This is a genomic window from Reyranella sp. (genome assembly GCF_004297405.1).
Lineage (GTDB): Bacteria > Pseudomonadota > Alphaproteobacteria > Reyranellales > Reyranellaceae > Reyranella.
In genome coordinates this window covers 114,528-228,302 of record NZ_SCVC01000036.1, presented here as the reverse complement: position 1 = coordinate 228,302, position 113,775 = coordinate 114,528, and the positions used below count along the sequence as shown (strand labels likewise).

Annotated in this window: 103 protein-coding genes, 1 tRNA gene, 1 other RNA gene and 3 pseudogenes (2 of these 108 running past the window's edge); 70 read left to right on the top strand and 38 right to left on the bottom strand. The window is 64.4% G+C overall.

Annotation, left to right across the window (positions count from 1 at the left end; translation table 11 throughout):
* From EPO50_RS24060 to EPO50_RS24050, 3 genes are all read right to left on the bottom strand, one after another.
* A protein-coding gene (locus EPO50_RS24060; RefSeq protein ID WP_296348263.1) for a hypothetical protein crosses the window boundary here: on the bottom strand, positions 1–429 show its 5' portion. Its footprint begins 171 nt before the window's first position; the window shows 429 of its 600 coding nt (coding positions 1–429); it begins with the start codon at positions 427–429; the stop codon falls past the left edge of the window.
* Between the two features lie 117 nt (positions 430–546).
* Complete coding sequence (locus EPO50_RS24055) at positions 547–1,338, bottom strand: alpha/beta hydrolase (RefSeq protein ID WP_296348261.1); 792 nt, start codon at positions 1,336–1,338, stop codon at positions 547–549.
* Positions 1,339–1,343: 5 nt separating this feature from the next.
* On the bottom strand, positions 1,344–2,618 hold the full coding sequence (locus EPO50_RS24050; RefSeq protein WP_296348259.1) for an LLM class flavin-dependent oxidoreductase: 1,275 nt from the start codon (positions 2,616–2,618) through the stop codon (positions 1,344–1,346).
* Positions 2,619–2,833: 215 nt separating this feature from the next.
* On the opposite strand from EPO50_RS24050, the gene ccrA reads away from it, so the two are divergent.
* The 3 genes from ccrA (at position 2,834) to EPO50_RS24035 (ending at position 7,066) form a co-directional block, all read left to right on the top strand.
* Positions 2,834–4,123 carry a crotonyl-CoA carboxylase/reductase gene (gene ccrA / locus EPO50_RS24045; protein ID WP_296348258.1) on the top strand — a complete coding sequence of 430 codons (1,290 nt, stop codon included), beginning with the start codon at positions 2,834–2,836 and terminating at the stop codon, positions 4,121–4,123.
* 182 nt (positions 4,124–4,305) lie between these two features.
* Positions 4,306–5,361 (top strand): agmatine/peptidylarginine deiminase, encoded by a 1,056-nt coding sequence (locus EPO50_RS24040; protein ID WP_296348256.1) that lies wholly within the window; start codon positions 4,306–4,308, stop codon positions 5,359–5,361.
* 64 nt (positions 5,362–5,425) lie between these two features.
* Positions 5,426–7,066, top strand: coding sequence for an acyl-CoA dehydrogenase family protein (locus EPO50_RS24035; protein ID WP_296348254.1), 1,641 nt, complete (start codon positions 5,426–5,428; stop codon positions 7,064–7,066).
* Here the strand turns inward: EPO50_RS24035 and pip are convergent.
* Positions 7,063–8,025 carry a prolyl aminopeptidase gene (pip, locus tag EPO50_RS24030; protein ID WP_296348252.1) on the bottom strand — a complete coding sequence of 321 codons (963 nt, stop codon included), beginning with the start codon at positions 8,023–8,025 and terminating at the stop codon, positions 7,063–7,065. The genes EPO50_RS24035 and pip overlap by 4 nt on opposite strands.
* Before the next feature lie 118 nt (positions 8,026–8,143).
* Between pip and EPO50_RS24025 the strand changes: the two genes are divergently transcribed.
* Complete coding sequence (locus tag EPO50_RS24025; RefSeq protein WP_296348250.1) at positions 8,144–8,590, top strand: hypothetical protein; 447 nt, start codon at positions 8,144–8,146, stop codon at positions 8,588–8,590.
* A gap of 85 nt (positions 8,591–8,675) precedes the next feature.
* Here EPO50_RS24025 and bioB read toward each other — a convergent pair whose 3' ends face one another.
* The 3 genes from bioB to EPO50_RS24010 form a co-directional block, all read right to left on the bottom strand.
* On the bottom strand, positions 8,676–9,698 hold the full coding sequence (bioB, locus tag EPO50_RS24020; protein WP_296348248.1) for a biotin synthase BioB: 1,023 nt from the start codon (positions 9,696–9,698) through the stop codon (positions 8,676–8,678).
* A gap of 48 nt (positions 9,699–9,746) precedes the next feature.
* Complete coding sequence (locus EPO50_RS24015; RefSeq protein ID WP_296348245.1) at positions 9,747–11,285, bottom strand: arylsulfatase; 1,539 nt, start codon at positions 11,283–11,285, stop codon at positions 9,747–9,749.
* A gap of 85 nt (positions 11,286–11,370) precedes the next feature.
* Entirely contained in the window at positions 11,371–12,093 is a 723-nt protein-coding gene (locus tag EPO50_RS24010) for a helix-turn-helix domain-containing protein (protein ID WP_296348244.1), read from the bottom strand.
* A 98-nt stretch (positions 12,094–12,191) separates the two neighbouring features.
* Here EPO50_RS24010 and EPO50_RS24005 point away from each other — a divergent pair, with 98 nt between their 5' ends.
* From EPO50_RS24005 to EPO50_RS23950, 12 genes are all read left to right on the top strand, one after another.
* Positions 12,192–13,160 carry a tripartite tricarboxylate transporter substrate binding protein gene (locus tag EPO50_RS24005; RefSeq protein ID WP_296348241.1) on the top strand — a complete coding sequence of 323 codons (969 nt, stop codon included), beginning with the start codon at positions 12,192–12,194 and terminating at the stop codon, positions 13,158–13,160.
* 10 nt (positions 13,161–13,170) lie between these two features.
* Entirely contained in the window at positions 13,171–14,052 is an 882-nt protein-coding gene (locus tag EPO50_RS24000) for a TauD/TfdA family dioxygenase (RefSeq protein WP_296348239.1), read from the top strand.
* 28 nt (positions 14,053–14,080) lie between these two features.
* A complete protein-coding gene (locus EPO50_RS23995) occupies positions 14,081–14,728 on the top strand; it encodes an HAD family phosphatase (protein ID WP_296348237.1) in 648 nt (215 codons plus the stop codon).
* Positions 14,725–16,146 carry an NAD(P)/FAD-dependent oxidoreductase gene (locus EPO50_RS23990; RefSeq protein WP_296348234.1) on the top strand — a complete coding sequence of 474 codons (1,422 nt, stop codon included), beginning with the start codon at positions 14,725–14,727 and terminating at the stop codon, positions 16,144–16,146. The genes EPO50_RS23995 and EPO50_RS23990 overlap by 4 nt, the downstream gene beginning before the upstream one ends.
* A 6-nt stretch (positions 16,147–16,152) precedes the next feature.
* Positions 16,153–16,365 carry a twin transmembrane helix small protein gene (locus EPO50_RS23985; RefSeq protein WP_296348232.1) on the top strand — a complete coding sequence of 71 codons (213 nt, stop codon included), beginning with the start codon at positions 16,153–16,155 and terminating at the stop codon, positions 16,363–16,365.
* A 3-nt stretch (positions 16,366–16,368) separates the two neighbouring features.
* Positions 16,369–16,965, top strand: coding sequence for a cob(I)yrinic acid a,c-diamide adenosyltransferase (locus tag EPO50_RS23980; protein WP_296348230.1), 597 nt, complete (start codon positions 16,369–16,371; stop codon positions 16,963–16,965).
* A 156-nt stretch (positions 16,966–17,121) separates the two neighbouring features.
* On the top strand, positions 17,122–17,871 hold the full coding sequence (locus tag EPO50_RS23975) for an electron transfer flavoprotein subunit beta/FixA family protein (protein WP_296348228.1): 750 nt from the start codon (positions 17,122–17,124) through the stop codon (positions 17,869–17,871).
* Positions 17,872–17,873: 2 nt separating this feature from the next.
* Entirely contained in the window at positions 17,874–18,812 is a 939-nt protein-coding gene (locus EPO50_RS23970; protein WP_296348226.1) for an FAD-binding protein, read from the top strand.
* 30 nt (positions 18,813–18,842) lie between these two features.
* Positions 18,843–19,724 carry a 3-hydroxybutyryl-CoA dehydrogenase gene (locus tag EPO50_RS23965; RefSeq protein ID WP_296348423.1) on the top strand — a complete coding sequence of 294 codons (882 nt, stop codon included), beginning with the start codon at positions 18,843–18,845 and terminating at the stop codon, positions 19,722–19,724.
* 17 nt (positions 19,725–19,741) lie between these two features.
* Positions 19,742–21,214, top strand: a complete 1,473-nt coding sequence (locus EPO50_RS23960; protein WP_296348224.1) for a M81 family metallopeptidase — start codon at positions 19,742–19,744, stop codon at positions 21,212–21,214.
* 13 nt (positions 21,215–21,227) lie between these two features.
* Positions 21,228–22,328, top strand: coding sequence for an NADH:flavin oxidoreductase (locus EPO50_RS23955; protein WP_296348222.1), 1,101 nt, complete (start codon positions 21,228–21,230; stop codon positions 22,326–22,328).
* Between the two features lie 31 nt (positions 22,329–22,359).
* Positions 22,360–22,824: a hypothetical protein gene (locus EPO50_RS23950; RefSeq protein ID WP_296348220.1), complete on the top strand. Its 465-nt coding sequence runs from the start codon at positions 22,360–22,362 to the stop codon at positions 22,822–22,824.
* 3 nt (positions 22,825–22,827) lie between these two features.
* Here the strand turns inward: EPO50_RS23950 and nadC are convergent, their stop codons facing one another.
* The 5 genes from nadC to EPO50_RS23925 form a co-directional block, all read right to left on the bottom strand.
* A complete protein-coding gene (gene nadC / locus EPO50_RS23945) occupies positions 22,828–23,679 on the bottom strand; it encodes a carboxylating nicotinate-nucleotide diphosphorylase (RefSeq protein ID WP_296348218.1) in 852 nt (283 codons plus the stop codon).
* Entirely contained in the window at positions 23,645–25,201 is a 1,557-nt protein-coding gene (locus EPO50_RS23940) for an L-aspartate oxidase (RefSeq protein WP_296348216.1), read from the bottom strand. Before EPO50_RS23940 ends, nadC begins: the two co-directional genes overlap by 35 nt.
* An 8-nt stretch (positions 25,202–25,209) precedes the next feature.
* Positions 25,210–26,202 carry a quinolinate synthase NadA gene (gene nadA / locus EPO50_RS23935; protein ID WP_296348214.1) on the bottom strand — a complete coding sequence of 331 codons (993 nt, stop codon included), beginning with the start codon at positions 26,200–26,202 and terminating at the stop codon, positions 25,210–25,212.
* Positions 26,203–26,299: 97 nt separating this feature from the next.
* Positions 26,300–27,253 (bottom strand): hypothetical protein, encoded by a 954-nt coding sequence (locus EPO50_RS23930; protein WP_296348212.1) that lies wholly within the window; start codon positions 27,251–27,253, stop codon positions 26,300–26,302.
* A gap of 1 nt (position 27,254) precedes the next feature.
* Positions 27,255–27,839 carry a TlpA disulfide reductase family protein gene (locus tag EPO50_RS23925; protein WP_296348210.1) on the bottom strand — a complete coding sequence of 195 codons (585 nt, stop codon included), beginning with the start codon at positions 27,837–27,839 and terminating at the stop codon, positions 27,255–27,257.
* A 35-nt stretch (positions 27,840–27,874) separates the two neighbouring features.
* Between EPO50_RS23925 and argH the strand changes: the two genes are divergently transcribed.
* From argH to EPO50_RS23905, 4 genes are all read left to right on the top strand, one after another.
* Positions 27,875–29,329 (top strand): argininosuccinate lyase, encoded by a 1,455-nt coding sequence (gene argH, locus EPO50_RS23920; protein WP_296348208.1) that lies wholly within the window; start codon positions 27,875–27,877, stop codon positions 29,327–29,329.
* On the top strand, positions 29,326–30,600 hold the full coding sequence (gene lysA / locus EPO50_RS23915; protein ID WP_296348205.1) for a diaminopimelate decarboxylase: 1,275 nt from the start codon (positions 29,326–29,328) through the stop codon (positions 30,598–30,600). Before argH ends, lysA begins: the two co-directional genes overlap by 4 nt.
* Before the next feature lie 12 nt (positions 30,601–30,612).
* Positions 30,613–33,231, top strand: a complete 2,619-nt coding sequence (locus tag EPO50_RS23910) for a TIGR02302 family protein (protein ID WP_296348203.1) — start codon at positions 30,613–30,615, stop codon at positions 33,229–33,231.
* 134 nt (positions 33,232–33,365) lie between these two features.
* A complete protein-coding gene (locus EPO50_RS23905; RefSeq protein WP_296348201.1) occupies positions 33,366–33,716 on the top strand; it encodes a cyclophilin-like fold protein in 351 nt (116 codons plus the stop codon).
* A gap of 9 nt (positions 33,717–33,725) precedes the next feature.
* On the opposite strand, the gene hpt is transcribed toward EPO50_RS23905, so the two are convergent.
* From hpt to EPO50_RS31570, 3 genes and pseudogenes are all read right to left on the bottom strand, one after another.
* On the bottom strand, positions 33,726–34,265 hold the full coding sequence (gene hpt, locus EPO50_RS23900) for a hypoxanthine phosphoribosyltransferase (RefSeq protein WP_296348198.1): 540 nt from the start codon (positions 34,263–34,265) through the stop codon (positions 33,726–33,728).
* Positions 34,266–34,277: 12 nt separating this feature from the next.
* On the bottom strand, positions 34,278–34,778 hold the full coding sequence (locus EPO50_RS23895; protein WP_296348196.1) for a hypothetical protein: 501 nt from the start codon (positions 34,776–34,778) through the stop codon (positions 34,278–34,280).
* Between the two features lie 66 nt (positions 34,779–34,844).
* Positions 34,845–34,943 (bottom strand): annotated as a pseudogene (locus tag EPO50_RS31570) (zinc-ribbon domain-containing protein); the annotation flags it as partial.
* Positions 34,944–35,043: 100 nt separating this feature from the next.
* On the opposite strand from EPO50_RS31570, the gene EPO50_RS23890 reads away from it, so the two are divergent.
* Positions 35,044–35,766, top strand: a complete 723-nt coding sequence (locus tag EPO50_RS23890; protein WP_296348195.1) for a 1-acyl-sn-glycerol-3-phosphate acyltransferase — start codon at positions 35,044–35,046, stop codon at positions 35,764–35,766.
* Positions 35,767–35,823: 57 nt separating this feature from the next.
* The gene (locus EPO50_RS23885) at positions 35,824–38,148 is read left to right on the top strand and encodes an adenosylcobalamin-dependent ribonucleoside-diphosphate reductase (RefSeq protein ID WP_296348192.1); all 2,325 of its coding nucleotides are present in this window, start codon (positions 35,824–35,826) and stop codon (positions 38,146–38,148) included.
* A 10-nt stretch (positions 38,149–38,158) separates the two neighbouring features.
* Here the strand turns inward: EPO50_RS23885 and EPO50_RS23880 are convergent, their stop codons facing one another.
* Positions 38,159–39,160, bottom strand: coding sequence for a tripartite tricarboxylate transporter substrate binding protein (locus tag EPO50_RS23880; RefSeq protein ID WP_296348190.1), 1,002 nt, complete (start codon positions 39,158–39,160; stop codon positions 38,159–38,161).
* A gap of 151 nt (positions 39,161–39,311) precedes the next feature.
* On the opposite strand from EPO50_RS23880, the gene EPO50_RS23875 reads away from it, so the two are divergent.
* A complete protein-coding gene (locus EPO50_RS23875; protein WP_296348188.1) occupies positions 39,312–40,706 on the top strand; it encodes a Do family serine endopeptidase in 1,395 nt (464 codons plus the stop codon).
* 32 nt (positions 40,707–40,738) lie between these two features.
* Positions 40,739–42,028, top strand: a complete 1,290-nt coding sequence (locus EPO50_RS23870; RefSeq protein ID WP_296348186.1) for a replication-associated recombination protein A — start codon at positions 40,739–40,741, stop codon at positions 42,026–42,028.
* Here the strand turns inward: EPO50_RS23870 and EPO50_RS23865 are convergent.
* On the bottom strand, positions 42,025–43,554 hold the full coding sequence (locus EPO50_RS23865) for a L,D-transpeptidase family protein (RefSeq protein ID WP_296348184.1): 1,530 nt from the start codon (positions 43,552–43,554) through the stop codon (positions 42,025–42,027). The two genes, EPO50_RS23870 and EPO50_RS23865, sit on opposite strands and share 4 nt — an antisense overlap.
* A complete protein-coding gene (locus EPO50_RS23860; protein ID WP_296348182.1) occupies positions 43,554–44,444 on the bottom strand; it encodes a dienelactone hydrolase family protein in 891 nt (296 codons plus the stop codon). The genes EPO50_RS23865 and EPO50_RS23860 overlap by 1 nt, the downstream gene beginning before the upstream one ends.
* A 35-nt stretch (positions 44,445–44,479) precedes the next feature.
* Between EPO50_RS23860 and EPO50_RS23855 the strand changes: the two genes are divergently transcribed.
* From EPO50_RS23855 to EPO50_RS23820, 8 genes are all read left to right on the top strand, one after another.
* The gene (locus EPO50_RS23855; protein ID WP_296348180.1) at positions 44,480–45,484 is read left to right on the top strand and encodes an RluA family pseudouridine synthase; all 1,005 of its coding nucleotides are present in this window, start codon (positions 44,480–44,482) and stop codon (positions 45,482–45,484) included.
* Positions 45,485–45,500: 16 nt separating this feature from the next.
* A complete protein-coding gene (locus EPO50_RS23850) occupies positions 45,501–47,525 on the top strand; it encodes an AsmA family protein (RefSeq protein WP_296348179.1) in 2,025 nt (674 codons plus the stop codon).
* A 129-nt stretch (positions 47,526–47,654) separates the two neighbouring features.
* Complete coding sequence (locus tag EPO50_RS23845; RefSeq protein ID WP_296348177.1) at positions 47,655–48,383, top strand: ATP12 family chaperone protein; 729 nt, start codon at positions 47,655–47,657, stop codon at positions 48,381–48,383.
* Positions 48,380–49,252 (top strand): phosphonopyruvate hydrolase, encoded by an 873-nt coding sequence (locus EPO50_RS23840; RefSeq protein ID WP_296348175.1) that lies wholly within the window; start codon positions 48,380–48,382, stop codon positions 49,250–49,252. Before EPO50_RS23845 ends, EPO50_RS23840 begins: the two co-directional genes overlap by 4 nt.
* Before the next feature lie 51 nt (positions 49,253–49,303).
* A complete protein-coding gene (locus EPO50_RS23835; RefSeq protein ID WP_296348174.1) occupies positions 49,304–50,836 on the top strand; it encodes an acyl-CoA carboxylase subunit beta in 1,533 nt (510 codons plus the stop codon).
* Positions 50,837–50,868: 32 nt separating this feature from the next.
* Positions 50,869–51,063, top strand: a complete 195-nt coding sequence (locus tag EPO50_RS23830) for a 2TM domain-containing protein (protein ID WP_296348170.1) — start codon at positions 50,869–50,871, stop codon at positions 51,061–51,063.
* Between the two features lie 129 nt (positions 51,064–51,192).
* Positions 51,193–53,145 carry an acetyl/propionyl/methylcrotonyl-CoA carboxylase subunit alpha gene (locus EPO50_RS23825; protein ID WP_296348421.1) on the top strand — a complete coding sequence of 651 codons (1,953 nt, stop codon included), beginning with the start codon at positions 51,193–51,195 and terminating at the stop codon, positions 53,143–53,145.
* A 16-nt stretch (positions 53,146–53,161) separates the two neighbouring features.
* Complete coding sequence (locus EPO50_RS23820) at positions 53,162–53,443, top strand: acylphosphatase (protein WP_296348168.1); 282 nt, start codon at positions 53,162–53,164, stop codon at positions 53,441–53,443.
* Here EPO50_RS23820 and lipB read toward each other — a convergent pair.
* The gene (lipB, locus tag EPO50_RS23815) at positions 53,421–54,113 is read right to left on the bottom strand and encodes a lipoyl(octanoyl) transferase LipB (protein WP_296348166.1); all 693 of its coding nucleotides are present in this window, start codon (positions 54,111–54,113) and stop codon (positions 53,421–53,423) included. The genes EPO50_RS23820 and lipB overlap by 23 nt on opposite strands.
* A gap of 89 nt (positions 54,114–54,202) precedes the next feature.
* Between lipB and EPO50_RS23810 the strand changes: the two genes are divergently transcribed.
* The 3 genes from EPO50_RS23810 to mgtE all read left to right on the top strand — a co-directional run bounded on the left by EPO50_RS23810 (position 54,203) and on the right by mgtE (position 58,033).
* A tRNA-Leu gene (locus EPO50_RS23810) sits at positions 54,203–54,287 on the top strand.
* 105 nt (positions 54,288–54,392) lie between these two features.
* Complete coding sequence (locus EPO50_RS23805) at positions 54,393–56,675, top strand: NADP-dependent malic enzyme (RefSeq protein ID WP_296348164.1); 2,283 nt, start codon at positions 54,393–54,395, stop codon at positions 56,673–56,675.
* Positions 56,672–58,033: a magnesium transporter gene (gene mgtE / locus EPO50_RS23800; RefSeq protein ID WP_296348162.1), complete on the top strand. Its 1,362-nt coding sequence runs from the start codon at positions 56,672–56,674 to the stop codon at positions 58,031–58,033. Before EPO50_RS23805 ends, mgtE begins: the two co-directional genes overlap by 4 nt.
* 27 nt (positions 58,034–58,060) lie before the next feature.
* On the opposite strand, the gene EPO50_RS23795 is transcribed toward mgtE, so the two are convergent.
* The gene (locus tag EPO50_RS23795; RefSeq protein ID WP_296348160.1) at positions 58,061–58,954 is read right to left on the bottom strand and encodes a LysR family transcriptional regulator; all 894 of its coding nucleotides are present in this window, start codon (positions 58,952–58,954) and stop codon (positions 58,061–58,063) included.
* 76 nt (positions 58,955–59,030) lie between these two features.
* Here EPO50_RS23795 and EPO50_RS23790 point away from each other — a divergent pair, with 76 nt between their 5' ends.
* The 7 genes from EPO50_RS23790 (at position 59,031) to EPO50_RS23760 (ending at position 64,938) form a co-directional block, all read left to right on the top strand.
* A complete protein-coding gene (locus EPO50_RS23790) occupies positions 59,031–59,789 on the top strand; it encodes an enoyl-CoA hydratase/isomerase family protein (RefSeq protein WP_296348159.1) in 759 nt (252 codons plus the stop codon).
* Positions 59,790–59,859: 70 nt separating this feature from the next.
* Positions 59,860–60,312, top strand: a complete 453-nt coding sequence (locus tag EPO50_RS23785) for a hypothetical protein (protein ID WP_296348157.1) — start codon at positions 59,860–59,862, stop codon at positions 60,310–60,312.
* Positions 60,313–60,342: 30 nt separating this feature from the next.
* Positions 60,343–61,515: an isovaleryl-CoA dehydrogenase gene (locus EPO50_RS23780; protein WP_296348155.1), complete on the top strand. Its 1,173-nt coding sequence runs from the start codon at positions 60,343–60,345 to the stop codon at positions 61,513–61,515.
* A 70-nt stretch (positions 61,516–61,585) separates the two neighbouring features.
* Positions 61,586–62,236 carry a TetR/AcrR family transcriptional regulator gene (locus EPO50_RS23775; RefSeq protein WP_296348154.1) on the top strand — a complete coding sequence of 217 codons (651 nt, stop codon included), beginning with the start codon at positions 61,586–61,588 and terminating at the stop codon, positions 62,234–62,236.
* Positions 62,236–63,777 carry an acyl-CoA synthetase gene (locus EPO50_RS23770; protein ID WP_296348152.1) on the top strand — a complete coding sequence of 514 codons (1,542 nt, stop codon included), beginning with the start codon at positions 62,236–62,238 and terminating at the stop codon, positions 63,775–63,777. Before EPO50_RS23775 ends, EPO50_RS23770 begins: the two co-directional genes overlap by 1 nt.
* 8 nt (positions 63,778–63,785) lie before the next feature.
* Positions 63,786–64,460: a sulfite oxidase-like oxidoreductase gene (locus EPO50_RS23765; protein WP_296348150.1), complete on the top strand. Its 675-nt coding sequence runs from the start codon at positions 63,786–63,788 to the stop codon at positions 64,458–64,460.
* A gap of 1 nt (position 64,461) precedes the next feature.
* Positions 64,462–64,938, top strand: a complete 477-nt coding sequence (locus tag EPO50_RS23760) for a glutathione peroxidase (protein WP_296348148.1) — start codon at positions 64,462–64,464, stop codon at positions 64,936–64,938.
* 30 nt (positions 64,939–64,968) lie between these two features.
* Here the strand turns inward: EPO50_RS23760 and EPO50_RS23755 are convergent, their stop codons facing one another.
* Both EPO50_RS23755 and EPO50_RS23750 read right to left on the bottom strand, forming a co-directional pair.
* On the bottom strand, positions 64,969–65,619 hold the full coding sequence (locus tag EPO50_RS23755) for a uracil-DNA glycosylase (protein ID WP_296348146.1): 651 nt from the start codon (positions 65,617–65,619) through the stop codon (positions 64,969–64,971).
* Positions 65,620–65,632: 13 nt separating this feature from the next.
* Positions 65,633–66,262: an NYN domain-containing protein gene (locus tag EPO50_RS23750; RefSeq protein WP_296348144.1), complete on the bottom strand. Its 630-nt coding sequence runs from the start codon at positions 66,260–66,262 to the stop codon at positions 65,633–65,635.
* 142 nt (positions 66,263–66,404) lie between these two features.
* On the opposite strand from EPO50_RS23750, the gene folK reads away from it, so the two are divergent.
* The 8 genes and pseudogenes from folK (at position 66,405) to era (ending at position 73,366) form a co-directional block, all read left to right on the top strand.
* On the top strand, positions 66,405–66,917 hold the full coding sequence (folK, locus tag EPO50_RS23745) for a 2-amino-4-hydroxy-6-hydroxymethyldihydropteridine diphosphokinase (RefSeq protein ID WP_296348142.1): 513 nt from the start codon (positions 66,405–66,407) through the stop codon (positions 66,915–66,917).
* Between the two features lie 77 nt (positions 66,918–66,994).
* Positions 66,995–67,309 (top strand): annotated as a pseudogene (gene rpoZ, locus EPO50_RS23740) (DNA-directed RNA polymerase subunit omega); the annotation flags it as partial.
* A 129-nt stretch (positions 67,310–67,438) separates the two neighbouring features.
* Positions 67,439–69,622, top strand: a complete 2,184-nt coding sequence (locus EPO50_RS23735; protein ID WP_296348140.1) for a bifunctional (p)ppGpp synthetase/guanosine-3',5'-bis(diphosphate) 3'-pyrophosphohydrolase — start codon at positions 67,439–67,441, stop codon at positions 69,620–69,622.
* A gap of 35 nt (positions 69,623–69,657) precedes the next feature.
* Positions 69,658–70,410 carry a pyridoxine 5'-phosphate synthase gene (locus EPO50_RS23730; protein ID WP_296348139.1) on the top strand — a complete coding sequence of 251 codons (753 nt, stop codon included), beginning with the start codon at positions 69,658–69,660 and terminating at the stop codon, positions 70,408–70,410.
* Positions 70,407–70,808: a holo-ACP synthase gene (acpS, locus tag EPO50_RS23725; RefSeq protein WP_296348136.1), complete on the top strand. Its 402-nt coding sequence runs from the start codon at positions 70,407–70,409 to the stop codon at positions 70,806–70,808. Before EPO50_RS23730 ends, acpS begins: the two co-directional genes overlap by 4 nt.
* 109 nt (positions 70,809–70,917) lie before the next feature.
* Positions 70,918–71,742: a signal peptidase I gene (gene lepB, locus EPO50_RS23720; RefSeq protein ID WP_296348134.1), complete on the top strand. Its 825-nt coding sequence runs from the start codon at positions 70,918–70,920 to the stop codon at positions 71,740–71,742.
* Positions 71,694–72,449 (top strand): ribonuclease III, encoded by a 756-nt coding sequence (rnc, locus tag EPO50_RS23715; protein ID WP_296348132.1) that lies wholly within the window; start codon positions 71,694–71,696, stop codon positions 72,447–72,449. The genes lepB and rnc overlap by 49 nt, the downstream gene beginning before the upstream one ends.
* Positions 72,446–73,366, top strand: a complete 921-nt coding sequence (gene era / locus EPO50_RS23710) for a GTPase Era (RefSeq protein WP_296348131.1) — start codon at positions 72,446–72,448, stop codon at positions 73,364–73,366. The genes rnc and era overlap by 4 nt, the downstream gene beginning before the upstream one ends.
* Here era and EPO50_RS23705 read toward each other — a convergent pair.
* Positions 73,363–74,889, bottom strand: a complete 1,527-nt coding sequence (locus EPO50_RS23705; protein ID WP_296348129.1) for an alkaline phosphatase D family protein — start codon at positions 74,887–74,889, stop codon at positions 73,363–73,365. The genes era and EPO50_RS23705 overlap by 4 nt on opposite strands.
* Before the next feature lie 43 nt (positions 74,890–74,932).
* Here EPO50_RS23705 and recO point away from each other — a divergent pair, with 43 nt between their 5' ends.
* From recO to EPO50_RS23655, 10 genes are all read left to right on the top strand, one after another.
* Complete coding sequence (gene recO / locus EPO50_RS23700) at positions 74,933–75,649, top strand: DNA repair protein RecO (protein ID WP_296348127.1); 717 nt, start codon at positions 74,933–74,935, stop codon at positions 75,647–75,649.
* Between the two features lie 52 nt (positions 75,650–75,701).
* Positions 75,702–77,942 carry a DNA topoisomerase IV subunit A gene (gene parC, locus EPO50_RS23695; protein ID WP_296348125.1) on the top strand — a complete coding sequence of 747 codons (2,241 nt, stop codon included), beginning with the start codon at positions 75,702–75,704 and terminating at the stop codon, positions 77,940–77,942.
* A 2-nt stretch (positions 77,943–77,944) separates the two neighbouring features.
* On the top strand, positions 77,945–78,751 hold the full coding sequence (locus tag EPO50_RS23690; protein ID WP_296348122.1) for an undecaprenyl-diphosphate phosphatase: 807 nt from the start codon (positions 77,945–77,947) through the stop codon (positions 78,749–78,751).
* Positions 78,752–78,842: 91 nt separating this feature from the next.
* On the top strand, positions 78,843–79,949 hold the full coding sequence (locus tag EPO50_RS23685; RefSeq protein ID WP_296348120.1) for a TRAP transporter substrate-binding protein: 1,107 nt from the start codon (positions 78,843–78,845) through the stop codon (positions 79,947–79,949).
* 152 nt (positions 79,950–80,101) lie between these two features.
* A complete protein-coding gene (locus tag EPO50_RS23680) occupies positions 80,102–81,208 on the top strand; it encodes a TRAP transporter substrate-binding protein (protein ID WP_296348118.1) in 1,107 nt (368 codons plus the stop codon).
* Between the two features lie 180 nt (positions 81,209–81,388).
* A complete protein-coding gene (locus EPO50_RS23675) occupies positions 81,389–82,495 on the top strand; it encodes a TRAP transporter substrate-binding protein (protein WP_296348116.1) in 1,107 nt (368 codons plus the stop codon).
* A gap of 152 nt (positions 82,496–82,647) precedes the next feature.
* Positions 82,648–83,754: a TRAP transporter substrate-binding protein gene (locus EPO50_RS23670; RefSeq protein ID WP_296348114.1), complete on the top strand. Its 1,107-nt coding sequence runs from the start codon at positions 82,648–82,650 to the stop codon at positions 83,752–83,754.
* A 152-nt stretch (positions 83,755–83,906) separates the two neighbouring features.
* A complete protein-coding gene (locus EPO50_RS23665) occupies positions 83,907–85,013 on the top strand; it encodes a TRAP transporter substrate-binding protein (protein WP_296348112.1) in 1,107 nt (368 codons plus the stop codon).
* Positions 85,014–85,158: 145 nt separating this feature from the next.
* The gene (locus EPO50_RS23660; RefSeq protein ID WP_296348110.1) at positions 85,159–86,253 is read left to right on the top strand and encodes a TRAP transporter substrate-binding protein; all 1,095 of its coding nucleotides are present in this window, start codon (positions 85,159–85,161) and stop codon (positions 86,251–86,253) included.
* 198 nt (positions 86,254–86,451) lie between these two features.
* Positions 86,452–87,555, top strand: a complete 1,104-nt coding sequence (locus EPO50_RS23655; RefSeq protein ID WP_296348108.1) for a TRAP transporter substrate-binding protein — start codon at positions 86,452–86,454, stop codon at positions 87,553–87,555.
* A 78-nt stretch (positions 87,556–87,633) separates the two neighbouring features.
* Here EPO50_RS23655 and EPO50_RS23650 read toward each other — a convergent pair whose 3' ends face one another.
* The 8 genes from EPO50_RS23650 to ffs form a co-directional block, all read right to left on the bottom strand.
* Positions 87,634–89,238 (bottom strand): TRAP transporter large permease subunit, encoded by a 1,605-nt coding sequence (locus tag EPO50_RS23650; RefSeq protein ID WP_296348106.1) that lies wholly within the window; start codon positions 89,236–89,238, stop codon positions 87,634–87,636.
* Positions 89,235–89,780, bottom strand: coding sequence for a TRAP transporter small permease subunit (locus EPO50_RS23645; RefSeq protein ID WP_296348105.1), 546 nt, complete (start codon positions 89,778–89,780; stop codon positions 89,235–89,237). The genes EPO50_RS23650 and EPO50_RS23645 overlap by 4 nt, the downstream gene beginning before the upstream one ends.
* Positions 89,781–89,936: 156 nt before the next feature.
* Positions 89,937–90,671 (bottom strand): arginyltransferase, encoded by a 735-nt coding sequence (locus EPO50_RS23640; RefSeq protein WP_296348103.1) that lies wholly within the window; start codon positions 90,669–90,671, stop codon positions 89,937–89,939.
* Between the two features lie 94 nt (positions 90,672–90,765).
* On the bottom strand, positions 90,766–91,368 hold the full coding sequence (locus tag EPO50_RS23635) for a DUF4126 domain-containing protein (RefSeq protein WP_296348101.1): 603 nt from the start codon (positions 91,366–91,368) through the stop codon (positions 90,766–90,768).
* Positions 91,369–91,378: 10 nt separating this feature from the next.
* Positions 91,379–91,972, bottom strand: a complete 594-nt coding sequence (gene recR / locus EPO50_RS23630) for a recombination mediator RecR (protein ID WP_296348099.1) — start codon at positions 91,970–91,972, stop codon at positions 91,379–91,381.
* Complete coding sequence (locus EPO50_RS23625) at positions 91,973–92,302, bottom strand: YbaB/EbfC family nucleoid-associated protein (RefSeq protein WP_367268060.1); 330 nt, start codon at positions 92,300–92,302, stop codon at positions 91,973–91,975.
* Positions 92,302–94,098 (bottom strand): DNA polymerase III subunit gamma/tau, encoded by a 1,797-nt coding sequence (locus EPO50_RS23620; RefSeq protein WP_296348096.1) that lies wholly within the window; start codon positions 94,096–94,098, stop codon positions 92,302–92,304. Before EPO50_RS23620 ends, EPO50_RS23625 begins: the two co-directional genes overlap by 1 nt.
* 95 nt (positions 94,099–94,193) lie before the next feature.
* Positions 94,194–94,290: signal recognition particle sRNA small type (gene ffs / locus EPO50_RS23615), an RNA gene on the bottom strand.
* Between the two features lie 220 nt (positions 94,291–94,510).
* On the opposite strand from ffs, the gene EPO50_RS23610 reads away from it, so the two are divergent.
* The 4 genes from EPO50_RS23610 (at position 94,511) to EPO50_RS23595 (ending at position 100,088) form a co-directional block, all read left to right on the top strand.
* On the top strand, positions 94,511–95,014 hold the full coding sequence (locus EPO50_RS23610; RefSeq protein ID WP_296348094.1) for a sigma-70 family RNA polymerase sigma factor: 504 nt from the start codon (positions 94,511–94,513) through the stop codon (positions 95,012–95,014).
* Positions 95,004–95,957, top strand: a complete 954-nt coding sequence (locus EPO50_RS23605) for a FecR domain-containing protein (protein ID WP_296348091.1) — start codon at positions 95,004–95,006, stop codon at positions 95,955–95,957. The genes EPO50_RS23610 and EPO50_RS23605 overlap by 11 nt, the downstream gene beginning before the upstream one ends.
* Positions 95,958–96,100: 143 nt before the next feature.
* Positions 96,101–98,566 (top strand): TonB-dependent receptor, encoded by a 2,466-nt coding sequence (locus EPO50_RS23600; protein ID WP_296348089.1) that lies wholly within the window; start codon positions 96,101–96,103, stop codon positions 98,564–98,566.
* A 10-nt stretch (positions 98,567–98,576) separates the two neighbouring features.
* Positions 98,577–100,088 carry a PepSY domain-containing protein gene (locus tag EPO50_RS23595; RefSeq protein WP_296348087.1) on the top strand — a complete coding sequence of 504 codons (1,512 nt, stop codon included), beginning with the start codon at positions 98,577–98,579 and terminating at the stop codon, positions 100,086–100,088.
* On the opposite strand, the gene EPO50_RS23590 is transcribed toward EPO50_RS23595, so the two are convergent.
* Entirely contained in the window at positions 100,049–101,374 is a 1,326-nt protein-coding gene (locus EPO50_RS23590; protein WP_296348085.1) for an LLM class flavin-dependent oxidoreductase, read from the bottom strand. The genes EPO50_RS23595 and EPO50_RS23590 overlap by 40 nt on opposite strands.
* Positions 101,375–101,454: 80 nt before the next feature.
* Between EPO50_RS23590 and EPO50_RS23585 the strand changes: the two genes are divergently transcribed.
* Positions 101,455–101,715, top strand: a complete 261-nt coding sequence (locus EPO50_RS23585; protein ID WP_296348083.1) for a hypothetical protein — start codon at positions 101,455–101,457, stop codon at positions 101,713–101,715.
* 18 nt (positions 101,716–101,733) lie between these two features.
* Here EPO50_RS23585 and EPO50_RS23575 read toward each other — a convergent pair.
* Together EPO50_RS23575 and EPO50_RS23570 are read right to left on the bottom strand one after the other, a co-directional pair.
* Positions 101,734–102,464: pseudogene (locus EPO50_RS23575) on the bottom strand (SDR family NAD(P)-dependent oxidoreductase).
* 7 nt (positions 102,465–102,471) lie between these two features.
* Positions 102,472–103,434, bottom strand: a complete 963-nt coding sequence (locus EPO50_RS23570; RefSeq protein ID WP_296348081.1) for a Gfo/Idh/MocA family oxidoreductase — start codon at positions 103,432–103,434, stop codon at positions 102,472–102,474.
* A gap of 57 nt (positions 103,435–103,491) precedes the next feature.
* Between EPO50_RS23570 and EPO50_RS23565 the strand changes: the two genes are divergently transcribed.
* Positions 103,492–104,676, top strand: a complete 1,185-nt coding sequence (locus EPO50_RS23565; RefSeq protein WP_296348079.1) for an aminotransferase class V-fold PLP-dependent enzyme — start codon at positions 103,492–103,494, stop codon at positions 104,674–104,676.
* Here the strand turns inward: EPO50_RS23565 and EPO50_RS23560 are convergent.
* The 4 genes from EPO50_RS23560 to EPO50_RS23545 all read right to left on the bottom strand — a co-directional run bounded on the left by EPO50_RS23560 (position 104,673) and on the right by EPO50_RS23545 (position 109,153).
* Entirely contained in the window at positions 104,673–105,122 is a 450-nt protein-coding gene (locus EPO50_RS23560) for an ester cyclase (RefSeq protein WP_296348077.1), read from the bottom strand. The two genes, EPO50_RS23565 and EPO50_RS23560, sit on opposite strands and share 4 nt — an antisense overlap.
* 119 nt (positions 105,123–105,241) lie before the next feature.
* Complete coding sequence (locus EPO50_RS23555; protein ID WP_296348075.1) at positions 105,242–106,348, bottom strand: ABC transporter ATP-binding protein; 1,107 nt, start codon at positions 106,346–106,348, stop codon at positions 105,242–105,244.
* Positions 106,345–107,358: an extracellular solute-binding protein gene (locus EPO50_RS23550; protein ID WP_296348073.1), complete on the bottom strand. Its 1,014-nt coding sequence runs from the start codon at positions 107,356–107,358 to the stop codon at positions 106,345–106,347. The genes EPO50_RS23555 and EPO50_RS23550 overlap by 4 nt, the downstream gene beginning before the upstream one ends.
* Before the next feature lie 55 nt (positions 107,359–107,413).
* Positions 107,414–109,153, bottom strand: coding sequence for an iron ABC transporter permease (locus tag EPO50_RS23545; RefSeq protein WP_296348071.1), 1,740 nt, complete (start codon positions 109,151–109,153; stop codon positions 107,414–107,416).
* A gap of 125 nt (positions 109,154–109,278) precedes the next feature.
* On the opposite strand from EPO50_RS23545, the gene EPO50_RS23540 reads away from it, so the two are divergent.
* The 4 genes from EPO50_RS23540 to EPO50_RS23525 form a co-directional block, all read left to right on the top strand.
* Positions 109,279–110,169: a polysaccharide deacetylase family protein gene (locus EPO50_RS23540; RefSeq protein WP_296348069.1), complete on the top strand. Its 891-nt coding sequence runs from the start codon at positions 109,279–109,281 to the stop codon at positions 110,167–110,169.
* Between the two features lie 7 nt (positions 110,170–110,176).
* Positions 110,177–111,649 (top strand): M81 family metallopeptidase, encoded by a 1,473-nt coding sequence (locus EPO50_RS23535; protein WP_296348067.1) that lies wholly within the window; start codon positions 110,177–110,179, stop codon positions 111,647–111,649.
* A gap of 79 nt (positions 111,650–111,728) precedes the next feature.
* Positions 111,729–113,309, top strand: a complete 1,581-nt coding sequence (locus tag EPO50_RS23530) for an ABC transporter substrate-binding protein (protein ID WP_296348065.1) — start codon at positions 111,729–111,731, stop codon at positions 113,307–113,309.
* Positions 113,310–113,331: 22 nt separating this feature from the next.
* Positions 113,332–113,775, top strand: partial view of an ABC transporter permease gene (locus tag EPO50_RS23525; RefSeq protein WP_296348063.1) — the 5' portion only. It continues 498 nt past the right edge of the window; the window shows 444 of its 942 coding nt (coding positions 1–444); its start codon is at positions 113,332–113,334; its stop codon lies off the right edge, out of view.

Here is a 113,775-nt window from a genome sequence, read left to right as displayed (position 1 = left end):
GACGCCGACGACCGTCAGCGTGAAGCGGCCGGCCTCGACATCCGTCGCGTTGGGCTTGGTGTCCATCTGATCGCGGCGCGCCAGCTGCGAGCCCGGGCCCTTCTGGCGCAGGTTCAGCATGGTGATCACCTCGGTATAGGTGACGTTGGCCATCGAGTTGTCTTCGATCGCCGCGAGGTTGGTGACACTGTCAGTCACCGGAAGGATCACGAGCTGGCCGGTCGTCGAGGTGAAGGCGACGGTGCGGCTTTCCGGATCGACCGACTCGATCTTGACCCGCTGCGTAACCGTATCGTTGAACGCCACGCCTTCGCGCGGCACGGCCTTCACCTGGGCCGATGCCTGCCGCTCCGGCAGGCTCATGCCGACCGCCAGAACTGCCGCAAACAAGGAAAAAACCGCGGTCAACTTTGTCGAACGGATCGTCATTGCCGTGCACCTCGCAAAACCCAACGCGCCGGACAATAGCGATCAGAACTGGCGACGCAACCTCCAAGGGCGCCAGTTTTCCCAACAACTTTGGGATTTTATCCGATCACGTAGTTGTCAACCGAGATGGGCGAGGACGGCCCGAGCGACTGCGTCGGGCTGATCGAGGTAGGCGAGGTGGCCGGCCTCGGGGACGGTTTCGGCCCGTGTCGCGCCGTTAATTCCCCCGTTGATCCCTGCCGCGAATTTCTGTGCATAGCTCGGCGGCAGGAGGGTATCCCGGTCGCCCCACAGAACGAGGGTGGGCGCCGCGATCAGGCCGAGACGCTTTTCCAGCCGCGTATTGCCGAGTGGCCAGAAGGCGCGGGCGGCGGCTTCGGACGCCCGGCTCATTTCGATCGGCCATTCGACGGAATTAGCCCCCTCGGGGGGCGTCACAAGGGCGGTCCACTTGTCGCCATCGGCGCACATCAGGCCGGGCAACACGTCCCGGCGCTGGGCCCAGGGGTCGGCAGCCGGTTCCTGGTCGTCGAACAGGCCGAAGGGCGCGATCAGCACCAGCCGGCCGACTTGGTCCGGAAAGATCGCGGCCATTTCGGCCGCGAAGGCACCACCTACCGAGGCGCCGACCAGATCCGCCCCGGCGAGACCCGCCTTGTCGATCAACTGGCGCACCGCCAGCACCCAGTCGAGGTGGCTGTCGAGTTCCGTGTGGCCGGTCGCGCCCGGATAGCCCGGCAGCGACGGCGCGATCACCGTACGGGTCTCGGCAAGCTTGTCGAGGAACGGCAGCCACCGCGGCAGGCCGCCGAGGCCTGCCAGGAAGCCGACCTTGGGGCCTTTGCCCTTCGTCCAGACACGGCAGGGGAAACCGTTGACCTCGACGGTCGTCGTCACAGGCTGGGACACTGGAACTACTCCGCGGCGACGGTTTGCGGACGGAAGGCGGGAACGGCGGCGCGTTGGCCCTTGGCCAGGGGCTTCGGCCACCATTTGTCTTCCCACTCGCCGAACAGGTCCTTGACCTTCGGCATCACCTTCTCCGCGAACAGCCGTGTGTTGTACTTGGTCGTATCCTTGCTCATGTTGCCGTACTGCAGCAGCAGCATGAGATGGCCGACGTTGAGGCTCTTGGCGACGTGGCGGATCTGCTCGACGACTTCATCGGGCGAACCGATGATGACGTAACCACCATCCACGATGTCCTTCATGTTGGTGGCCTTAAGGCTGAGCTTGCTCGAATAGCTCGCTGTGTTGGCGGCCTTGGCGACCATGCTCTCGATGCCGGCGCGCTGCGTGGCCTCGGTCGTGTAGCCGGGCGGAGTCGCAAAGCGCGCGTCGACGTGCAGGCAGCGGCCGTAAAAATACTCGGCAGGCTCGGTGTAGAGATCGAGAGCCTGCTGGCGGCTTTCGGCAACACCGACGAACTGCAGGAAGCCCGCGCGGTAAGGGTTCCGATCCTTACCGAGCTTTTCCATCTCGTTCCAGAAGCCCTGCATCGTCGTAAGGCCGGCCTTGTAGCCGTAGTAGGAGAGGTAGCAGTAGACGTAATCCATCTCCGCGCACCACCGCCACGTCTCGACCGATCCACCGCCTGGAATCCAGATCGGCGGGTGAGGGTCGTTCTGGATCGGCCGCGGCCAGATGTTGACGTAGCGCTGCTGGTTGTAGCGGCCGGAGAAGGCGAAGGTGTCCTTCTCGGTCCACGCCTTCTTCACCAGGTCGTGCGCTTCGTAGTAGCGCTCGCGCAGCAGGCTGGGGTTCTGGCCATAGGCGTAGCAGGTGTCCATCGGCGAGCCGACCGGGAAGCCGGCGATCAGCCGGCCACCCGAGATGCAGTCGATCATCGCGAACTCTTCGGCCACGCGGGTCGGCGGATTGTAGAGGGCCAGCGAATTGCCCATGACGCAGAGCGCGGTGTCGGTCGTGCGGCGGGCCAGCGAGGAGGCGATGAGGTTGGGCGAGGGCATCAGACCGTAGCCGTTTGAATGATGCTCATTCACACAGACGGCGTCGTAGCCAAGCTCGGCGGCGTATTCGAGCTCGTCCATGAAGTCGTTGTACATGTGGTGCGCGCGCTTGGGGTCGAACAATGAAGAGTGGATGTCGACCCAGACGCTCGGGTGCTTCTGATTGAAGTCGTCGGGAAGCTCCGTGTACGGCATCAGGTGGAACCACATGAGCTTCATGGTGCTTTCTCCCTAAACTCAGGCCTTTGAGGTAAACGACCGTTTACCTACGAGGGAGCCTGCCCCGACTCCGACGGGCTGCGCAATCTGTGATTTCCGCAAGGCAGGCGTAATTTTATTGTTTTTCCCCTGCGTCATTCTTTCGGAATAGTATTTTGTGCGTTGCAATCTCGCGAGCGCAACAATAGCTTTGCCGCATTGCAGGAGGCTTAGCCATGACCGTCGTCGCTTTTGCGGCTCGCCAGCATCCCACGGCCAACCAGCCGAAGAAGGATCTCTACGAAGTCGGTGAGATTCCGCCGCTGGGGCACGTGCCGAAGAACATGTATGCCTGGGTTATCCGGCGCGACCGTCACGGTCCGCCCGAGCAGTCCATGCAGCTCGAAGTCGTGCCGACGCACGCGATCGGCGAGGACGAGGTGCTGGTTCTCGTGATGGCCGCCGGCGTGAACTACAACGGCGTCTGGGCGGGTCTCGGCCTGCCGATCTCGCCGTTCGACGTCCACAAGCAGCCGTTCCACATCGCGGGCTCCGATGCCTCGGGCATCGTCTGGGCGGTCGGCGCCAAGGTGAAGCGCTGGAAGGTCGGTGACGAGGTCGTCATCCATTGTAACCAGGACGATGGCGACGACGAGGAGTGCAACGGCGGCGATCCGATGTTCTCCACCAGCCAGCGCATCTGGGGCTACGAGACGCCCGACGGTTCGTTCGCGCAGTTCTGCAAGGTGCAGGCGCGCCAGCTCATGAAGCGCGCCCAGCATCTCACCTGGGAAGAGAGCGCCTGCTACACGCTCACGCTCGCCACGGCCTACCGCATGCTGTTCGGCCATCGTCCGCACATCCTGCGTCCCGGCCACAACGTGCTGGTGTGGGGCGCGGCGGGCGGCATCGGCTCGATGGCCGTGCAGCTCATCGCCACCGCGGGCGCCAATGCCATCGGCGTGATCTCCGATCCGTCGAAGAAGGACTTCGTGATGTCGCTCGGCGCGCGCGGCGTCATCAACCGCAACGATTTCGACTGCTGGGGCCAGTTGCCCGACGTCGACGACCAGGCGGGCTATGCCGAGTACATGAAGAAGTGCCGCAAGTTCGGCGCGGCGATCTGGGAACATACCGGCAAGGGCAACGATGTCGACTTTGTCTTCGAGCATCCCGGCGAACAGACCTTCCCGGTCTCGTGCTTCATCGTGAAGCGCGGCGGCATGGTGGTCTTCTGCGCCGGCACCACCGGCTACAACCTCACTATGGACGCACGCTTCGTATGGATGCGCCAGAAGCGCATCCAGGGCAGCCACTTCGCCAACCTGCTGCAGGCCAGCCAGGCCAACCAGCTCGTGATCGAGCGCCGCATCGATCCCTGCATGAGCGAGGTCTTCGACTGGGCCGATATTCCCAAGGCTCACACCAAGATGTGGAAGAACCAGCACAAGCCCGGAAACATGGCGGTGCTCGTCTCTGCCAAGCGTCCTGGCATGCGTACCCTCGAAGACGCAATCGACGACTAGAGCGCGGGCGGCAACCGAGCTTTGTTCTGCGCAATCAGCAGAGGGCTCTTGTGTCGATTGCCGACATTCCCGGCAGGGATCTCGTGATCCCTGCCGAGTAGCGTGAGCCTATGACAGGCCGTCGAAAGTTCATGTGGGCCGCAGGTGCGACCGCTATCCTTCCTCTCCTGGACCGTTTGGGGATGACATCGTCTGCGCTCGCCCGCGATGGTGCGTCGGCCAAAGACGCCGGCTTCCGCATGCCACTGGAAAGCGACCGGCACGAGCGCACGTTCATGCAATGGCCGTCGCGCTCGAGTATCTATGGAAGCAAGCAGGCACTCGATGCTGTTCGCTCCAAGATTGCGCTGATCGCCAAATCGATTGACCGCTTCGAGCCGGTTGTCGTGCTGGCTCGCCCCGAGCAGATCGAGACGGCCACGAAGGCGCTCGGACCCGGCATCGAGGTGTGGCCCATCAGGACTGAAGATTTGTGGTGTCGGGATTCGGGCCCGACCTTCGTCGTCTCGAATTCCGGAAAGCTTGCGGTCTCCGATCTTGGATTCAACGGCTGGGGCAACAAGCAGAGCCACGCTGACGACGGTTTGATCGCCAAGGCTGTCGCCGAGAAACTCGGCTTCGCCGTCTACGGCGGCGGCATTGTCGGAGAGGGTGGCGGCGTCGAGGTCGATGGCGCGGGCACGGTGCTGGCGCACGAGAGTTCCTGGATCAATGCCAACCGGAACAAGGGAAGCAAGGCAGAGGTCGAGCGACTCCTGTTGAACGCGCTGGGCGCGGAGCGGGTGATCTGGGCGCCTGGCATCAAAGGGGCTGACATCACCGACTACCACATCGATGCGCTCGCCCGATTTGTGAAGCCGGGCCAGATCGTCATTCAGCTCGGAGAGAAGCGGGATCACAGCGATCCGTGGTCGGCTGCGGCCTTTGAGACCTACGATATCCTGAAGTCGGCGAGGGATGCGCAAGGGCGCAGGCTCGACATCGTGGTCATTCCTGAACCTGTGGACATCCGGTCCCGTTCCCGCAGCTTCGTGTCGAGCTATGTGAACTACTACGTCTGCAACGGCGCCGTGATCGGCGCCGAGTTCGGTGATGACAAGGCCGACACCGAGGCGAAGGCCATTCTGGCGCGCCTCTATCCGGGGCGCGAGGTCGTGAGCCTCAATGTCGACCCCTTGGGAGAAGCAGGGGGCGGCATCCACTGCGCGACCCAACAACAACCGGCACGAACGACATAGCCGACTATTGCCTGAACAAGGGCCAGTCAGGCGACCTGAAGACCACCTTCCAGAGAGCGTTGAAATGTCATTGATCCTGAAAGACCTCCTTCCCCTTTGCACCGAGACCATCGCGGCGGTCGACCGCCATGAAACGGCTGCACGCGAGGCTGTTCGCAAGCTGGTCGCGCCCAAGGGCAAGGTCGATCCCGCATTGCTGGAGCGCGAGCAGTTCGCCGCGCACGGTTTTGCCTGGATCGCGACCTACGTCGCAGCCCTGCGTCAGATGCAGCGCTGGGCCGAGTCGGGCCATGACGGTGAGCTGGAGCGGCTGATCCTTCAGTCTGCCTTCGGCGAATACCTCGCACAGCTCAAGGGTGGCATTGCCATCAGCCAGGTCGAGATCGTGCGGCCGGGCGACCTTGGCCTGGATGGCGCGGCGCTCGAAACGCCGGCGGTGGCCAAGCTGATCGCCGCCAACACGCCGGCGGTGCGCGGCCGCATTGCCGAGCTGATCGCCGATGGGCTGGAGACCGGCGGCTTCGGTGCGCTCGGCCTCGACGACGAGGCACTTGAAGAAGTGCGTCGCCAGTTCCGCCGCTTCGTCGATACGGAGGTCGGCCCGCATGCCCACGGCTGGCATCTGCGGGACGAGCTGATCCCGATGCCTGTGGTGCAGAAGATGGCCGAGCTGGGCGTCTTCGGCCTCACCGTGCCCGAGGAGTGGGGCGGGCTGGGCATGGGCAAGCTCGCCATGTGCGTCGTCACCGAGGAGCTGTCGCGGGGCTATATCGGCGTCGGCTCGCTGGGCACGCGTTCGGAGATCGCTGCCGAACTGATCCGTTCCGGTGGTACCGAGGCGCAGAAGAAGAAGTACCTCTCGCGCATCGCTTCGGGCGAGCTGCTGCCGACGGCAGTGTTCACCGAGCCCAATACCGGCTCCGATCTTGCGAGCCTGCGCACGCGCGCCGTGCTCGAGGGCGACACCTACAAGATCAATGGCAACAAGACGTGGATCACGCACGCCGCCCGTGCGGACATCATGACGTTGCTGGCGCGCAGCGACACTTCCAAGCCGGGCTACCAGGGCCTCTCGATGTTCCTTGCCGAGAAGCCCCGTGGCAACGACGCCAATCCGTTCCCGGCCAAGGGCATGAGCGGTGGCGAGATCCGTGTGCTCGGATATCGCGGCATGAAGGAATACGAGATCGGCTTCGACGGCTTCGAGGTGCCGGCCGCGAACCTGCTGGGCGAGAAGGAAGGCCACGGCTTCAAGCAGCTCATGGCGACCTTCGAAAGCGCGCGCATCCAGACCGCAGCGCGTGCCGTCGGCGTGGCGCAGAACGCACTGGAGCTGGGCCTGCGCTATGCACGCGAGCGCGTCCAGTTCGCCAAGCCGCTCTATGCGTTCCCGCGTGTCGCCGGCAAGGTCGCCTGGATGGCAGTCGAGACGATGATCGCGCGCCAGCTCACCTACTTCGCCGCGCGCGAGAAGGACTCAGATCGTCGTTGCGATATCGAGGCCGGCATGGCCAAGCTGCTGGCGGCCCGCGTCGCCTGGAGCAACGCCGACAATGCGCTGCAGATCCACGGCGGCAATGGCTATGCGATGGAGTATCCGGTGAGCCGTGTCCTGTGCGACGCCCGCATCCTCAACATCTTCGAGGGCGCCGCCGAGATCCAGGCCCAGGTCGTCTGCCGCGGCCTGATCGAGGGCAGGAACTAGCCCCAGTTGCCGCCGGCGAAGCGGTCGGTGGCGCGGATCAACTGATCGAGGATGCCCGGTTCCGAATAAGCGTGGCCGGCGCCCTCGATGAGATGGAAGTTGGCCTCGGGCCAGGCCTTGTGCAGGGCGTAGGCGTAGCGCGCTGGGCAGGGCATGTCATAACGGCCATGGACGATGACGCCGGGAATGCCACGCAGGCGATCTGCGTCGCGCAGCAATTGGCCTTCTTCCAGCCAGCAGCCATGGATGAAGTAGTGATTTTCCAGACGCGCAAAGGCGAGGGCGAAATGGTCCTCGCCATGTTCGGAGGAGAGGGAGGCGTCGGGCAGTAGAGTGACCGTCTCGCCTTCCCATACGCTCCACGCCTTGGCGGCTTCGATCTGCACGGCACGGTCGGGACTGGTGAGGCGCTTGCGATAGGCCGCGATCATGTCGCCGCGCTCGGCTTCCGGAATCGGTGCCTGGAACTTCTCCCACTTGTCGGGGAACATTTCCGAAGCGCCGAACTGGTAGTACCAGGTGAGCTCGGCCTTGGTGACGGTGTAGATGCCGCGCAGCACCAGCTCGCTGACGCGCTCGCGATGTTTCTGAGCGTAGGCGAGCGCGAGGGTCGACCCCCACGATCCACCCAGCACCAGCCACTTGTCGAAACCTGCCAGCTCGCGCAGACGCTCCATGTCATCGACGAGATGCCAGGTCGTGTTGGCGTCGAGGCCGGCATGTGGCGTCGATTGCCCACAACCACGCTGATCGAACAGGATCACGTCGTACTTCGAGGAATCGAACAACCGGCGATGATCCGGCGAGATGCCACCACCGGGGCCGCCGTGGAGAAAGACCGCGGGCTTGCCGCCGCGCTTGCCCACGCGCTCGTAATAGATCGAGTGGCCATCGCCGACGTCCAGCATGCCGGTGCGATAGGGTTCGATCGGCGGGTAGAGAGAGCGCAAGGAAGTCATGATCGTCCTGTTCGGAAGGGCGTTATTTGCCGTGACGAAGCAATTAAAAGCGATTGATCCGCAATGGAAGCCAGTCATCAATGGCTGACGTTGATGTCATTGTTTTGTTGGAGATTGTATGACGCGCATTGTTGCAGCCATTGCTGCCCTGTTCCTGGTCACTGGTTGCGTCCAGACGACTAAGCCCGATGCACCGGGCGATGTGCAAAGCGCGTGCTACCAGAACTTCGTGGTCGAAGGTACGCCCGGCATCTCGAACGTGAACTACCGGAGCTGGCGCGAGTTTCCCGGTCTCGCCGATCAGCAACGCGCGCTCAACAATCTCCGCTCGGCGATGATGGCGGAAGGATTCAGCAATATCGGTGTCGATGCCTCGGCCGGCGCGCTCACGGCGGTTCAGGCCCATTCCATCCCCAGCCGGGCACCGACGCTTCGCGTTTCAGCGCGGAAGGTCGGCGCCGGTGTACGCGTCGATGCCATCTTCATGATCCTGCAAGGCCAGACGTCCGACTCCACCATTGTCCGGCGCAACCTGTGCCGGATCGTTGACGCGGCGAACCTCTAGAGAGGCTCTACGTAAGAGGCTGCAATCGAGATGGCTGCATTGTCGCCGTTAGGGCGACGATGCCCGCGCTCACTGCGTCATCGGCTCAGCGAGCCTCTGGCGCTTCCGTCCGGTTCGCCAGACCCGACTTGATGCCCAGTCTGTCGAGCAGCTCCGCGTCGCGGTTGCGCTGCGGATTCTTGGTCGTGAGCAGAACGTCGCCGATGAAGATCGAATTGGCGCCTGCTAGGAAACAAAGCGCCTGCAGTTCGTCGGTCATGTACTGACGCCCGGCCGACAGGCGGACGACGCTGCCCGGCATCAGGATGCGGGCGACGGCGACGAGCCGGGCCAGCGCGATCGGATCGGGGCGTTCGGCCGTGTCGTTGACCGGCACGCCCTTGACCTCGTTCCACATGTTGATCGGCACGCTTTCCGGCGGGCTGGGCAGATTGGCCAGCAGCAGAAGCATGCCCAGCCGGTCCTCGACCTGTTCGCCCATGCCGATGATGCCGCCGCAGCAGAGCTTGAGGCCGGCGTCGCGGGCATGGGCCAGCGTGTCGATACGGTCCTGCAAGGTCCGCGTCGTGATGATCTTGTCGTAGAACTCCGGCGAGGTGTCGACGTTGTGATTGTAGAAGTCGAGACCGGCCTCGCGCAGCCGTGCCGCCTGCGGGGGCGTCAGCATGCCGAGCGTTGCACAGGTTTCCATGCCGAGGCCCTTCACCGCGCTCACCATGTTGCAGACGCGATCGAGATCGCGGTCCTTCGGATTGCGCCAGGCGGCAGCCATGCAGAAGCGGGTCGCGCCGGCGTCCCGCGCACGGCGCGCCGTTTCCACGACACCCAACTGGTCCATCAAACGCGTGGCTTTCACGTCGGTGTCGTAGTGGGCGCTCTGCGAGCAGTAGCCGCAATCTTCCGGGCACCCGCCGGTCTTGATGCTGAGCAGGCTGGCGGTTTCGACGTGGTTGGGATCGAAGTTGCGGCGATGAACGGTCTGCGCCTGAAACACCAGGTCGGCGAAGGGCAGGGCATAGAGCGCTTCGGCTTCCGCACGAGTCCAATCGCGACGCGACTGGGACGTGGCATCGTTCGCATCATCCATGCGCGGAGTTACTGCATTCATCGCCGGGACCTCTGAACTAAGCTGAACGAAAAGTCGCCGGCATCCTTATCACGAAGATGGCGATCTCGTGTCGGCGACCTTGATGCCCATGACCTTCTTGGGCGGGAAGCGCTTGAAGGTGCCGAGATGGTTGCGCATGCCGAGCTGAAAGGCCTCGACGTAGGCGAGCTTGCGCGTCAGGTAATTGTGCTGCTCCTTGGGATCGAGATAGAGATTGTAGAGCCTGGGATAGGCGAAGCGTTCCAGCACGCCGGTAAAGCCGCCGGTACCGGCCGCGTCGGTCGAATCGTCGCTCGTCGCCGACAGGACCATCTTGTATTCACCGCAACGCAATCCGGAAAAAGTCTGCGACAGCCAGTAGTAGTGATACTTGCGGCTGGAAAGACCTTCGGGCGCCAGGATGAACGAACTCTGGTCGATGCCGTCGATATAGCGATCCGAGGGCAGCAGGTCGGACGCGCCAGCGAGCGCGAGTGCCGTCGGCAGGATGTCGTTGAAGTCGAACAGGCCATCGCTCTGGCGCCCGGCTTCGATCGTGCCCGGCCAGTAGAGCAGGCCGGGGACGCGCACGCCGCCTTCCCAGGTCGAGCCCTTGGCGCAACGGAACGGCGTGAAGGCCGCATCCGGCCAGGTTTCCATATGCGGACCGTTATCCGAGGAGATGAAGATCAGCGTGTCCTCGAGCTGGCCCGACTCGCGGAGTGCTTCGACCAACCGGCCCATGATCTCGTCGAGTTCGAGCAGGGTGTCCTTGTAGGGATGCCGGGCCGGTGACTTGCCGAGATATTTCTCGTGCGGATAGTTGTCGAAGTGCGCACCGCGCGTGCAATGGTAGAGCAGCCACGGCTTGTCGGACGTCGCCTGCTTCTTGATGAAGTCGATCGAGTATCGGCACCACTTCTCGTCGAGTTCGGAGAGCACGGGGATCGTGACTTCCTCGACGTTGGTGGCCTCCTTGCCCTTCGTCGCGTGCACGAAGCAGCGGTTGAAGGGCATGTTCTTGATCCACTCGGTCCGGGCGTCGGAGTAGACGATCTCCGGGAAGAAATGCGGATCGCGCCATTCCGTGTACATGTCGGAGACGGACAGGAAGCCGTAGAAGTCGTCGTAGCCCACGTTCTGCGGCTGTGATTCGATGTTCTCGCCGATGTGCCATTTGCCGACTGCCTGGGTCGTATAGCCGGCCTGGCCGAGCAGCATGGGCAGGGTGACTTCGCCTTGCATGCCGCCCGGCTCGCCGTACATTGGCGGGCGATGCAGGCCGTGCCGGTTGGGCACGCGGCCGGTATGCAGCGTGGCGCGGGACGGCGAACAGGACGGTTCAGAATAGCAGGAGGTAAGCTGCAGCCCGCCGCGCGCGATCTTGTCGAAGTTGGGCGTCGGAGCGCCGACAGCCACGCCGCCGCCATAGCAGCCGAAGTCACCCCAGCCGACATCGTCCATCAGGTAGATCAGTATGTTGGGCTTCTTCTTGCGCGCCGCGAGTTTGCGTGCCGCGATCTCGATGTTAGCCTGGTGCACGAAGCCCGGCTCGAGATGATCGGCCTTGCGTACAGTTGATGTGGCGATGGCATCGAATGTCGGCATGCTTCCTCCGCGTGATTTTGAGTCACGCTATCGTCCGACGCTCCAACGGCAAAACAGAATCGCTCATGGACAGGTAGCCGACAGTCTAACGTGCGACGTCGGCGGCAATGGTGCGGGCGAGGGCGTTGAGTGGCATGCCATAGCGCGCACCGGCTTCGGTCTCGGTCATGGCCGAACGCGTGAAGCGCATGGAGATGCTGCCCAGCACGCGCGGACCATTCCGGATGGCGACGGCGATACCCTGCAGACGGCTTGGTCGCGGCAGGACGGCGAAAGCGTAGCCGTCGCGCCGTATCCGCGCGAAGGCGGCGGCAAGGCTCGCATTGCTGCGTGCGCCGAGATCGCGCAGCACGGCGCGGCGCTCCTCGTCTGAGCAGAAGGCGAGCCAGGCGCGGCCGAGTGCGCCCGTCAGGATCGGGCTGCGACGCTGCAATGCCGAGCGCTCGAAGGACATCGGACTCTCCGGTGCCGTCGAGTAGCGGATGGTGATGGCTCGATGGCTGATCGTGCCGAGGTAAAGCGGCCAGCCGTGCTTCTGCGTGAAGCGGCGCATGTGCGGGGCGGCGGCATCGACGAAGTGATCGACGAAGCGGATGCCCTGGGCGAGGCCCAGCACGCGATCGGTGAGGCGATAACCAAGATGGCGCGACACCTGGGTCACATAGCCCAGCTCGATCAGCGTCTTGAGGAGCCGCATGACGGTTGGGCGCGGCAGGCCAGTTTCGTCGGCCAGTACGGCGACGGTGCCCTGCGGACGTCGGCTCAGCGCCTCGAGGACGGTAAAGCTGCGGCGCACCGGCTCGATCATGCTGGCGAAACTATTCCGTATTACGGACTCTGTCGACTTGGCCGCAGAAATGCCGTGCGGGTCGGAGTAGGCTTGCCCCCAAGAAGACGAGAGGAAACATGCTCGGAAGACGACGCCTTGTCGTGGCGGGCGCCGCTGCATCGCTCGCAGCGCCAGCCATCGCGCGGGCCCAGAAGTTCCCGGCGAGCCGTGTGACGATGGTCGTGCCGTTTCCGGCCGGCGCGGCGACGGATCTCGGTGCGCGGGTCTATTCGGAGCGGCTGTCGGCGCTCTGGGGGCAGCCCGTGGTGGTCGACAACAAGGGCGGAGGCAACGGCATTCCGGCGGCGGAGTTCGTGGCACGGGCCAAGCCGGACGGGCTCACGATCTTCGCGACCTCGGCGATGACCCAGGTTGTCAATCCAGCGATCTACGACAAGCTGCCCTACGATCCGATCGAGAGCTTCGAAGCGGTCACGCGCATGGGCCTTTCGCCGTTCGTGCTGCTGGTAGACAGGAACAGCCCGATTAACACGGTGAAGGAGCTCACGGCGAAGCTGAAGGCCGAACCCGGCAAGCACAACTTCGCCGCGGGGTCGTTGCCGTCGCGCGTGGCCTCGGAACTCTACAAGATGCTGGCCGGCGTCGAAGCGGTTTATGTCGGCTACAAGAGCAACCCGCAGGCCATCCCCGACGTGCAGAGCGGCCTGGTCACTTTCATGATGATCGACACGACCAATGCCAAGCTAGCCATCGATCGCGGCGCGCTGAAGGGGTTGTTGCTTACCGATACGGAACGGTATCCGCCGATCGCCGACGTACCGACGGCGGCGGAAGCGGGGATGGCTGACATGCTGCTCACCACCTGGTCGGGCTTCTACGTGCCGAAGGGTACGCCGCGCGAGGTCGTAGACAAGATCAACGCCGACATCCACACCGTCGCCGCCATGCCGGAAACGGCCGCCAAACTCGAGTCCATGGGCTCGAGTCCGAAGCTGATGAGTGTGGATGGGTTCGCGGCCTTCGGGCGCTCCGAGAAGGAGCGCTGGAGTCACATCATCCGTCGCGCCAACATCAAGGTCGAATAAGGAGACACCTATGAGCAGCCTGCGTGGCAACAAGGGACCTCGCTACCGCCATGTCGCCGACGAGTCGGCACCATACGAAACCCTTCAGATCGACAAGCTGACGCCGATCATCGGCGCGGAAGTGGGCGGCATCGACCTGTCGAAGCCGCTGGGTAACCGGCAGATCGACGAACTGCATCGCGCGCTCGCCGAGAACTGCGTGATCTTCTTCCGCGACCAGCATATCACGCAGGACCAGCATCTGGCCTTCGGCCGGCTGTTCGGCGACCTGCATATCCACCCCGCCGCGCCCGCGGAGCCCGGCAAGCCGGAGCTGATGATCATCCGCGCCGACAAGGATTCGCCGCGCGCCAATGGCGAAGGCTGGCACACTGACGTGAGCTGCGATGTCGAGCCGCCGATGGGCAGCATCCTCTACATCAAACAATGCCCGCCCAAGGGCGGCGACACGCTGTTCGCCAACATGTATGCCGCCTACGAGGCGCTGTCCGACCGCATGAAGGCCTATCTCGATGGCCTGACGGCGATCCATGATGGCGAGGATGCCTATCGCGGCACCTACGCCAACCTCGGCGTCAAGGACAAGCCGGTCTATCCACGTGCCGAGCATCCGGTCATCCGCACCCATCCGGTGACCAACCGCAAGGCGCTCTACGTCAACCGCGGCTTCACCAAGCGCCTGGCCGGCGTGCCGCGCGACGAGAGCGACGGCATCCTGCGGTACCTGTTCGAGCACATGGAAAATCCGCTCTTCCAGTGCCGTTTCCGGTGGCGCGAAAATTCGATCGCCTTTTGGGACAACCGCTGTGTCCAGCATCGGGCGATGTGGGACTACTGGCCGCATACGCGCAGCGGGAACCGGGTCACAGTGGCAGGCGACAAGCCTTACTGATACTGCCCGGGCGTGATACTGACGGGGCGTGCTCGTAATCTTTGATTGCGATGGCGTGCTGGTCGACAGCGAGCCGATCGCCAACACCTGCTTTGCTCGCGCCCTCCAGCGCGAGGGACTGAACTGGAGCGTCGAGCAAACGATGCGCCGGTTGATGGGCCGCTCGATGAAATCCTGCGTGGAGATCATCGAGGGCGAACTTGGCCGCGCCTTGCCGACGGATTTCGTCGATCGGCTGCAGGCCGACACGATGCAGGCGTTTCAGGACGCGCCCTTGCGCGCCGTGCCTGGAGTCATCGCGGCGATCAACGCCATCGAAGCGGCCGGCGCGGTCACTTGCGTGGCGAGCTCGGGTGGCCTCGACAAGATGCGCGTGTCCTTAGACATCACCGGCCTGTGGCAGCGCTTCGAGGGCCGCATCTTCAGTTCCACTGAGGTGCCGCGCGGAAAACCGTTCCCTGATCTTTTCCTGCATGCTGCCTTGCGCATGGACCAGCAGCCGTTCGCCTGTACCGTGATCGAGGATTCGTTGCCGGGCATCCAGGCGGCACGCGCTGCGGGCATGCGTGCCATGGCCTATGTCGGCGCGACGCATACTGATGCCGCGGCACTGAAGGCCGCCGGCGGCCGTCCGTTCGACAATATGTCGAAGCTGCCGGCCCTGGTCAGGTCATGACCGGAAACTGGTCGATGGGCAGTGGTCGGCCCGAGACGGTCGTGGTGATCGGCGCCGGGATGGCCGGGCTCGTGACCGCGCGCCTGCTTCACGATTCTGGTTTCGACGTCACCGTGCTCGAGGCGCGCGACCGTACCGGCGGCCGCGTCTGGACGGACAGCCGCATCGGCGCGCCCGTCGATCTCGGCGGCTCGTGGGTCCACGGCGTCGAGGGCAATCCGCTGGCGCTGTGGTGCAGCAAGCTCGGCATCCCGCTGATCGAATCTCATGGCGAGCGCCTCCTGATCGACAAGCGAGCGACAGCACCGACGCGCGAAGGCCAGCGTCGTCGCGCCATCAAGGGACGCGTCGCTTTCAAGGCTGCCATCGAGTGGGCGACGTGGAAGAGCAAGGCGATGGCCCGCGTGCGCGGGCCGCGTTCGATCTCTGTGCGTGATGCCGTGGAGCCTTTGCTCCGCGCGTCTTGGCTGCCGGAGATCGACCGGCTGGTCGTGGCGACCTTCGTCGAGATGAGTGAGGGCGTGCAGAGTGCGCCGTGGGAAGCGGTGGCCGCCGAGGAATGGTTTCCGACCGAAGGCCTTGACCGCAACGCCCAGCCCAAAGGCGGCTTTCACACGCTGATCGACGATGCTGCGTGCGGCCTTGCGATCCGTCACGGTGTGGCGGCTGAGCGCATCGTGTGGACCGGGCAGGGCGTGACCGTCCATCTCCAGGGCGGTGAGCGGCTCGAAGCGGATCGTGCGGTCGTGGCCGTTCCGGTCGGCCTCCTGCGTGCAGGTCTGCCCGCACTCGATCCGGCACCGCCCGAGGCGCAGCAAATTGCGATCGGCCGTCTGGGTTATGGCGCCGGCATCCTCGGCAAGATCTATCTGCGCTTCCCGAAATGCTTCTGGCCGGAGCAGCCGAAATGGTTCGGCCGGCTGCCGAATTCGCCGCAGCAGCGCGGCACCTTCAACATATGGGTGAACCACCAGGAGGAGACGGGCCTGCCGGTCTTGCTGAGCTTCGCCAACGGCGATACCGCCATTCGCCTCGATCGCAACACGTCTGACGGAGATGTCGTGAAGGTCGCGATGGCCTCGTTGCGGGCGATGTTCGGTGATGACATTCCCGAACCCGAGGCCATGGCCTTCCCACGCTGGCTGAGCGACCCTTGGTCGCGCGGTGGTTACTCTTATCCCGGCGTCGGCAGCGATCCGGAAGACTGCACGACGCATGCCCGTCCGCTGGGTGGCCGCGTGTTCTTCGCGGGCGAAGCGACCGAACCCGTCGAATACGGCACGGTGCACGCAGCGCTCTGGTCGGGCGAGCAGACGGCCGAAGCGATTTTCCGTACCGTTACGGGCACGGCAGCATCGCGCGCCGCGCGGCCCTGGGCTGGGGCCCGTACTGGCGCGGGTCGGCACAATGCGGGATAAGCCCCTATGACCCTCGCCAACGTCCTTTTCGTCCTCGTTCTGGTGTCGGCTTTCGCTACGCTCGGCACTCTGTTCGCCGGCCTGATCAGCATGAGCCGCAACCAGGAAGGCAGCATCGACGGCAGCCGCCGCAGCAACCGTCTGATGTGGTGGCGCGTGCGTCTGCAGCTCCTGACAATCGTGCTGATCCTGCTGTGGTATTTCGCGAGCCGGAGCTAGACGATGGCAGTCAATCTCACGCGCATCTACACGCGCGGCGGCGACGCCGGGCAGACGTCTCTCGGTCGCGGCGAGAGGGTGGCCAAACACGACATCCGCGTCGAAGCCTACGGCACGACCGACGAAGCCAATTCTGTGATCGGCCTGGCGCGCAACGCGATCGCGCGTGCTGGCGCGAAAGATCCGCGGTTCGGCGAAGCCGACGCCATGCTCAGCCGCATCCAGAACGATCTCTTCGATCTCGGCGCCGATCTCTGCACGCCCGAGGGCAAGACCAAGCGCGACGAGCAGGCGCTGCGCATCGTGCCGTCGCAGGTCGAACGGCTGGAGCGCGAGATCGATGCCATGAACGCCGAGCTTCAGCCGCTGAAGTCGTTCATCCTGCCGGGTGGCAGCGAAGCGGCGTCCTGGCTGCATCTGGCGCGGACCGTGGCGCGCCGGGCCGAGCGCTGCATGACGCATCTGGCCGCCGAACAACCGATCAATCCCGAGGCGGTGAAGTACATCAACCGACTGTCGGACCATCTGTTCGTGCTTGCACGCCGACTGAACGACAACGGCGCAGCAGATGTGCTGTGGGTACCGGGCGGGGCGCGCTAGCCGCTCCAAGCTGTTGAAAGATAGGGCAAAAAGCTTTCACCCTGCGATTTTGTGCAGTGCGCCATAGCCTTGACATGATCGGCTGAACACCCCTACACGAAAACCCCTTCGCCGGGCGTTTGAGCCGGGCGGTAACTCACCGATAGGCGCAACGCGATGAAAGTGCTGGTCGCGGTCAAGCGGGTCATCGACTACAACGTCAAGATCCGCGTCAAGGCCGACAACACGGGTGTCGAGACGGCGAACGTCAAGATGTCCATGAATCCCTTCGACGAGATCGCCGTAGAAGAGGCGATCCGCATGAAAGAGAAGGGCGCCGCGACTGAAGTCATCGCCTTTTCCGCCGGCCCGGCCCAGTGCCAGGAGACGATCCGCACCGCGCTCGCGATGGGCGCCGACCGCGGCATCCTCGTGCAGGCCGATGGCGAACTGCAGCCGCTGGCCGTCGCCAAGCTGTTGAAGGCCGTGGTCGACAAGGAGCAGCCCGGTCTCGTCATCGTCGGCAAGCAGGCGATCGATGACGACTCCAACCAGACCGGCCAGATGCTGGCCGCGCTTCTGGGTTGGGCGCAGGGCACCTTCGCCAACAAGCTCAACGTCGCCGACGGTTCGATCGAGGTGAAGCGCGAGGTCGACGGCGGCCTCGAGAACATCAAGATCAAGATGCCGGCGGTGATCACCACCGACCTGCGCCTGAACGAGCCGCGCTACGCGTCGCTGCCGAACATCATGAAGGCGAAGAAGAAGCCGATCGAGACCCTGGCGCCGGACGCGCTGGGCGTCGATGTCGCGCCGCGCCTCAAGACCCTGAAGGTCGAGGAGCCGCCGAAGCGCAAGGCCGGTATCAAGGTGAAGACCGTTGCCGAGCTGGTCGACAAGCTGAAGAACGAAGCGGGAGTCATCTGACCATGGCCATTCTCGTCGTTGCCGCGCATGACGGCAAAACGGTCCGCGCCAACGTCGCCAACGCGGTGGCGGCTGCCGGCCAGATGGGCTCCGATGTCACCGTGCTGGTGGCTGGCTCCAATTGCGACGAAGCCGCCAAGTCGGCTGCCGCGATCCAGGGCGTTGCCAAGGTGCTGCAGGCGGACGATGCCGCCTACGCCAACTGGCTGGCCGAGGACATCGCGCCGCTCGTCGTGAAGCTCGCGCCGAACTACAGCCACGTCGTGATGGCGGCCGACTCGGTCGGCAAGAACATCGCGCCGCGCGTTGCAGCACTTCTCGACGTTGCGCAGGTTTCCGAGGCGATCCAGGTCGTCTCGCCCGACACCTTCGTGCGCCCGATCTACGCCGGTAACGCCATGGCGACCGTGCAGACCGCCGACAAGGTCAAGGTCGTGACCATCCGTCCGACCAACTTCAAGGCAGGTGCAACGACCGGCGGCTCGGCGGCGATCGAGAAGATCGGCGGCGAGGGTGCCAAGGGTCTTTCGTCGTACGTCGGCGCCGAGCTCTCCAAGAGCGAGCGGCCCGAGCTCACCAGCGCCAAGATCGTCGTCAGCGGCGGCCGTGGCCTGCAGAGTGGCGAGAACTTCAAGATGCTCGAGACGCTGGCCGACAAGCTTGGCGCCGGCCTCGGCGCCAGCCGCGCCGCTGTCGACGCGGGCTACGTGCCGAACGACTACCAGGTCGGTCAGACCGGCAAGGTGGTCGCGCCCGACCTCTACATCGCCATCGGCATTTCCGGCGCCATCCAGCATCTCGCCGGCATGAAGGACAGCAAGACCATCGTGGCCATCAACAAGGACGAGGAAGCGCCGATCTTCCAGGTCGCCGATTACGGCCTCGTGGGTGATCTGTTCCAGATCGTTCCGGAGCTGACGGCCGCGGTCGAGAAGAAGTAGCCAGAACCCCGTAGCCAGAACTCCAAGGGGATACCCATCATGATCAAGCGCATCGGCGTTATCGGTGCCGGCCAGATGGGCAGCGGCATCGCCCATGTCTGCGCGCTGAAGGGCTACGACATCCAACTCGCGGATGTCGACCAGGCGCACCTCGACAAGGGCCTCGACAATATCGGCCGCAACATGGACCGCCAGATCAGCCGTGGCATGATCCGGCCGGAGGAAAAGGACGCTGCGCTGAAGCGCATCGTGCCGGTCATCGACTACAAGACCTTCGCCGAATGCGACCTGGTGGTCGAGGCGGCGACGGAGAACGAGGCGATCAAGCGCGAGATCTTCAAGAAGGTCTGCATCGATCTGCCGCCGAACGTGCTGCTCGCCACCAACACCTCGTCGATCTCGGTGACGCGTCTCGCGTCGGTCACCGACCGTCCGGGCAAGTTCATGGGCATGCACTTCATGAACCCCGTGCCGCTCATGGGGCTCGTCGAGCTCATCCGTGGCATCGCCACGGAAGAGGAGACCTTCCGCACCGTGCGCGAGGTCGTGGTCAAGCTCGACAAGAAGCCGGTGAATGCCGAGGACTTCCCGGCGTTCATCGTCAATCGCATCCTGCTGCCGATGATCAACGAGGCGGTCTATGCCCTCTACGAGGGCGTCGGCAACGTCGAGGCGATCGACACCGGCATGAAGCTGGGCGCCAACCATCCGATGGGCCCGCTCGAGCTCGCCGACTTCATCGGCCTCGATACCTGCCTGTCGGTGATGCAGGTGCTGCATGAGGGCCTGGCCGATTCGAAGTATCGGCCGTGCCCGCTGCTGGTGAAGTATGTCGAAGCCGGCTGGATTGGCCGCAAGGTCAAGCGCGGCTTCTACGACTATTCGGGCGAACGTCCGGTTCCGACACGCTAACGACAGGGGCGGCGTCGATGCGTATCGCCGTCCTCTACTTTGCCCACGAGACGGTGACGTTCCTTCCGAACGACACCACGTTGGCCGACTTCACCTACAAAGGCTCACCGGCCAAGGGCGAGGCGCTGCTGGCGCACGACGCCAAGTCTTACATGGGCGGCTTCGTGAAAGTGGCGCGCGAGCACGACGACGTCGAGCTTGTGGGCATCGAATCGCCGCTATGGCCGAGGACCGGCACCGGCTCCGGCTGGATCACCGAGGAAGCCTACGAGACCTTGCTCGGCCGGATGATCGCCGACCTCCGGGCCAGCGGGAAATTCGACGGCGTCTATCTCAGCCTGCACGGCGCCATGGGCGTTCGCGGCGTGGCGCGGCCGGAAGCCGATATCGCTCGCCGTGTCCGCGAGGTCGTGGGTAGCGGCGCCTTCATCGTCGGGACGTTCGATCCGCACGGCAACGAGGACGAGGAATTCCTGCGACACGCCGACATGGCGTTCACGGTGAAGTATTTCCCGCACTATGACAGCTACCTGCAGGGCGAGCGGGCGGCCCGTATGCTGGTGCGCGCCATCCGTGGCGATTATGTGCCGAAGACCGTGATGGTGAAGGTGCCGATCATCTCGCCTACGGTGCTGCAATGGACCGGCGCGTCGCCGTGGATGGATCTGGTGCAGCGCGCACTCGTCTGGGAGGCGCGTGAGCCCGACCTCTACGTGAACGTCTTCTTCGGCTTTCCCTTCGCCGACGTTCCCGATGTCGGCATGACGATCCAGGTCATGAGCAACGGCAATGACGCGCTTGCGCGCAAGGCCGCCGACGATCTGGCACTTTGGGCCTGGCGCCGGCGCGAAGCCCTGCTGACTTCGACCAAGGTGCACGCCATTCCCGACGGCGTGCAGCTCGCAAAAGAAGCGATCGCGCGTGGCGAGACGCCCGTCGTCCTGGCCGATCACAGCGATCGCTCCGGCTCGGCGACGTGGCTCCTGAAGGAGATCATCGAGCAGGATCTCTCGGGCGTGCTGATCGCGACCATCGCCGATGCCAAGGTGGGCGATGCGCTCAAGGCGGCCGGCGGCGTGAAGGCGGGCGATCCGTTCGACATGAATGTGGGCGGACTCGCCGATGAATCGGCCGGCCAACCCGTGCGTATCACCGGTACGGTCCTGAATGCCGCCGAAGGATATGGCCAGCTCTGGATCGTCGTGGAGTTCGGCCGCGGCAACGTGCTGGTGCTGAGCCGCTATCTCGTGCAGGTGCAGGAGCCCTTGTCGCTCGAAGCGCTGGGCCTCGATGTGTCCTCCTTCAAGGCGTTTGCCATCAAGTCGCGCGTTCACTTCCGCCGTGGCTTCGACGATTCGGGTTTCGCCAAGACCATCCTGCTGGTCGAGCCCGTCGAGCCCTTCCTCGGCACCGTCCGTCTCGATGGCCTGCCGTACCGCAACGTCGATTTGAAGAAGTTCTACCCTTACGGCGACGTCGCTTTCCCCTGAGGCCGATGATCCGATGACCAGTCCGCTTTTCCGTCCCTTCGCCTGCAAGTCGCTGTCGCTCGCCAATCGCCTGGTGATGGCGCCGATGACGCGCTCCAAGAGTCCCGAGAGCGTGCCCGGTCCGGATGTGGCGGCCTACTATCGCCGTCGCGCTGAAGGCGGTGTCGGCCTCATCGTCACGGAAGGCACGACGGTGGATCGGCCAGCCGCGACCAACGACGCCAACGTGCCGAACTTCCATGCACCAGAGAGCCTTGCCGGTTGGCGGCGCGTCGTCGAGGAAGTGCACGTAGCGGGCGGCCGGATCGCGCCGCAGCTCTGGCACCAGGGCATGATGCGCAAACCCGGCACGGGACCCAACCCCGAGGCGCCGTCAGATGGCCCCTCGGGTCTCGCCGCTTCGGGCAAGCAGGTCGGCGAGCCGATGAGCGAGGCCGACATCGCCGATACGATCGACGCCTTCGCCAAGGCGGCAGGCGCGGCCCAGGAGATCGGCTTCGACGCCGTCGAGATCCATGGTGCACATGGCTATCTGATCGACCAGTTCTTCTGGGAAGGCGCCAACCAGCGCGACGATTCCTGGGGCGGCGACTTCGTGCGACGCACGCGCTTTGCCGCCGAGATCGTGAAGGCGATCCGCGCCCGGGTCGGCGAGACTTATCCGATCATCCTACGCTTCTCTCAATGGAAGCAGCAGGACTTCACGGCTCGCCTCGCGCAGACGCCGGATGAGTTGGCGCGCTTCCTCGAACCGCTGGCTGCGGCCGGCACCGACATTTTCCATTGCTCGACGCGTCGCTTCTGGGAGCCCGAGTTCGAGGGCTCGTCGCTGAACCTCGCGGGATGGACCAAGAAGCTCACGGGCAAGCCCACCATTACTGTCGGATCGGTTGGCCTCAAGGGCGCGGATTTCGTGCAGACCTTTCGCACGCGCGAGACCTCCGACGTCGGCGAACTGGGTGAGCTCGAAGCACGGCTGGAGCGCGACGAGTTTGACCTGGTCGCTGTCGGCCGCGCGCTGCTGGCCGACGCGCACTGGGCCGCCAAGGTGCGCGAGGGTCGCTTCACCGAGCTGGCGCCGTTTTCTGCTTCGTCATTGGCTACGCTTGCGTAAAATGCCGCCCTCAAAAAGTGGGGCAGCATTCATGAAGAGACTCAACCGACTGACGATGCTGGCCGCGCTCGGCGGCCTGGTGCTGGCGGCCGTGCCGTTTGGTGCTGCGGAAGCCCAATGGGTATTCCTGGCGCGCAAGGCGATGGGACGCATCCATCAGATGACCGAAGGCCAGCAGAATGGCCGGCCGGGTTACGATTTCGCGACGGTCATCCTCGATGTCTCGGCCGACAAGGTGTTCGCTACGGCGCTCGACCTTGCCCGCAAGAACAAGTCGGTACGCATCCTGATGCACGACTCCCACGCCCGCCGCTTGCAGATCGCCGAAGGTGATCGTACGGCGACTCTTAACGTCGTGCCCTTCAGCGACGACGTCTCGCAACTCCTGATCGCAGGTCACGCCGGCGCCGGTGAAAGCTCCACGGCCTCGATGGTCGTGCACGCCGTCCTGCGTGTCTGCAAGGAGATGCACAAACATTGCGAAGTGAGTAACTGAGCCCTAGCTCCGCCAGTCGAGGCCGATATCGAGCACGCTGACGCTGTGAGTCAGCCACCCGGCTGAAATGAGATCGACGCCGCTCGCTGCGATGGCGGGCGCCGTCTGCGGCGTGATGCGGCCCGATGCTTCGGCAATGGCGTGACCGCCGATCGTACGAACGGCCTGGGTCAGCTCTTCCGGCGTCATATTGTCGAGCAGGACGGCATCGACGCCGATCGCCATCGCCTCGTCGAGCTGCGCGAGCGTGTCGACCTCGACTTCGATCTTCACCAGATGGCCGACACCCTCGCGAGCTGCGCGGATCGCAGGGCCAATGCCGCCGGCAACGGCGACATGGTTGTCCTTGATGAGGACGGCATCGTCGAGGCCGAAGCGGTGATTGGAGCCGCCGCCCACACGGACGGCATACTTCTGAAGCGCACGCATGCCCGGCATGGTCTTGCGGGTGCAGCAGATGCGCGCCTTGTGGCCGCGCACGGCTTCAACCAGCGTTGCCGCCGCGCTCGCCACACCGCTGAGATGCCCCAGGAAGTTCAAGGCCACGCGCTCGGCCGTCAGCATGCCGCGCGCCGGGCCGGCGATCGTGGCAATGCGGTCGCCGGGTGCCAGTCGCGTGCCATCCGGCCGCTCGATCTCGATCTTGATGGCGGGATCGACCAGGCGGAACGCCGTCGCGGCCAAGTCGAGGCCGGCGACGATGCCGGGCTGGCGTGCGACCAGAACCGTTTCGGCTTTCGTCGTCGCAGGCACGATGGCGTCGGTAGTGATGTCACCCGCTCGGCCGAGATCCTCCAGCAGTGCAGCTCGCACGACCGGTTCAAGCATGAGCATGGGAAGCGACGGGATGGTCATGAGCAGGGTTCCGTTTGTAGACGATGCGGTTGTTCTCGAGATGCTGCACCAGGCGGCAGGCCCAGGCAGGCGAGGCGTGAGGGAAATCGCGGCGCCAGTGACCACCGCGGCTCTCCTCGCGCGCGAGTGCCGCCGTTGCGATCATCAGCGCCACGAGGGCGGGATCGGCGGCGACACCGTCTGCGAAGGCGATTGACCCCAGCCGATCGATCGCGGTCTGCAGGCTCTTGCGTTCGCGCACCACGCCGAGGGTCTCACTGGCGAACGTGCGCAGGACGGCTGCGTCGGGTGACGCGGGCAACGCCACGGGTCGTGGCGCTGGCAGCGGCGCGGTCGATGTGCCGGCGATGCTTTCAGCGACAAGGCCTGCGCCGACCACGGCTTCGAGCAGCGAGTTGCTCGCCAGCCGGTTGGCGCCATGCAAGCCCGTCGCCGATACCTCGCCGCAGGCCCACAGGCCTTCGACACTGCTACGGCCGGCTTCGTCCACGGCGATGCCGCCCATGTGGTAGTGGACCGCGGGGCGTACGGGGATCGGTTGCAACGCGGGATTGATCCCGGCGGCGCAGCAGCGCGCCGTGATGCCGGGAAAGTGGTTGGCAAAATCCGCACCCAGCGATTCGCAGGCATCGAGGAAGACACGATGGCCGAGGGCGATGTGCGCAGCGACGGCACGCGAGACGACGTCACGCGGTTCGAGCTCGGCACGACCTTGCCCCGCCATGAACCGCGCACCGGTCTCATCGATCAGCACGGCGCCTTCGCCGCGCACGGCTTCGCTGACCAGCGGCATGGGATCGAGCCCGACATCGAGTGCGGTTGGATGGAACTGCACGAACTCCATGTCGGCGAGTACGGCGCCGGCACGGGCGGCGAGCGCGATACCCTGGCCGATGGCGCCCAACGGGTTGGTCGTGTGGGCGAAAAGACCGCCCAGTCCACCGGTCGCCAGCACCACTTGCCGGCTCGGCAGTACACAGGCGTTCCGTGGTCCTGCCGCCAGCACCCCGGCGATGCCGCGGTCGTCGACCAGCAGGCGGCGTGCTTCGAGTCCTTCGATCACCGTGATCGAGGGCGTGGCGCGCACTACGGCGACCAGGGCACGCATGATGGCAGCGCCCGTACCGTCTCCCGCCGCGTGGACGATCCGGCGGCGGGCGTGCGCTGCTTCGAGGCCGAGCGCGAGCCGACCGTTGGCGTCACGATCGAAGACGACGCCCAGACGTTCGAGGGAGGCGATGGCAGCCGGTGCAGCCGCGGCGATGCGGTTGGCGACCGCCGGGTTGGTGAGGCCGTCCCCCGCGGCGAGCGTGTCGTCGGCATGCAACGATGGCCGGTCGTCGTCGCCCAAGGCGGCCGCGATACCACCCTGAGCCCATGTCGAGGCGGCGCCCTCAGTCAGCGGCGTCTTCGCAAGCAGGATCGCCGGCTGCGGTGCGAGCTTCAGCGCCGTCATGAGGCCGGCAAGGCCGCCGCCGACGATGATCGGCGCGCCGACGAGGCTGGAAGGGATCGTTTCCACCGAACCCTCTAGCGGAATTCCAGCATGCGCTCGACGGCGCGGCGGGCAGGGGCCGCGACGGCAGGGTCGATCGTCACCTCGTGCTGCATCGTCTCCAGCGCGTGCCGGATCTTCGGCAGGGTGATCTGCTTCATGTGCGGGCAGAGATTGCAGGGCCGCACGAACTCGATGTCAGGATGCTGGACGGCGACGTTGTCGCTCATCGAGCACTCCGTCACCAACACGACGCGCGCTGGCTTCTCCTTGCCGACATAGTCGATCATCGCCGCGGTCGAGCCGGTGAAGTCGGACACGGCCACAACCTCGGGCGGGCATTCGGGATGAGCGAGAACAACGATGCCCGGATGGCCGGCGCGGAGCTGCTTGATATCGGCGGCGGAGAAGCGCTCATGCACCTCGCAGTGGCCGGCCCAGGTGACGATCTCGACGCCGGTTTCGGCGGCGATGTTCTGCGCCAGGTATTCGTCCGGCAGCATGATGACCTTCGGCACACCGAGACCCTCGACGATCTTCCGCGCATTGCCCGAGGTGCAGCAGATGTCGCTTTCGGCCTTCACGGCAGCCGAGGTGTTCACATAGGTCACGACTGGAACGCCGGGATAGCGCTGGCGCAGCAGGCGGACGTCGGCGGCGGTGATCGACGCGGCGAGCGAGCAGCCGGCGTCGAGGTCGGGGATCAGAACACGCTTGGCCGGATTGAGGAGCTTCGCCGTCTCGGCCATGAAATGGACGCCGGCGAGCACGATCACCTTGGCGTCGACCTTCATCGCCTCGCGGGCCAGCGCAAGGCTGTCGCCTACGATGTCGGCGACGCAGTGGAAGATCTCCGGCGTCTGGTAGTTGTGCGCCAGGATGACGGCATCCCGCTCGCGCTTCAGCTCGAGGATGGCGTCGATGTCCTCGGCAAAGGCCGGCCATTCGATCGACGGGATCACCGACTTCACGCGGTCGTAGAGCGGGGCCGTGTGGACCATCAGGTCCGGGGCAGAGGATAGGGACATTGAACACCTCGTTATGCTCATAAGGAGCATTTACTGATTATACTAAGAATGAGCATAACGATAATCAAGCCCATCGTTCCGCAAGGAGGGACGAAAACTAGATCGGTCGGGAGAGGGGAAGCTTGGTGCCCTGGACCGCCCGTTCGAGGACGACTTCGCGGCGGAACCGGAACAGCTTGGCGGGCCGTCCGCGGGTTTCCGAGGTCAACGCGCCGGTGGGCTCGACCAGACCCTGCTGGTCAATGAGGCGCCGGAAGTTCTGTTTGTGCATCGGCCGGCCTGCCAACGCTTCGACGGCACGCTGGAGCTGCAGGAGGGTGAATTCCGGTGGCATTAGCTCGAAGAACACCGGACGGTATTTGATCTTGGCCCTGAGCCGCGCGATGCCGGTGGCGAGGATGCGGCGATGGTCGTGCCGCATCGGCATGCCCGGTACGGGCTCGATGCCTGGTGGTGTCGCCCGGTTCCGTTCCTCCAGGGTTTCAGGAACCAGGCCTGCTTCGTAGAGCAGCTCATAGCGCTGCAGGATCAGATCCTCGTTCCAGTTCTCCACCCCGTCGCCGAAGTTGACGTCGATCCGCTGCCGCCGCTCGCGCTGCTTCGCGGCGTCGACCGTTGCATCGGCCCATGTCGACAACTGCGGCAGGATCGTTTGTGCGACCAGCGGCGAGGGGCCGGCTCGCCAGTCTTCCCAGGGGAAATAACGGTACCAGCTCCGCCATTCGGGATCGCGTGCACCGGCTGACAGCCGTTCGCGGGTCAGGCCGAGATAGCTGATCGACACGACGCGGCGCTGGCCGTCCGAGGCAGGCCTGTTGCGATCGGCGAAGGTGTAGAGCTGTTCGACGTAGCCGAGCGGATGCCGGGTCTGCCGCTCGACCCAGGCGCGCACGCCGCTCTGCAAGGTCGGATGCTCGGTCGCGAAAGGACCCGACGGAAGAAGGGCGCCATCCTCCAAAGTCAGCACCAGTGGCTGATTCTCCGTGAGCGCGACGAGGACCGCGTTCAGCTCGATCGTAACAGCATCGGAGATCGCAGGCGGCGGCGTCATATCAAGCGGCGATCGCCGCCTTCATCAGCTCGATCGACTCGGGCATGTCCCAATCGGCGTCGCCTTCGATACGGCCGAGCTCGCGGCCGGCTGGATCGACAAGGATCGAGGTCGGCAGCAAGGTGACGTCGAGCCCTTGCATCGCCTTGCGGCCCTTGTCGAAGTAGATGCCGAGCTGGCTGAGCTTCTGATCCTTGTAGAAGGGCCCGACCTTGGGCTTGGTCGGCCCGTCGATCGACAGCGGAACGATGATGAACCGGTCCTTAGGTAGAGCCGCCTGCAGGCGGTCGAGGCTGGGCATTTCCTTCACGCAGGGCGCACACCAGGTCGCCCAGAAGTTCAGCAACACGGCCTTCCCGCGAAACTTGCTAAGGTTGAGCGGCTTGTCGTTGGCGTCCTGAAATTCGACATTGGCCAGCGGCTTTGGCCTCTTGACCAGCACGAAACGCTCCATCGCGCCCCTGGCCAGGTCCGGATTGATGCCAGCGAAACTACGCCGGGCCGTGGCCGGCAAGGCCAGGGCGGCCAAGCCGCCGGCCAGCACCAGCCGTCTGCCGGGGAAGAAATCTCGTTCGGGATATGCCATAAGCCGCGATCCTAAAGCACAAGTGGCGTCAATTCATGGCACGGAAGAACAGGGCTGCGCGAGCGCCGAAGAGTCGCTCCAACACAATGTGGGGAGGGCGTTACAAGCTCGGCCCGGCGGAGATCATGGAGAAGATCAACGCCTCGATCGGTTTTGACCGGCGGCTCTACGCGCAGGACATCACGGGCTCGATCGCCCACTGCGATATGCTGGTGGCTCAAGGCATTCTGACGGCCAAGGACGGGAACGCCATCAAGCGCGGCCTCGCCAAGGTGCGCGAGGAAATCGAGTCGGGCCGTTTCAAGTTCTCGACCAAGCTCGAGGATATCCACATGAACGTGGAGGCGCGGCTTGCCGACCTGATCGGTCCGGCCGCTGGCCGCCTGCATACGGCGCGCTCGCGCAACGACCAGGTGGCGCTCGACGTGCGGCTGTGGGTACGCGACGCGATCGACCGGCTGGAGCCGATGCTCGCCGACCTGCAGGCCGCCCTGATCGAACGCGCTGAGGAGTATGCGGCCACGATCATGCCGGGCTTCACGCACCTGCAGACGGCGCAGCCCATCACCTTCGGCCATCATCTGCTGGCCTATGTCGAGATGTTCGGTCGCGACCGCGGCCGGCTCACTGACTGCCGTGCGCGGCTGAATGAATCGCCGCTGGGGGCCGCCGCACTTGCGGGCTCGCCGCACCCGATCGATCCGCGCAAGACGGCAAAAGCGCTGGGCTTCGATCGGCCAATGGCCAACTCCCTCGATGCCGTGTCCGACCGTGATTACGTGGTCGAGTTCATCGCTGCAGCCTCGCTCACGGCGGTCCATCTTTCGCGCCTCGCTGAGGAGATCGTGATCTGGTGCTCGGCGCCGTTCCGGTTCATCTCGCTGTCGGATGCCTTCACCACCGGCAGCTCGATCATGCCGCAGAAGCGCAACCCCGACGCTGCCGAGCTGACGCGTGCCAAGACCGGCCGCATCCTCGGTTCGTTCGTGGCGATCTGCACAATCCTGAAGGGCCTGCCGCTCACCTATCAGAAGGACATGCAGGAAGATAAGGAACCGCTGTTCGATGCCGCCGACTCGCTGGAGCTCGGTGTTGCGGCGATGGCCGGCATGATCCGCGACCTCAAGGCCAATCCGCTGCGAATGCGTGCCGTAGCCTCTGCTGACTATTCCGTGGCGACCGATCTTGCCGACTGGCTGGTCCGCAAGGTCGGCCTGCCGTTCCGCCAGGCCCATCACGTGACAGGGACGCTCGTCGGCATCGCTGCCGACAAGGGTATCGATCTCGACAAGCTCTCACTTGCCGAGATGCAGGCCGTCGAGCCGAGCATCGATCGCGGTGTCTATCGCGTGTTGACGATCGAGGCGTCGGTTGCCGCACGCAAGAGCCTGGGCGGTACGGCGCCGGCGAACGTGGCGCGCGCCGTCAAGGAGGCGCGCAGTCGGTTTCTCGCAAAGGCGCCCCGGAGCGCAAAGGGGCGCGGTCGATGAGCTTCTTCACCTACAAGAACGGCGAGATGCACGCTGAAGGCGTGACGCTCGCGTCAATCGCGGCCCAAGTCGGCACGCCCTTCTACTGCTACTCGGCCGGCGCCCTGCGGGCCGCCTGGAAGGAATTCGCCGACGGCATGAAGGGCATGAACGCGAGTGTTTGCTACGCCATGAAGGCGAACAGCAATCTCGCGGTGGTCCGCCTGTTCGGCGAGATGGGCGCCGGCGCTGACATCGTGTCGGTGGGCGAGATGCACCGGGCGCTCGCCGCCGGCATCCCGGCCGGCCGCATCATCTATTCCGGCGTCGGCAAGAAGGCCTCGGAGTTGATGGCTGCCTTGGAAGCGGGCGTCGGCCAGATCAATGTCGAGAGTTCATCCGAACTCGAAACCTTGAATGCCGTGGCAGGCCAGCTCGGCGTGAAGGTCGACATCACCATCCGTGTGAACCCGGACGTTGACGCCAAGACGCACGCCAAGATCACGACGGGCCGCAAGGAGAACAAGTTCGGCATCGACATCGACCTGGCGCGCGAGGCCTTTGCGCTGGCCGGGCAGCTGCCCAACCTCAAGGTCGTGGGAGTGGCGATGCACATTGGCTCGCAGCTCACGGCGGTCCAGCCCTATCGCGACGCCATCGTGCGCGTGCGCGAGCTGATCGCGCAGTTACGGACCGACGGCCACAAGATCGACCGTTTCGACATCGGCGGCGGCCTGGGGATTGTTTATGCCGACGAGAAGCCGCCCTCGATTGCCGAATTCATGACCGTCGTCGCCAAGGAAACCGCTGGGCTGGGTTGTGAGTTAACCTTCGAGCCCGGCCGCCGGCTCGTCGGCGAGGCCGGGGTCCTGGTCGGCGAAGTTATTCTGGTAAAGCCGGGCTCTGCGAAAACTTTTGTCATTGTGGACGCAGCGATGAACGATCTCATCCGACCCACACTCTACGAAGCCTGGCACGACATTCTGCCGGTGCAGCAGCCGCGCCCCGATGCCGCCACGATCCGTTGCGACATTGTCGGTCCGATCTGCGAATCAGGGGATTTCCTGGCACAGAACCGTGATCTGCCGCCGCTGGTAGCTGGCGATCTCATCATGGTACGCTCGGCAGGAGCCTACGGGGCGGTCATGTCGTCGAGCTACAATACTCGGCCTCTGGCCCCTGAAGTGATGGTGGATGGCACGCGGTTTGCGGTCGTCAGACCGCGGCCGACGATCGAGGAGATGCTCTCCGCCGAGCGGTTCCCGCCCTGGATGGAGAAGATCAAGGCCTAGCGAAAGGAAACGATGGACGCGAGCCAGACCACACCGACGATCCAAGCGCCCGGACTGGGGCGTAAAGTCGGCTTGGCATGGGCAGCGTTGGCCTGGGAAGGCCTTTGGCCGCGTCTTGTGCCGTTGCTTTCTTTCGTGGCCCTGTTCATCGCGGCCGCCCATCTCGACCTCTTCGCCGGTCTCGATCCCTGGGTTCATACCGGTATTCTGGTTGCGTTGGGGCTGGGCTTTGCTGGGCTCGCCTGGTGGCGCCTCAGGGATTTTGCCTGGCCCGCGCGGGAAGTCGCGATCCGTCGGCTTGAGCGCGACAGTAACGTGCCGCACCGGCCGCTGGTCGCCGTACAAGATCGTCTGGCCGCGGGCGAAACCGACCCGATGGCGACCGCGCTCTGGGAAGCGCATCGCCGTCGCGAGGCCGAACGTCTGGCAGGCCTCAGCAATGGCCCGGCGCGTCCGGGGTTGGCCTCTCTCGACAAGTGGGCGCTTCGCTTCGTGCCGATCCTGGCGCTGGTCGTGGCCATCGCCATCGCCGGTGGCTGGCGCAGTGACCGCATGGCCGCCGCGGTCACGCCTGCCTTTCCGCCGCCGCCGCCGGTCGTCGCCAACCTGTGGATTGCGCCGCCGGCTTATACCGGCAAGCCGCCCGTCTATCTCGACATGGCCGACAAGGACAAGCTGCTGCGCGTGCCTGTCGGCAGCAAGATTGCGGGCTTCGTCGACGATGTACGCGGCCGCAAGCCGCCACAGCTCGTCATCGAGGGCGAGGGATCGAAGAAGGAATCGACGGACTTTTCGACCGTCGGCAAGGGCAAGTACCAGGTCGAGCAGACCATCACCGACGGCAAGACGATCACGCTGCAGGCGCGGGGCGACGAGCAGGCGCGCTGGAAGCTGCACGTCATTCCCGATCTTCCGCCCACGATCGATTTCTCGCGGCCCATCGGCGTCGACAAGTGGTCGACCAAGATCGAGTACGTCGCCGGTGACGATTTCGGCGTAACGGGCGTTCAGCTCCAGGTTCGCCTGCACGGCAGCGTCCTGGGCGACGATGCGCTGAGCGACGACGAGGAACCGGAAGTCCTGCGTATCGACCTGCCGGTCGCCGGCAGCGCCAAGAAGGTCTCCGACACCTTCGTGCGCGACCTCACCAGCCATCCCTGGGCGGGCCTCAAGGTCACGGTGATGCTGTTCGCCAGCGACGCGCTGGGCCAGAAGGGCCGCAGCTCCGTCGAGACCTTCCTGCTGCCGGAGCGCGTGTTCAACGATCCGACGGCGCGTGCCCTGATCGTGCTGCGCAAGGCGCTGACGCGCGATCCCAAGGGCTTCCGCATGGATGTGGCCGATGGCATGCGCCTGATTCAGGCGAGGCCAGAGAGCTATCGCGAGGACCCTGTGGTACAGCTCGGCCTGCGCATTGGCGCGGCGCGGCTGGTTCAGAGCGGTGACAAGCCGACGATCACCGATACCCAAAAGCTTCTCTGGGATCTCGCCATGCGCCTGGAAAGCGGGGCGACCTCGGATGCAGAGCGTGCCGTCGAACAGGCTCGCCAGGAGCTGCGTGACGCCATGCAGCGCCAGGCCGGCGACGAGGAAATCGAGCGCCTGATCCAGCAGCTCTACGACGCCATGGGCCGCTGGCAGCGTGAACTCGCCGAGAAGATGAAGGATCCCGAGGAACGTCGCCGCATGCAGGAGCAGGCGGAGAAGATGGATCCCAACAACACCATCACCGGCGACGACCTGCAGAAGATGCTCGATAAGATTCGCGAGATGGCCAAGAACGGCCAGCGCGAAGAAGCCAAGCGTCTGCTCGAAGAACTGCGCAAGATGATGGAGAACGCCACCCCGATGATGGCGAACCCCAACGGCCAGCAGCGCCAGCAGCAGGGTCAGCAGGGGCAGGGCAGCCAGCAGGGCCGCGAGATGATGAACCAGCTCGACCGGCTGTCGCGGCGGCAAAACCAGCTCCTGGGCGAGTCCGAGCGCGAAGGCCGCCAGCAACAGCAGCAGGGCCAGCGCGGCCAGCAAGGTCAGCAGGGCCAACAAGGCCAACAGGGGCAGCAAGGACAACGCGGGCAGCAGGGTCAGCAGGGCCAGGGCAATCAGCCGGGCGGCAACCAGCCCGGTGACGGCCAGTGGGGCGAACAGCAGCGCGGTCAGCAGGAAGGCCTGCGCCGGCAGCTCGGCGACTTCATGAACAAGCTCGACGAGAACGGCATGCCGATGCCGGAATCGCTCGGTCGCGCCGAGCGCTCGATGCGCGAGGCCGAGGAGGCGCTGCGCCGTGGCGAGCCGCGCGAGGCGTCACGTTCGCAGCGTCGGGCGCTCGACAATCTGCAGCAGGGCATGGGCGATCTCGCCGAGCAGATGCGCCAGCAGCGCGGGCCCGGCAACAATCAGGACATTGCCGAGATCGAGGAACGCGAGCGGCGCGGCGAAGATCGCGATCCGCTCGGCCGTTCTGACGGCAACTACGGCGACGCCGTCGATACCGGTGTCGACAAAGTGCCGCTCGAACTGGAACGCCAGCGCAGCCGCGAAATCCTCGACGAACTGCGCCGCCGTGCCGGCGAGCAACAGCGGCCGAAGGACGAACTCGACTACATCGATCGCCTGCTGCGGACATACTAAGGCCGAAACCCAGTAGCTCTATGCTCTCAAGACGATTGAGCATGGCCGCAGCCTGCGGCGTGTTTCTGACGAAGGGTTTCGGAGTTGCGGCCTGCGCCCAGCCGGTACGTCCAACGACCGGAGACGAGGCAGGCATGAAGATCGAGATTGCGTTGGACGGAGCAACGATCGTGGCAACGCTCGAAGGCAACCCTACTGCCAGGGATTTTCTGAATCTGCTGCCGCTCTCGGTCACGCTGGAAGATTATGCGGCGACTGAGAAGATTTTCCACCTGCCGCGCAAGCTCACAATCCAGGGCGCGCCGGACGGTTACGAACCCCGTGCGGGCGATATCGCCTACTACGCGCCGTGGGGAAATATCGCGATCTTCTACAAGGATTTCCGCTATTCGCCCGGGCTCGTGAAACTTGGCGTCATAAGTACCGGCCGCGACGTGCTGACACGCAGCGCGTCGATGAACGCAACGATTGCGCTCGCCCCGTAGCGTTGTGTCCTAATTCGTCTTCTCGACGACGCCGATGTAGGGCAGGCCGCGGAAGCGGTGGGCCCAGTCGAGCCCATAGCCGACGAGGAACTCATCGCCGGCCTGAAAGCCTACGAAGTCGGCTTGGAGCTTGGTGCGCCGCTTGGCCGGCTTGTCGAGCAGGGTGCAGATCGACACGCGCTTGGCGCCGCGCTCCAGCAGCAGGTTCTTGGCGAAGCTGAGCGTGTATCCAGATTCGAGGATGTCGTCGACCAGGAGGACGTCGCGGCCGCGCACGTCGTCGACGATGTCGCGGACCACCTTTACGCTGCCGGTGGTTTCCGTTGCGGTGCCGTAGCTCGAGAGGGTGAGGAAATCCATCGACCAGTCGGCGCCAGTGCGGCTCAGCGCGCGAATCAAGTCGGCGGCGAAGACGAAGCTGCCCTTCAGCACCGAGACGACCAGCGTGTCGGCGGCCAGCTCATGAGCGAGCTCGCTTGCCATCTCATCCACGCGAGCAGCGATCTCGGCAGCGGAGAAGCGGATGGAAACGGTTGGACGGTCAGGCATTGGCGGCTCTCGCTAGTCGATGGTCGGCACGATGTTGGTCGTGCCAGCGGGGGGATCGTCAAGCGGTAAGCTGAAGCGAGTCCGTCCGCCCGGTGGGATCGGCCCCTCGACCAGTGGCACGATGCGCTGGCCGACCACCTGCTCGCCGGCGCGGAAGGTGAGCTTCAGCGTCTGGGTCGAGCCTGCTGCCGAGCCGCCGTTGGTGACTTCGCCGGTAACAACATAGCGCCCGTCGACAAAGTCGATCCTGCTGGCTGCAAGATCGATGTAAAGATGGGCTCGACCCGCCGCGCGCTGCGTGTCGATCTTGAGGGCCGTCCGCCATTCGGGCGGCAGCCAGCCCTGGATGCTGGCGCGATAGACGTAGGCCGCGCCGACCAGCAGCACGACCAAGCCGGCGCCGACGGCGAGCCAGGTTCTCCACGGGCTCTTCCGCCGTTGTGGAGAGAGCGCGGGCAGGCCGGCCCCCGGCACGGAGGGCCGGATCACGATATCCGGGACGGGAGAGGCCACAGGCTCGGCCGGCGCGCCGGACGGCTCGGCTGGAGGAACCGGCGGCTCGATCCTCTGAAACCAACGATGATTGCAACGGGCGCACTGAACGGTGCGACCCGAGGGACCGATCGCCGTCGGATCGACGGCATACCGCGCGCCGCAGCTTAAACAGGAAACGTGCATGATGAGCGGGGATTTCCCCACTAGATGTGCTTGCGAGCGGACATTAGGCCACTAAAACTTGGGTTACAAGCAACACCACTTGCCGCCATACATTCCGTCGATGTTTAGCCTCGGGCTGCGCTCCTTCCTGTTCAATGTCGGCTGGTATGTCGGCACCACGATCATCGCGATCGTCGGCGCGCCGATCCTTGTGCTGCCGCGGCGCTACGTCGTCGCCTGGTCTCTGTTCTGGATCGATTTCTGCCTCGGCTGGCTGCGTCTCACCTGCCGGCTGACGCATCGCGTGCGCGGTCTGGAGAATTTACCGGCAGGACCGGTCATCCTCGCCTGCAAGCATCAATCCTCGTGGGAGACGCTCGCTTTCTCCAAGATCTTTCCGCAGAGCGCCACCGTGCTGAAGCGCGAGCTGCTGTTCATTCCTGTCGTCGGCTGGGCGATGGCGCGTGTCGGCAATATCGCGGTCGAGCGTGGTGAGGGCGCCAAGGCGCTGCGTAGCCTGGTGCGGCAGGCCAAGCAGACGTTGGCCGAGGGGCGGTCCATTCTGATTTTTCCCGAAGGCACACGGGTGGCAATCGGTGCCGAGAAGCCCTATCAGGTCGGCACCGCAGCCCTCTACCGCCAGCTCGGCGTGCCGGTCGTGCCGGTGGCTCTGAATTCGGGAGTCTTCTGGGGCCGGCGCAAGTTCATCAAATGGCCGGGCGTCATCGACGTCGAGGTCCTGCCGGCGATCCCGCCAGGGCTCGATCGCGAGACCTTCATGACCACGCTGCGTGCGCGCATAGAAGAGGCTACCGACCGGCTCGTGAAGGCAGCCCAGCGATAGGAACAAAGAAAGAACAATCTTGTTGATATCGCCCGGTCCGAAGCCTACTTTTTGACGATGGAATGGGCTGAAGTTTCCCAGCGTATCTGGGACATGAAATACCGTTTTCGCGACACCGCGGGGCAGGCGGATGCCGATCTCGATGCCACTTGGTGGCGGGTCGCGCGTGCCTTGGCGGCACCGGAACGTGATCCGGGCCGTTGGGCGGAGCGCTTTCACGAGGTGCTGGCCGGGTTCAAGTTCCTGCCGGCCGGCCGCGTGATCGCTGGAGCCGGCACGGGCCGTACCGTCACGCTCTTCAACTGCTTCGTGATGGGCGCGATCCCTGACGACATGTCGGGCATCTTCGAGAACCTGCGCGAGGCCGCGCTGACCATGCAGCAGGGCGGGGGCATCGGGCACGATTTTTCGACTCTGCGTCCGCAGGGCGCGCCGGTGAAGGGTGTCGGTGCCGATGCCTCCGGTCCGCTCTCCTTCATGGATGTGTGGGATGCGATGTGCCGCACCATCATGAGCGCCGGCTCGCGCCGTGGCGCCATGATGGCGACCTTGCGTTGTGATCATCCCGACATCGAAGCCTTCGTCGACGCCAAGCGCGACCCCAAGCGGCTGCGCATGTTCAACGTCTCTGTGCTGGTCACTGATGCCTTCATGAAGGCGGTGAAGGACGATGCCGACTGGAACCTCGTGTTCGACGGCAAGACCTTCAAGACGGTGAAGGCGAAGGCGCTGTGGGAGCGCATCATGCACGCGACATACGAGGTCGCGGAGCCCGGCGTAATCTTCATCGATCGCGTCAACCGCCGGAACAACCTGCACTACTGCGAGACGATCCAAGCGACGAATCCCTGTGGCGAGCAGCCGTTGCCGCCTTATGGCGCCTGCCTGCTGGGTTCGATCAATCTCGCTGCGCTGGTGAAGGATCCCTTCACCGCCGGGGCGCACCTCGATCTCGAAGCGCTGGAGCGGCTGGTGCCTGTCGCGGTGCGTATGCTCGATAACGTCATCGATGTATCGCGCTTCCCGTTGCCGCAGCAGGAGAAGGAGGCCAAGGCCAAGCGCCGGATCGGACTCGGAGTCACGGGGCTCGCCGATGCGCTGATCTTCTGCGGTGTGCGTTACGGCTCGCCCGAAGCCGTGCGGCTCACGCGCGAATGGCTGGGTGCGGTGCAGCGCTTCTCCTATCTCGCCTCGGCCGACATCGCGGCGGAGAAGGGCTTCTTCCCGCTCTACGAGCGCACGCGCTATCTCGCGGGCGAGACGATCCGCGGCCTGCCGGACGATGTGCGCACCGCCATTGGCCGCTACGGCATCCGCAACGCGCTGCTAAATTCAATCGCGCCCACCGGCACGATCTCGCTGCTGGCCGACAATGTCTCTTCCGGCATCGAGCCGGTCTTTGCGTTCAGTTATGTGCGCCACGTGCTGCAGCCCGATGGCTCCAAGCGCGAGGAGAGGGTGGACGATCATGCCTTCCGTACCTGGCGGGAACTGCGTGGCAATGAGGCCCCCCCTGAGGACGTGTTCGTCGATGCCCAGACGCTCTCGCCCGCCGATCATCTGGCGATGCAGGCGGCAGCGCAGGACTATGTCGACAGCTCGATCTCCAAGACGATCAACCTGCCGCGCGATATCTCCTTCGAGGCCTTCAAGGGCATCTATGAAGAAGCCTATGCGCAAGGCTGCAAGGGCTGCACGACCTACCGGCCGAACGATGTCACCGGCGCCGTGCTCGAGGTGAAGCCGGCCGCCGAGTCCGCACCTCCGGCGCTGGTGCCGGCGCCTACGCCGCCGCGCGACACTGGCGTCGTCTATATCGCCCAGCCGCTCGACCGGCCGGAAGAGCTGCCGGGCCGGACCTACAAGATCAAATGGCCGGGCAGCGATCACGCGATCTACATCACGATCAACGACGTGATGCAGGACGGCCGCCGCCGGCCGTTCGAGATCTTCATCAACTCCAAGAACATGGAGCACTACGCCTGGACGGTGGCGCTGACGCGCATGATCTCGGCGGTGTTCCGGCGCGGCGGCGACGTGTCGTTCGTGGTCGAAGAACTGAAGGCCGTATTCGACCCGCGCGGCGGGCAATGGATGGAGGGGCGTTACGTGCCCTCGCTGCTGGCGGCGATCGGCAGCGTGATCGAGCGCCATCTCGTGGAGATCGGTTTCCTGGCACCGGCCGAGACGCCCCGTCTCACGGACGCCTCCGAGCCACGCATGCGCCTGACGGCCGGCGCCCGCGATTCTTCCGGTGGCGAAGGGCCAAGCGTGACACCGCCGGTGACGATGGGGCAGTGTCCCAACTGCGGCGCAGCCGCCCTGACGCATCAGGAAGGCTGCGACGTTTGCCTGAACTGCGGCTATTCCCGCTGCGGGTGAGTTGGCTGGCTCAGCCCAGTTCGAGTTCGATGCCGGCCGACTTGCTGACGCCGGCCCAGAGTACGGAGAAGTCGCCGACGAACTGGGTGTATTCGGGCGGGGTCATCGGTTTGTCGCCGGGCAGCAGGACGACGTCTTTGAAGCGCTCGACGACTTCCGGCGCCTTGTAGGCCTTCTGCAACTCGTCATAGAGACGCGCGACGATCTCAGGTGACATGCCCTTGGGACCGGAAACGCCCACCCAGGTCGACGTCGTTAGTTTGGGGAAGCCCTGTTCGGCAAAGGTCGGTGCGTCGGGATACATGTCGAGGCGCTTCTCCGAACTCACCGCCAGCAGGCGGACCTTGCCGGAGTTGATATGCGGCACGTTGGTCGTGATCGGGTCGAACATCGAAGGAATGACGCCAGCCAGCATGTCCTGCAGCGACGGCGCCGAGCCGCGATAGGGCACATGCTTCAGCTTGATGCCCGCCAGGCTCGACAGCAGTTCGCCCATCAGGTGTGTGTTGGAGCCGATGCCCGAGCTGCCGAAGGCGATCTGGTCGGGCTTTGCCTTGGCGGCGGCGATGTAGTCGGCAAGTGTCTTGAAGGGTGCGTCGGCCGGCACGATCAGAACGTTCGGTGTGTGACCGATCAGGGTGACGTGGGTGAAGTCGGCCAACACATTGTAGGGCAACTTGGGATAGATGCCGGGCGCGATGCCGAGCGGCGAGGCATGCGAGATCACCAAGGTGTAGCCATCGGGCGCGGCTTTTGCAGCGAGGTCCGAGCCGATCGTGCCACCGGCGCCGGGCTTGTTCTCGACCACGACCTGGGTGCCGAGCGCGGCCGAAAGCTTGGGCGCCAGGATGCGCGAAATCGTGTCGGCGGTGCCGCCGGGCGGGAAGGTCGCGATCAGCTTGATCGGGGCCTTGGTCGGCCAGCCGGGACTTGCCTTCACGGCGGGTGCGGCGAGTGACGATCCCAGAGCGGCGGCGGAGGCAGTCAGGACATTGCGACGGGTCAGTTTCATGAAGTGCTCCCTTTCCCCGCGCCCCAGCCCCCAGGGCGAAGGCGGCGCGCATTGTCCGGAAACCCTGCAATCGATATGCCAGCCGTGTGATTCAGCCCTTGATTTGCCATAAGAGTGACCGCAAATCCGGCCCAACCCAGGAGGCGAGTGGATGATTCGGCGAGCAATGCGGCAGGCGGTTCTGGCGGCGGTTGTTATCGGATGTGGTGCCGCAACTGCCTATTCACCGACGGTTCTGGCGCAGCCGCTGCCCAGTTCGCGGACAGATCTCGCCTATTCCTATGCGCCCTTGGTCAAGCGCGTGTCGCCGGCCGTGGTCAATATCTACACAACGACGACGGCGCGGGTGCAGCGCCGCCTGCCGTTCCCTTTTCCGGGCATGCCGTTCCCGCCACAGGCAGGTGAGCGCCTGCAGAACTCGCTGGGCTCGGGTGTGCTGGTGAAGCCGGACGGGTTGATCGTGACCAATGCCCATGTCGTGCGTGGCGCTGACGAAATCCGCGTCGTGCTGGCCGATCGGCGGGAGTTCGAGGCCAAGCTCATCACCCAGGACGAGCGCTTCGACCTTGCCCTGCTGCGCATCGAGGGTAGCGACGAGAAGTTCCCCTATCTCGATCTCCGCGACTCCGATTCGATCGAGGTCGGCGATGTCGTGCTGGCGATCGGCAATCCGTTCGGTCTGAACCAGACGGTGACGAGCGGCATCATCTCGGCCGTGGCGCGCAGTGCCGGCGGCGTGAACGATTCCAACTTCTTCCTGCAGACCGATGCCGCCATCAACCCCGGCAACTCCGGTGGCGCGCTGGTCAGTCTCGACGGACGCCTGATCGGCATCAACACCGCGATCTATTCGCAGTCCGGCGGCTCGGTCGGCATCGGCTTCGCCACGCCGTCGAACATCGTCGAACGCATGATCTCCACCGGCACGCAGGGCGGCCGTATCGTGCGGCCCTGGCTCGGCGTCAGCATGCAGCGCGTGACACCGGACCTTGCGACGGGGCTCGGCCTGGCGCGACCGGCAGGTCTGATCGTCAAGGAGGTGTTTCCCGACGGACCGGGCGCAGCCGCGGGCCTGAAGCGCAACGACGTCATCATCGGCATCCGCGAGCAGATAATCGACGACGAGGCCGGCCTGCGCTTTCGTCTGTCCACCCTGAACGTCGATGTAGCGGTGCCGGTGAGGATCGTTCGCGGCGGCAAGGAAATGGTCGTGACCGTCAAGCTGGCCGCGCCGCCGGAGAATCCACCGCGCGACAAGTCTCAGCTCGAAGGCCGCCAGCCCTTGTCGGGCGCCACGGTCGTCAACATGTCGCCGGCGGTGGCGGAAGAAATGGGCCTTGCCGAATGGCGGCCCGGCGCCGTTGTCATCGAAGTGAAGCCCGGCGCCTATGCCGGCCGCTTCGTGCGCCAGGGCGACTTGATCCTGGGCATCAACGGTCAGGACGTGAAGAACGTCGACGAGCTCAAGAAGCGTCTGGCTGCCGGTCCGGTCAGCAGCGTCAGCATCGGCCGCGACGGGATGGTCTCCACCGTCCAGTTCCGCTGAATCGGGGCTGCACGCCGTGGTAGCTTTCCATCGTGCCGGCTGAACTCTTCGCCTCGCTCGCCCCGACGCCGCTCGCCGAACGCCTGCGGCCCAAGGTGCTGGGCGAGATTCTGGGCCAGGACCATCTGCTCGGGCCGGAGGGTCCGCTCGGCCGCATGCTGGCGGCGCGCAAGCTCGGTTCGTTGGTCCTGTGGGGGCCGCCGGGTTGCGGCAAGACCACGATCGCGCGCCTGCTCGCGGAAGCCAGCGACCTGCATTTCGAGCCGCTGTCGGCCGTCTTTTCCGGTGTCGCCGACTTGAGGCGCATCTTCGAGGCCGCCCGCCAGCGCCGCAAGGATGGCAAGGGTACCTTGCTGTTCGTCGATGAAATCCATCGTTTCAACCGGGCGCAGCAGGACGGTTTCCTGCCTTACGTCGAGGATGGCACCGTCACGCTGATCGGTGCCACGACGGAGAACCCATCCTTCGAACTCAATGCCGCGCTCCTGTCGCGCTGCCAGGTGTTGGTCCTGCGTCGCCTCGACGATGCCGCGCTGGGTACGCTGCTCACGCGTGTCGAGGAAGCGTTGGGCCGCCCACTGCCCGTCGACGAGACGGGTCGTCAGGCGTTGTTCGCCATGGCCGACGGTGACGGCCGCTACCTGATCGGGATCGCCGAGCAACTGGCGCAGCTCAAGGACAAAGGACCCGTGCCGCCGGCGCGGCTCGCGACCCTGTTGCAGAAGCGGGCGCCGCTCTACGACAAGGCGCAGGAAGCGCACTACAACTTGATCAGCGCGCTGCACAAGTCGTTGCGCGGATCGGATGTCGACGCGGCCCTCTACTGGTTCGCCCGGATGCTCGATGGTGGCGAGGACCCGAAATATATCGCCCGTCGGCTGGTGCGCTTCGCCGTCGAGGATATCGGCATGGCCGATCCGCAGGCGCTGACCCAGACCCTGGCGGCCTGGGAAACCTATGACCGGCTGGGCTCACCGGAGGGCGAACTCGCGATCGCGCAGGCGGTGATCTATCTCGGCACGGCGCCGAAATCGAATGCCGGCTATGTCGCCTTCGGCGCCGCCAAGCGTTCGGCCAAGACCCACGGCTCGCTGACGCCGCCGATGCACATTCTCAATGCGCCGACCAAGCTCATGAAGGAGATCGGCTACGGCAAGGGCTACGAGTACGACCACAATGCCGCCGACGGCTTCTCCGGCCAGAACTATTTTCCCGACGGGATGGCGCGCGAGGAGTTCTACCAGCCAGTCGAGCGCGGCTTCGAGCGCGAGATCCTGAAGCGCCTCGAATACTGGAAGAAGCTGCGCGAGAAGAAGCGCTAGGGCTTCTGCATCGCCTTGGCGACGCGGCGGTCGCGACCATAGACGTCGTCGCGGAAGACCGGCACGCCGTCGGCGCTAACTGCCACAGTGCGGTAGGTCACGTAGAGCGTGACTGATTCAGGGAAGGTGTAGTGCGCCTGCTGCCCGGCTTCGATCACCGCTCGCACGCGGTCCTTGCTGAAGCCGTTTTTGCCGTTGAAGACCTTCTCGACGAAGTCGAGCGGGTTCTGCAGGCGGATGCAGCCATGGCTGAAGTTGCGGCTGCCTTCGGTGAACAACCAGCGGCTCGCCGTGTCGTGCATGTAGATGCCGTACTTGTTGGCGAAAGGGAAGAAGATGTAGCCCAGCGCATTTCCCGCGCCGGGATCCTGGCGGATGCGATAGGGGAAGGCCTTGGGGTGGATCGAGTGCCAGTCCACACTATACGGATCGAGCTCGGTATCGTCGCTCCAGTTCGCGAAGATCTTGAAGCCGCTGGCGGCCAGCGCGTTGGGATCGCGGCGCAGCATCGGCAGGTATTCTTCACCGGAGATCGACGTCGGCACCGTCCAGAAGGGATTGGTCTGGAAGCCGCGCATGATCGACTGGATCTCGGGCGTCGGGTCCTTCGGCGTGCCGACGATGACCAGGCTCTGGAAGGCGAGCTTGCCTCCGTCGACGAAGATCATCGAGTAGTCGCCGGTGTTCACGAACACGTAGCGGCTGCCGAGATCCTCGGGCAGCCAGCGCCGACGCTCGAGGTTGACGATGATCTGCTCGATACGCTCGTCGACCGTCGTGTTCAGTGAACGGATGGTTTTGGCGCCAATGACGCCATCGACCGAGAGGCCCTTCATTTCCTGATACGACTTGATCAGGCCGACGAGCGCGTCGTCATAGAGGTCGACCACCGCGCCGGCGGCGGGTTCGGGGACGGCGAAATCGAGTTCGACGAGCCGCTTGCGCAGCAGGCTGACGCGTGGATCGATCATGCCGGGCTTCAGCGCGGTGCCGTCGGGGATCGAGGTGAAGCTGACCTTTCCGCGCTTGTCGCGCCATGCCGCGAGAGCCTTCTGCAAGGCGGGGTAGTCACCCTTGGGCGGCAACGAGTCGAGATAGGCGGCAAAGTCGGTCGCCTCGGCCGCGGCTTTCAAGAGGTCGGTCTTCTCGACCTTGCGTTGAACGATGTCGATGTCCTTGTCGACGCGGTTGGCGCGGACACGGCCGGTCGAAACGTCGCTCGCATAGGCAACGAAGACGGCCGTCAGCAAAGTTTCCGCCGCTGTCGGATCGGCGCCCGGCGCCAACGCCTTTTCAACTTCGACGATACTGTACCAGGCAGGATCGAGTCCGTGGTCGGAGGCGGAGCGCAGGACCTTGAGCAAGGCCTCGGAGCGGGCCGAAGCGGCTCCTGATCCGGTCCACAACAGGCCGCTGGCGTAGGTGGAAGAGGTCCCTAGCAGGGAGGACAAGAGCGCCAGAGAAACGGCGAGAAAGTAGGAGCGAATCACACCGGTGGTATAGCTGCAAACAGTCGATTCGTCCATCAACCTACGAAGTCGTGGGCCCTCAGAAAGTCAATAAAATCAGCACTTGCGCGTTGCTTTAGGGCCACAGTCCCACCACCGGCGCGCGCGCCGCGCGTGACGCAATGCAGTCGCGCCCAAGCCTGGAATTCGGGTTCGCTGAGCGTCAGGCCGAGGGAGGGCACGAAGTGGCGGCCGTCATCCTCGATGAAGTTGCGGCAGCACGACCAGTTCTCGGCGTCCTTGATGTCGAAGACCGGGCCGATCGATTCCCAGCCGTGATGAGCGGCGCCATAGACCTTCACCTTGATCCGCTCGTTGCCGGCCGTCCGCATGCGGTTGGCGTACTCGATGGCGAGTTCCGCCGGTGTGTAGTCGTCGCGCGCCGCCAGCATCAGGAACATTGGCCGGCCATGCGTGGTCGCGTCGCGATGCTGGGCGGTCGCACCGGGGCAGATCGCGACGTGCAGGTCGAAGAGATGGGGGAAGCCGTTACGCCAGCGCTGGCGTACGGCGATGGCGGCGTTCAGGGTCGCGACGCCGCCCTTGGAAACGCCCATGATTCCGATTCGCGCCGGATCGATGCGTGGATCGTGGCGCAACAGGGCGAGGGCTGCAAAAGCATCGCCTTCCATCTGGGCAGCGGAGACCAGGGTCTGGTCGGCGACGGTACGCCGCACGCCGCGCCCGGTGAAACTGTCGACGATCAGGGCGGCGACACCCGCCTGGTTCAGGAGATCGGCGTAGTAGTGCTCGCGGTGGCGCTGGACGCCGGCGCTGCTGGTCAGGATCACCATGCAGGCGGAGGGACCACCCGGCCGGTCGGGCAGGTGGAGGCTTGCGCTCAATGTCGCGGGCCGGCAGGCCGCCGGATGGTCGAACGTCAGCGTATCGAACGACACCGATTCCATGGACCCTGTTTAGCTTGTCCCTTAGGTTGCGCGCCATGAGCGATCGCCCCGCCGCCAGCGGCACCCGTGCCCAAGTCCAGCTTCGCGCCGTATCCGACGATGAGGCGGGGTTGCGGCTGGATCGTTGGTTCCAGAGGCATTTTCCCGAGCTGAGCCACGGTGCGCTGCAGAAGCTCCTTCGCACCGGCCAGGTCCGGATCGACGGCAAGCGCGCCGAGGGCAAGGATCGCGTCGAGCCCGGCCAGTCGATCCGCCTACCACCCGGCGTTTCGGCCTCTCCGCTCCCCAAGCCGCAAGCGGCGCGGGTGGCTCCGGCGGTTTCTGATCGCGATGCTGCGGAAATCCAGCGCATGGTGATCCATCGCGACGACCATGTGATCGTTCTCAACAAGCCACCGGGTTTGGCAGTCCAGGGCGGTAGCGGCACCGAGAAGCATGTCGATGGCATGCTCGATGCGCTGCGCTTCGGCTACGAAGACCGGCCGCGCCTCGTCCATCGGCTCGACAAGGATACCAGCGGTCTGCTGCTGATCGCCCGCACCGGGCAGGCCGCCAAGCGGCTGGCCGAGTCGTTCCGCGACCGAGAGACCGAAAAGCTCTACTGGGCGGTCGTCGTCGGCGTGCCGCCACGCAAGGAGGGCACGATCGACCTGCCACTCGCCAAACGTCCGGGCGCCCGCGACCGCGAGTTGATGCAGGTCGATGAGGAGAATGGCCAGAAGGCGCTGACACATTTCCGCGAGATGGACAGGATCGGCAAGCGCGCGGCGATGCTTGCTCTATGGCCGCGCACCGGACGCACTCATCAGCTCCGTGTCCACTGCGCCGAGATCGGCTGCCCCATCCTGGGCGATCGTAAATACGGCGGTGAGGAAGCGTTGCTGGCTGCCGTCGCCGACGCGCGTCGCCTTCACCTTCATGCCCGCCGGCTGACGCTGCCGCATCCCTCGGGCAAGGGTGAATTGAAGGCCGAGGCGGAACTGCCACCTCACTTCCGCCGCACCGTTGAGGCATTTGGCTTCTCTACGGACGGTGTTTGAGCGAGAATCGGTCGGCATGCGGATTCCCTGGAGGCGGCTGGCCTGGATTGCGGCAGCGGCGGTGCCGATCGCTGCGATCGGTGGCGTTGTCTGGGTGGCTACGCGCGACCTGTCGAGCTATCAGAGCCGGCTGACCGATCAGATTCGAAAAGTGACCGGTCGCGAGCTCGCCGCCCGCGTGCCGTTGAGCATCAAGCTGGGCAGCGAGCCCGCGATGGTGGCCGAAGGCGTGACGCTCTCCAACGCCCCTTGGGGATCGCGCCCTGACATGGCGCATGTGAGGAAGATGACGCTCTTCCTCGACCCGTTCTCGCTGCTCCTGGGCGAGGTCAAGATCGGCCGCATCGTGCTGGAAGGCGCCGATATCCTGGTAGAGCGCAACGAGGTCGGCGATGCCAACCTCGAAATGCTGCCGCCACCTGATGGGTCGGGGCCGCATCCGGGCGAAAACCGCTCGCTCCGGCTGCGCACCACAGCCGCATTTCCCTGGATCAATACCATCGAGGTGAAGGACTCAGTCCTCACCGTTTCCGAAGGCGCAGGGCGACCGCCGGCCGTTATCGAAGTGGCGAACGCTACGTTCAAGTCACCGGCTCCCAACCAGACACTGCAGGTCGAAGGCCGTTTCTCGGTCCCGCAGGCCGTGCCTCTTGAACTCACAGGCACTGCCGGTTCGTTCGATGGCTGGATCCGTGGCCTGCCCGGCAATATCGAGCTGCAGGGCGGTTTCGGTGGCGGCAAGATTGCCATCAAGGGCGGCGTGGGCGTGAAGGGAACCAGCCTTCAGATCAACGCCGACGGTCCCGATGTCTCGGTCTTCGGTCCCTACGTTCGGCTGCCTGTGCCGGCCGGCGGGCCTTATTCACTGAACGCCAAGGCCTCGACGCAGCGCAACGGCTTCAAGGTCGAGGTGCAGACCCTCAAGGTCGGGTCGAGTGAGATGGTGGGCGAGGCGCTCTTCCGCCACGACCGCAAAGGCACGGCGACCATTGCCGTGAATGCCGACATAACCCGCCTGGATGTCTCGGAGTTGCGCGCGGCGCCCGTTGTTGCCGCACCGCCGGCGGCGACGTCGCCCGTACAGCAGAGGCTCATTCCGGCCGTGCCCTTCTCGGCAAGCTGGCTCGGCCGTTCGGCGCTCTCGGTCACGGTCAGGCTGGGCGAGGTGGTGGGCCTTGGTGCAAAAATGCAGAACGCCTCGGTGACCCTCACATCGGGCGAGACGCGTTTCACGTTCAGGGCAGCCGGCACCGTCGGCGGCGGCTCGGCCGGCATCGACCTCGTCTACGATCCCACGGGGCGCATCGGGCAGACGACCCTGACAGCATCGGCCAACCGCGTGTCGCTTGGAGAACTCTCTTCTCTGCTGGGGCTCGATCTCGGTTTGCGCGATGCCGTGGCCGATATCGACCTGCGCTTGCGCGGTGGTGGTCGCACGACGCGCGATGCATTGAACTCGGCCAACGGTTCCGTCGACATTGCGATCGCCAAGGGCATGTGGCCACGTGATCAGCTCGTGAACTGGCCAGCCGAGACGCAGCGGCTGCTGGGTGGGACCGATTCCGGCGTTCCGTTCAACTGCATTGCTGGCCGCTTCGATGTGAGCGGCGGCGTCGCCAATCTCCGGCGGATCGTCGTCGATACGCCGCGGGCGGTGCTGATCGGCGGCGGCTTTGTCCATATGCGCACCGAAGGATGGGAATTCATCGTCGCTCCGGAAGCGCGCGATGCCCAGGGCGCCGCGCTCGCCTCGCCGATGCGCATCAAGGGTGGTGCCGGGCGCCCCACGGCGAGCGCGCTCGATCCCGGCCTCTCCAAACTGTTGGTCGGCGGTGGTCCAATACCGAGCCTGGTCGCGCAACTTGCCCAGGGCGCGCGCCAGGCCGGTGCAAACGCTTGCGCGGTGTTGGCGCCGAGGCTGGAGGCGCTGCGTCCGGGTCTACGGGCGCAGCTTCCAGTTCCTTCATCTGACGTGCGGCAACGGTCAGGTCGCCCCACGCACTCCCAGACGCCCGGTCCGCAGCGCAATCAGAACCGCTGAAGTCGGCTCTGTTCCCGTCCGAGGGCCTTGTCGTCGGCAGGGGCAGACGTGTAATCCCGTCGCCACATGCGGAGCCGGGGAAACGGGATTTCGCATCGTGGCCCCTGACTCTGAACCAAGCCGAGCTGGATGAAGCGCTTCTACAAGGAAACGGCGGTCGACGCTTGCGATGGTGGCTTTCGCGTGCTGCTCGATGGCAGGCCCATGCGTACGCCGGCCAAGGCCGTGCTGGTCGTGCCGACGCGCGTACTGGCCGAGGCCATTGCCGGCGAATGGGCGGGCGTACCTGAAAAAGAAGAAATCAAGACCGGCCTCCTGCCGCTAACCCGTCTCGCCGCGACCGGCCTGGATCGCGTGCCGGGGCAGCGCGAGCAGGTGATCGACGACACCGCCAAGTATGCCGGCTCCGACCTGCTGTGCTATCGCGCCTCCGCACCGTCGAGCCTGGTCGAGCGCCAGAGGAATACGTGGCAGCCGCTTCTCGACTGGGCGGCCGAACGCTACGGCGCACGGCTCGCCGTGGTCGAAGGCATGTCGTTCGTGACACAGCCTGTCGAGGCACTCGGCGCTCTGCGGGCGGCCGTGGCGGCGCATGGCGATATGGCGCTGTCCTCGCTCTACAATCTCACGCACATCGCAGGGTCGTTGGTCGTGGCGCTCGCTGTTGCGGAGCGGCGTCTCACGGCAGAAGAAGCGTTTGCGGCGGCCCAGCTCGACGACCTCTATCAAATCGAACGCTGGGGCGACGATCCCATCGCGATCGAGCAGCGGGCCGGCGTGCGTAAGGATATCGCAGCAGGCTCCCGGTTTCTCGAACTGCTGGAAGGCACGCGGCTGCGCGGCAAGGGGGAAGCATGACGGCAGGCAGGAAGTTTCGCGACGTGCTCGCCAGGAAGGGGCTCGTCGAGGCCATGGCGTCGCACAGCCCATTGTCGGCCATGCTCGCCGCGGAAGCCGGCTTCGATGCGATCTGGGCCAGCGGCTTCGAACTGTCGGCCATGTACGGTGTGCCGGATGTCAGCGTCGTGTCGATGACGCAGCATCTCGACATGACACGCGCCATGGCCGATCGCTCCGGCCTGCCGGTGGTTGCCGACATCGATACGGGCTTCGGCAACGCCATCAATGTGCTCTACGCCGTCGAGCAGTATGAGCGCGCCGGCGCTGCCGTGATCGTGATGGAAGACAAGAGCTTCCCCAAGGTCACCAGCCTGATCGCCGGTGGTCGCCAAGACATGGTCCGCATCGAGGAGTTCCAGGGCAAGATCGAGGCAGCGCGCGCGGCGCGACGCGATCCGGATCTGGTGATCGTTGCACGCACCGAGGCGTTGATCGCGGGCCTCGGCCAGGAGGAGGCGCTGAAGCGGGCGCGGGCCTATGAGGCTGCGGGCGCCGACATGATCCTGGTGCACTCCAAGCAGAAGACACCAGATGAGATCGAGGCGTTCGTACGCGCGTGGGATGGCAAGGCGCCGATCGCATTGGTGCCGACGGCTTATCCGCAGATGACGGTGGCACGCGTGAAGGAGCTCAAGAAGATCGGGCTCCTGATCTGGGGCAACCATGCAATTCGTGCGTCGGTCGGCGCGATGCGGGCGACCTTCGCCCAGATCCGCAAGGAGGGTGGCATCCATGGTGTGGAAAGTCAGATCGCCACGGTCGACGACGTGTTCGAACTACAGGGTATGAGCGCGGTCAAGGACAACGAGAAGCGTTTCCTCCGCTAGACGCGGTCGCGATATTGGCCGAAAACTGCTGGCAAGGGGCCGGAGATACGAATGCAGAAGATGTTGGAAGAACTCGAACTGAGGCGTGCAGCAGCGCGCCAGGGCGGCGGTGCACGTCGCGTCGAGGCGCAGCATGCCAAGGGCAAGCTGACGGCACGCGAGCGCATCGATGCGCTGCTCGATCCGGGGTCGTTCGAGGAATACGACATGTTCGTCGAGCATCGCTCGATCGACTTCGGCATGGAGACGCAGAAGATCCCGGGTGACGGCGTCGTGACCGGCCACGGCACCATCAATGGTCGGCTGGTCTATGTTTTCAGCCAGGACTTCACCGTGTTCGGTGGCGCGCTCTCCGGCATGCATGCGGCCAAGATCTGCAAGATCATGGACACCGCCATGAAGGTCGGCGCACCGGTGCTGGGGTTGAACGACTCCGGCGGCGCGCGCATCCAGGAAGGCGTCGACTCGCTGGCGGGCTATGCCGACGTGTTCCAGCGCAACGTGCTGGCCTCGGGCGTGATCCCGCAGATTTCGATGGTCATGGGCCCGTGCGCTGGCGGCGCCGTCTATTCGCCCGCGATGACCGACTTCATCTTCATGGTGAAGGACAGCTCCTACATGTTCGTCACCGGTCCCGACGTGGTGAAGACAGTCACGCACGAGACGGTGACGCAGGAGGAGCTGGGCGGCGCGCTGACCCACACGCAGAAGTCCGGCGTTTCCGACCTCGCCTTCGAGAACGACATCGAGGCGCTGCTGCAGCTTCGCCGCTTCGTCGACTTCCTGCCGTCGAACAATCGCGAGAAGGCGCCAGTGCGCCCGACGCAGGATCCGGTGGATCGTGACGACCTTTCGCTCGACACGCTGGTGCCGGACAACCCCAACAAGCCCTACGACATCAAGGAGCTGATCCTGAAGGTCGTGGACGAGGGCGATTTCTTCGAGCTGTCGCCCGAATGGGCTGGCAACATTGTGGTCGGCTTCGGTCGCATGGGCGGCAAGACGGTGGGCTTCGTCGCCAACCAGCCGATGGTGCTGGCGGGCTGTCTCGACATCGACAGTTCGCGCAAGGGCGCGCGCTTCGTGCGCTTCTGCGACGCCTTCAACATCCCGATCGTGACCTTCGTCGACGTGCCGGGCTTCCTGCCGGGCACGACGCAGGAGTTCGGCGGCATCATCAAGCACGGCGCCAAGCTGCTCTATGCCTATGCCGAGGCGACCGTGCCGAAGGTGACCGTGATCACCCGCAAGGCCTATGGCGGTGCCTATGACGTGATGGCGTCCAAGCACCTGCGCGGTGACGTGAACTATGCCTGGCCGGGCGCGGAGATCGCGGTGATGGGGGCCAAGGGCGCGGTGGAGATCATCTTCCGCTCCGACATTGGCGACGCCGCCAAGATTGCCAAACGCACCGAGGAATACCGCGAAAAGTTCGCCAATCCGTTCGTCGCCGCCAGCCGCGGCTTCATCGACGACGTGATCATGCCACATGGCACCCGTCGGCGGATCTGCAAGGCGCTCGCCACGCTCGAGACCAAGAAGCTCGAGAATCCGTGGCGCAAGCACGGCAACGTTCCTCTGTGACGGTTGCTGTGAGCCTTTCGGCGGAAGAGAGGGTGAGGCGGGGACGGGGCGTGCGGCTGCACGTCATCGTGGCGCTGCTCACGCTGCTCGTCCTGATCGCCGTCAATGCTCTGTTCTCCGCGCGCTATCCGTGGTGGCTGTGGGTGCTCATCGCCTGGATGCCCCTGATCGCGGCCCATACCGCCTGGGCGATGGGCCTGTTCGAACGCAAGAAAGAAGGATCCTAAAGAATGGCCGCCAAAAAGAAGGTCGCCAAAGCCGCGCCCAAGGCCGTGAAGAAGCCTGCGAAGAAGGCGGTCACGAAGCCTGCGACGAAGGCGAAGGTTGCCGCGCCGAAGACGACAGATTCCAAGCCGCTGTTCGACAAGATCCTGATCGCCAATCGCGGCGAGATCGCCTGCCGCGTCATCCGCACCTGCAAGCGGCTCGGCATCAAGACGGTTGCAGTCTATTCCGAGGCGGACGCCGATGCGCTGCATGTGCGTGAGGCCGACGAAAAGGTCCTGATCGGTCCGCCGCCGTCGGCGCAGTCCTATCTGCTGATCGACAAGATCGTCGACGCTTGCAAGAAGACCGGCGCCCAGGCGGTCCATCCTGGCTATGGCTTCCTCTCCGAGAAGGAAGCGTTCCAGAAGGCGCTGGCCGCCGCCGGTATCGCCTTCATCGGCCCCGATGCGCGCGCGATCTACGCCATGGGCGACAAGATCGAGTCCAAGAAGCTCGCCCAGAAGGCTGGCGTCAGCACGGTGCCTGGCCATCTCGCGGCCATTCCCAATGCCGACGAGGCGGTGAAGATCGCGCAGAAGATCGGCTATCCGGTAATGATCAAGGCCTCGGCCGGCGGTGGCGGCAAGGGCATGCGTATCGCCTACAACGATGCCGAGGCGCATGAAGGATTCGGTTCGGCGACCAACGAGGCCAAGGCGTCGTTCGCCGACGATCGCGTGTTCATCGAAAAGTACGTCGAAGAGCCGCGCCACATCGAGATCCAGCTCATCGCCGACGGCCATGGCAACTGCGTCTATCTCTGGGAGCGCGAGTGCTCGATCCAGCGCCGCCACCAGAAGGTGATCGAAGAGGCGCCGAGCCCCTTCCTCGACGCCAAGACGCGCAAGGCGATGGGCGAGCAGGCCGTCGCGCTGGCCAAGGCGGTCAAATACAAGAGCGCCGGCACCGTCGAATTCATCGTCGACAAGAACCGCAATTTCTACTTCCTCGAAATGAACACCCGCCTGCAGGTCGAGCATCCGGTGACCGAGTTGATCACCGGCCTCGATCTCGTGGAACTGATGATCCGCGTGGCGGCCGGCGAGAAGCTGCCGTTTGAGCAGAAGGACGTGAAGCTGCAGGGCTGGGCCGTCGAGGCTCGCCTCTATGCCGAGGACCCGTTCCGCAACTTCCTGCCGTCGACTGGCCGTCTCGTGAAGTATCGCGAGCCCAAGGCCGGCCCGGACGTCCGTGTCGATACCGGCGTCTACGAGGGCGGCGAGATTTCGATGTTCTACGATCCGATGATCGCCAAGCTCTGCACCTACGGAAAGACGCGCAACGACGCGATCGGCCGTATGCGTCGAGCCCTCGATGAATTCTATGTCCGCGGCGTGTCGCACAACGTGCCGTTCCTGGCAGCATTGATGGCCCATCCGCGGTTCGTCGCGGGTAAGCTCACGACGAATTTCATCGCCGAGGAGTTCAAGGGCGGGTTCACGGCAGCACATCTGCCGCCGCGCGATCCGGCGATGCTGGCCGGTATCGCTGCCGTGGTCGATCGCATTCAGAGCCATCGCACGGGCCCAGTCGAAGACGGCCGTACCGTCATGCTGAACCGCGAACCGATGGCCGTTCGCGTGACCGGACAGGGCACGGCATTCACGGTGGAAGCTGGCGATCGCGAGATCGCGATTGAGACCAACTGGGTGCCGGGTGAGCCGCTGTTGCATGCAACAGTCGATGGCCAGCATATCGTGGTCCAGGTCGATACCCTGGGCTCGGGCTGGCGCCTGGTTCACGAAGGCGGCCAGGCCGACGTGCTGGTCCTGACGCCGCGTCAGGCCGAACTCTATGCGTTGATGCCCGTGAAGGCTGCGCCCGATACGTCGAAGTTCCTGCTTTCGCCGATGCCGGGCCTGCTGGCGTCCGTCGCTGTCGCTGAAGGCCAGGAGATCAAGGCCGGCGAGGCTCTGGCGGTCGTCGAGGCGATGAAGATGGAGAACGTGCTGCGGGCGGTGCGCGACGGCACAGTGAAGACCCTCCATGCCAAGGCCGGCGACAGCCTGCGCGTCGACCAGAAGATCATCGAGTTCGCCTAGGATCGGTGCGACGCCGATGGCATTGCAGGCACGCCTGACGATTACCGGCAGGGTGCAGGGCGTGGGCTATCGCGATTGGGTGGTGGCCACCGGACAGCGGCTCGGCCTCACCGGTTGGGTGCGCAATCGCAGCGATGGCGCCGTCGAGGCTTTGATCGTGGGTGACGAGACTGCGGTTGGCCGCATGATCGATGCCTGCCGAAACGGGCCGGCGCTCGCGCGAGTGGACGAGATCGACGTTGAACCTGTCGATCTCGATATCCTGCCGGAAGGTTTTACGCGGCTGCCGACGGTCTGACAGCGGTGGCTGCGGCCTGCCCGAAGACTTCGTCGAAGGTCTCGGCCAGTGCGGCATCTAGATCGGCCAGGGTCACCGGCAGACCCAAATCGACCAGCGACGTCACGCCATGCTCGGCAATGCCACAGGGGACGATTCCTGCATAGTGCGACAGGTCGGGCTCGACGTTGATCGAGATGCCATGAAACGACACCCAGTGACGAATGCGCACACCGATGGCCGCAATCTTGTCTTCACGCGGGCTGCCGTCGGGCAGGGCGGGCTTGTCGGGGCGAGTGACCCAGACGCCGACCCGGCCTTGCCGCCGCTCGGCCCGCACGTTGAAGCGAGCGAGCGTGCGGATGGTCCAATCTTCGAGGTCGGTGACGTAGCGGCGCACGTCCTGGCGGCGGGCTCGTAGGTCGAGCATGACATAGGCCACGCGCTGGCCGGGGCCATGATAGGTGTATTGCCCGCCGCGGCCCGCGGTATGCACCGGAAAACGCGCCGGCTGCAGCAGATCGTGCGCCTTGGAACTGGTGCCAGCCGTGTAGAGCGGCGGGTGCTCCAGCAGCCACACCAATTCGCTGGCATTGCCGGTACGAATATCGGCGACGCGCGTCTCCATGACGGCCAGAGCCTCGTCGTAGGGGACTGCGCCGTCGGAAATGCGCCATTCGGGGCTGTTCATTGTGGCAAAATCGGTACTTCTCGCCTCTTGTGCAAGCCCGCCTTGCCACTGGTGAGGCGATTTGGTATCCCCCGCGCCATCGAACCGGCGCGGCCATGGCGGAATTGGTAGACGCGCTAGCTTGAGGTGCTAGTGCCGCGAGGCGTGGAAGTTCGAGTCTTCTTGGCCGCACCAAACGCCGGTTCGATCGAAAAGGTAGCCTAAGGCCGCCGCCTGTTGGAAAATCCAACTGGCGGCCCTTTTTGTTTTGGCCGTGGCGCTCGAGAGGGGGAGACGAGCTTGGCGGATGAACTTACCGACGGCGCGCTCCGTTACCATCGCATCCCTCGACCCGGAAAAATCGAAGTCGTTCCGACCAAGCCGCTGGCCACCCAGCGCGACCTGTCGTTGGCCTATTCGCCGGGTGTGGCGGCTGCCTGCAACGAGATCGTGCGCGACCCGGCGACCGCTGCCGAACTCACAGCTCGCGCCAACCTGGTCGCGGTCGTTACCAATGGCACTGCGGTGCTGGGCCTCGGAGCCATCGGCCCGCTGGCGGCCAAGCCGGTGATGGAAGGCAAGGGCGTCCTCTTCAAGAAGTTCGCTGGCATCGACGTGTTCGACCTGGAGCTGGCGGAACTCGACCAGGAGCGGCTGGTCGACATCGTGGCCGCTCTTGAGCCCACTTTCGGAGGCATCAACCTCGAGGACATCAAGGCGCCGGAGTGCTTCTACGTCGAGCAGAAGCTGCGCGAGCGCATGTCGATCCCGGTGTTCCATGACGATCAGCATGGCACGGCCATCATCGTCGGCGCGGCGCTGCTGAATGCCCTGTCGTTGGTCGGCAAGGACATCGCCAAGGTGAAGCTGGTCGTCTCCGGCGCGGGCGCGGCGGCGCTCTCCTGCCTCGGGGTGCTTGAGAAGCTCGGCCTGCCGCGCGAGAACATGTGGGTCACGGATATCGCCGGCGTGGTCTGGAAGGGCCGCAATGAGCAGATGGACCCATGGAAGGAACGCTACGCGCGCGACACGCAGGCCCGCACCCTGGGCGAAGTGATCGGCGATGCCGACGTTTTCCTGGGCCTTTCGGCCGCCGGCGTACTGAAGCAGGAGATGGTGAAGAAGATGGCGGCCAAGCCGCTGATCTTCGCGCTGGCCAATCCCAATCCCGAGATCACGCCAGAGGATGTCGCGGCGGTGCGCGACGACGCCATCATGGCGACCGGCCGCAGCGACTATCCTAACCAGGTCAATAACGTCCTCTGCTTTCCCTATATCTTCCGCGGCGCGCTCGATGTCGGTGCCACCACCGTCAACGACGAGATGAAGATCGCCTGCGTGCGGGCGCTGGCCGCGCTGGCGCGCAAGGAACCGTCCGAGGTCGTGGCCCGCGCCTTTGGTGAGCAGGCCGGTGGCTTCGGCCCCAACCAGATCATTCCCAAGCCCTTCGATCCGCGCCTGATCGTCGAATTGGCGCCGGCCGTGGCCAAGGCGGCCATGGACAGTGGCGTGGCAACTCGCCCGATCACCGATTTCGAGGCCTATCGCGACCAGCTCAGCCAGTTCGTCTTCAAGTCCGGTCTGGTCATGCGGCCGGTCTTCGAGCAAGCCCGCGCTGCGCCCAAGCGCGTCATCTTCAGTGCGGGCGAAGACGACCGCGTACTGCGTGCCGTGCAGATCATCCTCGACGAAGGGATCGCCAAACCGATCCTGATCGGTCGCCCCGAAGTCGTGCGCCGGCGTGCCGAGCGTCTCGGGCTCCGGTTCCAGCCGGGGACGGACGTCGAGCTGATCAATCCGTCCCACGACCCGCGGTACGACAAGTACTGGGGCGCCTACCACGACCTGATGGAGCGGCGCGGTGTCACCGAGCCGACGGCGCGCAACCTGGTCCGGTCCAGCCCGACCCTGATCGCCGCTCTCGCGGTTCGCCTGGGCGATGCCGATGCGATGATCGCCGGTGCCTATGGTCGCTTCCGCACGCACTTCAACCATGTGCGGGAGGTCATCGGCCTGCGCGAAGGTGTGAAGAACATGGCGGCGCTCAGCCTGCTGGTGATGCCGACACGCTCGCTGTTCATCGCCGATACCTATGTGAACTACGATCCCGATCCCGAGACCTTGGCCGAGATCACCCTGCTGGCGGCCGACGAAGTGCTGCGTTTCGGCATCCAGCCCAAGGTCGCGCTGATCTCGCATTCGAGTTTCGGCAGTTCGGATCATCCTTCGGCGCGCAAGATGGCGGCGGCCGTGAAGATCCTGCACGAGCGGGCGCCGACCCTCGAGGTCGACGGCGAGATGCACGGCGACGCCGCTCTCGATGTCGACATCCGTAACAATGTCTTCCCGCGCTCCAAGCTCAAGGAGCCGGCGAATCTCGTCATCTGTCCTTCACTCGACGCCGCCAATATTTCCTTTAATCTTCTGAAGAATGGCGCTGACGGCTTGCACATTGGCCCCATGTTGTTGGGAACCGATTTGCCGGCTCATGTGTTGACCCCTTCAGTGACAGCCCGCGGCATCCTGAACATGACAGCGTTGGCCGTTGTCGAGGCGCAGCGTCTCGCTGAGGCGCGTGGATGAGCGGCGAAAGCGATCTCCTCGATGAAGTGACGCCGGAGCTTGTCCGGCGAGTCGAGGCGGCGCTTGCAGAAGACAGGGCAGAGGATGTCAGGGCGCTCCTGGCCGACCTCAGCGCCACCGGTCAGGCGTCGATCCTCGAACAGGTGGGTGAGGACGAGCGCGACAAGCTGGTCGGCATCCTCAAGCGTGACCTCGATCCCGAGGCGCTGACCGAACTCGACGAGGAAGTCCTCGAGGACGTTCTAGAGCAACTCGACAGCAAGGAAATCGCTGCGGCGGCGCGCGAGTTGGAAGCCGACGACGCCGCGACCATTCTAGAAGATCTGCCGGAGGCGGAGCGGCAGGAGGTCCTGGCTGAACTGCCGGCCGAGGATCGCGCCGAGATCGAGCAGGCGCTCGCCTTTCGGGAAGACACAGCCGGGCGCCTCATGCAGCGCTCGCTGGTCAAGGTGCCCGATGGCTGGACGGTCGGCCAGGTCATCGATTATTGCCGCGAAGCGACCGATCTGCCCGACGACGTCTACGACATCTTCGTCGTTGATTCTGACGGGCGGCTGCGAGGCTCGGTGCCGCTTGGCCGCATGCTGCGCACCAAGCGGCCGATCGGCATCCTCGATATCGCCGATCCCGATATTCCTTCGGTGCCCGTTACGGCCGATCAGGCCGAGGTGGCGCATCTCTTCCGCGACCAGAACCTGGTTTCGTGTCCCGTCGTCGACGACGAGAACCGGCTGCTGGGCGTGATCATGGTCGACGACGTCGTCGACGTGATCGACGAGGAAGCCGAGGAGGACATGCTGAAGATGGGCGGCGTCGGCACCGACGACATGCACGCGCCGCCCGTGCGCACGGTGCGTCTGCGGGCGCCATGGCTGCTGGTCAACGTCGCGACAGCGCTCGTGGCCTCTTTCGTGATCGCCCAGTTCGAGGGCACGATCGAGAAGATCGTCGTTCTGGCGGCCCTCATGCCGATCGTCGCCTCAATGGGCGGCAATGCCGGTATCCAGACCGTGACGGTCACCGTCCGGGCGCTCGCCATGGGTGAACTGACAGCTGCCAACGCGTTTCGCTTCATCGCTAAGGAAGCGGCAGTGGGCAGCATGAACGGACTGATGTTCGCCATCATCCTGGCAGCCGGTGTCATCGTGTTGTTCGGTGACTGGCGGCTGGGCGGCGTCATTGCCGCAGCCATGATCTGCAATCTGTTTGCCGCAGCACTTGCCGGATCATTGATCCCGCTGGGGCTGCAGAAGTTCGGCGTTGATCCCGCCGTCTCCTCGACCGTCTTCCTGACGATGGTGACCGACGTGATCGGCTTCCTCACCTTCCTCGGATTGGCGACGATCTTCCTGCTGTAGCCGTTGCAGGTTCCAATCGGAACCTGCCTATCTTGCGAAGGCCAACCGGGCATTGCCGATGCGCTGACCAGGCCAGGAATGGGCGAGAGCAGAGTCGCGCAGCATCTGAACGAGGTCGTTGTCGGCATCGGCGCGCCACCCCAGGAAGACGCGCCGGTCGAGCGCTACTTCGCGGATCTCCGCCGAGATCAGACCTGGCCGAAGGAGCGAACGTGGCATCAGGCTGACACCGAGCCCGGCGGCGACGGCGGCGGCACAGCGCTCCTCGTCGGCGGAGCTGAGCACGACGCGGGGCCGCACGCCTTCGGCGGCGAACAGGCGCTGGGCATCGTCCTGGGCTTCGCAGGCGGCGCGCAGCACAAAGGGAGTATCGGCCAGCTCCTTCACCGACCAACGATCACGTGTCGCCACGCGATGGTCGGTCGCGGCAGCCAGCACATAGGGCTCGCGCCACAGCGAGGTGGCGTTGGCAGCGTCGATCGGTTTGCGCGTCGGGAAGAGGGCGACGTCGCAGCGGCCACGTCGCCAGCGATCGGTAACGGCGTCGGCCGTGCCCTCCGAGACTTCGACCTCGAAGCCGGCACGCTGCTGTGCCGACGCCAGCCAGGCAAGAGCCGCAGGTACCGGAGGGGTCGAGGCGATGGCGACGCGTAGCAGCCGGGTCCGGTGCGTCGATCGCGATTCGGTGCGGGCGAGTTGCCAGGCCTCGACCATGGCGCGGGCATGCGGCAGGAGGCGATGTCCCGCCGCCGTCAGGGCTGCACGCCGGCCGCGGTCGAATAGGCGGGCGCCGATCTCTTCCTCCAGCCGGGCGATCCCCGCCGAAAGGGTTGGCTGGGTGACATGGCAACGTTCGGCCGCCGTGGTGAAGCTTGCCGTTTCGGCCACTGCCAGGAAGTAGCGGATGAAGGACAGGTTCATCGGCATAGACAATATCAATGATGAAAAGAGAGACAATCGATTTCATCTATGTGTCGTCCAAGCATATGGTCGGCCCATGTCGCACCTCAAATCAGCCATCCAGGACGACGGCATTGCCGTCGTGACCTTCGCCCGCCCGCCCATGAACGCCATGGATGCGGAGCTGCTTGAAGAGATCGCCGCGCTGTTCGATCGGTTGGCATCGGACCGCAGCGTTCGCGCGGCCGTGCTGACCGGCGAGGGCAGGGCCTTCTCGGCCGGGCTCGACCTCAAGCTGCTGCCGACACTTGATACCGCCGCGCAGCACCGTCTGATCGCGGCGATGAACGACGGCTTTGGCACGCTCTACGCGTGGCCCAAGCCGCTGGTCACCGCGATCAACGGTCATGCCATCGCCGGCGGCATGGTGGTGGCGCTCTGCGGCGACTGGCGCATCGTCGCCGACGTGCCGCTGAAGGCGAGTTTCGCGGAGGTGAAGGTCGGCGTGCGGTATCCCGTAGCCGCTCTCGATGTGGCGCGCAGCGAACTCGCACCCACGGCCGCTCGCCGCATGGTCCTGCTCGGCGAGGAACTCGATGCCGCCGGTGCGGTAGCCCTCCAGGTATTTGACGAATGCGTGACGCCCGACACCTTGCTTGCCCGCGCCATCGCACGGGCGCGCAAGGATGCGGCGTTGCCGCCCGAGGCATTCGCGACCATCAAGCGTGAGCTGCGGTCGCCTGCCTTGGCGCGCATCGCCGCTGCACGCGGTGGCCAGGCCGAGCCGCGCTACTTCGGCTGGCTCACTGAAGAAACCCGTATCGCCGCTGCAGCGGCTCTGCGTGGCGCTGGCTGACCGGTGAGGCCGTCCGTTCGGCTTCGCTTCGGATCGTGGGCGGGCTATCGTCCGGCCACGGAGGCCATCGATGCCGGCATTCAATCGTTTTCTGTGCGTGCTTGCGCTTTGGCTGTTCGTCGTTCCCGCGACAGCGCAGAACAAGGTGCCGCCCGACCGTGCACTCGAAGCGCTGGTGAAGGCGACTTTGCTCACTTTCAACGACGCCAACGTGACGGGCAACTACGACGTCTTTCATGCCAAGGCCGCCAAGCCGTTTCGCGACCAGTTCACGCCGGAAAAACTCAAGGCGACATTCAGCGAATTCAACAAGAAGAACATCGACTTCGACATCATCGCCGCCATGACGCCGGTCTATGTGCCCAAGGCAGCTGTGGATGGCGACGGCAAGCTGATCGTGAAGGGTTATTTCCCGACCGAGCCGTCGCGTCTCAACTTCGAGCTGGAGTTCATTCCGTCGGACGGGGAATGGAAGATGATCCGCATCTACGTGAAGACAGAACCCAAAGCCGAGAAGAACTGAAACAACCAACAACAGCAGGCACGTGACATCATGATCCCCAACGCAATGCCGCCGTTCGATTTCGGCCTGGGTGAAACCGCCGATGCGCTACGCGAGCAGGTCCAGCGCTTCGCGGCAGCCGAAGTGGCCCCGATCGCTGCCGAGATCGACAAGACCGATCGCTTTCCGCGCGAACTCTGGCCCAGGATGGGCGAACTCGGCCTGCACGGCATTACTGTCGAGGAGGAACATGGCGGCTCGGGCCTGGGCTATCTCGAACATGCCATTGCGGTCGAGGAGCTCAGCCGCGCCTCGGCCGCCGTCGGCTTGAGCTATGGTGCGCACTCGAACCTTTGCATCAATCAGATCCGCCGCAACGCCAGCGAGGAGCAGAAGAAGCGCTTCCTGCCCAAGCTGATCTCCGGCGAGCATGTCGGCAGCCTGGCCATGAGCGAGTCGGGCGCCGGTTCCGACGTCGTCTCCATGAAGCTGCGCGCCGAGAAGAAGGGTGACCGCTATGTGCTGAACGGCACCAAGATGTGGATCACCAACAGCCCCGACGCGCAGGTGATCGTGGTCTATGCCAAGACCGATCCCAGCGCCGGGCCGCGCGGCATCACCACCTTCATCGTTGAGACCGACCGCAAGGGCTTCAAGGTCGCCCAGAAGCTCGACAAGATGGGTATGCGCGGCTCCTCGACCGGCGAGTTGGTCTTCGAGGATTGCGAGATTCCCGAAGAGAACGTGCTGGGCTCCGTCGGCAAGGGCGTGAACGTGCTGATGAGCGGCCTCGACTACGAGCGTTCGGTGCTCGCCGCCGGTCCGCTCGGCATCATGCAGGCCGCGATGGATATCGTCGTGCCCTATGTCCACGAGCGTCAGCAGTTCGGCCAGCCGATCGGCACCTTCCAGCTCGTACAGGGCAAGCTCGCCGACATGTACACGACCATGAATGCCTGCAAGGCCTATGTGTACGCGGTGGCAAAGGCTTGCGATCGTGGGCAGACGACGCGCAAGGACGCCGCGGGCGCCATCCTCTACGCGGCCGAGAAGGCGACCCTGGTCGCGCTCGACGCCATCCAGCTCCTCGGTGGCAACGGCTACATCAACGACTATCCGACGGGCCGCCTGCTGCGCGACGCCAAGCTCTACGAGATTGGCGCCGGCACCAGCGAGATCCGCCGCATGCTGATCGGCCGCGAGCTGTTCGCCGAGACCGCCTGACGAAAGGTCATAGCAGGTTGTTTGACGCGCAGGACGCTTTTTCGTACACAGTGTGTATGGAAAGCGTTCTATGCCGCGTTATCTGACCGAAAAGGATATCGCCGACTTTCGCGCCGAGCTCTGCCGGGTCGCGACCGAGCGATTCGCCCGCTTTGGCTACGAAGGTGTCACCATGCGCCAGCTCGCCGAAGCGCTGGGCTGCAGCCCCAAGACACCGTACCGCTATTTCAAGGACAAGGCCGACATCCTTGCCACCGTACGGGCGCAGGCCTTCGCGCGCTTTGCCGATGCGCTCGAGGCCGCAGCGGCCAAAGGCGAGACACCCCAGGATCGTGCCCGCCGCGTAGGTGAGGCCTATCTGCGCTTTGCTGCGGATGACCCGCACGCCTACCGGATCATGTTCGAGATTGATCAGCCGGTCGACAAGGAGCATCCGGACCTTGCCCGCGAAGCGCATCGCGCGCGCGGCTTCATCACACGGCAGGCCGAGGATATGGCCAAGGCCGGCATGATCGATGTCGATCCGGTTCTGTTCGGCTGGTCGATATGGGCCGCGACGCATGGGCTGGTGATGTTGCGGCAGGCAGGCATGTTCGACTCCGGCCCCGATTTCGGGACCCTGGCGAGCTTCCAGGGTGCACTTATGTTCAAGGGCGCCGCAAAGGCATCGAATATGTTCAAGGAAGCCATAAAGGCACCGAACAAGACGGGAAGGAAATAATGACGAACCCAGCGGGCGTGACGGCAGGCGATCGTTTCAGGGCCTGGAGCGAGATCCAGGCCAATGCCGCGCGGGCGGCAAGCGGGCTCACGGCGCTGGGTGTCGACGAGGACAGCAGCGTGGCGCTGATGCTGCGCAACGACTTCCCGACCTTCGAGGTCAACATGGCGGCGGGCCAGCTCGGCGCCTACGCCGTGCCGATCAACTGGCATTTCACGCCTGAAGAGGCGAACTACATCCTGCAGGATTGCGGCGCCAAGGTGCTGGTGGCGCACACCGATCTCTTGGCGCAGATCGCCGGGGGCGTTCCTGAGGGCGTGAAGGTGTTGGCAGTACCGACGCCGCCCGAGATCGCGGCTGCCTACAGTGTGCCTCCGGAAAAGTGCGCGGCTCCAGCCGGCGTCGAGCTTTGGCAGGATTTCGTTGCGGCCTCGCCGCCGCGTACCGAGCCGCCGAAGGCGGCGCGCGGCAGCATGATCTATACGTCCGGCACGACGGGGCGGCCGAAGGGCGTGCGGCGCCAGCCGAGCACACCTGAGCAGCAGGCGGCTGCGTCGCAGGAAGCCGCGATGTTCTGGGGCCTGAAGCCCGACCCCGAGACCGTGACCCTGATGAACGGTCCGATGTATCACTCCGCGCCGGCGGCCTACGGCATGGCGAGTGCCCGGCTCGGCCTGCACATGGTCCTGCAGCCACGCTTCGAGGCCGAGGACATGCTACGCCTGATCCACAAGCATCGGATCAGCCATATGCACATCGTGCCCACCATGCTCGTGCGCCTGCTGCGTCTGCCGCAGGAGGTGCGCGAACGTTACGACGTCTCCTCGCTACGCTTCATCACCCATGGCGCCGCGCCCTGCGCGCCTGCCGTGAAGCGGCAGATGATCGAATGGTGGGGACCGGTGATCAACGAATACTACGGCGCCACCGAGACCGGTGTTGTCGTGTGGCATGGATCGGAGGAGGCGTTGCGCAAGCCCGGCACGGTCGGCCGCATCGTGCCCGGCGGCATCCTGCGCATTGTCGACGAGGAGGGGCAGGACGTGAAGCAGGGCGAGATCGGCGAGATCTACGTCCGCGGCCCGCATCTCTCCGAGTTCACCTACAACAACGACGACGCCAAGCGCCAGGAGGTCTCGTTGGGAGATCTCGTGACGGTGGGCGACGTGGGCTATCTCGACGCCGACGGCTTCCTGTTCCTGTGCGATCGCAAGCGCGACATGATCATCTCGGGTGGCGTGAATATTTATCCTGCCGAGATCGAGTCGGCGTTGATTCAGATGCCGGGCGTGCGCGACTGCGCGGTGTTCGGCATTCCGGACGAAGAGTTCGGCGAGCAGATCTGTGCCTATGTCGAACCCTTGTCCGAGGCGGGTCTGGATGCGAGCCAGGTCCGCGCTTGGCTCGGCCAGCATCTGGCGCGCTACAAGGTACCTAAGGTGGTAGAGTTCAGTGCAGCCCTGCCGCGCGAAGATTCGGGCAAGATCTTCAAGCGCAAGCTTCGCGCCCCATATTGGGAGAAGGCGGGCCGCAGCATCTGAGGAGTTCCATGGCCGACGACGACGTCACCCTGTTCGGTAAGCTCAAGAACAAGCTGATCGACAGCAAGCAGAAGTGGGCCGAGGACGGCCGTCTGTTGACGGGCAAGACCGCGGCCCACTCCCAGCGCCTGCCGCCCGGCCAGCGCAAGGTCGACAACTGGCCGGTGCTCGATCTCGGCATCCAGCCCGAGATTCCCACGCACGCCTGGCGACTGTTCGTCGACGGCGAAGTCGAGATCCCGCTGACCTTTAGGTGGGGCGAGTTCACCGACCTTCCGAAGACACGCCTCACGACCGACATCCATTGTGTGACGGCCTGGTCGCGCTACGACAACCGTTGGGAAGGCGTCAGCGCTCGCGATCTGCTGGCCTTGGTGAAACCCAAGGCGTCGGCGCAGCACGTCATCTTCCACTCCTACGACACCTACACGACCAATGTGCCGCTGGCCGACTTCTCGGCGGACGATGTGATGCTGGCTTGGAGCTGGAACGGCGAGCCGATCAGCCGCGAACATGGCGGGCCGCTCAGGGTCGTGATTCCCAAGCTCTATTTCTGGAAGAGCGCCAAGTGGATCAAACGCATCGAGTTCTCGGTGTTCGACAAGCCGGGCTTCTGGGAAGTTCGCGGCTATCATAACTACGGCGATCCCTGGCTGGAGCAACGCTACGACGAGGAGCCCTGACATGCCCGCCCATGACTTCAACTTCACCACGATCGACGGCAAGCCTCTCGAGATGAAGAGCCTGGCAGGGCACCCAGTCCTGCTGGTGAACGTCGCCTCTTATTGTGGGTTCACGCCGCAGTACACCGACCTGCAGAAGCTGCACGACACTTATGGTCCGCGTGGTCTGGTTGTGTTGGGCGTGCCGTCGAACGATTTCGGCGCACAGGAGCCGCGCACCGAACCGGAGATCGCCAAGTTCTGCGAATCGATGTACGGCGTCACCTTTCCGCTCACCGCCAAGCAGAAGGTGGTCGGCTCCGACGCCCACGCGCTCTATCAGTGGATCGCTACGGAAGCAGGCGAGGGGGCGGCTCCCAAGTGGAACTTCCACAAATATCTGATCGGCAAGGACGGCAGCCTGCTCGGCGCCTGGCCGAGCCGTGTACGCCCGGGATCGAGCGAGATCACCTCGGCAATCGAGTCGGCCCTCGGTTAGGGGCGGCTCGAGCCGCAGCCTCGTGCCATATCAGGTCTCCAGCGAACGACGCACGCTTTCGAAGACCTGATGGAACATCTCGGTCGTGAGGCGGCCGGTGTTCGTGTTGTAGCGCGAGCAGTGATAGCTGTCGGCCAGCACGAGGCCGGTAGGCAGCTTGTGCAGACGGTTATGGATGAACGGATAGGCGCCGGCCGGCCGTACCGTCAGCGCTCGCAGGATCTGGTCATGTGCGCCTTTGCCCAGCGCTACCAGCACGCGCAGGTTCGGCATGACCGCAAGCTCGGCCTGCAGGAACGGCCGGCACGCGGTGAACTCGATTGGGAGCGGCTTGTTTTCGGGTGGCAGGCAGCGCACCGCGTTGGCAATGCGGCAATCGACCAGGTGTAGCCCGTCGTTGGGATCGGCCCGGTAGGTGCCCTGGGCAAAACCGAACTTCAGCAAGGTGGAGTAAAGCAGGTCGCCGGCATAGTCGCCGGTGAAGGGCCGGCCCGTGCGGTTGGCGCCACGCATGCCTGGCGCGAGGCCAACGATCAGCAGGCGTGCATCCAGCTCGCCGAAGGAGCGGACCGGGGCATTCTTCCAATCGGCGTGGAGGCCCTGCAGCTCATGCCGGAACCCGACCAGCCTGGGGCAGCGCGGGCAGTCGAGCGGCGGCTCTTCGAATGACGACGCAACCACAGACGCGCGCAGCCTAGGCTGAGCGCATCAGCGATTCGGAAGGAGCGTCGTCGTACTCGGCTTCCGAGTCGCGCTGGCCCGCGACGGCCGGCCGCGGCGCCCGCTCCGACGCGTTGCGGGCGATCAGAGGGGCGATCTCGGACAGTTCGATGAAATCGTCGGCCTGACGGCGCAGTTCGTCGGCCACCATCGGTGGCGAGGACTTGATCGTGCTTACGACAGAGACGCGGAGTCCACGGCGCTGCACGGCTTCGACGAGGCGACGGAAGTCGCCATCGCCGGAGAACAGGATCACATGATCGAGGTGTTCGGCCATCTCGAGCACGTCGATGGCGAGCTCGATGTCCATGTTGCCCTTGATCTTGCGGCGACCCGTGGCATCGGTGAACTCCTTGGTCGGCTTCGTGACCATGGTGTAGCCGTTGTAGTCCAGCCAATCGACCAGCGGCCGGATCGGCGAATATTCCTGATCCTCGACCAAGGCGGTGTAATAGTAGGCACGAACCAGACGACCTTTTTCGCGAAACACCTTGAGGAGGCGGCGATAGTCGATGTCGAAGCCCAGCGACCGGGCGGCCGAGTAGAGGTTGGCGCCATCGATGAAAAGCGCGACGCGCTCGTTTTCGTAAAAATTGCCTTTCATGGCGGCTATCCCTTTGAAGAATATGCGCATGGGGAGAAAGAAAATATGCAGCCGGCGGAGTTCTGTAACTCCCACCTCTCCCACAGCAGCTGAAGTCTAGGTTTTTAACTTATAGTTCACAAGGGGTTGGAGGCTTTTGCTGGTGGATAAAGCAGACGGTCGGACAATCTTCATTGGTGCTGGGGCCAACATGGCTCATCCGAATTACAGCTCGCCACGCGAAACCATGGTGGCGGCTCTGCTGGAACTGGGCCGCCAGGTCAAAGTGCTGCGCCACTCCTCCTGGTACCGTACGGCGCCGGTGCCGGTTTCCGACCAGCCCTGGTACGTCAACATCGTGGCCGAGGTCGCAACGGACTTGTCCGCCGACGATCTGTTGCAGACGCTACACGCCATAGAAGACCTGTTCGGCCGGGTCCGCACGGTGCCCAACGCCCCCCGGCTGATCGACCTCGATTTGCTCGATTATCGGGGGGAAATAGCCGCTCCAGCCCCGGGAAGGGCTACCTTGCCGCACCCCAGGATGGCCGACCGTGCTTTCGTTCTGCGACCGTTGGCCGATTTGGCGCCAGACTGGCGGCACCCCATATCTGGGAAGTCCATCCAGAGCCTGCTGGCGGTCCTGCCGCCGGAGCAGGAGGCCCACCGCTTCTAGGGCCTGGGGGCACTGTCTGTTGATTTTTGTTGAGGGGCGCGTATAACCCGCCGCTCCCGGGAATTCAGAGGTCCGCCATGGCGCGTGTCACCGTCGAAGACTGCATCTTGCAGGTGCCGAACCGTTTTGAGCTCGTCATGTTCGCCGCCCAGCGCGCACGTGATATCTCGGCGGGCGCCCAGATCACGCTCGATCGCGATCGCGACAAGAACCCGGTGGTGGCGCTGCGCGAGATCGCGGAGACCAAGCTCGACCAAGCCGTTCTCAAGGACTCGCTGATCTCCGGCATGCAGAAGCACGCCGACATCGACAAGCCCGAAGAGGTCAACGAAATGGCCGAGCTCGAGCAGGAGCTGGCCGCGGCGCTGGCGCAGGGCGGTGCCGAAGCGGCCCAGCCCAAGGCGCTGCCGATGACCGAGGAAGACGACGTTACCGAATAGGGACGAAGCAGGGCCGAGCCCTGCTATTCGTGCAAACGTCGTGGAGTGAACGCAATCGTCCCCATATAATGGACGATTGCTATGATCCGTCAGTTTGAACTCGTCGAGCGTGTGCAGGCCTACGATCCGGATGCGGACGAGGATGTGCTGAATCGCGCCTATGTGTATGGCCTGAAGAAGCACGGTAACCAGCTCCGGGCCTCGGGCGATCCCTATTTCTCCCACCCCGTGGAGGTGGCGGGCATCCTGGCCGAGATGCGCCTGGACACGGCCTCGATCGTGACCGGGCTGCTACACGACACGCTGGAGGATACCGACGCTACGCGCGACGAGATCGCCGGCATGTTCGGCGAGAACATCGCCCGGCTGGTCGACGGCGTGACCAAGCTGAGCCGCCTCGAGATCCAGTCCGAAAGCACCAAGGAAGCCGAGAATCTGCGCAAGCTGGTGCTGGCGATGTCGTCCGACATCCGCGTGCTCCTGGTGAAGCTCGCCGACCGCCTGCACAACATGCGGACCCTGCACCACATCAAGGAGTCGGCCCGGCGTAAGCGCATTGCGCGCGAGACGATGGACCTCTACGCGCCGCTCGCCTCGCGCATCGGCATGGAGAAGGTGAAGCGCGAACTGGAGGAGCTGGCCTTCGCCGAGCTCAATCCCGATGGCCGCGCCTCAGTGCTGGCGCGCCAGGGTTACCTGCGCGAGCGTGGCGACAAGCTGGTGCCGCAGATCGAGGCCGAGCTGATCAAGACGCTGAAGGAAGGTGGGCTCGAAGCGCAAGTGTCGGGGCGCGAGAAGACGCCCTATTCGATCTGGCGCAAGATGCAGACCAAGAACGTGTCGTTCGAACAGCTCGCCGACATCATGGCCTTCCGCATCATCGTGGCCGACGTCGCGCAGTGCTATCAGGCACTCGGCCTGCTGCATGGCAGCTATCAAGTGCTGCCGCAGCGCTTCAAGGATTACATCTCGGTTCCCAAGCCCAACGGCTATCGTTCGCTGCACACTGGCGTGATCGGCCCGCTCGGCCAGCGTATCGAGATCCAGATCCGCACCGAAGAGATGCAGGACCAAGCCGAGCGCGGCGTCGCCTCGCACTGGATCTACAAGCAGGGCGGACCGTCGACCGACGCGCCGCAGTATGCCTGGCTGCGCAGTCTGATGGACATCCTCGACAAGGCGCCCAACGCTGAGGAGTTCCTCGAGCATACCAAGCTCGAGATGTTCCAGGACCAGGTCTTCTGCTTCACGCCCAAGGGCAAGCTGATCGCGCTCCCGCGCGGCGCGACGCCGATCGACTTCGCCTATGCCGTGCACAGTCAGGTCGGCGATACCTGCGTGGGCGCCAAGATCAACGGCCGCATGCTGCCGCTCCGGACGCAGCTTTCCAACGGCGATCAGGTCGAGATCGTCACGTCCAAGGCGCAGACCCCGTCGCCGACTTGGGAACGCTTCGTCGTTACCGGCAAGGCCAAGGCAGCGATCCGCCGTTTCATCCGTGTCCGCCAGCGCGAGCAGTACATCCAGCTCGGCCGCTCCCTGCTGGACAAGGCATTCCATGAGGAAGGCTACGAGGTCACTGAGAAAGGCCTCGATGGCGTGCGTGCCAACTTCAAGCAGGCGACGACGGACGATCTCGTCGCCGCAGTCGGTGCCGGCCTGACCGGCGCCCGCGAAGTGCTGACCGCCGTTTATCCGGGCCTCAAGCAGAACCGCAAAGGCGGCGCTGACGTCGTGCCGATCTCGCGCGCCCGCGCCAAAGCCAGTAAGTCCGGAAAGTCCGATGGCGCACGTGGCCACGGCGAGCCGGGCCAGATAGCTATCCGCGGCCTGATCCCCGGCATGGCTGTGCACTTCGCGCGCTGCTGCCATCCGCTGCCAGGCGACCGTATCGTCGGCATCATCACCACCGGCAAGGGCGTAACCATCCATACGATCGATTGCTCTACGCTCGAGAGCTTCTCGGAATCGCCGGAGCGCTGGATCGACGTCGGTTGGGACTCGGTCAGCGAAGGCGAGGGCGGTGTCTACACCGGCCGTCTCAAGATCACGGTCGCCAACCAGCCGGGCAGCCTGTCGAGTCTCTCGACCGTCATCGCCCGGCATGAAGGCAATATCTCCAACCTGCGCATCGTCAACCGGTCGATGGATTTCTTCGACATGGTGATCGACGTCGAGGTCGCGGATGTGAAGCATCTCGCCGACATCACCGCGGCGTTGCGCGCCACGCCCGCCATCAATGCCGTCGAGCGCGCCCGCAATTGACGACTCTCTCCATCTCTTTCCAGCGAAAGTAGCGTATGTCCGCGCCTAATCCTCTGCGTCTCGGCGTCAATATCGACCACGTTGCCACCGTGCGTAACGCGCGCGGAGGGCATCTTCCCGATCCGCTGCGCGCGGCGCGACTCGCTGAGGCAGCCGGCGCCGACGGCATCACTGCCCATCTGCGTGAGGATCGGCGGCACATCATCGATGCCGATATCGAAGGGCTGATGCGCGAGCTCAAGGTGCCGCTGAATTTCGAGATGGCGGCTACGCAGGAGATGGTCGACATCGCATTGCGTCATCGCCCGCATGCCGCCTGCATCGTGCCGGAGAAGCGCGAGGAGCGGACGACAGAAGGCGGCCTCGATGCCGCCGGCCAGCATAATCACCTGAAGCCCATGATCGCTCGCCTGCGCGACGCCGGCATCCGTGTCTCGCTGTTCATCGAGGCTGATCCACGCCAGCTTGAGGCGGCCGTCACCCTTGGTGCACCGGTCGTCGAATTGCACACCGGACGCTATTGCGAGATCGAAGGCGCTGCCAAGCAGGCCGAACTCCAGCGCATCGCCAAGGCCGCGGCTCTCTGCGCCAAGCTCGGCCTCGAATGCCACGCCGGCCACGGGCTGAGCTATGCCGATGTCGCGCCGATCGCCGCCATTCCCGAAGTGCGCGAACTCAACATCGGTCATTTCCTGGTGGGTGAAGCGATCTTCGTCGGCCTGGAAGGGGCGATCCGTGAGATGCGCCGGATCATGGATGCTGCCCGGGCCGGAGGGCAATCCGCGTGATCTTGGGTATCGGCAACGACCTTTGCGACATCCGGCGCATCGAGAAATCGCTGGAAAGGTTCGGCGACCGCTTCGTGCAGCGAATCTTCACGGAAACCGAACAAAAGCGATCGGAAGGTCGCGCTACCCGCGCAGCAAGCTATGCCAAGCGCTTTGCTGCAAAGGAGGCTTGTTCGAAGGCGCTCGGCACGGGGTTGCGCCGCGGTGTTTTCTGGCGTGACATGGGCGTCATCAACCAGCGCAGTGGCAGGCCCACCATGGCGTTGACGGGAGGCGCTTTGGCGCGGCTGCAGGAGATGACGCCGACCGGAATGTCGCCTCAAATCGACCTGACGTTGACCGATGAATACCCAATGGCTCAGGCAATCGTCATCATTTCGGCGGTACCGCAAACATGAACCAGACTGCGATACCTCCGGAACAGAAGGGCGCATGTGCCTCAACCGGGGCGGGAGACATGGCCTGCCGGCCCTGCTATAGCCGCGGCTCGTTTAAACTGGAACGGCGATGACGGACGTGGCTGAACGGCGGAAGCGAGGACAGGAGAAGGCCGGCGGCTGGGGCGAGACCGTCCGTACGGTCGTCTACGCCGTGCTGATCGCACTGGTCGTGCGAACCTTCGCCATCGAGCCTTTCAACATTCCGAGCGGATCGATGATCCCGACCCTGCTGGTCGGCGATTATCTGTTCGTTTCCAAGTATTCCTACGGCTACAGCAAGCATTCCTTTCCGTTCTCGCTGGGGGTCTTCTCGGGACGCATCTTCGGCTCGCCGCCGGAGCGTGGCGACGTCGCCGTCTTCAAGTATCCCGGCGACCAGGGCCAGGGCGTCAACCGCACGGACTACATCAAGCGCATCGTGGGCATGCCGGGAGATCGCATCCAGGTCACCAACGGCATTCTCCATATCAACGGCAAGGCAGTCGATCGGCAGCGCTCCGGCGATCATGTGAAGGGCACCAACGGCCACTATCAGAAGGGTACGCTCTACCGCGAGACGCTGCCCAACGGCCGCAGCTACACCGTGCTCGAGTACATGGACAACGGTATGGCCGACAACACGCCGGAGTTCCTGGTGCCCGCCGGCAACTACTTCGTCATGGGCGACAATCGCGACGATTCGCTCGACAGCCGAACGCGCCTCATGCTGCGCGACTTCTCCGGCTCGACGCGCGATCGCGACCAGCTTGGCTGGTACGTGCCCTCGGAAAATCTCGTTGGTCGGGCCGAGTTCATCTTCTTCTCGCATGATCCATCGGCCGCGGGTTGGCTGGAGCCGTGGAAATGGCCCGAGGCAATACGCTGGAACCGCTTCTTCATGGCCATACACTGAAGCCGACCGACGCCGATCTGGCGGCGCTGTCGGAAGGTCTAGGGCACGATTTCGCGCGTGCCGAGTTTGCCGCTGAAGCCCTGACGCACCGCAGTGCACTCGACCGCCGCCCCGAACTGAAAGCTGCGTTCCCTCAGGGCAACGAGCGTCTGGAATTCCTGGGCGACCGCGTGCTGTCGCTGGCGATGGCCGACCTTCTGATGAAGCGCTTCCCCCACGAGCGCGAAGGCGAGCTGGCGCGCCGGCACGCCGCTCTAGTGCGGGCGGAAACCCTGGTCGAGATCGCGGGCGCGATCGGCCTCGGTCCACACCTGCGCTTGGGTGACTCCGAGCGCGCTCATGGCGACAGCATCCAACCCAATATCCTGGCGGACGCCCTCGAAGCGCTGCTGGGCGCCGTCTATCTCGATGCCGGCTTCGACCGAGCGGCTGCCTGCGTGCAGAAGCTGTGGGGCGATCGGCTGAGCCAGCAGGGCGCCGCACCGCCGCGCGATCCCAAGACCGCCTTGCAGGAATGGGCCCAGGCGCGGCGTCTGCCGCTGCCGAGCTATCGTGAAGTCGATCGCGAAGGACCGGCGCACGCACCTGTCTTCGTCGTCGATGTCGCGATCAAAGGCCACGAGCCGGCGCGCGGCCGTGGCGGCAGCAAGCGCGAAGCCGAACGGCTGGCGGCTTTTACTCTTCTCGAACGGCTGGACCGGTCATGACCGAACTTCTCACGCGCGCCGGCTTCGTTGCCGTGGTCGGTGCTCCTAATGCTGGCAAGTCGACCCTGGTGAACGGCCTCGTCGGCTCGAAGGTGAGCATCGTCTCGCCCAAGGTGCAGACCACGCGCATGCGCGTAATCGGCATTGCCATGGCCGACCTGCCCGACGGCGCGCGCGCCCAGGTCGTGCTCGTCGACACACCGGGCATCTTCCGTGTGGCCAAGCGCCGCCTGGAGCGGGCGATGGTGGCGGCCGCCTGGCAGGGCGCGGAGGATGCCGATGTCGTCGCGCTGGTCGTCGATGCCGAGCGTGGCATCGGACCCGAGACCGAAGCTATCGTCGAGCGGCTGAAGCAGTCGCGTGCGCCGCGCTATCTGGTCCTGAACAAGATCGATCTCGTGCATCGCGAAAAGCTGCTGGCGCTCACGGCCGAGCTCAACGCCCGCGTGCCCTTCGAGCGCACCTTCATGGTGAGCGCACTGAAGGCCGACGGCATCAACGATCTTCTGACCGCCTTGGCCACTGCCGTGCCAGCGGGACCGTTCCTCTATCCCCAGGATCAGGCGGCCGACCTGCCGTTGCGCCTCCTGGCGTCCGAGGTGACGCGTGAGCAGGTCTTCCTGCAGCTCCATCAGGAACTGCCCTACGAGGCGGCGGTCGAAACCGACAAATGGGAAGACCGGCCAGACGGCAGCGTGCGGATCGAGCAGACGATCCATGTCCAGCGCGATGGCCAGCGCGCTATCTTCCTGGGCAAAGGTGGCGCGCGCATCAAACAGATCGGCGCGCGGGCCCGCCACGAGCTCGGCCAGATGCTGGAGCGGCCCGTGCATCTCTTCCTGCACGTTAAGGTGAGCGAGCGCTGGGCCGACGATCCTTCGCACTACCGCGCAATCGGATTGGATTACGAACCCTAGGTCGGCGCCAGTTCGAGCGTGTGCAGGATGCCGCCTGCCGCGTCGCGGTGGGTGACCGTCATCACGCGCGCGCGGCCGTCGATCTTGACGTGACCGAAATGGCAGGAGCCTTCGAGTGGCGACAGATCGATCCGGCTGGGAACTTTCTGGAAGACGATTTGCGGCCCGAAGGTGTGATCGAGTGCATTGGGCCCGAAGCCGCCGGCGCAGAGCGGCCCTGAGACGAACTCGTAGAACGGCGTGAAGTCGGAGAAGGCCGCGTGCGCCGGGTCGTAGCGGTGCGTGGCCGGATAGTGCACGTCGGCAGTGATCCAGTGCACGTTGCGAATATCCTCGCGCTTGATGAAGGCCAGCAGGCCGGCGATCTCGAGTTCGCGGCCAAGCGGTGGTCCGTCATCGGCGTTGGCGGGGCCATCGGCGCCCGTCTTGGTGCGCCAATCGTCATAGACGGCAAGGCCCAGCGGCATGTCGGCTGCGATGATCTTCCAGGTGGCCTTCGATGACCTGAGCGCCTGCTTCAACCAGGTGAGCTGGTCGTTGCCGAGATAGGCGGTGTTCGAGGCAGCAACGGTGTTCGGTCCCCGGAAGCTGCGCATGTCGAGGCGGAAAAGATCGAGATGCGGGCCGAAGGAGAAACGGCGATACAGCCGCATCGGTCCATCGAGCCCGTCGGCCAGGGGCATGTATTCTCGGAAGGCCCGCTCGGATGCGGTCGCAAGGGTGCGGGCATCCTTCACCCTGTAGCGAGCATCGGCGTCGAGACGTTTCTCCCAGGTCCAATTGTCGACGACCTCATGGTCGTCCCACAGCGCCACCATCGGCACCTCGGCATTGAAGCGGCGCAGATTGTCGTCGAGGAAATTGTAGAGGTGATTGCCGCGGAACTCGGCCAGGCTTTCGGCGACCTTCGACTTCGCCTCCGTGACGAGGTTCTTCCAGACGCGGCCGTTGGGCAGCTTCTTCTCGGTGCTGAGCGGATTGTCGGCATAGATCGTGTCGCCGCAATGGATGAAGAAATCGGGCACGAGACGACGCATCGACTCGTAAATCGTCATGCCGCCGATCTCGGGATTGATGCCCCAGCCCTGGCCGACCGTATCGGCCGACCAGACGAAGCTTACGTCGGCATCGGAAGCGGGTGGCGTGCGGAAACGGCCGACGACCGGCTCGCTCAGGGTCTTGAGATCGCCAAGGTCGAGATAGGTGACGCGATAGAAGATCGTCTGTCCCGGCGGCAGATCGACGAGACGCAGGCGCGAGGTGAAGTCTGTCGCCTCGAGCGCCGAGGGTCCCTCAAGGCGCTTTGCATCGGTAAAGCTCTCCGTCGTTGCATAGGCGACGATCATGCGGGCCGGCCGGTCGGCGCGGCTCCAGATCGTTGCTCCATCGGCCCCGACATCGCCGGCCTGCACGCCTTGCAGGAGACGCGGCCGGCTCGCTGTGGCGGTCTGGGCGAAGAGGCGGGGCGGGAAGGCGGCGAGGGCGCTGGCGCCCAGGAGCGTGCGCCGTCTCAATCGGGACATGCCACAACCTAGCGCGATTTGGCCAAACGCGGCATACACACGCATGGATTGGACAGACGATGGCATCGTGCTGACGGCACGGCTTCACGGCGAAAGTGGCCTCGTCGTGTCGCTGCTGACGCGCGAGCATGGTCGCCACTCGGGTTTCGTGCCGGGTGGCATCTCGCGCCGCGCCCGTCCGGTCTGGCAGTCCGGCAATCTGGTCGAGGTGGCCTGGCGAGCCCGGCTCTCCGAACAGCTCGGCAACTATTCCGGCGAACTGCGCGAAGCTCATGCCGCGCAGGTGCTCGATAGTGCAGTCGAACTGTCGGGGCTGGCAGCGGCTTGTGCTGTCATCGATGCTGCTCTTCCCGAGCGCGAGCCGCATCCGGCGATGTTCGACGGGTTTCGTGCCTTCCTGGGGGTACTGGGCCATCCCGGCTGGCCTGCCATCTACGTGCGACTCGAGTTAGGCCTGCTGCAGGAATTGGGCTTCGGCCTCGATCTCGAAAAATGTGCAGCCACCGGGACAACCGAAGACCTGGCCTATGTCTCGCCCAAGACGGGCCGGGCAGTGTCCCAGGCGGCCGCCGGCCCCTACAAAGAGAAGCTTTTGCCGCTGCCCGGCTTTCTATCCACTGGCGGTTTACCGTCCGATGACGATGAGCTGCGCCTGGGCCTCGACCTGACGGGCTATTTCCTCGAACGGCACGTGTTTTGGCCACACAACAAGCCCTTGCCTCCCGCGCGGTCGAGATTTATGGAGTCGCTCCAACGCTAGAATAACAACGGCCGTGGCGAGAATTGCGGCCGCTTCCCCTCACGTCCGGTAAATGGCAAAGCGCAACAACGTCGTTCCACTCGCGGCGGTCAAGCCGGTGCAATTCGGGCAAGCGCTCCAGGAGCGCTACCTGTCCTATGCTCTGTCGACCATCATGTCGCGGTCGCTTCCCGATGTGCGCGACGGGCTGAAGCCGGTGCATCGCCGGCTGCTCTATGCGATGCGCCAGCTCCGGCTCGACCCCAACAGCGCCTTCAAGAAGAGTGCGCGCGTGGTCGGCGACGTGATCGGCCAGTATCACCCGCACGGCGACCAGTCGATCTACGACGCACTGGTGCGCCTGGCGCAGGAGTTCGCCGCCCGCTACCCGCTGATCGAAGGCCAGGGCAACTTCGGCAATATCGACGGCGATAACCCGGCCGCGATGCGTTACACCGAAGCGCGCCTGACCGCCGTTGCAGAGGCGCTGCTGACGGGCATCGACGAGAACGCTGTCGACTTCCGGCCCAACTACGACGGTTCGACCGAAGAGCCGATCGTTCTGCCCGGCGGCTTTCCCAATCTGCTGGCCAACGGCGCGGCCGGCATCGCCGTCGGCATGGCGACCTCGATCCCGCCGCACAACGCCGGCGAGCTGTGCGACGCGCTGCTGCATCTCATCAAGACGCCGAACTCACGCATCGAGACACTGGTCGATCTGGTGAAGGGACCGGACTTCCCGACCGGTGGCATCCTTGTCGAGCCGCGCGAATCGATCGTCGAAGCCTACAAGACGGGCCGCGGCGCCTTTCGTCTGCGTGCCAAGTGGGAAGTCGAACAACTGCCGCGCGGCCAGTACCGGATCATCGTCACCCAGATCCCGTATCAGGTCCAGAAGGGCAAGCTGATCGAACGCATTGCCGAAATCATCAACGCCAAGAAGCTGCCGATCCTCGAGGACGTGCGCGACGAGTCGGCCGACGACGTGCGTATCGTGCTGGAGCCGCGCACCGGCAATGTGCCGGCCGAACTGCTGATGGAGCAGCTCTTCAAGCTCAGCGACCTTGAGACGCGCTTCCCGCTGAACCTCAATGTCCTCGACAGGGACAACACGCCACGCGTGATGAACCTGCGCGAGGCGTTGCAGGCCTTCCTCGATCATCGTCGCGAAGTGCTGGTGCGGCGCTCGACCTTCCGCCTGGCCGAGATCGAACGGCGGCTGGAAATCCTCGACGGCTACCTGATCGCCTATCTGAACCTCGACAAGCTGATCAAGATCATCCGCGAGGAGGACGAGCCCAAGCCGAAGATGATCAAGGCTTTTGGCCTCACCGATCTGCAAGCCGAGTCGATCCTGAACATGCGGCTGCGCGCGTTGCGCCGGCTCGAAGAGTTCGAGATCCGTGGCGAGCACAAGAAACTCTCTGCCGAGCGGAAGACCCTCAAGGAACTGCTGAAGAGCGACGATCTGCAGTGGAAGGCGATCGCCGAGGAAGTTCAGGAGACCAAGAAGAAGTTCGGTGGCAAGACCGAACTCGGCCGTCGCCGTACCGAGCTGGCCGATGCACCGGCCGAGATCGAACACGCGATCGAGGACTTCGTCGAGCGCGAGCCAATGACGGTGATCCTGTCGGAGAAGGGCTGGATCCGCGCCGCCAAGGGGCATCTCGACGACAAGGCGGCCGCCGAACTCAAGTTCAAGGAAGGCGATGGGCCGCGCTTCGCCATCCACGCGCAGTCGACCGACAAGGTGCTGGTGTTCGGCACCAATGGCCGCTTCTACACCCTGGGCTGTGACCGCCTGCCAAGCGCGCGCGGCCATGGCGAGCCGCTCCGCCTGATGATCGAGCTCGGCAACGAGCAGGACGTCGTGCAGCTCATGGTGCTGGGCGGCGGACGCAAGTTCCTCGTGGCCTCGGATGCCGGCCGCGGCTTCATCGTGCCGGAAGACGATGTCGTGGCGCAGACCAAGAACGGCAAGCAGGTCCTGAATCTCGCCGACAAGGAGAGGGCGCAGGCCTTTTCGATCGTGCCTGAGGGCGCGGATTCAGCGGCGGCACTGAGCGAAGGCCGCAAGCTGCTGATCTTCCCGCTGGACCAGATTCCCGAGATGGGCCGTGGCCGCGGCGTACTGCTGCAAAAGTCCAAGGGCGACCAGTTGTCGGATGCGCAGGCCTTCAAGCTTTCCGAAGGTTTGCCGTGGGGCAACCGGGTGATCCCGGCCAACGAGCTGAAATTCTGGCGTGGCGAGCGCTCGCAAGCGGGACGCATGCCGGAGAAGGGCTGGCCACGGGCCAAACGGTTCAAGGACTGAGAATGGACCTCACGCTGATCTGGAAAGCGCTGCTGATCGGCGTTGTCGAAGGCCTTACCGAATTCCTCCCGGTTTCCTCGACCGGCCACATCATCCTTGCCGAGGCGGTGCTGGACTTCCAGGGGCCGCCCGGCAAAGTCTTCGAGATCGTGATTCAGCTCGGCGCGATCCTGGCCGTCTGTTTCCTCTATCGCCGCAAGATCTGGACGACCGCGTCCGGTGTCATCGAACGCGAGAAGTCTGCACTGCGTTTTGCAACGGCCATCGTCATCGCATTTCTTCCAGCGGCGATCGTCGGCGTGTTTGCGCACAAGTACATCAAGTCGGTGCTGTTCGATCCCATGGTCGTGGCGATCGCGCTGATCGTGGGTGGTGTCGCGATCCTGATCATCGAGCGTTACGCGCAGCGCCCGCGCATCAAGTCACTCGACGAAGTCGACTTCAAGACCGCAGTATTGATCGGGCTTTGCCAGTGCTTTGCCATGATCCCGGGCGTCAGCCGCGCCGGCTCGACGATCATGGGGGCGCGTGTTTTTCGCGTGGATCGTGCGACAGCGGCAGAGTTCTCTTTCTTCCTGGCGATGCCGACGATGCTCGGGGCGACCGTCTACGACCTCTACAAGAACTGGTCGACCTTGAACTGGGACCATGGCGGCATCATTGCCCTGGGCTTCATCGCGGCGTTCGTGGCGGCGCTCCTGGTGGTCGGTGCCTTCGTGCGTTTCATCAGCCGTCACGGCTTCACTGTCTTTGCCTGGTATCGCATTGCAGTGGGCGCATTGGCGCTCGCCCTATTGCTCATGCATTGAACCTTTCGTCCCGCGCGGCGTGCGTGTCATAAGGCGCGCAATTCGGGCGGCATGTCATGCCGTTCCGCCACACGAGTGGAGTCCAGGTTCAATGCAACGTCGTAAGTTCATCCGCACGGCCGGCATCGGCACGGCCACGGTGGCAGCCGCCGGCACGCTGGCCGCGCCCGCCATCGCCCAGTCCTCGCCCGAGTTGAAGTGGCGCATGGCGTCGAGCTTCCCCAAGGCGCTCGACACGATTTTCGGCTCGGCCGAGATCTTCACCAAGTACGTTTCTGAAGCGACGGACGGCAAGTTCCAGATCCGCCTGTTCGCGGCCGGTGAGATCGTCCCGGGTCTGCAGGTGGCGGATGCCGTGCAGAACGGCACGGTCGAGATGGGTCACACCGCGTCCTACTACTATGTCGGCAAGGACCTGACCTTCGCGCTCGACTGCGCGGTGCCGTTCGGCCTCAACGCGCGCCAGCAGGATGCGTGGATGAACTGGGGCGGCGGTCGCCAGCTCATGAACGACTTCTTCAAGGACTACAACATCTACGCCATTCCCTGCGGCAACACCGGCGCGCAGATGGGCGGCTGGTTCCGCAAGGAGATCAAGACCGTCGACGACCTCAAGGGCCTGAAGTTCCGCGTCAGCGGCTTCGCGGGCGAGGTGCTGACGAAGCTCGGCGTGGTGCCGCAGCAGATCGCCGGCGGCGACATCTATCCTGCGCTGGAGAAGGGCACGATCGACGCCGCTGAGTGGGTCGGTCCGTACGACGACCAGAAGCTCGGCTTCAACAAGGTTGCGCCGTTCTACTACTACCCTGGCTGGTGGGAAGCCGGCCCGCAGCTCTCGGCTTACGTGAACACCGCGAAGTGGGCGGAACTGCCGAAGTCCTACCAGGCGATCGTGGAGGCGGCGGCTGCCAAGGCGCACACCTCGATGCTCGCCAAGTACGACGCGCAGAACCCGAAGGCCGTGCGTGAGCTGGTCGCCGCCGGCACCAAGCTGATGCCATTCTCGCCGCAGGTTCTGGAAGCCTGCTACAACGCGACAAACGAAGTCTTCGCCTCGCTCAACGAGAAGAACCCGAAGTTCAAGAAGATCTTCGAATCGTGGAAGCCGTTCCGTGCCGAGGAGGTGCTGTGGTTCCGCGTTGCCGAGAACACGCTGGACAACTTCATGGCGCGCCAGTCGGCGGCCAACAAGCTCTGATCGGCCTGGTCCGAGACGACCTGGAAACCCCGCTTCGGCGGGGTTTCTTCCTTTTTGGCCCTATTGCGCCATGCGATAATTCTCTCGTCGTAAAAAGCGGCTCACCTCGAAGAGGTGGGTCAAAGCAAAAAGCCTTAGGGAGAATCTCCAAGATGCAACGTCGCAAATTCTTGCGCACGGCTGGCGTCGGCGGCGCAACAGTGGCCGCGGCTGGCACGCTCGCAGCACCTGCCATTGCCCAGTCCTTGCCCGAGGTGAAGTGGCGCATGGCCTCGAGCTTCCCGAAGTCGCTCGATGCGATCTACGGCGCCGGCGAGTTCTTTGCCAAGCGGGTCGCAACACTCACCGATAACAAATTCCAGATCCGATCCTTCGCTGCGGGCGAGATCGTCCCGGGCCTGCAGGTCCTCGATGCCGTGCAAAATGAGACCGTCGAGTGCGGCCACACGGGCGCCTACTACTATGTCGGCAAGGATCCGACCTTCGCCTTCGATACTGCGTTGCCGTTCGGCCTCAACACTCGGCAGCACAACGCCTGGGTCTATCACGGTGGCGGGCTCGAGCTGATGCGTGAGTTCTACAAGGACTACAAGATGACGTCCTTCCTGGTGGGACACACGGGCGCGCAGATGGGCGGCTGGTTCCGCAAGGAGATCAAGACGCTCGATGATCTGAAGGGCTTGAAGTTCCGTGTCGGTGGCTTTGCCGGTCAAGTGTTGGCGAAGCTCGGCGTGGTGCCGCAGCAGATCGCTGCCGGCGACATCTATCCGGCGCTGGAGAAGGGCACGATCGATGCCGCCGAGTGGGTTGGCCCCTACGATGATCTGAAACTCGGCTTCTACAAAGTAGCGCCTTACTACTATTACCCTGGCTGGTGGGAAGGCAGTACGGCGGTCTCGCTCTATTGTGGCGACAAGGCATTCGCGGCCCTGCCGCCGATGTACAAGGAGGCGATCTCGGTCGCAGCTGGCGACACGGTGGGGTGGTCGCTCGCCAAGTACGATGCACAGAACCCGCGCGCGTTGCGGGAGCTGATTGCGGGGGGCGCAAAGGTCCTGCCGTTTCCGCAGACGATGATGGAAGCGGCCTTCAATGCCGCAAACGAGATCTACGCCGAGACCAGCGCCAAGAATCCGAAGTTCAAGAAGGTCTACGATTCCTGGAAGCCGTTCCGTGCCGAGGAGGTGCTGTGGTTCAGGGTGGTCGAAAACACTTTTGACAACTTCATGGCGCGACAATCGGCAGCCGATAAGCTCTGACTCCAAGTCTTTGAAAAACCAATGTAAAACCCCGCCTTTGCGGGGTTTTCTGTTTGCCTTCAGGGAGGCGGCAACTAGCTTTCCATCGCCGTTGCGCTATGCGATAAACCGCCGCCGCAAAATGCGGTTCGCGTGGCAAAAGACGCGTTCAAAGTAAGAGATTTTAGGGAGTTCTCTCAGATGCAACGTCGCAAATTCATGCGCACCGCCGGCGTCGGTGGCGCGACCGTGGCTGCTGCCAGTGCGCTCGCCGCGCCAGCAGTTGCCCAGTCCCTGCCCGAGGTGAAGTGGCGCCTGGCTTCGAGCTTTCCGAAGTCACTCGACACGATCTACGGCGCCGGTGAGTTCTTCGCCAAGCGCGTTGCCGCGCTGACCGATAACAAGTTCCAGATCCGTGTGTTCGCCGCCGGCGAAATCGTCCCGGGCCTGCAGGTCGTCGATGCCGTGCAGAACGAGACGGTCGAGTGCGGCCACACCGCCTCCTACTATTATGTCGGCAAGGATCCGACCTTCGCGTTCGATACCGCGCTGCCGTTCGGATTGAACACGCGCCAGCACAATGCCTGGGTTTATCACGGCGGCGGGCTCGAGCTGATGCGTGATTTCTATAAAGAATACAAGATGACCTCCTTCCTGATGAGCCACACCGGCGCGCAGATGGGCGGCTGGTGGCGCAAGGAGATCAAGACGCCCGAGGACATGAAGGGCGTGAAGATGCGCATCGGCGGTTTTGCCGGCCAGGTGATGGCGAAGCTCGGCGTGGTGCCGCAGCAGATCGCTGGCGGCGACATCTATCCGGCACTGGAGAAGGGCACGATCGACGCTGCCGAATGGGTCGGTCCGTACGACGACCAGAAGCTCGGCTTCAACAAGGTGGCACCGTACTACTACTATCCAGGTTGGTGGGAAGGCTGCGCGGCGCTGTCGCTCTATTGCGGCAACAAGGCGTTCGACGCGCTTCCGCCGGCGTACAAAGAAGCCATCGCGGTGGCGTGTGGCGATACGGTGAGCTGGTCGGTCGCGAAGTACGACGCGCAGAACCCCAAGGCGCTGCGCGAGCTGGTGGCGGCCGGAACGAAGTTCCTGCCGTTCCCGCAGTCGGTGATGGAAGCCTGTTTCAACGCCTCCAACGAGCTCTACGCCGAGACGATCGCCAAGAACCCGAAGTTCAAGAAGGTCTACGATTCCTGGAAGCCGTTCCGGAACGAAGAGGTTCTGTGGTTCCGGGTTGCCGAGAACACCTTCGACAACTTCATGGCGCGCCAGTCGGCGGCCAACAAGCTCTAGGATCCGACCGGCCTATCGGTCGATGGAAGGCCCCGCTTCGGCGGGGCCTTTTGCTTTGTGCAGGCTTTGCCAGATTCCTTTTCCCGTGGCAGGGTGGTTCCGCTGAGTGGAATCAGCATTTTAGAACAGCAAGTCCTGTGGGAGGGACGTCCATGCAACGTCGTAAGTTCATCAAAACCGCCGGTTTGGGCGGCGCTACGGCTGTGGCCGCCAGCGTGGTAGCGGCACCGGCCATTGCGCAGTCGATGCCGGAGCTCAAGTGGCGCCTGGCGTCGAGTTTTCCGAAGTCGCTCGATACACTTTTCGGCGCGGCCGAGACCTTCTCGAAGTATTGCGCCGAAGTGACGGACAACAAACTCCAGATCCGTGTGTTCGCCGCTGGCGAAATCGTCCCTGGCCTACAGGTCGCCGACGCCGTGCAGAACGGCACCGTCGAGATGGGACACACAGCGTCCTACTACTACATCGGCAAGGATCCGACCTTCGCCTTCGACACGGCGCTGCCGTTCGGCCTCAACGCCCGCCAGCAGGATGCCTGGATGAATTGGGGCGGTGGCCGCCAGGCGGTGAACGAGTTCCTCAAGGACTACAACATTTACGGAGTGCCATGCGGTAACACGGGCTGCCAGATGGGCGGCTGGTTCCGTAAGGAGATCAAGACCGTCGAGGACCTCAAGGGTCTCAAGATGCGCATCGGCGGCTTCGCCGGACAGGTGCTCACACCGCTTGGCCTGGTGCCGCAGCAGATCGCCGGTGGGGACATTTATCCTGCGCTGGAGAAGGGCACGATCGACGCTGCCGAATGGGTCGGGCCCTATGACGACCAGAAGCTCGGCTTCAACAAGGTGGCGCCGTACTACTACTACCCCGGCTGGTGGGAGGGAGGGCCGCAGCTTTCCAACTTCATCAACCTCGCGAAGTGGAACGAGCTGCCGGCGATCTACAGGTCGGTGATCGAGGTGGCCTCGGCCAAGGCGCACACGCAGATGCTCGCCAAGTACGATGCCCTCAATCCCAAGGCGCTGCGCGAGCTCGTCGCCGCGGGCACCAAGCTGGTGGCCTTCCCGCAACCGGTGATGGAGGCCAGCCTCGAATCGGCCAACAAGCTCTATGCCGAGACCTCGGAGAAGAACGCCAAGTTCAAGAAGATCTACGATCAGTGGCGGCAGTTCCGGAACGAGGAGGTGCTGTGGTTCCGCGTGGCCGAAAACACCTTCGACAACTTCATGGCGCGCCAGTCGGCCGCCAACAAACTCTGACCCTCCGGCCTGTCCGGTGGAGGAAAAGCCCGCTTCGGCGGGCTTTTTCTTTGCGCCGGCTTTTTGCTAATGCCGCCCGATCATGTCAAATTGATTCCGCTGGACGGAATCACCGCCCGGCACACAAAACAAATGTTCCTGGGAGGAACACCATGCAACGCCGCAAATTCTTGCGTACTGCCGGCCTTGGCGCCGGTGGAGTTGCGTCTGTGAGTATGCTTGCCGCACCGGCCATCGCTCAGTCGATGCCGGAACTCAAATGGCGGTTAGCGTCCAGCTTCCCGAAGTCGCTCGACACGCTCTTTGGCGGTGGCGAGAACCTCGCCAAGTACGTCGCGGAGATGACCGACAACAGGTTCCACATCCGCGTCTTCGCGGCGGGCGAGATCGTGCCTGCCCTGCAGGTGCTCGACGCGGTGCAAAACGGCACGGTCGAAATGGGCCACTCGGCCGGCACCTACTATGTCGGCAAGGACCCGACTTTTGCCATCGACACCGCATTGCCGTTCGGCATGAACGCGCGGCAACAGGATGCCTGGATGAACTTCGGCGGTGGTCGCGAACTGATGGGCGATCTCTACAAGGACTACAATATCCACGCCATGCCCGCTGGAAACACCGGCGCGCAGATGGGGGGATGGTTCCGCAAGGAGATCAAGACGGTCGATGACTTCAAAGGGTTGAAGTTCCGCATTGCCGGCATCGCCGGGCAGGTTTGCGCCAAGGTCGGCGCCGTGCCGCAGCAGATCGGGGGCGGCGACATCTATCCGGCCTTGGAGAAGGGTACGATCGATGCCGCCGAGTGGGTCGGCCCCTACGACGACCAGAGGCTCGGCTTCAACAAGATCGCTCCCTATTACTACTACCCTGGCTGGTGGGAAGGCGGGCCGCAGACGTCGGCCATGATCAACATCGGGAAGTGGAACGAATTACCGAAGGGCTACAGGGCGGTCCTCGAGGCCGCAGCGTTCCGCGCGCACACCACCATGATCTCCAAGTACGACGCGGAGAATCCCAAGGCGCTGCGCGAGCTTACCGCAGCGGGCACCAAGCTGATGCCGTTCCCGCAGCCCGTGATGGAAGCCTGCTTCGCCGCCGCCAACGAACTCTACGCCGAGCTTTCTGCGAAGAACGCCAAGTTCAAGAAGGTCTACGAGTCGTGGAAGGTCTTCCGCAACGAGGAGATCCTGTGGTTCCGCGTGTGTGAGGGCACGTTCGACACCTTCATGGCGCGCCAGTCGGCCGGCAACAGACTCTGACCTTTCCGGCCTGTCCGGTGGAAAAGCCCCGCTTCGGCGGGGCTTTTTTATTGCCGGCCTTTGCAAAGGCCACGGGCTCATGTCAGGCTGATTCCGCCAGATGAAATAAAGTCTGGTCTACAAAAAACTCCCCAGGGAGGGGCACATGCAACGTCGCAGGTTTATCAAGACCGCCGGTGTGGGCGCTGTCGCCACGTCGGTGGCTGCACCGGCGCTGGCGCAAGCCATGCCGGAGTTGAAGTGGCGTCTGACATCGAGTTTTCCCAAGTCGCTCGACACGCTGTTCGGCGGTGCCGAGCATTTCTGCCGAAGGGTGGGCGAGATCACCGACGGCAAGTTCAAGATCACGCCCTTCGCGTCGGGCGAGATCGTACCGGGCTTCCAGGTGCTGGATGCGGTGCAGAACGGCACCGTCGAAATGGGCCAGACGGCGGCCTACTACTATATCGGCAAGGACATCACCTTCACCTTCGACACCGCCGTGCCGTTCGGCCTGAACAGCCGCCAGCACGTCGCGTGGTGGATGCATGGCGGCGGTCGCCAGGCGATGGACGAGTTCTACAAGGACTACGGCGTCGTCGGTCATCTGATGGGCGGTACGGGCGCCCAGATGGGCGGCTGGTTCCGCAAGGAGATCAAGACGGTCGACGATCTCAAGGGGCTGAAATTCCGTGTCGGCGGCTTCGCCGGCCAGATCCTCGGCAAACTCGGCGTCGTGGCGCAGCAGATTCCCGGTGGCGACATCTACCCAGCGCTGGAGAAGGGCACGATCGACGCCGCCGAATGGGTCGGCCCCTATGACGACGAGAAGCTCGGCTTCAACAAGGTGGCGCCTTACTACTATTACCCCGGCTGGTGGGAAGGGACGGGCATGGGCACCGCCTACATCAACCAGAAGCACTGGTCCGATCTGCCACCGATGTACCAGAAGGCGATCGAGGTTTCGGCCAACGAAGTCACACTCTGGATGCTGGCCAAGTACGATAACGGCAATCCCGCCGCGCTGCGGCGGTTGGTGGCGAGCGGCGTCAAGCTGCTGCCATTCCCCACGGCGGTCCTCGAGGCATGCTTCAACGCCACCAACGAAGTGACCAACGAGATCGTGGCCAAGAACGCCAAGTTCAAGAAAGTCTGGGACGTCTGGCGGCCCTATCGGTCCGAACAGGTGCTCTGGTCGCGCGTTGCCGAAGGTGGCTTCGACGGCTTCATGGCCAGGATGTATGGCGCCGGGAAAGTGTAAAATGTAGTCTGCCTGCAACTCTTTGGAGCCCCGTTTCGGCGGGGCTCCTTTTTTGGCATCCAAGCCGGCTCGTTACGAAACATTGCATATATTTAAGGGTTTCAGCAGGGCGCGGGCGCTTTTCAAACGGAATTCCGCATGCCAGTCTCGCCTCGCTAAGGAAGGTCATGAGGGCCTTTCCAAGGGAGGTACAAAGAGATGAAGCGTAGAAAATTCATCAAGACCGCGGGCGTGGGTGCCGCGGGCGTTGCCGCGGTGACGACCGTCGCCGCACCGGCCATTGCGCAAAGCATGCCGGAAGTGAAGTGGCGTCTGACGTCGAGCTTTCCGAAGTCTCTCGACACGCTGTATGGCGGTTCTGAACTCTTCGCCAAGATCGTCGGCGAGATGTCCGACGGCAAGTTCCAGATTCGGCCATTCGCTGCCGGCGAAATCGTTCCCGGCCTGCAGGTCGCCGATGCGGTGCAGAACGGCACCGTCGAGGCCGGCCAGACTGCGGCCTACTACTACTTCGGCAAGCATCCGAACTTCGTGTTCGAAACCGGCCTGCCGTTCTCGATGAACCAGCGGCAGTACTACGCTTGGCTGGAGTTCGGCGGCGGCCACGAACTGATCAACGAATTCTACAAGGAATACAATTTCCGCTCGATCACCTTCGGCGGCACGGGCTGCCAGATGGGCGGCTGGTTCCGCAAAGAGATCAAGTCGATGGAGGACATGAAGGGCCTGAAGTTCCGCGTCGGCGGCTTCGCGGGTCTCATCCTCACGCGACTGGGTGTGGTTCCGCAGCAGATCGCCGGTGGCGATATCTATCCGGCGCTGGAAAAGGGCACGATCGACGCCTGCGAATGGGTCGGTCCGTACGACGACGAGAAGCTCGGCTTCAACAAGGTTGCCAAGTACTACTACTACCCCGGTTGGTGGGAAGGCGCGTCGGTCGGCTCGCTCTACATCAACAACAAGGCATGGGACGAACTGCCCAAGCCGTACAAGGCGATGGTCGAAGCAGCAGCGGGCCGCGTCACGGCCTGGATGGTGCCGAAGTACGATGCCGGTAATCCGCCGGCGCTGCGTCGCCTGGTGGCGGCAGGCACCGAGTTACGGCCGTTCCCGCGGTCGGTCCTCGAGCCGTGCTTCCTCGAGGCCTACAAGTTCTACGATGAGCTGGCGGCCAAGGATCCGAAGTTCAAGAAGATCTACGACAGCCTGAAGGCCTTCCGCACCGACGAGAACCTGTGGTTCCGCGTCGCCGAGAACACCTTCGACAACTTCAACTTCTCGATGTCGGCTCAGGGACGCTAAGCGTCTCTAGCGAACGACCAGGCTAGAAAAGAAAAGCCCCGCCTGAAAAGGCGGGGCTTTTTGTTGTCTGGCTTTGCCTCAGTTCTTGGGGGGAATGCCGAAGACTGGAGGCGCCGCGTCGTCCGTGGGCGGTGCCTGGATCTCGATCTTGACCTTGCTGGGATCGACGCCGTGCGGCTTGTCGAGGAAGAAGGTCACGGTCTGCGGCACGAAGATCACGATCGCCACCATGACGAGCTGCAGAATCACCCAGGGAACCGAACCCCAATAGATGTCCGAACTCTTCACTTCCTTCGGCGCGACACTGCGTAGATAGAACAGCGCGAAGCCGAACGGTGGGTGCATGAACGAGGTCTGCACGTTGACGCAGATCATGACGCCGAACCAGATCAGCGCGGCATCGGCGCCGACCACCGGCGTCAGCAGCTTCTGCGCCACCGGCGCCAGCATCGGGATGATGATGAAGGCGATCTCGAAGAAGTCGAGGAAGAAGGCCAGGAAGAAGACGAACAGGTTGACGACGATCAGGAAGCCCCAGACGCCGCCCGGCAGGTTCGACATCAGGTGCTCGACCCACTGGTTGCCGTCGACGCCCTGGAAGGTGATCGAGAAGCAGGTCGCGCCGACCAGGATGAAAGCAACCATCGCGGTGATGCGCATCGTCGCCTGGAAGGCCTGCACGATCAGGTCGCGCAAGTCCTTCACCTGCCAGGCTCGCCAGCACAGCCAGATGATGGCGGCGAACATGATGGTGAAGGCGATCTTGAAGGGGATCGACTTGAACGCGACCATTCCGATCAATGCGCCAATGATCGCCGCGGCACAGCCGGCTCCGAACACGATGCGGTCGAACTTGGTGAGCGGTGCGTTGCGTACGACGGCCAACACGATGGCGCCGATCGTGCCCATGGCGCCGGCTTCCGTCGGCGTCGCGAGGCCCATCATGATCGTGCCCAGCACCAGGAAGATCAGGACGGCGGCGGGAATGATGCCCCAGGCGCACTTGATCAGCAGGGCCTTTCCGAACAGCGTGCGCGGCACGGGCGGCAGGGCCTCGGGCTTTATCATGGAGAGGTAGAAGGTGTAGATCGCGAACAGGGCGATCTGCAGCAGCGAGGGACCCCATGCGCCGAGATACATGTCGCCGACCGATCGGCCGAGCTGGTCGGCCAACACGATCAGCACCAGCGACGGCGGCACGAGCTGCGTGATGGTGCCAGACGCGGCGAGCACGCCGGTCGCATAGCGCATGTCGTACTTGTACCGGATCATCACCGGCAGAGTGATCAGCGCCATCGCGATGACCTGCGCCGCCACGGTGCCGGTGATGGCGCCGAGGATGAAGCCGACGATGATGGTCGAGTAGCCCAGCCCGCCCTTGATGGGGCCGAAGAGCTGGCCCATCGATTCGAGCATGTCCTCTGCCAACCCGCATTTCTCGAGAATGGCGCCCATGAAGGTGAAGAATGGGATGGCGAGCAGGAGCTCGTTCGACAGGATACTGCCGAAGACACGTCCGGGGATGGCCTGCATGAAGGCCATCGTGAAGTAGCCCATCTCGATGGACAGGAACCCGAAAAAGAAGCCGACCGCGCAGAGGGAAAAGGCGACCGGGTAGCCGATGATCATGAAGACCACCAGGCCGCCGAACATCAGCGGCGGCATCCACTCCAAGGGGATCATTGAGTGGGCCTCTCGTAGTGGGCTTCGAGACTGTCGACGGCAAATCCGTTGAGGAAAGCCACGCGCTTGATGAGTTCAGAGAGGCCCTGCAGGGCGACCAAAGCGAAGCCGACCGGCAACACCAGCTTGATCGGCCAGCGCAGCAAGCCACCGGCATTCGAGGAGTGCTCGAACACGTTGTAGGACTGCATGAAGAAGGGCCAGCTCAGCCACGCCAGGATGGCGCAGGTCGGCAGGAGGAAGAACAGTGTGCCGAGGATGTCGACCCAGAGCTGCCCGCGGCGGCTCAAGGTCATGTAGAAGAGGTCGACACGCACATGCTCGTTACGCTTCAAAGTGTACGAGGCGCCGAACATCACGATGACGGCGAACATATACCACTGCACTTCAAGCCAGGCGTTCGAACTGGTGTCGTAAGCGTAACGCACCATGGCATTGCCGGCGCTGACCACACAGGCCAGCAAGACAAGCCAATTACAGATGTATCCTATCTTCTCGTTTAACGCGTCGATCAGCGCGCTGAACTGCAGCAACAAGCGCATCCGTCCCCCTGCGTGCGAGTTATTTGATTGTCGACTGTGTCCGATCTCGCTCTCGGACAGCTTTTCTTAGCTTGGTCCGCCTAGCGACGCCAGCGGTCGGGAGTTTTTCTGTTTTCCACGGAGGTGCGTCAAGTCGCTCCACCGTCGCTTCACTGCCTATGCCGTGGGCAGTTCCATCCAGCCCTCGGGGCCGAAGAATTCCAGCGGCCGGAAGGCGCGCTTGTAGGCCATCTTGCTGGAATCGGCGATCCAGTAGCCGAGATAGACATAGGGCAGGCCGCGCTTGGCCGCGGCATTGGCCAGCCACAGGATCATGTGCGTGCCGAGGCCACGGCGCGGGTCCTGCGGGTCGAAGAAACTGTAGACGGCCGAGACACCGTTCGAGAGCCAGTCGACGAGACAGGCGCCGACCAGCCGACCTTCTGCCGAATCCTCGCGGAACTCGACGATTGCCGTCTCGACCGGGCTTTCCTCGACCATGGCGCGATAGTCGTCGAAGTCCATGTCCGCCATGTCGCCGTCGCGATGGCGCGTCAGCACATAGCGTGAAAACAGCGAGAATTGCTCGCCGGTCGCCAGGGCCTGGGTCTCGACGGCGTGAACATGCTCGTTGCGGCGCTGGATGCGGCGCTGGGCACGGCTGGGCTCGAAATCGCGGACCCGGATGCGCACCGGCACGCAGGCATGACAGCCGTCGCACAAAGGCTTGTAGACAAAGTGGTGCGAGCGCCGGAAACCGGCGTCAGTCAGCGTGTCATGCTGAGTGATGGCGTCAGGTCCGCTCAGCTCGGTGACGAGCTTGGTCTCCAGCCGATGCGGCAGATACGGGCATCGCATCGCCGGCGTCGTGCGGAAGAACCGCAGGGTTTGGATGTTCTGGCGGATGAACATGAGCTACCGGCTGCGAGTTTACCCCTCGGGCGAGGGAAGGAAAGCGACAGTTGCTCCGCCAAAGGTCGAGGGCGGCCACCTTTATCAGGGGGCGTCAAGGTCCTTGGCGACCGCGTGCCAACCGGCGGAAAGGTGCCAGCGCCAACCTGATCAGGCGCGGCAACATCCATATGAGGAGCACCACGAAGACGGCAAGTAGGCACAGAAAAGTGATCGGGTGAGCGATCGCGAGCGCCAGCCCACCAATTACTGTCACATCCTCGCCGAACGACGCCGCGACGTTGCTGAATGGTTCGGGCGAGGTGTTGATCAGGGCGCGCGAGCCGGTCTTGGCGACATGCGTGCCCACTGCCAGCGTTCCGCCCAGCAAGCCGGCGATGACGGCGATCTCTGGGCTGAGGCCGGTGGCGGCCGCATAGGCCAGCAGGAATCCCGCAGGAATCCGCACGAATGTCTGCAGCGCATCATTGATGCTGTCGACATAGGGGATCTTGTCGGCGAAGAAATTGAGCGCGAACAGGAGGGCCGCCACGCCCATCACCCAGGGCGAGGACAGTACCTGGAGGTCCTGGGGCAGGGCGACGAAGCCCAGCCGCTGGGCGACACCCAGGACCAGAACCGCAGCATAGGTGTTGAGCCCGCTCGCCCAGCCGGCGCCGAGTGCAACGGCGATGGCGGCGAGGGTTTCGGCGCTCATCGCAGGAACGTCACAGGGCCCGCCGCGCCTTCAACGCGGTCGCGAGCGTGCCGTCGTCCAGCCAGTCGAGCTCGCCGCCGACCGGCACGCCATGCGCCAAGCGCGTCAGCGGCACGTTCAGCTCGCTCAGCCGCTCCGCCAGATAGTGAGCGGTGGTCTGTCCGTCGACGGTGGCGTTGGTCGCCATGATGACTTCGCGCACACCGCCCGCCGCCACGCGCTTCACGAGAGCCGCGATGTTGAGTTCGTCAGGCCCGATGCCATCCAGCGCGGAGAGCGAGCCGCCCAGCACATGATAGCGGCCCTGGAAGATCTTGCCGCGCTCCAGGGCCCAGAGATCGCCGACATCCTCGACGACGCAAATCAGGCCCGCATCGCGCCGCGAGTCGGCGCAGATCGAACAAGGGTCAATGGTGTCGAGATTGCCGCAAACCGTGCAGCTGCGAATGGCGCGCGCCGCATCCGCCAGCGCCGTGCCCAGCGGCTGCATCAAGGTCTCGCGCTTCTTCAGGAGATGCAGCGCAACGCGACGGGCCGAGCGCGGACCCAACCCGGGCAAGCGGCCCAAAAGCTGGATTAGCCGCTCGATCTCGGGGCCATTCATTTAAAGCTTGAAGCCGGGAGGCAGGGGCAGGCCACCGGTGATGCCGCGCATCTGCTCCTGCACGGTCTGCTCCACCTTGCCGCGTGCGTCGTTGGCGGCGGCCACGATCAAATCCTCGACCACGCCCTTGTCTTCGGCCTTGAACAGCGAGGCGTCGATTTCGACCCGCCGGGTCTCGTTCTTGCCGTTGACCGTGACCTTGACCAGCCCGGCGCCCGAGGAGCCGACGATCTCCAGGCGCTCCAGCGCCACCTGAAGCTCCTGCATCTTCTGCTGCATCTGTTGGGCCTGCTGCATCAGGCCGCCGAGGTCTTTCAACTTGTCGAACATCAGAACTCACTTTCGGGAATGTCGTCGTCGGCCGGGTATTCTTCGGCGGGCGGCGGCTCCTCGCCGACGAACTCGCCGAGACCGGCAACTAGGGACGTCTGATCGCCCTTGCGCCGGACTGCATCCAGCTTGGCGCCCGGGAAGGTCTTGAAAATAGCCTGCACCACCGCGTTGTTCTCCGCCGAGGTGCGCAGATCGTCGGCCTTGCTCGCTTTCTGGTCGACGAGCGTCGGCTTGCCTTGGGCATTGGAGACCGAGGCAAGCCAGCGCCGGCCCGTCCACTGCGTCAGCAGTTCGCCCAGCCGGGCCGCGAGATCCGTCGGCGCCTTCTGGGTAGGGCGGAACTCGATCACGCCAGGCTCGCAGCGCACCTCGTGCACGTAGTGCATGAGGCTGTGCACCAGCCGGGCCTCGCGCTTGCTTTCGAACAGCGCGACTACTTCGGTGAAATTGCGCGGCGCGGGCGTGGCCTGGGCCGGCTGCGCGGCAACGGCCGTCACAGGCTGTGTCGCGAGTCTCGCGGCCGCACCGCCACCTCCGCCGCCACGCGGCGCCGGCGCGCCGGCTCCGTTCGTTGTCGCGGCGCCGTTCTGCAGTACCTTGATTGCGTCGGAGGGCGAGGGCAGATCGGCGACATAGCACAGCCGGATCAGCGCCATTTCGGCGGCACGCTGCGGCGAGGGCGCTGCCAGCGTTTCCTGCAGGCCCTTCAAGAGCAGGGTCCAGGCGCGTGTCAGCGACGCCATGGAAAGCTTGCCGGCCATGGCGAGGCCCTGGGTACGTTCGCTGTCGGCCGACGCGGCGGCAGCTTCTGGCGCGATCTTGAGACGCGTCACCCAGTGGGTGAATTCGAGCAGGTCCTGCAGCACGACCACGGGATCAGCCCCGGCGTCATGCATTTCTGCGAGCGCCGCAAGCACTGCCGGCGCATCGCCGCGCATCGTCTTCTCGAACAGCTCGAGCACGCGGCTGCGGTCGGCGAGACCCAGCATGTCGCGCACCTGCGCGGCATCGACCACGCCGCCGCCATGGGCGATCGCCTGATCGAGCATGGAAAGGCCGTCACGTACCGAGCCGTCGGCGGCGCGCGCCAGCAGGGTCAGCGCCTCCGGTGAGATCTCGACTTTCTCTTCCTGGGCGATGTGGCTGAAGTGCTGGACCAGCGTTTCCTGCGGCACGCGCTTCAGGTCGAAGCGCTGGCAGCGCGACAGCACCGTTACCGGCACCTTGCGGATCTCGGTGGTGGCAAACAGGAACTTCACATGCGGCGGCGGCTCTTCCAGCGTCTTCAGCAACGCGTTGAAGGCCTTCTCCGACAGCATGTGCACTTCGTCGATGATGTAGACCTTGTAGCGCGCCGAGACCGGCCGGTAGCGCACGCCCTCGATCAGCTCGCGCACGTCGTCGATGCCGGTGCGCGACGCGGCGTCCATCTCGATCACGTCGACGTGGCGGTCCTCGGTGATTGCCGTGCAGTTGTCGCAGACGCCACAGGGATCGACAGTGGGGCCGCCCTTGCCGTCTGCACCGACGCAGTTCAGCGCACGGGCGATGATGCGCGCGGTCGTGGTCTTGCCGACGCCGCGCACGCCGGTGAGCATGAAGGCGTGGGCGATGCGGCCCGTGGCGATGGCGTTGCGCAGGGTGCGCACCATCGCCTCCTGGCCGACCAGGGTGGTGAAATCGACGGGACGGTATTTGCGGGCGAGGACACGGTAGGGAAGTGCGGGAGCTGCGGGTGCCGCGACGTCCTTGGTCCCATCATCGGCACCAGTGCCTTTGGAGGCTTTCGCCATGGCGGTCCTACCCGGTGGTGCGCCGTGGCCCCTTCAGGCCCGGCGGTCGTCGCGCCTGGGCCGCCCGCCTTTCGCGGCGGCGCGCGCAAAAGGACAGGTGAGAGACCAGCATGACCCGAAGCGAATTCGTTACGGCTGCTTCCTTCCGGATCTGACCGGGTTGGCGACTGCTCCGCCCACACTGGCCCCTCGAGGCGGTTATATCAGGAGTCGGACGGCATCGCGCAAGGGCTGAAAAGGCCGCGCGGGGGACCGATTGCCGATGCCGTCTCTGTTCCGGCTTTGGCACCGATTCAGCAGTTTGCGTGGAACCTCGCTTGCCGCGCGCTTGCCGGGCCGCTAGAAGCCAATTGCGAACGGTTCGCAATTGGGGGTGAGTTTGGAGAACGAGCGAACGGCCTTGCGTCTTTATATGACGCACCGCTCGGCGCTCGTGGCCTATGCCAGTGCGATCGCCGGCAGCCATGCCCAGGCCGAAGATGTCGTGCAGGAAGCCTGGTTCAGGCTGAAGCGCGCCAACGATTTCGACTTGGTGCAAGAGCCCGTCGCCTATCTTTACCGCCTCGTGCGAAATCTTGCGATCGATACGCGCCGGACCCTGACCCGCGAGACGGCCCGTACCGCCTCGGAGAGCGATGCGGACGTGTTGACGGACGACCAACCCTCGCCGGAGCAGGCGATCCTGGCGCGGGACGAATTGCGGGTGGTTCTGGAAGCGCTGGCCGAACTACCCGAGAGAACCCGTATCGCCGTTCGCATGAACCGCATGGAAGGACGCAAACTGCAGGAAGTCGCGAACCATCTCGGCCTGTCGGTCACGCGGACACACGCCTTGATTGCCGAAGGCATAGCCCATTGCGATCGATTGCGCGGAAAAATGCGGCTTGCCGTAACGTCTACTTCCCATGAACGCTGACGCCGATCGCGCACGCCTGGAAGCGGCAAGCTGGCTCGTCCTCCTCGACGACGAGCCTGGCGACGCGACCCGTCAGGCCGAGTTCCGTGCCTGGCTTGAGGCCGCGCCGGCCAATGCCGCAGCCTGGCGAAGCGTCGCACGCACCGACGATCTGCTGGCACAGGCGGCGGACCATGGCTCTCGACGCGCTGGCCCACAGATCGAGGCGCGAACCCCGCCGGGCGTCTTCAGCCGATGGCGTCCGGTGGCGGCGGGGATCGCCATTGCCGCCTGCCTGTTGATGGTCTTCGTCCCTCCGCTGACGCTGCGACTGCAGGCCGATTATCTGACGGGCACCGCGCAGCTCGAGACTTTGCAGCTCGACGATGGCAGCACGGTCCGGCTCGGACCCGACAGCGCGATCCGGCTCGCCTTCTCGGCCGGCGAACGCAAGGTCGATCTGCTGGCGGGGGAAGCGCTGTTCGATGTGACGGCCGATGCCGCGCGGCCATTCCGGGTCGTCGCACGGGACGCTACCGTAACGGTGTTGGGAACACGCTTCGATGTCTCGATGCGCGGTCAGGGCACGTCCGTCCTCGTCGGGAGCGGTCAGGTCCGCGTCGACTCCTCGCGGGCTGAATCGTTCGACCTGCGCCCGGGCGACTGGGTGCGCCTCGGTCCCAACGGCATGACGGAGAAGGGTTCCGACGTTCCCAATTTCCTGATGACAGGGCCTGACGTCCGTGTGGCCGCCCGCAACCGGCCTGTCTCGGAGGTCATCGACCGCATACGTCCATGGTTCGCCGGCCGCATCGTGATTGCTGACGGGAGCGTGGGGCGCCAGCCGGTGACCGGTGTCTTCGATGCAAGCGACCCAGTGCGCGCGCTCGAAGCGCTGGTCGTTCCCCAGGGCGGCCGCGTCATCAAGGTCACGCCCTGGCTGCTGGTCGTTTCGAAGGGCTGAACGCCGACGTCGGCGTGCGCATAACTTTTTTCGGAAAAACGTCTCGCCTCATCTCGTCAGTCTTTTCAGGAGCCTGGAGCGGTTGAGAAGCAATCGCCACTGGCAGCTCGGTCTCCTTGTGCTTTGCGTTGGGGAGATCGCACGTGAATTGGGGCAGGGGATTCAAAGGTAAAGCAGCTCGTCACGGCTGGAAGCTCAAGTCACTGTTTGCTGCCATTGCCATCAACGGCGCGATCGTGGCCACGCCATTCGTGTCGGGCTCGGCCATCGCACAGCAGGCGAGGGCCTTCAATATTCCGGCGCAGCCATTGGCGGATGCGCTGGTGCAGTTTGGCTACCAGTCCGGCTTGCAGGTCGTCGCCGATGGTGGGCTGACGGCTTCGGTCAGAAGCCCCGGCGTCACAGGCACGTTGCCGCCGGCAGAAGCGCTTGCGCGGCTGCTCGCCGGGACGGGGCTCGTCTATCGCTTCACGAACGCAACGACCGTGGCGCTGGAGCGGCCCGGGGCGAGCACTGCGCCGGGCGCCCTCCACCTCGATCCCGTGCAGGTGCAGGGTTACGCCGTTCCGTCGCAGGCCATGATCGACAATATCCCACCGCCCTATGCCGGTGGCCAGGTGGCGAAGGGCGGTCTGCTCGGTCTGCTCGGCAATCGCGACGTGATGGACACGCCGTTCAATCAAACCAACTTCACGGCGGAGAAGGTTCAGAACCAGCAGGCGAAGACGATTCGCGACGTGCTGATCGATGACCCGTCGGTACGCGCCTACTTTCCCGACGGCGGCGCCGGAACGGATACCGTCCGCATCCGCGGCCTTCCCGTCGGCAGTGCGAGCACGGCCTATGGCGGTCTTTATGGCGTGCTGCCGACGAGCTCGATCATGGCGGAGTTGGCGGATCGCGTCGAAGTGCTGAAAGGGCCGGCTGCCATGATCTACGGCATGCCGCCGGGCGGTTCGGTCGGCGGCACAATCAACCTCGTGCCCAAGCGCGCGCCCGATGCCGGGCTCACGCAGCTGACGGCAGGCTATGTCTCCGCCGGACAGGTCAGCGGCCATGCGGACGTGGCGCGTCGCTTCGGTGACGAAAAGCAGTTCGGCGTACGCTTCAATGGCGTCGCCCGCGCCGGCCAGACCGAAGTATCGGGCAATTCCGATGAAAGGTACCTGGGCGTTCTCGGTCTCGACTATCGCGGCGAGCGCGTTCGGCTTTCGGCCGATCTTGGTTACCAGTATCGCAATATCGGCGGTCTGATTCCCTATCTCGGCGTCAGTCCCAACGTGCAGCTCCCTTACGCACCGAACGCCCGCAAGAATTTCGGCCAGCCGTGGAACTATCAGAGCGGCAAGGATCTCTTCGGGGTGGTGCGGGCCGAGGTCGATATCACCGAAAAGATCACGGCCTACGCGACGATAGGTGCGCACGACTACCGAGCCCAGCGTCTGGCGGGCGGCACCAACATCACGGCCCTGAACTTCAGCGGCAACGCCACGACGTCGTCCAGTACTTTCAGCCAGTACCAGACCTACCAGACCGGCGAAGCAGGCCTGCGCGCGCTCGTGAACACCGGGCCGATCGACCACGAATTCGCCTTCAGCGCCACCGGCTTCCAGCAGGAAACCGGCGCGGTTACGGTGACCGGGGCGGCGTACAATACCAACATCTACAATCCAAACATCATCGCCCGGCCCAACATTCCCATTGGCGCCGCCAACAAGACCAGCTTCGAGACGCTTTCGAGCCTGGCGTTTGCCGACACGTTGTCGGCGGCCAACAAGCGCATCCAGCTCACCGTCGGCGCGCGCCTGCAGAGGGTGACGGCCACCAACTACAATCCGACCACCGGTGCGTCGACCGACAGCTATGACCAGAGCGCACTTACGCCTGCGGTGGCGCTGATCTTCAAGCCTTGGGAGAACGTCTCGCTCTACGGCAACTTCATCCAGGGCCTGCGGCAGGGCGTCGTCGTCGGATCGACCTTCGCCAATGCCGGTGAAGTCTTTCCGCCCTTCAAGTCGACGCAGTTCGAGGTCGGCGCAAAGGTCGACTGGGGTCGCTTCACGACGACGCTCAGCCTGTTCCAGATCACGCAGCCCAGCACGATCACCGACGTGGCGAGCAACACGCTGGTGCTGGCCGGTGAGCAGCGTAACCAGGGACTTGAGTTCAATGTCTTCGGCGAGCCGATGGAAGGCGTGCGCCTGCTTGGCGGCTTCATGTTGCTCGACGCCGTGCTCGCCAAGACGCAGGGCGGCCTGACCGACGGCTGGACCGCGCCGTTCTCGCCCAACTTCCAGCTCAACATCGCAGGTGAATGGGACACGCCCTTTGTGCGGGGCCTCACGCTCACCGCGCGGGCCGTCTACACCAGCTCCCAATTCATCGACACGACCTCGCCGCGCCGCAGCCTGCCCGACTGGACACGCCTGGACATCGGTGCGCGCTATGCGCTCGACGTGGTCCGCAGCCCGACTGGCAAGCCGATCGTCGCCCGGTTCTCGGTCGAGAACCTGCTCGACGCCAACTATTGGGAGACCGGCTCGGCCGCCACCACCCTCAGCCTTGGTGCGCCGCGGACATTCCGTCTGTCGTTGACCGCCGACTTCTGAGCACTCCGGCATGGAGCCGACGTTCCGGGCGTCGATGAACTGGCTCCATACCTGGGCCGGCGTTGTACTGGGCGGCCTGCTGTTCGCGATCTTCTGGATGGGCACGCTCTCGGTGTTCGATCGCGAGATTGACCGCTGGATGATGCCGACGCTGCGCCTCGCCCTTCCAGAGCAGCCAGTGTCTTTTGACGTGCTGCGCCCGTCGATCGCCGATGCAGCCCGTGCCCGCTCGCCCTTCATCGCGGCGATCCTGCCGACCGAGCGCCAGCCTGCGATCCGATTGGCGTGGCGCGAAAAGTCGGGCCTCGTCGTGCGCTACCTCGATCCGACAACAGGTGTTGCCGTGGTCGATCCGGGGACCCGCGGCGGATCGGGCTTTCTCTATCCCTTCCATTACATGCTTCACATCAGGGCATGGGATATCGGCATCTGGATCGTCGGCCTCGCGTCGATGGCGATGCTGGCGCTGTGCATTTCCGGCGTCGTCATCCACCGCAAGATCTTCGCCGACTTCTTCACTTTCCGGTCGGCCCGCAAACCACGCCGGATGATCCTCGACCTCCACAATGTGGCCGGCGTCCTGGCGTTGCCATTCCACATCGCCATCACGCTCTCGGGTCTGATCTTCTTCTATTCGATCTACTTTCCGAGCGGCTGGAAGATGTTCTATCCAGATCGCCGTGCCTTCGTCGTCGATGAGATCAGCGACTATTCGAGGCCAAGGCTGAACAAGCCCGGTCAGCTCGGTTCGCTCGACGGCATGGTCGCTGAGGCGCAGCGCTTATGGGACGGCGACCTGCCGCGAGTGCTGGTCGTGCGGCTACCCGGCGATGCTGCCGCCTATGTGCAGGTGAGCCGCCCCTACGAGGACAGCGTGGTGCTGTCGGGCGATCTCGCTTACTTCGACGGCGCGACCGGTGCGCTGCTGCATCAGCGCACCGAGATGCGGCCGATCGCGACGGCGCAGCGCTTCGTCGTTGGATTTCACCTGATCCGGTTCCAGCACTGGACCCTTCGCTGGATCTACTTCGGGCTTGGACTGGCTGGCTACGTGACGATTGCGACCGGCTATTTCTTCTGGCTCGAAGCGCGTCGTCAGAAATCCACGCCGCTTCAGCAGCGGAGCTTCCGGCTCGTCGAAGGCATGACCGTAGGATCGACCAGCGGCATCGTGATCGCGACGCTCGTCTTCTTCGTTGCCAATCGCCTGCTGCCGCTTGGAGCAACATGGCTCGGTCAAGAGCGGGGTGCGCTCGAGATCTGCGCGTTCTTTCTCGCCTGGCTGGCGAGCTTCGCGCACGCTTGGTTACGGCCAGCGCGTGCCTGGATCGAGCAATGCTGGATGATCGCAACCCTGGCGGTCGCCGCCGTTGGCTTGAACTGGATCACCACCGGCGATCATCTCGGCCGAAGCCTCGCGCATCGACATCTTTGGGCCGTCGGCGGCATGGATTTGTTGCTGCTGCTCGGTGCAGGTGTCGCCTATCTCGCGGCGATCCGCTTGCGCGCCAGGCCCAGGTGATCACGTAGCGTCGCGCCGGTGTAGTCGGCACGGAACAGGCCGCGTTCCTGAAGGATCGGGACGACCAGCTTCACGAAATCGTCGAACTGGCGGGGAAAGAAGGGCGGCATCACATTGAAGCCGTCGGCAGCGCCGTCTCGGAACCAGCGTTCCAGTACGTCGGCGATCTGCACCGGAGTGCCGATGGGCAGGAGATGGCCACGGGCTGCGGCCACTCTGTGGAAGAGTTCTCGCAGCGTCAGGTTCTCGCGCCGCGCCATCTGCAGGAGCAGAGCGGCACGGCTCTTGAGATGCTCGGTTTCGGGTATGTCGGGAACGGGGCCGTCGAGTGGATGAACCGACATGTCGGCGCCCAGTCGCTCGGAGAGCACGGTGAAAGCCTGCGCCGTGTCGATGTTGCGATTCAACTCGGCGAAGATCTCGCAGGCTTCCCGCTCGGTACGCCCGACCACGGGCATCACGCCGGGCATGACCAGCGCCTCATCGGCGCCGCGGCCCTGTTCGAGAAGCTGAGCCTTCATGCCGGCGTAGAACGCCTGGGCCTCGCCGAGATCGTTCTGCGCCGTGAAGACGACGTCGGCGATGCGCGCGGCCAGTGCCTGGCCGGGGCCGGAAGAGCCAGCCTGGATCAATACCGGATGGCCTTGAGGTGAGCGTGGCACATTGAGCGCGCCTTCGATGGTGAAATACTTGCCCCGGAAATCGGGGATATGGAGGCTGCCCGGGCGCACGAACTGGCCGGCCTTCTTGTCGCCGATGAACGCGTCGTCGTCCCAGCTGTCCCACAGGAGCCGGCAGGCTTCGACGAACTCCTCGGCCATCGCATAGCGCTCGGCATGGGGCGGATGCTGGCGGCCGAAGACGGCACTCGACTTGGCATATGCCGTGGTCACGACATTCCAGCCCACGCGCCCGCCGGAGATATGGTCGAGCGAAGCGAAGCCGCGCGCCACATGGTAGGGCTCGGCATAGGTGGTCGACGCGGTGGCGGCGAGGCCGAGTTTCTTCGTCCCCATGGCGAGCGCTGCAAGCAGAGTCAGCGGCTCGAACTTGCCGATGGTCGAGGGATGTTCGCCGTAACCCGTCGCGAAGCCGTCGCCCAGGAAGAACATGTCGAACTTGCCGCGCTCGGCCGTGGCCGCGATGTGCTGCATCAGGCCGAGATTGGGCCATCCTTCGACAGTGGCATCGGGATGCCGCCAGCCGCCAACGTGATGGCCGGGCGTCTGCACGAAGACGCCGAGGCGCATCTGGCGGCCAGGCTTTGGTTCGAAATCCTGTTTCATCTTGGTCCTTTTTATCGGCCGGCGAATGTTTCATCTTCTCCGCCATAAAGAGCAAGCAAGGGGCGGCGCCGGGGAGGGGCATGACTTCCACAATAGCCATCGTTCTGGCGGTCTTTTCGGCAATGGGTGGTGTCTGGGGATGGCGGGTGGGAACCCGCAACATTCAGTTGCCTCCCGAGAGGTACGACTTTCCGGGAGGCATGAGCCGCGGTGAATATCTGCGGCGTCTCAAGGTACGGCACCAGCGTCGCCGGATTTTGCTGGTCCTGGGCTTCGCCGTGGCAGCAGGTGTCGCTGGTTTGGCGGCAATGACCTTTATTGCGCTGCTGATACGACGCTGAGCCGCAGTGCCTGTCCGCTCAGTGCGCGAAGTAGTGCATGCCACCGTCGACGGGGATCACGGCGCCGGTGATGTAGCGTGCCGCCGGCGAGGCGAGGAAGGCGACGAGGCCCGCCACGTCTTCCGGCTCCCCGAAATAACCGATCGGAATGTTGCGCTCGATGAAGCTGCGACGCGCTTCCTCGGTCGGATGGAGCTTTGCAGGATCTGCTCGGAGTTGATACGGCCAGGCTGGATCGTATTCACCGTCACGCCGTCAGCCGCAACGTCGCACGACAGGCCCTTGGCCCAGAGATGAAGAGCGGCCTTGGCCGCGATGGCGGCGTTCAGCCCGCGCGGCTCCATCGAACCGCTGATATTGATGATGCGGCCCCATTTGCGCGCCCGCATCGCCGGCAGCAGCGCCTTGGTGAGAAGGCGCGCGGCCGTGAAATTGAGGGCGAAAGCCTCTTCCCAGACATCTTGGCCAGCATCGGGGCCTGTTGGCCGCGAGCCGCCGGCGCAGTTCGCCAGGATGTCAATATGGCCCAGCGCTTTCGTGGCTTCGTCGACAATGCGTGCAAGGTCCTTCGTGTCGGTGACGTCGCCCGTGATGGCCGTTACGCCGTCGAGAGGTGCGATCTTGTCGGCGCGCCGGGCTGTGGCGGCGACGCGGGCTCCTTGTTGGGCGAGAAGCCGTGCGACGCCGGCGCCGATTCCGGAGCTTGCCCCGGTGACAAGACACGTCTTGCCGCGAAGTTCGTAATCCATCCGGCCCTTAGAGCGTGACTGGTCCGCCTTCGGCAAGGGCGCGTTGCGTCGCCAGCGAAAGATTAAGCGCCTCGATGGCTCGGTCGGCATCAAGCAGAGAAGGATCCGCCTTGCCGGCAATGCAGTCGACGAAATGGCGCAGTTCGGCCACGTAAGGGTCGCGCCCCGATATCGCGACGGCTTTGGCTGGCGCGTTGCCAGTGGCGATGGTGAACGTGCTGCGCGGCGGCATCTCGGAGAAGACGGTTTCCAGCCCGAACACAGCACGTTCGAACAGGGCTCGAAAACCAACTGTGAATGGGAAACCCGTCGGCATCAGGCCACTCGCCGTGACCGTCGCGTGCCGGCCATCGCCATAGTCGAGCAAGGCGGTGATATCGCCATCGCCCGAGGCCGAGAGTCGCTCGGGTGCGCCCATCAGCCATTGCACGACATCCAAGTCGAATGTCATCAGCTCGGTTGTTGGGTCGGTATAGTGTGATTTGCGATCTGGTGCGTCCGGATGCAGGTAGGAGCTCAGCCGCCATGTCGAGAGACTGATCAAGCGGCCATGTTCACCTGACGTCACAACCGCCTTTACGTGCTCGTAGGCACCAACCGATCGCATGAGCAGCCCGATCTGCAGAAGCCGATTGGCCTTGCGCGCGGCGGCGCGCATTCCCTGCGCGGCAGACATCCCCAGTGCCATAGGCGTCTCACAGAAGACATGCTTGCCGCAGTTCAGAGCCGAGACGACGAATTTCCCGTGAATCGCGCTCGGCAGGCAAACGTCGATGGCATCGATATCGGCGCTTTCGATCAGCAGGCGAGGATCGTCGAATGGCTTGGCCTTGCAGATATCTGCGACCAGCCGTGCACGGTCCAGGCTACGCGCCGAGACACCGACGACCTCGACGTCGTCCATGCCGGCGTAGGCGCTCGCATGCACGGCGCCCATCGCGCCTGCTCCCAGGATGCCGATCCTGACCATGACGCCAAGCGTAGCGCAATTTGCCTGATTAGGGCGATCTTGCGTTAAGCTCGCCCGATGACAGGATCGGATCCCTATGCGGCGCTGGGCGTGCGTCGCCGAATCAACGCCGCCGGTGCGCTGACGCGTCTGGGTGGCGCGGTGATGGCGCCAGAGGTGGTCGAGGCGATGGCGGCAGCTTCGCGCGCGTCGGTCGATATCGGCGAGCTGCAGGATGCCGCGAGCCGGCGTATCGCCCAGGCGACGGGCGCGGAGGCGGGGATGGTGACCACGGGCGCGGCCGCGGCGCTTACCCTCGCGGCTGCCGCTTCGATTGCGCGTTGGGACGTGGCCAAGATGGCGGCCCTGCCGCACGCCGACGCCTTTCCGCGTGACATCCTGGTACCGCGTACCCAGCGCACCGGCTATGCCCATGCGCTGGCGGCCTCCGGTGCGCGACTGGTCGATATCGGGCACAATGATCGTGGCACCGGGGCTGGTGTGCGCGGCCTTGAAGCCTGGGAGATCGAGACGGCGCTCTCGCCGTCGGTCGTCGCGGTGTTCTTCTCGGCCAACGCCACGAGCCTCGCCGACCTGCCGACAGCGGTATCGGTCTGCAAGGCGCATGGCATTCCGTTGATCGTCGATGCAGCGGCGCAGTTGCCGCCCAAGGAGAATCTCCGCCGCTTCATCGCCATGGGCGCCGATCTGGTGGCTTTCTCCGGTGGCAAGGCGCTGGGTGGGCCGCAGGCGTCGGGCTTCCTGACGGGAAGGCGCGATCTCATCGCGTCGGCGCTGTTGCAGCAACTCGACATGGATGTGGCGCCCGACACGTGGACACCGCCCAAACTGGTCGATCGCGCCAACCTGCGGGGCGTGCCGCATCATGGCATCGGACGTGGATTCAAGGCCGGCAAGGAGGAGATCGTCGGGCTGCTGACGGCGCTCGATCGTTTCCTCGAGGCCGACGACGCGGCTGCCAATGCGGCCCTTCAGACGCGGCTCGAAGCCATTGCCGCCTCGTTGAACGGCTTTGACGTTGCGCTGGTGCCGGCCGCGAAGACGGGACGTGTGCCCGTCCTCGAGATAGCCGTGCGCGATGCGCTGACGATCAGTGCCCGCTTGCAGAAGGGTGATCCACCCGTGCATCTCTCCGAGCGTCACGCCGCGCGTGGCGTGCTGACACTCGATCCGCAGGTCCTGCTGCCCGAGCACGATGCGCCGCTGGCGGCGGCGCTCCGTGCCGGGCTTCAGTCAGTTTAGGCCGCTCGCAGGATGCCGAGCTGCTGCAGGGCGGTCACGCCGTCGTCGAGGCCGATTTCCTCGGCGACCTTGCCATCCTTGATGCGCAGGACGGTCGTGCCGGTGAAACGCATCTTGCGGCCCGAGGCAGCCGGCAGCGATCCGATCAGGAAATCGCTGAAGGCCGGGCCGGTATGCGTGCCGCCGCCCTTCCACTGGCCGACGACATAGTCGCCTTCGGCAATGAGATCGGCCGCGCCACCGAACTCGAGATCCGGGAAGGCCTCACGAAAGTCGGTCATGAAGTTCTTCACATCCTCACGCCCGCGACGGGGAGCATGCAGTGAGTATTGCAGCAGGATGTCGGGGGCGGCGAGTTCGTCGACGACCTTTGGGTTCCAGGGATTGCCCCAGAATTCCGTGAACCAGCGGCCGACGATGGCCTTGTTTTCCTGTTCCTTGGACATGATGACGATCCTTCGCGCTGTTGCGACCACGATTGGTCCGTGGCCGCACCATGTCCGTCGCATGGATCGGAAAATATCCGCCGGCGTCCGCGAATAAATTTCGCGGACACGCTCACGATTCAATCGATCGCGGATTGACCTTCGTCGCGATAGGCCCAGCAGGTGTCGGGCGGCAAGGTAAGGGCGACTTCGCCATCTTGATGGCGGGCCGCCGTGCCGAGTTCCAGCACCTCGAGCTTCTGACCGCCAAATTCGACGTCGTAGACCGTCTGCATGCCCTGATAGCGGCGTTCGACGACGCGGCCGGTGAAGCTGTTGGCGGGCCCGCGTTCGCCGAGCCGGATGTTCTCGGCGCGCAAGGCCACGCGCGCGCGGTCGCCGGCAGCGAGGGGCTGCGGCGTCCAGGCTTCGATGCGGCCAACTTGGCCGAGATCGATGGTCGCGCGCTCGCCCTTTCGTTCCAACACCTTGCCCAACAGCACGTTCGAGGCGCCGGTGAAGTTGGCGACGAAGGAGTCGGCCGGTCTGTTGTAGATCTCGCCGGGCGGGGCCATCTGCAGCAGCTTGCCCTCGCGCATGACGCCGATGCGGTCGCCCAGCACCACGGCCTCGGCCTGGTCGTGCGTCACGTAGAGGCCGGTCATGCCGGTCTGCTTCAGGATGCGCCGCAGCTCGTCGCGCAGGCGGATGCGCAGCTTGGCATCGAGATTGGACAGCGGTTCGTCGAGCAGCAGAAGCTGCGGTCGGTAGACCAGGCTGCGTGCCAGCGCCACGCGCTGCATCTGGCCGCCCGACAGTGACGTCACGGGCCGTTCGGCATAGTCACCGAGACCGACCAGCTCGAGCGTCTCTCGCACCTTCGTGTCGACGTTCCCGCTGCCGTTGCTGCTGCGCCGGTGCTTCAGCGGATAGGCCACGTTCTGCTTCACCGTCATGTGCGGCCAGACGGCATAGGACTGGAACACCATGCCGATGTCGCGCTCGCGTGGCGACACCAACAGGTTACGCTCGGGCTCCGACACGACGCGGCCGCCGATCGAGATGCGGCCGCCGGTGGGATGTTCGAGGCCCGCGACACAGCGCAAGGTCGTGGTCTTGCCGCAACCCGAAGGGCCGAGCAGCACCACGATCTCGCCGGCCGGCACGTCGAAATTCACCCCGTCCACGGCGGGCTTGCCCGCCGCGAACCGCTTTACGAGGTCCTCGATGAGAAGAGCGGAGCTCACTGGCGATAGCCGTAAGTCTTGTTCCACTCTTCGATCCAGGTTCCGCGCAGCTTGGAGAACTCCTCGAAATTCGGCACCCAGACCTTGATCTTCTTGGGGTCCCAACCCTTCGGGAAGGCCGGCGGCTCCTTCAAGGAGGTGATGTTGCCGAGCTTGTTGATCATGAACGCCTGACCTTCCTTGGAGAGGCGCCAGTTCATGAACAGTTTTGCGGCATTCGGGCTCTTCGACGTCTTGGTGATGCCATCGGCATAGGGAACGATCGGCACGCCTTCGGGGGCGAAGATTGCCTCGGCCGGAGCGCCTTCGACGATCTTGGTGTAGATGATGTTATAGAGCAGCGGTGCGATCGAGACTTCGCCACGCACCAGCGCATCGGAGAGCGGGGCCCCCGACGGGTAGAGCGCAATGCCGATTTCGGCCTGCTTCTTCCAATAGTCTTCACCGAGGACCTGGCGCTCGAACATGATGCGCGTCCAGGTCGTGCCACCCGACGGTCCGATCACCTGGCCGATCTGCTTGTTCTTGTATTCGGGCTTCAGCAAATCCATCCAGCTCTTGGGCGCGTTCTTCACGAGCTGGGTGTTGTAGGCGATAGCCCAGCCCAGGGTGACACCCGGCCACAGCTTGGGCGAGACCAGCGCGTCGGGGCGGTAATCAGCGGCATTCGGCGGGGCGTAGTCCTGGAAGAGGTCGGCAAGTTCCAGCATCAGGCCGCGGTCGGAATGGTTCACGACGTCGGCGCCGAGCTTGCCGGCAGCGGCTTCGGTCTTGATGCGGGTGATGAGCTGGCCGCCCGGCGCGCGGACCATCGCCACCTTGATCTTCGGGAAGACCTTGTTGAATTCCTTGATGACTTCCTGCTGCGTCTCCGCGAAGTCGGCGGTGTAGAGCGTGAGCTGACCTTCCTTCTCGGCGGCCGCGATCAGCTCCTTGGAGCCGAACTGGGTCTGCGCCATTGCCGGCAGGCCGATAAGGCCCAGCGCCAGCCCGATGGCGGTTGCGGTCATAGTCCTGCGATACATAGGCATATCCTCCGTTGTCCTTATTCGTCAGCCGAGTTGATTAACCTACTCGCGCGCTGCCTTGCGCGGCGTCACGGGAAAGCCAGGTAGTGATCCCGAGCAGGACGGCCAGCAGCACGGTCTGCACGAGACTGAAGGCGGCAGTCTTGCCGACGTTTCCGCCCTCGTAATAGTCGAGCAGCAACACCGCCATCACGGTCGTGTCGCTGGTGTAGAGGAAGAGCGACGAGCCGAGCTCACGAATCGCCAGCACGAACAGGAGTGTCATCGAGGCCACGACACCCGGCCGTGCCAGCGGCAGCACGATGGTGCGGATGGTGCCGAGCATGCCGCGGCCGCAGATCCAGGCGGCTTCTTCCAGTTCCTTGTGGATCTGCATGAAGGAGGTCGAGAGCGCCTTCACCGTGTCAGGCATGAAGCGCGCAACGAAGGCCAGCGCGAGGATCCAGATCGTGCCGTAGAGGCCGCCTGGGAGCCCGATCCAAGCCCAGAGATAGGCGACGCCGACGACGAGACCCGGAATGGCCACGGGCAAGGTCGCCAGCAGGTCGATCGAGCGGCGACCGGAAACCTGGGTGCGGTTGACCGTGTAGCCGATGGCGAAAGCCAGGGCGCCGCCCACCAGAGCGGTCAGCACGCCGACCTTCATGGTGTTCCAGATCGACAGCATGGTCAGCGGATTGTCGAAGACGCTGTTGAAGTGCACCCAGCTATAGGCCTTGGCGTCGAACAGCGCGTCGAAGTCCTTGATGAACAGGAACTTTCGGAACGCAGCGATGATCAGCGCCAGGGTCGGCAGCACGACCACCACGAAGATATAGATGAGCGCCAGACTGAAGGTGAACCAGCGCCAGCGGCCGAGCTTCAGGGGACGCGGCCGGAAGGCCTTGCCGGCGACGGTGGCGAAGCTCTTGCCCGACAGCACGCGCTGCTGCGCCCAGACGAGGATTGCCGTCACCACCATCAGCAGGATCGCGACCGCCGCAGCGGTGTTGTAGAGCGGCGGGCTCCAGGCGGTGAGCTTGAAGATGTAGGTCGTGAGCACACTGATATTGGCTGGTGCGCCCAGAGCAGCTGGCACGCCGTAGATGCCCAGCATAACCACGAAGGAGAGCAGCGAGCCCGCCAGGATTGCCGGCGCGATCAGCGGGAAGGTGACGGTGAACAGCGTCGTGAAGGCCGAGGCGCCGGAAACTTCGGATGCTTCCTCGAGGCTTGGATCCATGTTCCGCAGCGCCGAGGCGGTGAACATGTAGACGTAGGGCGCGTAGTACATGCCGAAAACGAGGATCAGGCCCGACATCGAATAGAAGTCGAAGCGAAAATCGATGCCGACCCACTTCAGCACGGTGTTGAGCAGGCCGGTCTTGGGCGAGCCCAGGATTCCCCAGGCGACGCCGGCGACCAGCGGCGGCACAAACAGCGGGATCATACTGGCGCCGGCAATGAAGCCTTTGAAAGGCGTATCCGTGCGCACGACGATCCAGGAGAAGGCGAGCCCGATCACCACGGCCAGGATGGTGCCGCCACCACAGGCTGCCAGCGCGTTGAAGAAGGCGAGGTGGACGTTCTCGTTTCCGAGCACGTCGATGAAGTGCTTCACCGAAGGCCGGAAAGCGCCGAAGCCGTCGACCACCGGATTGGAGTCGCTCAGCGCGCCGAAGACCAGCATCAACAGCGGATAGAGGACAAGGAAGGCAAGGACGATCAGCAGCGCGCCGACCCAAAGCGGCGCACCCCAACGGCGGGGTGCCGGTCGGACCTCATCAGACGCAGGCAATGCGGTAGCACTCGTCGCCGTCAACGCTCGATTCCCTCCCACGATCGTCCGCAGGCGGCGCCGGCGGCTTCTTCATCGTTGGTGAAATCGTAGCCCATCGGCAAATCAGACGCTACGTTTTGCTGATGAAGCTTCGTTCTCACGACCGCTACGACTATGTCCCCCTGCGTGGACGCAAGGATTACGTCTGGCCCGACAATCGCAGGCTGGCCGTTTATTTCGCTCTGAACCTCGAACATTTCACCTTTGGCGATGGGCTGGGTGCGGAACTGGTGCCCGCAGGACCGCAGCCCGACGTGCTCAATTATGCGTGGCGCGACTACGGCAACCGGGTCGGCGCCTGGTACATGCTCGATGCGTTCGATGCTCTCGATCTGCCGATGGCGGCGCTCGTGAACAGCGCCATGTACGATCATGCGCCACAGCTCGTAGCAGCCTGCCGTGCCCGCGGCGACGAGATCGTGGGGCACGGCCGCACCAATGCCGAGCGTCAGGGCGTGCTCGGCGAGGCTGAGGAGCGACAGCTCATAGCGGAAGTGACGAGCCGCATCGCGAACGAAGAAGGGAAGACGCCGGAAGGTTGGCTGGGGCCGTGGATATCGCAAAGCCACGCCACGCCCGACGTACTGGCCCATGCCGGCTACAGCTACCATCTCGACTGGTGCATGGACGACCAGCCGGTCTGGTTCCGCTGCCGCGACGGCAAGAAGATCCTCTCGGTGCCCTATCCACAGGAAGCGAACGACATTCCTTCGATCGTCGTCCGCAAGGATGGCGCCGAGCAATTCGCCGACATCATCGTCGACCAGTTCGACGAGATGCTGGAGCTGTCGCAAGCACGGCCGCTTGTCATGGGCGTCGCGCTGCACGCCTATATCGTCGGCCAGCCGCACCGCTTGCGGCATCTCAAGCGCGCGCTCCGGCACATCGCCGCGCAGCGCGACGCGATCTGGCTCACCACGCCGGGCGCCATCGCCCGACACTGTATTTCCTTACCCGCCGGCATTGTCCCCTAGGAGTTCCATGCGTCTTTTCACGGCCACGCTTGCCACCGAGACCAACACTTTCTCTCCGCTCCCCACCAGCATCGAGAATTACCGCGAGTCGGTGTTCTTTCGAGCTGGCGAACATCCGACCGATGCGCCGCGTATGTGCACCGCGCCGCTGTTCGTCGGACGCGCTCGCGCCAAGGCGGAAGGCTTCGAGCTGATCGAAGGAAGCTGCTTTGCCGCCAGTCCCGCTGGCACGACCAACCGTGCCGACTATGAGACCATGCGCGACGAGATCCTGGGCCAGCTCAAGGCGGCCCTGCCGGTCGATGGATTGCTGCTCGGCCTGCACGGCGCCATGGTGGCGCACGGTTACGACGACGTCGAAGGTGACATCATCGAACGTGCCCGCGCCATCGTCGGTCCGAAATGCGTGATCGGCGTAGAACTAGACCCGCACTGCCATCTTACCTTGAAGCGCATCGCCGGCGCCGACATCGTCGTGCTCTATAAGGAATTCCCGCATACCGACGTCGTCGAGCGGGCGGAAGACGTGCTCGACCTCGTGCTCGCCACCCTGCGCGGCAAGGTGAAGCCGGTGATGTCGGTCTACGACTGTCGGCAGATCCAGAGCTATCCCACGACCATCCAGCCGATGCGTGGCCTGGTCGATCGCATCAAGGCGATGGAGGGCAAGGACGGCATCCTGTCCGTCTCGATCGCACATTGCTTTCCCTATGGCGACGTGCCCGAAATCGGCACGCGCGTGCTGGTGATTGCCGACGGCGACAAGAAGAAGGCAGATGCGCTCGCGACGACACTCGGTGAGGAGCTGGTGAGCCTGCGCGGCAAGACCCAGCCGCCGTCGTTCGACGTTGCCGCCGGCGTAGGGGAGGGTGTCGCCTTCAACGACCTGCCGGTGGTGATCGCCGATCCAGCCGACAATGCCGGCGGCGGCGCACCGTCGGACAACACCGACATCCTGCGCCATCTGATCGAGAAGAAGGTCGAGAATGCCTGCCTCGGTCCGATCTGGGATCCGATCGCCGTGCGCCTCTGCTTCGATGCCGGCCTCGGCGCCAAGATGGGCCTCCGATTTGGCGGCAAGATTGCGCCGAGCTCGGGCCAGCCGGTTGATGCCGAAGTCGAGGTGATCGGTCTCAAGCGCGATGCCTGGCAAAGCTTCGGGCCGACTCAGGTATCGGTCGGCGATTGTGCGGCTGTGCGTATCGACGGCGTAGAGGTCGTTTTAATTGCGAATCGCACGCAGGCAACGGGCTTGGAACTCTTCACCAACCTCGGAATCGATCCGCGCGAGCGCAAGATCGTGGTGGTGAAGTCGACCAATCACTTCATGGCGGCCTACGGCCCGATCGCCAAGAAGGTCATTTACGTCGAATCGAGCGGTCCGCTACGCCGCGACCACCGCAAGGTCCCCTACCAAAAGGTCGAGCGCCCGATCTGGCCGCTTGATCCGGATGCCAAGCCGCGCGGGCTGATCTTCTGATCTCCGCGCCGTGCGTCGTGCTGGACAAGCACGACAACGGCTTTGCATACTAAATGAGGGGAGTAAGGGAGACTTTCGTATGTTCAGGCGTATTCTCGCCGGCGCGCTCGCGCTGGCCGTGCCTTTTGCAGCCGCCGACGTGCAGGCGCAGGAAAAGGTGCTCAAGGCGGTGATGCACGCTGACGTGCGCGTCATCGATCCGGTGTGGACCACCCAGACGATCGCCAACATCCATGGCGCGCTGATCTACGACACGCTGTTCGGCAATGATGGCAACCAGAAGCCGCAGCCGCAGATGGTGGGCAAGTACGAGATCAGCCCTGATCGGCTCACCTACACCTTCACGCTGCGCGACGGGCTCAAGTTCCACGACGGCTCGCCGGTCACGACCAAGGACGTCATCGCTTCACTGAAGCGCTGGGGCGCCAAGGACGGTGTCGGCCAGCGCCTGATGGGCTTCGTCACAAAGATGGAGCCGGTCGACGACAAGACCTTCACCATGGTCCTGCGGGAACCTTACGGCATGGTCCTGGAGTCGCTGGGCAAGAGCCAGAGCTCGATCGCCGCTATCATGCGCGAGAAGGATGCCCTGACCGATCCGCAGCAGCAGGTGAAGGAGGCCGTCGGCTCCGGTCCCTATATGTTTGCCAAGGATCAGTGGGTTCCGGGCAGCAAGGCGGTCTATCTCAAGAACAAGGACTATGTGCCGCGCACTGAGGCGCCGTCCTCCTTTGCGGGTGCTAAGATTCCCGGCGTCGATCGCATCGAGCTGGTTTGGATCTCCGATCCGCAGACCACCATGTCGGCGCTGATCAACGGCGAGATCGACTTCTACGAGCAGCCGACCAACGACTTCCTGCCGTTGCTCGAGAAGGCGCGCGGCGTGAAGCTGATGAAGACCGGCAAGATCGACAGCACGCAGGGCATGATCCGGCTGAACCATCTCCACCCGCCGTTCGACAACGTGAAGGCGCGGCAGGCGATGTACTACCTGATCAACCAGGAAGACTTCCTGCGCACCATCGTCGGCGATCCGAAATTCTACCGGGTCTGCAAAGGACTGCTGACCTGCGGCGGTCCCTACGAGAACGACGGCGGCAGCGAACTCATGAAGGAGTACAACCCGAAGAAGGCGCTGCAGCTGCTCAAGGAGGCTGGTTACAAGGGCGAGCCGATCACCGTGCTCTCGGCCACCGACCACGCCACCATCACCCCGGCAACGCAGGTGCTGGTCCAAGCGATGCGCGAAGCCGGCATCAACGTCGATGCGCAGTCGATGGACTGGGGCTCGGTCGTGACTCGCCGTGCCAAGAAGGAGCCGCCCGCGCAAGGCGGCTGGAATATCTTCGTCACCACCTCGGGTGGCGTCGGTTCGTCCAATCCTGTCCTGCACACCTGGATCGGTGCTGCCTGCGACAAGGGCCTGTTCGGCTGGCCGTGCGATCCCGAAGTCGAGAAGCTGCGCAATGCCTTCGGCATGGCGGCGACCGAGGAGGAGCGCAAGAAGATCGCCAAGGAGCTGCAGACCCGCGCGATGGAGCAGGTCGTGTTCCTGCCGTTCGGTCAATGGGATACGCCGATCGCCTTCCGCGGCGACAAGATCGACAACGTCGTGCCGAACACCGGCCTCGCCGTGCTCTGGGGTATTACCAAGAAGTGAAATCCGTTAAGCGTAACGGCGCATGACCTCCTATATCGTGCGCCGTCTCTTCGCCACCCTGCCGGTGATGGCGGTGGTGGCGCTGTTTGTCTTTTTCCTGCTGCGATTCGCACCGGGTGATCCCGCTGCGATCATCGCAGGCGACGATGCCACGGCCGAATCGATTGCGGCCGTGCGCGTCAAGCTCGGGCTCGACCGGCCGATGGTCGAGCAGTTCGTCGTCTGGGTGGGCCAGCTCCTGCAGGGCGACATGGGCGTGTCGATCTTCTCGAACCTCGCCGTGACACGCCTGATTGCCCAGCGGCTGGAGCCGACGGTGGCGCTCACGCTCTCAACGCTGTTCGTGGCGGTTGCGCTCGCCGTTCCCATCGGCGTCGTGGCGGCCTGGAAGGCGCGTAAGCTGGTCGATCGCCTGGCCATGGCCTTCGCCGTGCTGGGCTTTGCGATGCCGACCTTCGTGCTGGCC

Coding starts and splice junctions, on each gene's coding strand:
- lipB (WP_296348166.1), bottom strand. CDS start 54,113: ATGAACAGCCCCGAATGGCGCATTTCCGACGGCGCAGTCCCCTACGAC.
- ccrA (WP_296348258.1), top strand. CDS start 2,834: ATGACCGTCGTCGCTTTTGCGGCTCGCCAGCATCCCACGGCCAACCAG.
- EPO50_RS23530 (WP_296348065.1), top strand. CDS start 111,729: ATGTTCAGGCGTATTCTCGCCGGCGCGCTCGCGCTGGCCGTGCCTTTT.
- EPO50_RS23595 (WP_296348087.1), top strand. CDS start 98,577: ATGGAGCCGACGTTCCGGGCGTCGATGAACTGGCTCCATACCTGGGCC.
- EPO50_RS23835 (WP_296348174.1), top strand. CDS start 49,304: ATGCAGAAGATGTTGGAAGAACTCGAACTGAGGCGTGCAGCAGCGCGC.
- EPO50_RS23875 (WP_296348188.1), top strand. CDS start 39,312: ATGATTCGGCGAGCAATGCGGCAGGCGGTTCTGGCGGCGGTTGTTATC.
- EPO50_RS23540 (WP_296348069.1), top strand. CDS start 109,279: ATGAAGCTTCGTTCTCACGACCGCTACGACTATGTCCCCCTGCGTGGA.
- nadA (WP_296348214.1), bottom strand. CDS start 26,202: ATGTCCCTATCCTCTGCCCCGGACCTGATGGTCCACACGGCCCCGCTC.
- EPO50_RS23550 (WP_296348073.1), bottom strand. CDS start 107,358: ATGACCGCAACCGCCATCGGGCTGGCGCTGGGCCTTATCGGCCTGCCG.
- EPO50_RS23735 (WP_296348140.1), top strand. CDS start 67,439: ATGATCCGTCAGTTTGAACTCGTCGAGCGTGTGCAGGCCTACGATCCG.
- EPO50_RS23775 (WP_296348154.1), top strand. CDS start 61,586: ATGCCGCGTTATCTGACCGAAAAGGATATCGCCGACTTTCGCGCCGAG.
- EPO50_RS24005 (WP_296348241.1), top strand. CDS start 12,192: ATGCTCGGAAGACGACGCCTTGTCGTGGCGGGCGCCGCTGCATCGCTC.
- EPO50_RS23795 (WP_296348160.1), bottom strand. CDS start 58,954: ATGAACCTGTCCTTCATCCGCTACTTCCTGGCAGTGGCCGAAACGGCA.
- EPO50_RS23750 (WP_296348144.1), bottom strand. CDS start 66,262: ATGAAAGGCAATTTTTACGAAAACGAGCGCGTCGCGCTTTTCATCGAT.
- EPO50_RS24040 (WP_296348256.1), top strand. CDS start 4,306: ATGACATCGTCTGCGCTCGCCCGCGATGGTGCGTCGGCCAAAGACGCC.
- EPO50_RS23780 (WP_296348155.1), top strand. CDS start 60,343: ATGATCCCCAACGCAATGCCGCCGTTCGATTTCGGCCTGGGTGAAACC.
- EPO50_RS24000 (WP_296348239.1), top strand. CDS start 13,171: ATGAGCAGCCTGCGTGGCAACAAGGGACCTCGCTACCGCCATGTCGCC.
- EPO50_RS23770 (WP_296348152.1), top strand. CDS start 62,236: ATGACGAACCCAGCGGGCGTGACGGCAGGCGATCGTTTCAGGGCCTGG.
- EPO50_RS23620 (WP_296348096.1), bottom strand. CDS start 94,098: ATGGCGAAAGCCTCCAAAGGCACTGGTGCCGATGATGGGACCAAGGAC.
- EPO50_RS23890 (WP_296348195.1), top strand. CDS start 35,044: ATGTTTAGCCTCGGGCTGCGCTCCTTCCTGTTCAATGTCGGCTGGTAT.
- EPO50_RS23730 (WP_296348139.1), top strand. CDS start 69,658: ATGTCCGCGCCTAATCCTCTGCGTCTCGGCGTCAATATCGACCACGTT.
- EPO50_RS23650 (WP_296348106.1), bottom strand. CDS start 89,238: ATGATCCCCTTGGAGTGGATGCCGCCGCTGATGTTCGGCGGCCTGGTG.
- EPO50_RS23980 (WP_296348230.1), top strand. CDS start 16,369: ATGGCAGTCAATCTCACGCGCATCTACACGCGCGGCGGCGACGCCGGG.
- EPO50_RS23705 (WP_296348129.1), bottom strand. CDS start 74,889: ATGTCCCGATTGAGACGGCGCACGCTCCTGGGCGCCAGCGCCCTCGCC.
- EPO50_RS23660 (WP_296348110.1), top strand. CDS start 85,159: ATGCAACGTCGCAGGTTTATCAAGACCGCCGGTGTGGGCGCTGTCGCC.
- EPO50_RS23880 (WP_296348190.1), bottom strand. CDS start 39,160: ATGAAACTGACCCGTCGCAATGTCCTGACTGCCTCCGCCGCCGCTCTG.
- EPO50_RS23605 (WP_296348091.1), top strand. CDS start 95,004: ATGAACGCTGACGCCGATCGCGCACGCCTGGAAGCGGCAAGCTGGCTC.
- EPO50_RS23535 (WP_296348067.1), top strand. CDS start 110,177: ATGCGTCTTTTCACGGCCACGCTTGCCACCGAGACCAACACTTTCTCT.
- EPO50_RS23885 (WP_296348192.1), top strand. CDS start 35,824: ATGGAATGGGCTGAAGTTTCCCAGCGTATCTGGGACATGAAATACCGT.
- rnc (WP_296348132.1), top strand. CDS start 71,694: ATGGCCCGAGGCAATACGCTGGAACCGCTTCTTCATGGCCATACACTG.
- EPO50_RS23685 (WP_296348120.1), top strand. CDS start 78,843: ATGCAACGTCGTAAGTTCATCCGCACGGCCGGCATCGGCACGGCCACG.
- recR (WP_296348099.1), bottom strand. CDS start 91,972: ATGAATGGCCCCGAGATCGAGCGGCTAATCCAGCTTTTGGGCCGCTTG.
- EPO50_RS23950 (WP_296348220.1), top strand. CDS start 22,360: ATGAAGAGACTCAACCGACTGACGATGCTGGCCGCGCTCGGCGGCCTG.
- nadC (WP_296348218.1), bottom strand. CDS start 23,679: ATGACCATCCCGTCGCTTCCCATGCTCATGCTTGAACCGGTCGTGCGA.
- EPO50_RS23670 (WP_296348114.1), top strand. CDS start 82,648: ATGCAACGTCGTAAGTTCATCAAAACCGCCGGTTTGGGCGGCGCTACG.
- recO (WP_296348127.1), top strand. CDS start 74,933: ATGGATTGGACAGACGATGGCATCGTGCTGACGGCACGGCTTCACGGC.
- EPO50_RS23985 (WP_296348232.1), top strand. CDS start 16,153: ATGACCCTCGCCAACGTCCTTTTCGTCCTCGTTCTGGTGTCGGCTTTC.
- EPO50_RS23635 (WP_296348101.1), bottom strand. CDS start 91,368: ATGAGCGCCGAAACCCTCGCCGCCATCGCCGTTGCACTCGGCGCCGGC.
- EPO50_RS24025 (WP_296348250.1), top strand. CDS start 8,144: ATGACGCGCATTGTTGCAGCCATTGCTGCCCTGTTCCTGGTCACTGGT.
- EPO50_RS23990 (WP_296348234.1), top strand. CDS start 14,725: ATGACCGGAAACTGGTCGATGGGCAGTGGTCGGCCCGAGACGGTCGTG.
- EPO50_RS23680 (WP_296348118.1), top strand. CDS start 80,102: ATGCAACGTCGCAAATTCTTGCGCACGGCTGGCGTCGGCGGCGCAACA.
- EPO50_RS23565 (WP_296348079.1), top strand. CDS start 103,492: ATGACAGGATCGGATCCCTATGCGGCGCTGGGCGTGCGTCGCCGAATC.
- EPO50_RS23585 (WP_296348083.1), top strand. CDS start 101,455: ATGACTTCCACAATAGCCATCGTTCTGGCGGTCTTTTCGGCAATGGGT.
- EPO50_RS23765 (WP_296348150.1), top strand. CDS start 63,786: ATGGCCGACGACGACGTCACCCTGTTCGGTAAGCTCAAGAACAAGCTG.
- era (WP_296348131.1), top strand. CDS start 72,446: ATGACCGAACTTCTCACGCGCGCCGGCTTCGTTGCCGTGGTCGGTGCT.
- bioB (WP_296348248.1), bottom strand. CDS start 9,698: ATGAATGCAGTAACTCCGCGCATGGATGATGCGAACGATGCCACGTCC.
- parC (WP_296348125.1), top strand. CDS start 75,702: ATGGCAAAGCGCAACAACGTCGTTCCACTCGCGGCGGTCAAGCCGGTG.
- EPO50_RS23570 (WP_296348081.1), bottom strand. CDS start 103,434: ATGGTCAGGATCGGCATCCTGGGAGCAGGCGCGATGGGCGCCGTGCAT.
- EPO50_RS23960 (WP_296348224.1), top strand. CDS start 19,742: ATGCGTATCGCCGTCCTCTACTTTGCCCACGAGACGGTGACGTTCCTT.
- pip (WP_296348252.1), bottom strand. CDS start 8,025: ATGACTTCCTTGCGCTCTCTCTACCCGCCGATCGAACCCTATCGCACC.
- EPO50_RS23910 (WP_296348203.1), top strand. CDS start 30,613: ATGGACGCGAGCCAGACCACACCGACGATCCAAGCGCCCGGACTGGGG.
- lysA (WP_296348205.1), top strand. CDS start 29,326: ATGAGCTTCTTCACCTACAAGAACGGCGAGATGCACGCTGAAGGCGTG.
- EPO50_RS23665 (WP_296348112.1), top strand. CDS start 83,907: ATGCAACGCCGCAAATTCTTGCGTACTGCCGGCCTTGGCGCCGGTGGA.
- EPO50_RS23590 (WP_296348085.1), bottom strand. CDS start 101,374: ATGAAACAGGATTTCGAACCAAAGCCTGGCCGCCAGATGCGCCTCGGC.
- lepB (WP_296348134.1), top strand. CDS start 70,918: ATGACGGACGTGGCTGAACGGCGGAAGCGAGGACAGGAGAAGGCCGGC.
- EPO50_RS23840 (WP_296348175.1), top strand. CDS start 48,380: ATGACGGCAGGCAGGAAGTTTCGCGACGTGCTCGCCAGGAAGGGGCTC.
- EPO50_RS24015 (WP_296348245.1), bottom strand. CDS start 11,285: ATGCCGACATTCGATGCCATCGCCACATCAACTGTACGCAAGGCCGAT.
- EPO50_RS23905 (WP_296348201.1), top strand. CDS start 33,366: ATGAAGATCGAGATTGCGTTGGACGGAGCAACGATCGTGGCAACGCTC.
- EPO50_RS24035 (WP_296348254.1), top strand. CDS start 5,426: ATGTCATTGATCCTGAAAGACCTCCTTCCCCTTTGCACCGAGACCATC.
- argH (WP_296348208.1), top strand. CDS start 27,875: ATGGCACGGAAGAACAGGGCTGCGCGAGCGCCGAAGAGTCGCTCCAAC.
- EPO50_RS23640 (WP_296348103.1), bottom strand. CDS start 90,671: ATGTTCATCCGCCAGAACATCCAAACCCTGCGGTTCTTCCGCACGACG.
- EPO50_RS23855 (WP_296348180.1), top strand. CDS start 44,480: ATGAGCGATCGCCCCGCCGCCAGCGGCACCCGTGCCCAAGTCCAGCTT.
- EPO50_RS23610 (WP_296348094.1), top strand. CDS start 94,511: ATGACGCACCGCTCGGCGCTCGTGGCCTATGCCAGTGCGATCGCCGGC.
- EPO50_RS23790 (WP_296348159.1), top strand. CDS start 59,031: ATGTCGCACCTCAAATCAGCCATCCAGGACGACGGCATTGCCGTCGTG.
- EPO50_RS23850 (WP_296348179.1), top strand. CDS start 45,501: ATGCGGATTCCCTGGAGGCGGCTGGCCTGGATTGCGGCAGCGGCGGTG.
- mgtE (WP_296348162.1), top strand. CDS start 56,672: ATGAGCGGCGAAAGCGATCTCCTCGATGAAGTGACGCCGGAGCTTGTC.
- EPO50_RS23955 (WP_296348222.1), top strand. CDS start 21,228: ATGACCAGTCCGCTTTTCCGTCCCTTCGCCTGCAAGTCGCTGTCGCTC.
- EPO50_RS23645 (WP_296348105.1), bottom strand. CDS start 89,780: ATGCGCTTGTTGCTGCAGTTCAGCGCGCTGATCGACGCGTTAAACGAG.
- EPO50_RS23925 (WP_296348210.1), bottom strand. CDS start 27,839: ATGGCATATCCCGAACGAGATTTCTTCCCCGGCAGACGGCTGGTGCTG.
- EPO50_RS23970 (WP_296348226.1), top strand. CDS start 17,874: ATGGCCATTCTCGTCGTTGCCGCGCATGACGGCAAAACGGTCCGCGCC.
- EPO50_RS23690 (WP_296348122.1), top strand. CDS start 77,945: ATGGACCTCACGCTGATCTGGAAAGCGCTGCTGATCGGCGTTGTCGAA.
- EPO50_RS23785 (WP_296348157.1), top strand. CDS start 59,860: ATGCCGGCATTCAATCGTTTTCTGTGCGTGCTTGCGCTTTGGCTGTTC.
- EPO50_RS23860 (WP_296348182.1), bottom strand. CDS start 44,444: ATGGAATCGGTGTCGTTCGATACGCTGACGTTCGACCATCCGGCGGCC.
- EPO50_RS23560 (WP_296348077.1), bottom strand. CDS start 105,122: ATGTCCAAGGAACAGGAAAACAAGGCCATCGTCGGCCGCTGGTTCACG.
- EPO50_RS24010 (WP_296348244.1), bottom strand. CDS start 12,093: ATGATCGAGCCGGTGCGCCGCAGCTTTACCGTCCTCGAGGCGCTGAGC.
- EPO50_RS23820 (WP_296348168.1), top strand. CDS start 53,162: ATGGCATTGCAGGCACGCCTGACGATTACCGGCAGGGTGCAGGGCGTG.
- EPO50_RS23675 (WP_296348116.1), top strand. CDS start 81,389: ATGCAACGTCGCAAATTCATGCGCACCGCCGGCGTCGGTGGCGCGACC.
- hpt (WP_296348198.1), bottom strand. CDS start 34,265: ATGCCTGACCGTCCAACCGTTTCCATCCGCTTCTCCGCTGCCGAGATC.
- EPO50_RS24050 (WP_296348259.1), bottom strand. CDS start 2,618: ATGAAGCTCATGTGGTTCCACCTGATGCCGTACACGGAGCTTCCCGAC.
- EPO50_RS23975 (WP_296348228.1), top strand. CDS start 17,122: ATGAAAGTGCTGGTCGCGGTCAAGCGGGTCATCGACTACAACGTCAAG.
- EPO50_RS23930 (WP_296348212.1), bottom strand. CDS start 27,253: ATGACGCCGCCGCCTGCGATCTCCGATGCTGTTACGATCGAGCTGAAC.
- EPO50_RS23865 (WP_296348184.1), bottom strand. CDS start 43,554: ATGGACGAATCGACTGTTTGCAGCTATACCACCGGTGTGATTCGCTCC.
- EPO50_RS23845 (WP_296348177.1), top strand. CDS start 47,655: ATGAAGCGCTTCTACAAGGAAACGGCGGTCGACGCTTGCGATGGTGGC.
- EPO50_RS23655 (WP_296348108.1), top strand. CDS start 86,452: ATGAAGCGTAGAAAATTCATCAAGACCGCGGGCGTGGGTGCCGCGGGC.
- EPO50_RS23760 (WP_296348148.1), top strand. CDS start 64,462: ATGCCCGCCCATGACTTCAACTTCACCACGATCGACGGCAAGCCTCTC.
- EPO50_RS23625 (WP_367268060.1), bottom strand. CDS start 92,302: ATGTTCGACAAGTTGAAAGACCTCGGCGGCCTGATGCAGCAGGCCCAA.